Source organism: Amycolatopsis benzoatilytica AK 16/65, assembly GCF_000383915.1.
GTDB classification, from domain to species: domain Bacteria; phylum Actinomycetota; class Actinomycetes; order Mycobacteriales; family Pseudonocardiaceae; genus Amycolatopsis; species Amycolatopsis benzoatilytica.
In genome coordinates, this window is record NZ_KB912942.1 from 7,788,873 (window position 1) to 7,900,202 (window position 111,330).

Below are 111,330 nucleotides of genomic sequence, written 5' to 3' on the forward strand. Positions count from 1 at the left end.
AGCGTGGCGATGTTGCCGCCTGGCGACACTGCCAATTGGTATAGACCACGATAGGTGGAGAGGCCGGGCAACAGGGGGGTGATCCCGGACACGGCGACCACGAGTGGAGTAACTTTCAGCCGCCGCGCCATGACCCCGCCGCAAAAACCCACGAGCGTCGCGGCGATCGCGGACGCGGTCACCGCGTCGACTTGGGCCAGCACGACCGCGCCGTAGACGAGCGCCCCGATCGCGCCGGCCGCGGTGGCGACCAGCATCGCGCGCATCGTCGAGTACGAGGCGAGCGCGAAGCAGGCGGCCGCGCCCGCCCCGCCGATGACGATCACCGGCAGGTGCTGCGCGGTCGAGACGGGCACTTCCGGCAGCGGCGTGCGCGGCAGGCGGAGCATCACCGCGATCCGCAGCGCGAGGACCACGCCAGTGATCAGCCCGGCACTCATCAACGCGGTTTCCATCGATCGCCCGGCCGCGGTCACGTAATACCCGGTGATCGCGTCCTGGACCGCGGAGACGGTGGAAAGCCCGGACAGCAGCACGGTGACCGCCGCGGCGACCACGAGGGTCGGCTGAGGAGTGGTGAGGATGTTGCTGCTGACGATCGCCATCGCGGACAGCGTCGCGAACAGCCCGCCGACCACCTGCTGGAAGAAGAACGGCAGATGGAACCGGTTGAGCAGCCGGCCGATCCGGTCGGTCGCCGCGGTGATGATCATGGCGACGACCGCGATGTCCAGCCCGCCGCCGAGAAGCAAGGTGATGAACCCGGCGAGTCCGCCCCAAGCCGCGGTGGCGGTCCAGCGCGCGTACGGGTGCGGTGCGGAGGTGATGTGGTCCAGTTCGGTGACCGCTTCCTCGGCCCCGGTGCGGCCGCGGACGATCTGCCGCACGAGAGCTTCGGTCTCGGTCAGCCGCGTGTAGTCGAGGCTGCGCGACCGCACGACCCGCAACGCGGTGACCGGTGCGAGGTCGGTGCCCCGGTGACAGGTAACGGTGATCGACGTGAAGATGACGTCGACCTCGCAGTGCGGCAGCCCGAGGGCGGAAGTGAGCGCGAGGATGGTCGCGGTGACGTCGGAAGCGCCGGCCCCGCTGGCCATCTGGACCTCGCCGATCCGCAAGGTGAGATCGAGAACGAAGTTGACGGTCGCGTCGTCCGGCGGCTTGGGACCGAGCGCCTCCTCCGCCTCGACCGCCGGCTGCTGCGCCGTCGGCGCCTCGAGAATGTGCCACGCGCGGCGGCGCAGCAGGTTCGGCCGATGACGCTGGCTCGAACGCGCGTCCGGGGACTCGAGAATCGGCCACCGTCTCCGGTGCCCGCCCTGGCCGGCACGCTCGTTGATCTTCATGGTCGATCCCCACCTCCTCGCTCGTACTCGCACATTCCCGGGGAGCATCGGCGGCGCTGGCCCGGCTGTTGCAGTGGCGTCCGACACAGTCGAACACGATCGTGCCGGATGCCCGCGGATCGCGCTGCTTTGCGCGGCTGACCTGCGGGTTGCCGTCCGGCGCTCAAGTGCCTCGGAGATGCCCGCAGCCCCCTCCAGGGTGCGCCCGGAGGGCACCGGGCGGCGAAGGCGGGGCGGGAGTGGGCGGATATACTGCGCGTCGCCCGTGTTGTTGGGGTGCGCCGGTATAGCTCAGTTGGTAGAGCATCTGTCTTGTAAACAGAAGGTCAGGGGTTCGAACCCCCTTGCCGGCTCCATAAGCAGTCATCTCGTTGGCCAGCTGTTTCGCGCACAAGGCGTGGGCCGACTATTCCGGGCGGCCTTGCTGAGCTGATAGTGGTCCACAGTCTGGTCCACCATCGCTGCGCCATGAACCGTTGCGCAGCCAAATCCTGGGGCTGCTCGCCAGTGTCCGCGACAGCCAGTTTCGCGCGAACCAGTGCTCGAAGCTGTCTCAGGTGGTGCGCGCCGAACGGTCCGTTGGTCTGTCCGTGAAGGGCCCCTTCAGGGACTTGGATTCCCTCAAGGGGTCCTCTACGGACAGACCGGCACGCTGGCTGCCGGTCGCCCAGGCATCGCGACAGCACCAAGCGAGACATCTCAGGGGCCGGAACAGGCTCGGCTAGGACTTCAGGCAGCCGACTGCGGCAGATCCGCCGCGGGCAGGTTGATCGCTGCGAGCCCGGCGGCGGTCAGGAGGGCCGGGACTCGCTCGCCGCGGCGGCCGCTGCGTTGGGGGACGACCAGGGCCAGCCGCGCGAGGCGGTGGGCGGTGAACTGGTCGCAGCAGGGCACGCCGTCGATGTAGAGATCCGGTTCGCAGCTGCAGGTCATCTCGGCGCGGCCATGGGCGACGGCGGTGAGGGTGGCTCGTTCGCGGTGGTTCAGCGGAAGGATTTGGGCCGACATGACTGCCTCGCGGGTTCTGGTTCGCTCAGTGCTGCCCACTACTGTCCGAGATCCATCTGGTCCCAACCAGGGCCAGTTTCACGCCCATTTATCGGTACCAGTTGGCAGACGAACCGGAACTGTCAGGGGGTTGCCGTTGATCACGGCCGGCGAGTTGAAAAGTCCCGTACTTCTCCCTTCGCGGTTTCCCTCAGCTGCCGACCCGCTCCTTCAACGCTCGCCGGCACAACGCATCCGCTCGTCGGGTCGTCTCGGGTTGCCGGTATTTCCGCGCCAGGGCCAGAACTGCGTCGCTGGCCTCCGCCAACCCGATCCGATGCCCTGCCGACACGAACACCGGCTTCACCTTCGGCTGTGTCCGCAGCGCGCGGCCGACCACCTCTGTCCCGTCCAGCAGCGGGGACCAGTCGCCACGGTCCGGACCGGGTTCGGCGTGCGCGTAGACGAACGGCGACTTGGCGACTCCGGCGGTGCGCAGGCCGGTCAGGACGCCCAGGTGGCTGGCCAACCCGAGGCGGCGCGGGTGCGCCACGCCATAGCCGTCGCAGAGGACCAGGTCTGGCCGGTGGCGGAGAGCGGCCAACGCGTCCAGCGCGGGCGGGAGTTCGCGGAAGGCGAGAAGTCCGGGCACGTACGGGAAGCTGACTGGGCCGGTCGCGGTGGCCTCTTCGACGGTTTCCTGTGACGTGAAGTCGACGAGTACGGCTGCCGCGACGACGACGTCGTGTTCGTCGTCGTACGCGACGTCGACACCGGCCACCAACGCGCCGTCGCCGATGCCTGGGCCGGTCGGGTCAACCAGCGGGCGAAGGCGTTCTTGTTCGGCGACGGCGTCGGCTTCGGCGGTGGGCCGGGTCATGGTTCCTCTTGGCGGTGGGGAGACTTCTCCGCCGCAGAGTAGAGGGTCAGAACCCGTCGCAGGACGCGGTGGCGTAGGCACCGGACGCTTTCGAGGTCTTTGTTTCCTTGCCGTCCACGACGACCTTGCAGGTCACGTCGCCGCCGTTAGCGCCGGTGGAGACGGTCAGAGTGCCGCCTTTGAACAGGCCCTTGGTGGAGAGATCCTTCGACCAGGGCAGCGTTTTGGGCTGTTCCTGGCTGGTCGACATGCCGTTGTCGCCGAGGGTGGTGTAAGTGATCGACGCGTCGGTGGCGGTGCCGGTGACCTCGTAATGCACGGTCACCGTGCGGTTCGCTTCGTTGTTGACGTCGTTGACCGCCTTGGTGACCACGGTCGCCCACACGATGGCGATGATCAGGCCGATCACGGAAAGCACGAGACCGGCGATGGAAAGCCCTTGGTTCGTCGCTTTGCCGGAGCGGGCCCGTGCGAAGCCGATCGCGGAGAAGACGATGCCGAGGATCACCAGCGGCCAAGCGACGACGCCGATGATCGGAATGAACGAAAAGATCAATCCCACCAGGCCCAGCACGAATCCGGCGGTGCCGAGTCCGTTCTTCGGAGCGGTGGGCTGGGGCGCGGGTGGATACTCAGGGGCGGACATTGCGGGCCTTTCGGGATCGATTGTGCGAGGGGAAGGTCGCACCGATCGCGAAAAGTGTTACGGGGCTGCTCCGTCCGGGTCGTGGCGCGGTTCCACCTGGGCACGTTCCCCTCGCAGTCCGAACAGGATCAACAGCTCCACTGGACCGCCGTCGGCCGAGCCGAGCCAATGCGGTTCCGTCGCGTCGAATTCCGCCGCTTCACCGGGCGGAATCGTCAGGTCCCGGGTGCCAACGATCAACCGCAGGCGGCCGTTCATGACGAAGAGCCATTCGTAGCCGTGGTGAGTCTGCAAAGACGGCTCGGACGGGCCGGGGATGAGCAATTTGTACGCGTGGATGCCGCCCGGCCGGCGGGTCAGCGGCACGTACGTCATTCCATGGCGGTGGATCGGCCGTAAATGGACGCGCGGGTCGCCCGCCCGCGGAGCGCCGACCAGATCGTCCAGCGGGACGTCGTAGGTCTGCGACAGCAGGAGCAGCAACTCCAGGTTCGCGCGACGCTGCCCGTTCTCCAGTCGCGACAAAGTGCTTTCCGAGATGCCGGTCGCAGCGGACAACTCGGCCAGGGTCAGGCCGCGGCGGGTGCGCAAGGCCTTCAGGCGGGGGCCGACCGCGTCCAGGACGTCGTTGATGGTGCGCGTCACCCGGCCAGTCTTGCCGAAAACGCCCGTGAGCGCCGGGACCGGTGCTCACGGGCGACCGGTCAGCCGACCAGCTCGCGGGACGGTTCGGCGGCTCGCCGAGCCGGCGCGGTTTCCGGCAGGAGCAGCAGGCAGATCAGGCTCACTACCAGCAGCGCGGCCAGGTAGTAGCCGACCGCGAGGGCGTCGCCGGTGGCGGCCACGATGCGGTTCGCGATCATCGGGGACAGGCCGCCGCCGAGAACCGCGCCGACGTGATAGCCCACGCCAAGACCGGATTGGCGCTGTTCGCGCGGGAACAGCTCGGCGAACCAGGTGTACATCGGGCCGAACAGGATGCCGGTCGCGGTGAAGCCGAGCACCAGCGCGACGAATACCGACGTGATGGTGCCCGCCGAGGCGATTGGGAACATCGCCAGCGCGGCGGCGATCGACAGGACCGAGCCGGTGAGCATGACCGGCTTGCGGCCGATCCGGTCGGACAGCCAGGCGGACCCGACGTTCGCGGCGGCGTGCAGCAGCAGGGCGACCGTCGAAATGGTGACGATCGGGGCACGTGGCAGGCCGAGTCCCTCCGGGGCGGCGGCGGTCGCGTAGGAAAGCATGAACGTCACCAAGGCGAACGTGCACGCGGTGAGGCCCAGGTTCGCGCCGGCGATCAGCAGCAGCCGCCGCCAATGCGAACGCAGAACGTCCGCCAGCGGCTTCTTCGCGCGGGTTTCCGAGGCGGCCATTTCCTGGAATTCCGGGCTTTCCGAAACGCCGCGGCGGATCCAGATGCCGATCGCCAGCACGACGCCGCCGGCCAGGAACGGCAAACGCCAGCCCCAGCTCATGACGTCCTTGTCCGGCAGCAAAAGAACGAGCGCGAACGCCAGATTCGCCAGTACCACGCCGATCGGGGAACCGAGCGCGACGAACGAACCGTACAAGCCGCGTCGTCTTTCCGGAGCGTGCTCGACGGCGAATACCGCCGCGCCGGCGCTTTCCCCGCCGCGAGCGGCGCCGTGCAGCAAGCGCAGGCCGACCAGCAGCAGCGGCGCGGCGATGCCGATCACCGCGTACGGCGGGAGGACGCCCATGCCTAGGGTGGCGAAACCCATCAGCAGGAAGGCCGCGTACAGCGCGGTCCGCCGGCCGCGGCGGTCGCCGAGCCAGCCGAAGAGCGCGGCGCCGAGCGGGGCCATCACGAAGCCGATCGCGAACGTCGCGAGACTCATGAAAGTGCCGAACCAGGCGTTGCCGGTCTTGAAGAAGACCGATCCGAACACCAGGGCGGCCGCGGTGCCGTAGATGGAGAAGTCGTACATTTCCAGGGAAGTGCCGACGCCGGCGGCGAAACCGAGCCGCAGCACGCCGGGGGAGTTCGCTTCGTCGCGTTTGGCCATGGCTGGCCTTTCGTCTGCTCGCGCCGAATGCGCGAAGTGGCCGGTGATAAGAAATTGGTGGGCACAGCTTAGGGAAAGTGTGAGCCAAGAGGCAAAGTCCAATTTCCGCCGGATTGATAAATAAAATCTATCAATAACTAGACGGAGCGGCCGGAATGGATTCCGGCCGCTCCGTCAGTACAGCTCGATCACCAGTTTTTCCGAGCGGGCGCGCGAGACGCACAGGGCCATCTGGTCGCCAGCTGCCTTGTCGCTGGCTGAAAGGCACTGGTCGCGGTGCTCCGGGATGCCTTCCAGCACGCCGGACACACACGACCCGCAAATGCCTTCCTCGCACGATTTGAACACCTCGATCCCGTTGTCTGTCAGCACCGAAAGGATCGATTTATCCGCCGGGATCTCGAACACCTCGCCGGTGTCGAGTTCGACGGTGAACGGCTGATCGCCGCTGGTGTCCACCTCGGCCGCGGTGAAATGTTCGACGTGCACCTGCGCTTCCCCGACCACCGGCGCGAACACGCCGATCACCTGGTCCATGAAACCTTCCGGACCGCAGGTGTACACGTGCGCGGCGGCACCGAGTCCAGCTGCCAGTTCCCGCAGCACCGCGGGTTGGTCCGCGCGCGGCACGCCGAAACGCAGCCGCACCCGGTCCCGGAATTCAACCCGCTCTTCCAGCAGTGAAACGAAAGCCGCCGACTCCCGGCTGCGTGCGAAGTAGTGCAACTCGAAATCCGCACCGTCCGCCTGCAGTTGATAAGCCAGACTCAGCAACGGAGTGACGCCGATGCCGCCCGCGACGAGCACGTGCCGGTCCGCCTCCGGAGCCAGCGAAAGCAGGTTCCGGGGCTCGCCGATTTCGAGCTTGTCGTCCTCCGAGACGGTGTGCAGCGCCGCCGAACCGCCGCGGGAATCGGGCTCCCGCTTCACCGCGATGAGCAACGACGCCGTGTCGTCCGGCCGCCCGCACAGCGAGTACTGGCGCAGGATCCCGGTCGGGCCGGTGACGTCGACGTGCGCACCGGCCGGGTGCGGGTCGAACGGCAGACCGTCGGCGCGGACGAGGCGAAGCGCCCGGATCCCCGGTGCTTCCTCGACGACCTCGGCTACCCGGACCACGGTGTTCGACATCGGCTCTCCGTTTCGGCGCAAGAGAATCAGCGCAAGTAAAGGCCGCCGTTGGCGTCCCAGCAGGCCCCGGTGACCGAGGCCGCGCCGGGCGAGGCGAGCAGCGACACCATCCGCGCGACGAACGCCGGATCGCCCAGCCGCCCGACGGGGATGTTCTTCGCGAAGGCTTCGAGGTTGTCCTCGCCGACGATCGACCGCACCATCGGGCTGTCCAGCGGTCCGGGCGACACCGAGTTCACCGTGACCCCGCGCGGGGCGAGTTCGCGGGCGAACACCTTCGTCGCGGACATGATCGCGCCCTTGGACGACGCGTAGTGCCCGCCGGTCGCGGTGCCGCCGTTCTGGCCGGCCAGCGACGCCATGTTCACGATCCGCCCGTAGCCCTGCTCGGCGAAGTACGTGCCGAACAGCTGGCAGGCGACGAACGTGCCGGTGAAGTTGACGGCCAGGACGGCGTCGAGTTCGTCCGGCGTGATTTCCATCAGCGGTCGCGCCTGTGTGCGGGCCGCGTTGTTGACCAGCACCTGGACGCTGCCGAAATCGCGGACGACATCGTCCTTCAGCTGTGCCAGCGCGGCACGGTCGCTCACGTCGACCGGGTAGCCGCGGCAACCGTCGAGTGCGGCCGCCAGCTGTTCGGCCGCGGCACCGTCGAGGTCGGCGATCGCGACGCGGTAGCCCTCGGCGTGCAACTGCCGGACGATTGCCTCGCCCAGTCCGTTGGCACCGCCGGTGACTACGGCGACGTGCCGCTCCGCCGGGGCGCTCACAGCAGGAACCCCGCCGCCGGAACGGCTTCGTCGCTGTTGACCAGCCGGATGACCTTCAACGCGATCCGGTCGCCGTCCGGGCTGTCGGGCGACAGCTGGATGCGGTGCACCAGATCCGCCGCCCACAGGTCGTGGTTGCCGCGCTTGTACGCGACCAAAGTCTGGGCAGACCGAAGCACCACCTCGGTGTCCGACACTGATTCCGGCACGAACCGCGCCACCGTGCGCACCGTGCGCGCGGAATCGACGGCGGCGATCGCGTACCCCTCGGTCATCCGCGCGATGCGCATCTGCCGCATCCGCGCGTCGTCGTAGACCATGTTCAGCGTGCCGGCGAAGTCGTCGGTGTCCCGGTCGATCGGGATGACGTAGATGCCGTCGTCGGTGAACAGCTTCTCCCAGGCGTGGTATTCGGTGCGATCGAGCAGTTCCGCCTCGCGGTTGACGAGGTCGACCGCGCGCGCGACCCGGGTGTCCGTGGTGGGGATGGTCTCAGTCATCGCCCATCATCTCCTTCCACTGGGCGTACGCGGCGCGCATGCCGGTTTCGTCGGTGACGTGCGAGGTCGGCCAGCCTTCGGCGCTGGCCTTCTCTCGCGCCAGCCCGCGGTTGACCAGGATCGGCAGGTCCGGTCCGCCGTGTGCGCCGCGCTGCACCCGGTCCCAGCCTTCGGCGTCGTCGGGCGTGCCGAACCCGAACGGGCCCTGGAAATGTTCGTGGATGCGCAGCCGTTCGCGGTTGACCACGTCCAGCTCCGGCGGTCCGTCCGGACCGATCGCGACGTGCTCGATCAGCGTCTCGTCCACCGAAATCGGCCGCAGGACGCGGAAGAACGCCGCGGACATCGACACGTTCGGGAACAGGTTCAGGTTGAATCCGGTTCCGTGCATGGCGCGGACCACCTTGCGCACCTGCGCCTCGTCCAGCGTCTTCGACAGCTCAGCCACCACGTGGTCGAACCGGGCCTGCAACGGTTCGACGCCGTCGTCGACGTCGAGGTCGGAGTGCTCCGGCACCATCTGCATGACGCTGTGCCCGTTGCCGAGCGAATGCGTGATCGCCGACGGGTCGGTCATGAACGACATCATGTCCGCCGTCTCCGAGTCCACCGATGCCATCCAAGACCGGTGCACGATCGGGAAGTGGTAGCCGTCGGTGGTGTTCTCCAGCTGGATCTTCCAGTTGCCGCGGAACTTGAACTGGTGCTTGCCCAGCACCTTGATCGGGTAGCCGCCGCCCTGCTTCATGAACCGGTCGATCCACAGCTTCGCGTCGCCGAGGAAGTCCTCCAGCGACTCGCCGTCCTCCGCGAAAGTCGCGAACACCATGCCGCCGTAGGACTCGGTGCGCAGTTTCTTCAGCGACAGCTCGCCCTTTTCCAGCACGCCCTCGTAGCCGTCCGGGTACGGGATGCCGCGCAGCTTGCCGTCGAGGCCGTAGCTCCACGCGTGGTACGGGCAGGTGAAGCCGTTGGCCTTGCCCTTCGGCTTCTCGCACAGGCTCGCGCCGCGGTGGCGGCAGCGGTTGAGCATCGTGTGCAGCGTGCCCTTGCGGTCGCGGGTGACGATCACCGGCTGGCGGCCGACATAAGTCGATTTGAAGTTGCCTGGCTCGGCCAGTTCGCTTTCGTGGGCGACCCACACCCAGGACCGCTCGAAGATCTGCGTCATCTCGCGTTCGAAGATCTCCGGGTCGGTGTACAGCCGGGCGGCGACGCGGTCGCTCTCGGCGTAGTCGGCCGGAGTGGTCTGCTCAGTCATGAGGTCTCCGGTTCAGTCGGGGAGTTCGACGTCTTCGCGGACGGTCAGCGGACGGCCGATCCGGGCTTCGATCTTGGCGAAGCGCCACAGCTTCACGCCGTTGCTGCCGACCTCGACAGTGCGCAGCAGGTTGCAGCCGGCCTTAACGGTCTCCTGGCTGTCGGCGTCGGCCAGGATGTAGCAGGTCCACGGCCAGCCGTCGGAGGGACCGACCAAGTGCGCGTCGTCGTCGATGTCGCCGATGAAAGTGATGCCGGGCAACGCTTTCAGCTGGTCCATCATGGATACGAACGACTGCCAGACATCGCCGATGGTGATGCCGTCGGCGGGCAGGTCGAAGAAGTTCTGGTTGATGCCGATGCAGAAAAGCACCCGCAGGGGCTGTGTGCTCACGCCTGGTCTCCTCGTCGTGGTGGGTGGCTGATCAGCGGAATCCGGGGCTGGTCGGCGGCTGTCCCAGGAGGACCGCGCCGGCGGCGTCGTGGATCGCCGGGCCCAGGAACGCATGCTGCTTGGGTACCAGTGCGTCGCCCTGAAGTCCACGCAGCGGATGCGTCGAGTAGATCGGGGCGGTGCCGGAGATCTCGACCAGCTTTGAGACCACTTCGGACGACACCTTCGCCAGGTGCGCCGAGGAAAGCCGCAGCTGCGCGTTCTGCTCGTCGGTCGCCTCGTCGCCGGCCAGGACGGTCTCCCAGACCTCGTGGCTGACCTCGTAGAACCAGGCGCGGGCGGACCGCAGAGCGGCCTCGGCCTCGGCGTATCCGATGCGGTAGTAGCCGCGGTCGGCGAGCTTCGGCGCGCCGGTCACGCCGGTGTAGCCAGCCCCGACCTTGCGGGCGTGGTCCAGTGCGGCGCGCGCGACGCCCGCGCCGACGACGGCGAGAACCTGTGCGGCGTAAGCGATCGTGGGGTAGCGGTAGAGCGGTTCGTCCACCGTGGGCGCTCCGCCGCGGATGAACGTCCATTCGCGCGGGACCTCGACGTCGCGCACGAGCAGGTCGAACGAACCGGTGCCGCGCATGCCGACGACGTCCCATTCCTGGACGATCTCGACCTGCTCCGGGCGCAGCAGCGCGGTGCGCGGCTTCCCGCCGGTCGTCTCGTCGCCCGGGATGCCGACCCCGAGAATGTCCGCGCCCATGCAGCCGCTGGCGAACTTCCAGCGCCCGTCGACGCGGAAACCGTTTTCGGTGGCCGGCGCGGGCTGGACCGGGAAGAGGCCGCCGGCGAACGCGACGTCCGGACCGCCGGAGTACAGCTCGGCCTGGGTCTCCAGCGGGAGCGCGGCGAGATAGATCAGCGACGAGCCGAAGCTGGCCACCCAGCCGGTCGAACCGTCCACAATGGAAATCTTCTCGATCAGCTCGAGGAACTGCGCGGGCGGCAGCGGCTCGCCGCCGAACTTGGCCGGCGTGCTCGCGCGGTAGAGGCCGAGCTGCTTGAGCCGGGCGACGAAGTCCCGCGGCACGTAACGCTGCTGCTGGAACTCGGCCTTGCGCTGGGCGAGCTCGGCGAGCACCTCCTCCAGGGTGACTTCGCTCATCGCATGCTCCTGTCGAACGCCGGTGCGGTCCCTGGAGACGGTACGAACGTCGCCGCCGCCCGGGAATTGGTAGTGCCTGAGCGGGCGTAGGGGATTTCTTCAGTGCGACGCTCCGGCCTGGGGCTTTACCCTGAGCCGATGGAGGCAGACCCGCGCGCGCCCGAGCTGACGACGAACGATTTCGTCGCGATGCTCAACGCCAGCCGTACCTGCGTGCTCGTCCACGACGGCGCGACGAAGAACATCCTGTGGGCCAACCCGGCCGCGTGCGAGATGCTCGAATGGAGCGTCACCGAGCTGCGGCCGCTGAAGGCGAACCACATGAGCAGCTCCGCGCAGCAGTACGACCGGGTGATCGGCCGGGCCTGGCTGCAGGAGGCGGCCGAGCACGGGGTCAGCCGGATCGAATGGCATTACCGCACGAAATCCGGCCGGGTGATCCCGACCGACGCGGTGGCCACCCGGGTCGAGCTGGAACAGGGCCCGGCGGTGATGGTGCAGTTCCGCGACATCGAACGCGAGCAGGAAATCGAGCGCGAGCTGCGGCTGACCACGTCCTGGGTGGACGCGCTGGCCCGGCACACGTCCGCGGTCGCGTTGATGCTTGACGCCTCGGGAGCGCTGCGGTTCGTCACCGATTCCGCGGTCGAGATGTTCGGCGCGACGCCGGACGAGCCGCTGGGCAGCCTCACCGACCACGCCGGCCTGCGCCTCGACGGCCGTCCGGCCGCCTGGGACGAGGTCCGCGAACGCGCCGCGCCGACCACCCAGGTACGGCTCGAAATCCAGGGCCGGGTGTGGCTGGAGGGTAGCGTCGAACGCCTTCGCGAGCCCGGCGGCGACGCGTTCCTGATGCTGCTGCACGACGTGTCCGAGCGGGTCCGCGGCGAGGTCCAGCGAGACCGGGAGCTGCACCGGGAGAACTACCTGGCGCGCTACACCGCGATGGGCGACATGGCGATGGCGATCGCGCACGAGCTGAGCCAGCCGCTCGCCGCGGCGGGCAACTTCCTGGCCGGGGCGCGGTCGCGCACGCTCGATTCGCCGCCGGTGGTGTACGGCATCGACAGCGCGGTCCGGCAGATCGAACGGGCCAGCCAGATCGTGTCGTCGGTGCGCGCGTTCGTCGGGCATCTGGAGCACGTCGAGCAGACCGCGGATCTCAACGAGATCGTCGAAGAATGCCTGTACTTCGTGCGGTTGCGCGCCGAGCCGGCCGCTGTGGACGTGGTGTTCGAGGTCTCCGCCGAGCCGGTGCCAGTGCGCTGCGAACGCGTCCTGACCGGCCAAGTCGTGCTGAACCTGTGCTTCAACGCGATCGAGGAAATGGCGCAGTGCCCGCCGCAGCGGCGCAAGCTGGTGCTCACGACGCGACGGGACGGCGGAACCGGCGTGGTGACGGTCGCCGATCGCGGCCGCGGCTTCCCGCGCAACCCGTTCGACGAGTCGTTCACGGCGAAGGAGCGCGGCAGCGGCATCGGACTGGCGCTCAGCCACCGCATCATCACCCGGCAGCACGGGACGATCTGGGCCGAACACCGGGCAGGCGGCGGTTCGCGGTTCGGCTTCGCACTGCCCGCGACCGGCCCGGGTTAGGAATTCTTCAGCTACGCCGGGGAAGTTCTCGATATCCGTGCCCGCGACGGCTTTGTACGGTCGAGACAGTCCCGGAAGTCCACCCGGCAGTCACAGGAGGAATCGTGTCCGAGCTGACCCGGACCCAACGCGAATTCCGCACCGCGATGGCCAACCTCTCCGCCGCCGTCAACGTAGTGACCACGGACGGCCCGCACGGGCTGGCCGGGATGACGGTGAGTGCCGCCTGCTCGGTCACCGACAGCCCGCCCACGGTGCTGGTCTGCGTCAACCGGTCGAGCCGGTCGCACGCGATCCTGGTGGGGAACGGGCGGGTGTGCGTCAACGTCCTCAGCCCTGGCCAGGAGGACCTGGCGATGCACTTCGCCGGCGCGACCAAGGTGCCGACCGCGGAACGGTTCTCCCAGCAGTGCTGGGACCTCGACAGCGAGGACGCCCCGGTGCTGCGCGGCGCGGCCGCCTCGCTCGTCGGCCGGATCGTCGCGGACCAGGAGCACGGGTCGCACTCGGTGCTCTTCGTTGAAATCGAGAAGGTGCTGACCGCGCCGGACAGCGGCGCGCTGGTGTACTTCCAGCGCCGGTTCCACGCGCTCAGCGCCTGACCTGAGGAGAGTTCCGTGGAGCGCATGACCCTGACCTGCTACAACGACACGCACGGCTATGGCTGGCGGCACGTCGATCTGTTCGTGCACGACGAGAACGGCCACGAGCTCGGCTGGGTGCACTGGCAGGCTCCCGCGGACGGCCCGGACGCCGCGGACGAGGCGACGGCGCGCGTCGAGCCGCTGCTGCGCCGGACGTCCGAGTGGCGGCACGCGGTCAGCGCGAGCGGCATGGACTACTGGACCGCCGACGCCGCCTGGACGCAGCCGTGACCGGCCCGTGGTCGCTGCGGACCCTCGTCGCGGATCTGACCGCCGGCCGCACCGCCCCGGAAGCGGTCTTGGCCGAGTCCCGCGCGCGGATCGCCGCGGCTTCTTACGATGCCTGGGTGGCCCCCGCCGCGGAGCCGATCTCGGCGGGCCCGCTGGCCGGAGTTCCGTTGGGCGTCAAGGACATCATCGACCTGGCCGGGGTCCCGACTCGCTGCGGCTCAGTGCTGCGCGCGGACGCGGAACCGGCCACCGCGGACGCTTCGATCGTGCGCGAATGGCGGCGCGCCGGCGCGACGCCGATCGGCAAGACCGTCACCACGGAATTCGCGTTTTTCGCTCCCGGCCCGACCGATAATCCGGCCGCACCCGGGCATACCCCAGGCGGCTCGTCGAGCGGGTCAGCTGCTGCCGTCGCGGCTGGTCACGTGCCGCTCGCGCTGGGCTCGCAGACGGCAGGCTCGGTCACCCGGCCCGCCGCGTTCTGCGGGGTCGCCTCGCTGGTGATGACCCGCGGCCGGTTCCCGGTCGACGGAGTCGCCGGGCTGAGCCCGAGCCTGGACAGCCACGGCATGTTCACCGCGACCGTTTCCGATCTGGCGCTGGCCTGGTCCGCGCTGTCCGGCACGCCGGAAGCCGCGCCGCCGCGGTCTCTGCGGGTGCTGGTCAACGACGCGCCGTCCTTCGACGTGAGCGCATCGATGAAGACGGCGCTCGCCTCAGCGATCGCTCGGCTGCGAGCCGGCGGCGTGGTCGTAGACGAGTTCCCCGATGCGGCGTTGGTCCCCGCGTTGACCACAGCACATCCGGTGGTGATGGCTTACGAGGCGGCTCGGGAACGGTCCGTCGAGCTGGCCTCGGCGGACCGGTTGAGCGCACCGCTGGCCGGGTTGCTGCGTAGTGGCGCGGCCCTGCCGCGTGCCGAGTACGAGGCAGCGCTTGACGCGGTGGCCTCGGGCGGCGACCGGCTGGCGGAGCTGATGGACGGGTACGACGCAGTACTCACCCCGGCTGCGCTGGGGGCGGCACCGGAAGGCCTGGCCGCCACCGGAGATCCGGTGCTGAGCCGGGCTTGGCAGGCGCTGGGCTTGCCGGTGGTCGCGATCCCGGCGATGCGGGACGAGGCCGGCTTGCCGTTGGGGCTGCAGCTGGTCGGACGGGCTGGGGACGAAACGGAGTTGTTGGCCGCTGGCTGCCGAGTAGAGGCTGCGCTGCGGGGGTAAGCCGCAGGGCGTTCGGATGGTGCCGACGGTCGTCCGCTGTCCCGCTCGGCTGCTCTGCCGCGCTAGGTCTCGCGTCGTTGCGCTAGCCCCTGTGCCATCGCGCTGGTCTCGGGCTGCCTCGCTAGTCCCTGCGCCGTCGTGCGGTTTCCTCAGCGCGGTTCCCGTCCTTCAGATCGTGACCCGGTGCGTGAGAATGTCCCGGACCAGCGTCCCGAGGCTGTCGGCGGCGGTCTTGGCCTTGATCCGGGCCCGGTGCACGTCGACGGTCTTCACGCTGGTGCCGAGCCGATGTGCGATGGCCTGGCTGGGCATCCCGTCGACGACCAGCCGGAGCACTTCGCGTTCGCGCTGGGTCAGCGTGTCGAGCCGGACCCGGACCGCCTGGCGCTCGGCGTGCTCGGCGAACCGGCGGCCGGCCTCGATGAGCTGGGTCTGGACCACCTCGACCATGCGCTGGGCCTGGTAGGGCTTCTCCAGGAAGTCGACCGCGCCGGCGTTGAGCGCGCGGACGGACATCGGGATGTCGCCGTGCGCGGAGCAGAAGATCAGCGGGGCCGGACAGCCGAGTTCGGTGAGCTTTTCCTGGAGCTGGAAGCCGCTGATCGCGGGCATCCGCACGTCGACGATGACGACGGCCGGCTCGGCCGGATCGAACTCGTCGAGGAACGTCTGGGCGTCCGGGTAGGTCAGCGCCTGCACCCCGACGCTTTCCAGCAGGAAAACCAGGGACTGGCGCAGGTCTTCGTCGTCGTCCACGACGTGGACCACCGGATCGGTGCTCACGGCTTCATCAGCACCGAGGCCGAGGGATAGTCGCTGGCCCAGCCCTCGGGCAGCGGCGCGATGAAGACGTTCTCGGTGCGGGTGCGCGTGATCCGCCAGCCCTCGGGTTCGCGGCGGAACGCGTTGTTGAGCCGCGAGGAGCGCAGGAGTGCCTTGCCGTCGGAGAACAGCCACGGCTGCATGTGGATCCACTGCCCGGTGGCATGGTCGCCATCGACCTGGATCTGCTCGGACGTCAGGTAATGCGCGTTGAGCAGCAGCTCGGGATCCTTTTTCTCGCCCCAGAACCGCTGGAAGTGCTCCCGGATCGCGGCAGCGCCCTCGGCCCGGCCGAACTGCCCGTCGTAGTACTCGCCGACGCCTTCCCAAACCGCGTCCTCGGCGTAGAGGGCCATGATCGCCTCGATCCGCTCGGCGTCGTCCGCCACGCCGAATTCCGGGCAGGGAGTGTCACAAAGGAACAGATAGCGCGCCTGCAGCCGCCGGATGTCCGCCTCGGCCTCCAGCGTCCCGACCCGCCGCACCAGCCCCGCGACAGTTTCTTCGAGCGCGGCGATCCGCAGCTGGTCAGGTGTTTCGGTCTGCATCGGGTTCCTCACCAGGGGAGAGTGACGGGCGTCGCTTCGGTGCCGGGCTGGCCTTTCGCTGAGGTTTTCGGCCCGCCCACAGGGTAACGGTCCCGTCGCGAATGATCACTGGGCGCGGACACCGCCCCCAGCCTCTGCCCTGGTCGGAAGCATTGTCAATCGGTTCGGCGCAGTTATGCGCGGCATGTTTCAGCGGACGGGCGCGGGTTATGAATCGGTTTACCGCAGCCGGAGCGCTAGCGTTGCGTCATGTGTGTTTCCACTGGTGCCGAGACCTGGGGCCGGCGATGAGCCAGGCCCGGCGGGCAGACGCACGGGAGAACCGGGAGCGGATCGTCGAGATCGCCCGCGAGGCAGTCGCGGGCGAAGGCGAACTGCGACTGAACGCGGTGGCGAAGCTGGCCGGCGTCGGCCAGGGCACGCTGTACCGGCATTTCCCCACGCGCGAGGACTTGCTGGCCGAGGTGTACCGGCAGGAAGTCGACGAGCTGGTCGCGCTGGCCCCGGAACTGCTGGCCGCGCACGAGCCGGTCGAGGCGCTGTCGCGATGGTTCGACCGGATCATCGAGTACGCCCGGGTGAAGCGCGGAGTATTCGCCGCGTTGGAGACGGCGGTGTGGAAAGACCTGTCCGAGCGGAGCCACGGCCCGCTGGGCGACGCGGTAACGCTGCTTCTCGACGCGGGGAAGGACGCCGGAACGGTTCGCCCCGGCGTCGATGCGCGGGATCTGTTTATTCTGATGGGCTACCTGACGCGGCTGGACGAGGACGAGTGGGACCCGCGTGCGCGGCATCTGCTGGACGTCCTGCTCAATGGCATCCGGACGCGGTGATTCGAGCGGTTTTGGCTACCGGGCAATGAAATCGGTCGCTGGATCGGGTGCGGACCGGCCTGGCGACTGAGGAACTGCCGAGATTGCCGGGTGCCAGGTGCCGGGTTGCGGAGACCGGGTGCTGGGCCTGTCTGCTGGGTGGTGGGTTGCGGATGCCGGGTGTTGGGCCTGTCTGCCCGGTGCCGACATTGCTGGGTGCAGGGCCTGGCTGCTGAGGGATCGCAGGCGGGGTGATTCCGTGGGTTGCTGGGTTTGTTGCCGGGCCTGGCTGTTATCCATTGGCCGGGCAGCTCATCGCCGGACCTGTCCGAAGTCGGCGGCCGCGAACCCGCGGCGGAGAATCCTCGGCGGAGAATCCTCGAAAACCGGCACGAGCCCCCCGCGCTGAGGCACTGTCCATAATAGACGGGCTGCTCGCGCGGTGCGGCCGACCCGGTCCTCCCCTTGAACTTTTCCCCAGTAGCAGCGGGGCCGGATTCCCCGGCTAGGAAGCGACAGCCAGGCGGACCCGGCGATCGCGGGCGTACGAGACCAGCTCGCGCACCTCGTCGGTGGTGATGATGCGGACCGCGTTCTCCCCGACCTCCGCCGTGGCGACCTGCAGCGGCCAGGAACGCAGGCCGGGCGCGGGTTCGTGCCAGAACCACTGGCCTTGGGAGAGGTCTTCGGCGGCGACGGTTCGTTCGTCGTTGTTCATGCCCGCAGCCTAACCGGGACCACCGACAGAAAATTGCTCTACCGGACTTTCCGGGGGAACCTGGCGGGGCCACCAACGAGTGAATCCCGGTTCGCGGATGATTCACGCTGGTCGGGCGGTCGCGGGCTAGTGGGCGGGTGGTGTGGGTCACGTGAAGATGCCTGCCGGCGGACCGAATCCAGAGTTCGCGGCTCGCGTTGTCGCGCCGGAAATTCGGCGTGCGAAGCGGGTGAATGACCGGCTCATGCGAGCTGGCTCCGGAGGGGGAAACATCGGCAACGGCTCCGGCGCCCCGTCCTCGGCGGAGAAGCGGCAGTGCTTCGTGGGACCACCGCTTTCGCCCCGCTGACCAGCCAGCTTCCGGCCCAGCGGCAGTCGGATTTTGCACGGCTCGGCGGCCTGGCCTAGGCTTCGCCGGTCACCGCACACACCGGGGGTTTCCGGACGAGAGGAACGGTGCGAATGGCTTCGCGTGACCCCGAGGCGTACCGCGACATCGATTTGCCGTCGATCATCCGGATGGAACGGCGGCTTCCCTGGTACGGCTGGCCGCATCTGCCACTGGGACTGCTGGTCTGCGTGGCCGCGATCCTCGCCGCCTACCGGGTTCCGGTTTCCTATCACCTCACCACCGCGCTGGTCGCGGGCGGCGGCGCCGTCGGCGGTTTTTCCGGGTACGGCTGCGGTCTGATCATGGTCAGCACGCCGGACCTCGTCCGCACCGGATCGCTGCACTGGCGGCGCACCCGCGTGCTGCGCGCGGTACTGATCGTGCTCGGCGGGTTGTCCGCGGCTTCGATGGTCGTCGTCGTGGTGTGTCACCTGGCCTTGCTGGCCGGATCGAGCGAGCAGCATCCGTTCCGGCTGTCCCCGCAGGCTGGGCTCTATCTGGCGCTCGTCGTCGCGAACACGGTGCTGGCTGGGCTGGAGGCGTGGCAGCTGTCCAAGATCCTGCGCACACCGGCCGCCGAGGCACTCCAGGAGCCGGCCGAGCCGGTGCGGGTCCGGCTCGGCTGACTGTCTGAATAGGACGCTTCAGCGCCGGCGCAGCAGGACTTCCTGGGTCACCGACGCGACCAGCCGGCCGTCGGTGGTGAAGAACTCGCCGTGGGTCAGGCCGCGGGTTCCGGCGAAGCTGGGACTTTCCATGTCGAACAGCAGCCACTCGTCGGCGCGGAACGAGCGGTGGAACCACACCGCGTGGTCCAGCGACGTCAGCTGCGGCTCGCCCGGGTCGGCGCGGTGCGGCAGCAGCGCGGTGCCGGCCAGCCGGATGTCGGAGATGTAAGTGAGCGCGCAGACATGCGCCAGCGGCGCGTCCGGCAGCGCGTCCTTCGCCCGCACCCAGATCCGCTGCCGCGGCCCGCGGCCGGTGTCGGGCAGGCCGGTTTCCGGGTCGCTCACGAACCGGACCTCGATCGCGGACAGCACGATCGGCGACCGGTCCTGTTCGACCGCGCCCGCTTCGTCGGGCGAGGGCGCTTCCGGCATGCGCGCTTGGTGCGCGCTGCTGTCCGCTTCGGTCTGGAACGACGCGGACAGGCTGAAGATGCTCTCGCCGTTCTGGATCGCGACCACCCGGCGCGTGGTGAACGAACCGCCGTCGCGGGTGCGCTCGACCTCGTAGATGATCGGCATGTCGGTGCGGCCGCCGCGGATGAAGTAGCCGTGCAGTGAGTGCACGTGCCGTTCGGCGGGCACGGTCGCCCCGGCCGCGGTGAGTGCTTGCGCCGCGACCTGGCCGCCGAACGCTCGCTGCGGGGAGCCCTGGTGACACCACCCTCGGAACAGGTTCAGTTCGAGCGGTTCGATCGTCAGCAGCTGGTCGAGCCCGGTCCGGGCCGGATCGATGGTCGTCACCCGGGCAGTCTAAGCGGCCGCTCAGCCTGCCCGCGGGGTGAGCAGCGCCGCGACCGCGGCGGGATCCTCGACGTGTGCGTTGTGCCCGAGCCCGGCCAGGACGACCGCGTCCGCGGTGAGTGCGTGCAGCTGCTCCGGCCGGGACATCGGATCGTTCTCGCCGGCGGCGAGGGTCACCGGACACCGCGCGTCCGCCAGCAGCCGCGGCATGTCCGGCGCGCCGACGCCGAACGCGGGCGAGTCCAGCGTCAGCCGCCAGCCGTCCGGGGTCTCGGTGATGCCGTCCGCGTCCGCCGGGGCCAAGCCGGTCAGCCCCGCGACCTTCAGGTACGCGGTTTCCGCCTCCTCTTGGGTGGTGAACAGCCGCGGCGGACGCGCCGCCATCGCGGCGGCCCGGGCCAGGTCGTCTTCGGTCCATTCGACCTTCACCCCGACGGCCAGCACGCTGCGCACGTCCAGCCCATAGCGACCGCTCGCCAGCTCCAGCGCGACGACACCGCCGAGCGAATGGCCCACGACCACGACCGGACCCGATTCGTCCAGTGCTTCGGCAACCGCTGCGGCGAGCGCCTCGAACGTGTACTCGGGCAGCCGCGGCGAACCGCCGTGCCCGGGCAGGTCCGGGATGAGCAGCCGACGGTCGAGCAGACCGGCCATGGCGTCCCAGACCGCGCCGGTGGAACCGAGCCCGTGCAGGAGCAGGACCGGCGGCTCGCCTTGACCGGTAATGCGCAGCTTCAGCTTTTCCACCAGACGGATCTTTCCGCAGGCGGTGGCCGAGGGGCTAGGGTCGGATCGTGTCGAGTGCTGCCATCGTCGATCCGGACACGTACCTGACGGGCGTGCCCCACCGCGTCCTCGCACAGCTGCGGCAGGAAACCCCGGTGACGCGGATCGGTGACTTCTGGGCCGTGCTCCGCCACGCCGATGTGCGGCAGGTGCTCCGCAACCCGGCGCTGTTCTCCTCGCAGCTCGGCGGAACTCAGATCCGGGACCCGGCGACGGCCGAGGACCTGCGCTACGTCCGGCGGATGATGCTCAACATGGACCCGCCCGAGCACGGCAGGCTGCGCGGGCTGCTCACGAAAGCATTCACGCCCCGCGCGGTCAGCCGGATTTCGGAGCGGATCGAAACCTGGGCACAAGATCTCGTCTCCGCGGTCGCTGACCGCGGAGAATGCGACTTCGCCAAGGACGTGGCCGCCGATCTGCCGTTGCTCACTCTCGCCGAGGTCTTCGGCGTGCCCGAGCAGGACCGCCGGCTGATGTTCGACTGGAGCAACCGGGTGATCGGCTACCAAGACGCCGAATACGCGGTGAGCGCGACGGTCCAGGCCAGCGATGTCACCGATCTCGCCCGCGGCGCCCTCGCGGTGCGCCCGGAGCCCGGCCCGGACGGCCAGATGCCGGACCCGCGCAGCCGAGCTGGCATGCCGGACCTCTACGCCTACGCGCACGCCCTCGGCGAGCACAAGCGCGCGCACCCGGGCGACGACGTGATGAGCAACCTGATGCAGTACGTCGACGACGACGGCGGACGGGTGTCGATCGAGGAATTCGAGAACCTGTTCTGGCTGTTTTCCGTGGCTGGAAACGAAACCCTGCGCAACGGCCTGCCGGGCGGGATGTTCGCGTTGCTCGAACATCCCGAGCAGTACCGGATGCTGCTGGCCGACCGGAGCCTTCTTCCCGGTGCGGTGGAAGAGATGTTGCGCTGGTGGACTCCGGTGATGAACTTTCGCCGCACTGCCGTCTCGGACACCCAGCTGTCCAATGTAGACATCAAGGCGGGGGACAAGGTGGTGGTGTGGTTCTCCTCCGCGAACCGGGACGAGGCGGTGTTCGCCGACCCGGACGCGTTCGACGTGACGCGCGCGCCGACCGAACATCTGACTTTCGGCCACGGCCCGCACTTCTGCCTTGGCTCGCACCTCGCCCGGATGCAGATGCGCGCCTTGTTCGAGGCGGTGTTCGATCAGCTGGGAGAGGTCCGGCTGGCTGGGGACGTGCGGCGGCTGCGGTCGAACTTCCAAAACGGCATCAAGAGCCTGCCCATCCGCTGGGGCTGAGGCCGCGGGCTGTTTTGCTGGCGTCTTGGCGTTACTCGACGCTCCAGGCGTCGCCCCACTCCGCGTCGCGGGCCGCGCGGTAGCGGACGCCGTGTCGTTTCGACACGACGGTGCCGGGCGCGAGCCCGTCGGCGGTGCACAGGTCGAGCTGGACGAACCCCTTGTGTTTGCGCGGATGCCGGATGATCCGGGCGGACGGACGGTCCACCGGCGCGGAAGTGGCTGCCACGTAGGAGAACTTTTCGTCTTCGAAACCGAGCGTGCCAGCCTTGATCCGGCGGTGCACGCCGCTGCGGGGCAGCCGGGCGGAGAAGTGGCACCAGTCTTCACCGGGCTTGATGGGGCAGGCGTCGTCGTGCGGGCACGGCGCGACGACGCTGCGCCCCATCCCGCGCAGCACTTCGCGCGCCTCGCGGACGCGCTCGAACCCGGCCGGGGTGCCGGGCTCGATGAGCACGACGGTGCCCGCCTTCGCGGCGAGCCACTGGACGACGTCCGCACGGCCGCTCTCGGGAAGCTCGCCGAGGACGTACGACAGTGTGACCAGGTCAGCCTCCGGTGCGGCGGACGCCGAATCCACCAGGCCGCGCTGCCAGGTCGTGTTCCGGACCGCGGGCTCGTCGGAGCTGGCCGCCAGCTTGCGACCCAACGCCAGCGCGGCAGCCACCTGCTCCAGCACGGTGCATTTTTCCAGCGACGGCCAGACGTCGGCCGCCGCCCACACCGCTGCTCCGGTGCCGCCGCCGACATCGACGTGAGTCTTCGGCGCGAAGCCGGGTGCGGCGGCAGCGACCTCGTCCAAGACCGCGCTGACCGCCGCGTAGGTGGCTGGCATCCGGTATCCGGCGTACGCGGCGACATCCAGCTCCGAGGCGAGGATCGGCGACGTTGCCGAGTCGCCTTGTCGATAGCGCTTGCTGAGCCGCTCGACGGCCTGCGCGAGCCGGGATTCGGGGAACCGGCCGAGCTCCTCGTCGAGGGCGGCGCGGAGAGAGTCGGGGAGGGCTGCCACGGAGAGTGATTATCCCATGCCCGATTTGTCCACCGAGCTTCGCCTGAACTGCTAGTTTCGCGGCGGGGAAAAAACTTTGCGGATCGTGTCGATCCGGCCGCCGCCCGTTCGACGCACCGGTGACAGCAAGCCACGAGCGAAGGGAATCCGAAGATGCGATTCATGGTGATCATGAAGGCCAGCGAAGAGAGCGAAGCCGGCCAGCTGCCGAGCACCGAGCTGCTCGCTGAGATGGGCAAGTTCAACGAGGAACTGGTGCGGGCCGGCGTGATGCTCGCAGGTGAGGGGCTGTCGCCCAGCTCCGAGGGGGCCCGGGTGAAGTTCTCCGGCGACAGCGCGCCGACCGTGGTCGACGGGCCGTTCGCCGAGACCAAGGAGCTGATCGCCGGGTTCTGGATCCTGCAGGTCCGTTCGCTGGCCGAGGCGGTCGAGTGGATCAAGCGCGTGCCCAACACCGACGGGGCGCACCACGAGATCGAGATCCGGCGGATCTTCGAGGCCGAGGACTTCGGGGACAACCTGACACCGGAGCTGCGCGAGGCCGAGCAGAAACTGCGTGCCGAGGCGGAGAACAACGCGTGAAATTCCTGGTCATGGTGAAGGCCAGCGAGGCGTCTGAGGCGGGAGAGCCGCCGAGCCCCGAACTGGCCGAGCAGATGGGCCGGTTCAACGAGGAGCTCGTCGCTTCCGGGCACTTCGTCCAGGCCGCCGGGCTCACCCCGAGTGCCGAGGGGGCCCGGCTGCTCTGGTTCGAGGGCGACCGCACTCCGCAGCTGGTCGACGGCCCGTTCGCGGAGACCAAGGAACTGGTCGCCGGCGTCTGGATCCTGCAGGGCGAGTCGGTCGCGGAGATCGTCGAGCTGATGAAGCGCGCTCCGAACCCGGACCGCCAGGCCGGCATCGTCGAGATCCGGCCGTTGTCCGCCGAGCTCTGACGGCGCGCCCGCCCGAGGGTTGCCTCGGGCGGGCCGGGGCGGTCTGATGGGGCGGTGGACACGCACGGTGCCGTAGAGGCCGTTTGGCGGATCGAGTCGGCTCGGGTGATCGCGGGTCTCGCGCGCATGGTGCGCGACGTGGGCCTGGCCGAGGAGCTGGCGCAGGACGCGCTCGTCGCCGCGCTCGAACAGTGGCCGGAGACCGGTGTGCCGCGCAATCCGGGTGCCTGGCTGATGACGATCGCGAAGCGGCGCGCGGTCGACCTGTTCCGCCGGAACGAGACGCTCGGCCGCAAGCTGGACGAGATCGGCCGGGCGCAGGAGCAGCTGGGCGAGGGTGTGCTGCCCGACTTGGACGCCGTGCTCGACGACGAGCACATCGAGGACGACCTGCTGCGCCTCGTGTTCACCGCCTGCCACCCGGTGCTGTCCACCCAAGCGCGGGTGGCGCTCACCCTGCGGATGCTCGGCGGGCTCACCACGGACGAGATCGCTCGCGCCTTCCTGGTGAAGGAATCCGCCGTCGCCCAGCGCATCGTGCGAGCGAAGAAGACGCTGGCCGATGCCAAGGTCCCGTTCGAGGTGCCGACCGGAGGCGAGCGCGTCGCGCGGGTCCCGGCGGTGCTCGAAGTGATCTATTTGATCTTCAACGAGGGTTACGCCGCTACCCGCGGCGACGACTGGATGCGGCCTGCCCTGTGCGAGGACGCGCTGCGCCTCGGCCGCGTGCTGGCCGGCCTGATGCCGGCCGAACCGGAGGTGCACGGACTGGTCGCGTTGATGGAGATCCAGGCGTCGCGTTCGGCCGCGCGCAGCGGCCCGAACGGCGAACCGGTGCTGCTCATGGACCAGAACCGCAGCCGCTGGGACCGGCTGCTGATCCAGCGCGGTCTCACCGCGCTGGCGCGCTCCGAAACGCTGGCGGACGGCACCTACGGGCCGTATTCGGCGCAGGCCGCGATCGCCGCCTGCCACGCCGTCGCGCTCACGCCGGAGGAGACCGACTGGGCCCGGATCGCCGCGCTCTACGCGGGGCTGGCGCAGCTCACTCCGTCTCCGGTGATCGAACTGAACCGGGCCGTCGCGGTGTCGATGGCCGAAGGTCCGGAAGCTGGGTTGGCGCTGGTAGACCGGTTGACGGAGGAGCCAGCGCTGAAGAACTACCACTTGCTGCCGAGCGTGCGCGGCGACTTCCTGTACAAGCTTGGCCGCCATGACGAGGCGCGCGCCGAGTTCGAGCGCGCCGCGACCATGACGGGCAATGCGCGGGAGCGCGCGCTGCTGCTGGAGCGCGCCGAGTCGTGTCGCAAACAGGAGGCCGGAATCGGGTAGCGGGCGGGCTGCGGACCTGAGGTTCATGCCCGCAACGGTCCGCCACCGGGCCGACAATTCCGGTCGTCCGCCCGGTCGATCCACAGGCTTATCCACAAGTCGACAAGCCTGTGGACAACTCATCGCCGCTGGTCAGCGCGTCGCCTGACCTGAGTTGTCCCCCGATGTGGTGAAGAGCCGGTCAGCGGTTCCGGACGTACCCCAGTCGCATCGACAACGCGGCCGCGGTACCGGCCACCGTCGCGCCCAGCTCGTCCGCCCGGCGCATCACCCGCGGGGCGGGCCCGGCCACGCTGATCGCCGCGATCGGACGGCCGGAGTGGTCCCGTACCGCCGCCGCGACGCAGCCGACGTCCGGCTCGTTCTCCAGGTCGTCCACCGCCCAGCCGCGGCGGCGGGTGCGGGCCAGCTCGTCCAGCAGCCGGACCGGGTCGTTGATGGTCTTGAGGGTGAGGTTGTCGAGCTTCATCCGGCGCACCCGTTCCACCCGGTCCGCCTCCGGCAGTGCGGCGAGCCAAGCCTTGCCCAGCGACGTGGCGTGCTGCGGACGGCGGGTGCCCAGCCGGCAGGTGAGGGTGACCGCGTTGGCGCTGCGTTCGGTGGCGACGTAGACCATCGCGTCGTTGTCCGGCACCGCGAGGTAGGTCGTCTCGCCGGAGCGCTCGGCCAGCGCGGTGAGGTACCGCGGCGCGCACCGGTGCAGGTCGGTCGCCGCCATCGCGCGGGCACCCAGTTCGACCAGCCGGGTGCCGAGCCGTACACGCCCGGTGACGCTGTCCGCCTCGAGGTACTCCAGCCGCTTGAGTGTGCCGACGATCCGGTACGCCGCGCTGCGCGACAGCCCCAGCTGCCGGGCCAGCGCATTGGTGGAAATCTCCTGGTGCTGGCCGACGTGTTCGAGCACCGCGAGTCCTCGCTCCAAGGTGCCACTTTGGTCTAGACCACGCGTTTCGTCCACGTCTGCCTCCGCCTGTTGACGCTGTGTTTCCCGGTCACCGGCTACTGGTGCCGTCAAGCGGGTTTGGACGCTAACACCTCCGATGTATTCGCGGAAGATCTTGACACTTGCCCGGCATTATGGGTGGTCAAGGGGGCTGGCGAATGGTTCAACCTCCGATCGGTAAGAATGCTTACGAAGGGTAGCGGAGACTGGAGTCACCCTCTCAGGGAATTCACAGCGTCCAAAGCGCACGGTTTGCCGTGATGTCCACTCGTCTGCGCACCCGGGCGTCGGTCGCCGCCGGGCGGCTGACCGCATGGTTCTCCCGTACCGCTCGGCTCGGCCGCGGCGGCGTCATCGGCGGCCGCGTCACCCTCCGTCTCGATCCGTCGGCGCTGCGCCGGCTCGGCAGGGATCGCACCGTCGTGATGATCACTGGCACCAACGGGAAGACCACCACCGCGCTGATGCTCGCCCGCGCGCTCGAAGCGCTGGCCGAGGTCGCGCACAACGGCGACGGCGCGAACATGCCGGACGGTGTGGTCGCCGCGCTGGCCGCCCATCCGGACGCGCCGTACGCGGTGCTGGAAGTCGACGAGACCTACGTTCCGTGGGTGGCCGAGCAGGTGCAGCCGGCCGCGCTGGTGCTGCTCAATCTCAGCCGGGACCAGCTGGATCGCGTCGGCGAGGTGCGGATGATGGAGCGCGATCTGCGCGCCGCGTTCGCCCGGCTGCCCCGTACCGTCGTGGTCGCGAACTGTGACGACGTCCTGGTCACCTCGGCCGCCTCGGCGGCTGCCCGGCCGGTCTGGGTCGGCACCGGACGGCGCTGGTCCGGCGATTCCGTTTCCTGCCCGCGCTGCGGCGGCGCGATCACCCACGCCGACCGCGAGTGGCGGTGCGCGGCCTGCGCGTTCGCCCGGCCGGAGCCGACCTGGTCGCTGGACGGCGACCTGGTCACCACTCCCGCTGGCCGCCGGGTGGATCTCGACCTGCGGCTGCCCGGCGAGGCCAACCGGGCGAACGCCGCGCTCGCGCTCGCCGCGGCGCACTGCGTCGGCGTGCCCCCGCACACGGCTGCCGCACGACTGCGCACGATCACCGACATCGGCGGCCGGTACCGGACGGTTCGCCGCACCCGGCATTCGGTGCGGCTGATGCTGGCGAAGAACCCGGCGGGCTGGGCCGAGACGCTGCGCGTGCTGGACGAAGACACCCCGGTGGTGGTGGCGGTCAACGCGCAGGAGGCGGACGGCCGCGATCTGTCGTGGCTCTGGGACGTGCACTTCGAACGGCTGCGCGGCCGTCAGGTCGTGGTGGCCGGCGAGCGGTCGGCTGATCTCGCGGTCCGCCTCTGCTACGCCGAGGTGCCGCACTGGTCGGTACCGGATCCGGTCAGCGCGATCGACACGCTGCCGCCTGGAGGGGTTGAACTGGTCGCCAACTACACCGCCTTCCGCGATCTGGTGGACCGGTTGCCCGATGTCTGATTCGACCGTCGGCATCGGGCTGCTGTTGCCCGAGGTGCTGGGCACGTACGGCGATTCCGGCAACGCGCAGGTGCTCTGCAAGCGGTTGCAATGGCGTGGCTACGACGCCGAGGTAGTGCCGGTCTCGCTCGACTCCGCCCTGCCCTCCGCTTTGGACTTGTACTTGATCGGCGGCGGCGAGGACATGGCGCAGGTACTGGCCGCGGACTTCCTGCGCGGCTCGCCGGGCCTGCGTCGTGCGGCCGACGAGGGCGCTCCGGTCTTCGGGGTGTGCGCCGGCCTGCAGATCCTGGGCACGAGCTTCCGCGGTGTCGACGGCGTCGACCATCCCGGGCTCGGGTTGCTCGATGTCGTCACCGCGCCCGCCGAGCAGCGGGCGGTGGCCGAGCTGGTGGTCCAGCCGGATCTGATCGACGCTCCGCTGACCGGGTTCGAGAACCACCAGGGCGCCAGCGTGGTCGGCCCGGGCAGCTCGCCGCTGGGCCGAGTCGTGCGAGGCACCGGCAACGGCGACGGCACCGAGGGCGCGGTCTCCGGCCACGTTCTCGGCACCTATCTGCACGGTCCGGCGCTCGCGCGCAATCCGGACCTGGCTGACCTGCTGCTCTCCTGGGTGCTCGGGCATTCGTTGAAGCCGCTGGAGCTGGCGGAAGTCGACACGTTGAGGTCGGAGCGGCTGGCTGCGCGCCGCCCGCGATGAGATCATTTTCGGATCGTTACGCTGCGTGCGTGAGACTCGTTGCTGCCGCTGGCGTCCGGATGCGGACCACCGGCGTCGCCGTGCTCGCGCTCGCGCTGGCCATCGCGACCGCGTGTGTGGTCGTCGTGCTGCTGCTGGACCAATCGCTCGACCGAAGCGTCACCGAGAGCGCGCGCAGCACCGCACGTCAGGTGGCGATCCAACTGGTGCGCGCGGGAGCGCGAGACCTGTCACCGAGCGACGTCGCGAGCACGGGCGACACCGAAGCGGTCACGCAGGTGCTCGGATCGCGAGGCACGCCTATCGCGAGCGACCCGGCTATCGTCGGCCGTCCGGCTCTCACGGACGCACGCCCCGCGCCGGGGCAAGAAGCCATCGAGACGTTGCCGCTCGGCCTCGACGGGGACGGCAGCGACTACCGCGTGGTCTCAGAAGGCGTGAACGGCCCCGGCGGGCCGTTCACCGTCATCTCGGCACGGTCCCTGGAACCGGTCACTGAAGCGTCTACGCGGCTCACGCTGCTGCTCGGCTTGATCTCGCTGCCTCTGCTCGGTATCGCTGGCTTCGCGGTGTATCGGTCGGTTGGCTCCGCACTGCGTCCGGTCGAGCGGATGCGTCGCACCGTCGCCGAGATCTCGACACGCGACCTCGCCTTGCGCGTACCGCTGCCGCCCGGCGGTGACGAGGTGCATCGGCTCGCTGTCACGCTGAACGAGATGCTCGAACGCCTGCGTTCCGCACAGGCCGCGCAACGCCGCTTTGTCGCCGACGCGAGCCATGAGCTGCGCTCGCCGCTTTCGACGATCAGTACCGCGCTGGACGTGTCGAGCCAGCATCCAGAGACCACCACCGAACTGGTGCCGGTCATTACCCGCGAGACCGCACGGCTGCGGGAACTGGTCGATGACCTGCTGATGCTTGCGCGCACTGACGACGCGACAGACCGTCCCGCGCGCACTGAGGTCGACTTGGACGACATCGTCCGCGCTGAAGCCGAACGCGTGCGCGCCGAAGCGCCAGTGGAGATCGAAGTACGCGCGGGCCCGGCAAAGGTGCGCGGCAGCGAGGCGCAGCTGCGTCGCGCCGTACGTAACCTCGTCGACAACGCGTGCGTACACGCCCGGGAGCGAGTCCGTATTGCGAGTTCGGTGCAGAATGGGATGGTCTTAGTAGAAGTGAGCGATGACGGTCCGGGAGTCGCAGAAGCCGACCGGGAGCGGGTGTTCGAGCGGTTCGTGCGGCTGGACGAGTCGCGCCGGCGCGGCGGGGCCGGGCTGGGCTTGTCGATCGTGGCCGGCATCGCGGCCCGGCACGGCGGCCGTGCCCGGTACGCCGAGGTGGCCGACTCGCGCTATCCCGGCGCGCACTTCGTGATCGAACTGCCCCGGATCGAGGAGGACTGAGCCATGCGGCTGCTGATCGTGGAGGACGAACTCGAGTTCGCCGAAACCCTTCGCCGTGGCCTGGTCGCCGAGGGGTTCACGGTGAACGTGGCGCACACCGGCGCGGACGGGCTGTGGTCGGCGATGGAGCACGACTACGACGCCGTGGTTCTCGACATCATGCTGCCCGAGCTGTCCGGCTACGAGGTGCTGAAGCGCTTGCGAGCGGCGGAGAACTGGACTCCGGTGCTGATGCTGACCGCGAAGGACGGCGAGTACGACGAGGCGGACGCGTTCGACCTCGGCGCGGACGACTACCTGTCGAAGCCGTTCTCGTTCGTGGTGCTGCTGGCCCGGCTGCGCGCGCTGCTGCGCCGGGGCGCGCCGGCCCGCCCGGCGGTGCTGACCGCGGGCGACCTGCAGCTGGACCCGGCCGCCCGGACCGTCCACAGAGGAGAGACGCGGATCGAGCTCACGGCGCGGGAGTTCGGCCTGCTGGAGTTCCTGCTGCGGCGGCAGGGGGCGGCGTTGACGAAGAACGAGATCCTCGGGCATGTCTGGGACGCGCACTACGAAGGCGACGAGAACGTGGTCGAGGTGTACGTCGGGTACCTGCGCCGGAAGATCGACACGCCGTTCGGGACCAAGACGATCGAGACGGTGCGCGGGGTCGGCTACCGGCTCGTGGGATGAGCGGTCATGTCGTCTTCCTGAACGGCGCGTCCAGCGCGGGCAAGTCGAGCATCGCGGCTGAGCTGCTGGAACTGCTGCCAGGGCCGTATTTTTCGCTGCCTCGCGACGCGGTCAACAGCATGCGTTCCCGGGCTCGGACACCCGAGTTCGGCACGCCCGGGTTCGAGCAGGTCTTCGAACGGACTGTGCTCGGCTACCACCGGATGCTGGCTGGGCTCGCGGCTGCGGGCAACGGGGTGATCGCGGACCACGTCCTGCGCCCGCATTGGCTCGCGGACTGTCTGGAAGTGTTGCGGGAACAGGAAGTCACCTTCGTCGGCGTGCACTGTCCGCTGCCGGAACTGCGGCGTCGGCAGCGGGAGCGCGGCGACCGGCCGTCCGGGTTGGCCGAGCGGCAGTTTCCCGTGGTGCACGCCCACGGCGACTACGACTTCGAGTGCGACACATCCGTCCGCAGCGCTCGGGAATGCGCATTGCTCATCGCGGACTTCGTGGCGAAACCCGGCCGGTCCGGCGCATTCAACCGACTGCGTGGCGGCTAGACCAGGGAAATCTGCGCGACCGCCCGCACCACCGCGGTGCAACGGTCCTCCACGTACTCCAGTCCGCCGTCTTCGGCGATCTGCCGGGCCTCGGCCGACACGATTCCTTGCTGGAGCCACAACGCCTTGGCCCCGATCGCGACCGCGGACCGGGCGATTCCCGGGGTTTCCGCCGCCGGACGGAAGACGTCCACCAGATCCACCGGCTCCGGAATGTCTTCCAGCGACCGGTACACCTTCTCGCCGAGCAGCTCGGTCGCCGACGGGTGCACTGGGATGATCCGGAACCCGTGTGCCTGCAGCGAAGCGGGCACGTCGTGCGCGGCCTTGCCGGGCACGCGGCTCAACCCGACCACCGCGATCGTGCGGGCCTGGCCCAAGATCTCTTCGGGACTCATGCCTGACCTAACGTCCTTTCCCCGCAAAGGATTCCGTCATAACCGCCACAGCCGCAGGCCGCGGACGCGGTAGACCGGCCACATCACGTGCCAGGGCGAGCGGCGGAGGAATGCGGCGCTGCATGCCAGAACATTCCGGGCGACCGCCGACGCGACCTCGGCGCGGTCCGGCCACCTCTCGCCGCTCGCGCCGACGGCCAGCCGGAAGACGGTCAGCAGGCCGCGTCCTTGCAGGTCATAGCGGACACCAGGGTCTCCTGAGCCGGGGCGGAGCCAGGCGATTTCCGCCGGGAACGCCCGCGCGAGGTCGGCGGTGCCGGGCGGAACGTCGGCCACGCTGGAAACGATCGCGCTCCCGTACAGCCGCCGCGCGAACCGGGTCAGCAGCCGTCGCTCCCACCTGGGCAAAGCTCGGCGATCCGCCAGCAGAGCGGCGCACTCGTGGTGCCCGAGGGTGAAGACGGCGGCGAGCTCGTCGTATTGGCTCGTCGCTGCCGGTTCCGCCAGGTGCAGCCGCATTTCGAAGCGGACGCGCGCGACCAGTTCGTCGAGCGTGTTGCGCCGGGTGCTGCGCGCGTAGGACATCACCACACTCTGACCTGGGCCGGGGGCGGCGTCCAGGGGTGATTCAGCCGATTTTCGACCCGTACATCTCGCCGAGGTCGTCCGCGATCAGCTCGATCCGAGCGCCGTCCGGATCAGCGAAGTAGATCGAAGTTCCGCTCTCTTCCTGGTATTCGACGCCGGCCGCGTCGAGCCGGGCGCGGGCGCCCGCCCAGTTTTCCGGGGTGAGCGACAGCGCGAGGTGGTGCAGGCCGCCGAGCACCTCCGCGTAGGGGCCCAGGTCGAGTCCGGGCAGGTCGAAGAACGCGACCGCGTTGCCGTTGCCGACGTCGAAGAAGAAGTGGCTCGACCCCGGGTAGTCGCGGTTTTCGATCAGTTCGGTGAGCGGGAAGCCGAGAATGTCCTGGTAGAAGGTGATGGTCCGCTCGACGTCGCTGGACAGCAGCGCGGTGTGGTGGATGCCGCGGCCCGCCGTCGCCGGGCGCTCCGCCGCGGGGTGCAGGTGCTTGTCCCGCAGCTGGTCACGGGTCTGGGCGAGCTGGGCGACTTCGGTCTCGGTGGGTGCCATCTCGGGTCACGTCCTTCCTGGGGGCCAACCAGGAGAACGGTACGCGGAAAAACTCTCGCGCGCAAGACATTGTCGAGCGAGAGACTTGCTGTACCGGCCAGTGGAACGGCCGGGTTGAGGCGATCGCGGCCAGCGGGCAGAGTTCCGCAGGTGGAACCCACCGAGCTGCAGGCTGCCGCCGCGCTGCTGACCCGCGCGTACGAGGAGCACGAGCCGATCGACCCGCTCGTGAAGACCTTTCCGGACGCGACCCAGGAGGACGCCTACCGCGTGCAGCAGGAGCAGGTGCGCGCCTGGGAAGCAGCCGGCGATCCGGTCCGCGGCCACAAGGTCGGCCTCGCCTCCGCGGCGATGCAGCGCCAGATGGGCGTGAACCAACCCGACTTCGGGCACCTGACCAGCTCGATGTTCCTGCTCGAGCACCAGTCGATCCCGACCGCGCGGTTCCTGCAGCCGAGGATCGAGCCGGAGATCGCGTTCGTGCTCGGCGCACCGCTGCGCGGCCCCGGGGTCACCGTCGCGGACGCGGTCCGTGCGGTCGATTTCGTGCTGCCGTCGCTGGAGATCGTGGACTCGCGGATTCGCGACTGGAAAATCTCGATCTTCGACACCATCGCGGACAACGCGTCCTCCGGCGGCGTCATCCTCGGCAGCAGCCCGACCGGGCTGCGCGACGTCGACCTGCGGCTCGCCGGCTGCACGCTGCACGTCAACGGCAGGCTGGCGGCCACCGGCGCGGGCGGCGCGGTGCTCGGCTCGCCGATCAACGCATTGGTGTGGCTGGCGAACAAGGTCGGCCCGCTCGGCGTGACGCTGGAGCCGGGCCACGTGGTGCTGCCCGGTTCGATGACCGCCGCGCAGCCGGTGCGCCCCGGCGACACGGTCGTCGCGCGGATGGCCGGCTTGGGCAGTGTGACCGCGGTGTTCGCGCCGGAGGAGGAGAAGTGACCGCCGAAATCGTTGCCGCGGCTCAGGAATTGCTCGGCCGCACCGAGGAGAGCGGGCAGCTCACCGAGACTTGGCCGGATCTCGACCTCGCTACGGCCTACGCGATCCAGGACGAAGCCTTGCGATTGCGCCAGGAACGCGGCGAGACGGTCGTCGGGGTGAAGCTCGGGCTCACGTCCCGCGCGAAGCAGGAGCGGATGGGCATCGCAGAACCGCTGCTCGCCTGGCTGACCGACGCGATGGTGTTGCCCGCGGGCGCGCCGATGCCGCGGCTCATCCACCCGCGCGCCGAGCCGGAACTGGTGTTCGTGATGGGCGAGCGGCTGGCCGGTCCGGGGGTCACCGCGGCGACCGCGCTGGCTGCGGTTTCCCGGGTGTACGGCGGGATCGAGATCATCGACAGCCGGTACCGCGATTACCGGTTCACCCTGCCGGACGTCGTCGCGGACAACGGCTCGTCCGCGTTGTTCGGCCTCGGCCCGGTCGGCGTGGCGCCGACCGAACTGGACCTTTCGCTGGAAGCCGCGCTGCTCGAAGTAGACGGTCAGATCGTCGACACCGCGACCGGTGCCGCAGTGCAAGGGCATCCGGCCGAAGCGCTGGCGTTGGCGGCGAACTCGCTGGCCGCGCGCGGCTTGGCACTCGAACCCGGCTGGCTAGTGCTGACCGGCGGGATGACCGACGCCGTCGACCTGCGCCCCGGAGCCCGCGTCGCCGCGCACTTCTCGCACCTGGGTTCGGTGACGATCACCGGTTAGCGAAGGCGATCCGCCGGATCCCGGCGATCACGCGCGGCCACACTTCGCGCGGCAGGTCGTGCCCCATGCCCGGCACGACGTCGAGATCCGCGCCCAGCGCGCGAGCCGTCGCCCGGCCGCCGGACACGTGCACCAGCGGGTCCGCGGCACCGTGGATCACCAAGGCGCGCACGGCAAGCCGACGCAGATCCGCCGTGCGGTCGCGGGCCGACAGGATCGCGGCGAGATGCCGGAAGACGCCGGCCGGGTTGAGGCCGCGGTCGTACGTGCGTTCCGCGCGCCGCCGGAAATGCTCCTCGTCGAACGGATAGCCGGGCGATCCGATCAGCTTCGACGTGCGGACGAGCTGGGTCACGTACTCCTCGCGGGTGCGCGGCCCCGGGGCCAGCATCGCCAGCGCGGCGCGCGGGCTCGGCAAGCCGACGTTGCGCGCGCCGGTGGTGGACATGATCGAGGTGAGCGTCCGGACCCGGTGCGGGTACCGGATCGCGAACTCCTGCACGATCATCCCGCCCATCGAAGCGCCGACCAGGTGCGCGCGTTCGATGTCGAGCGCGTCGAGCAGGTTGGCGGCGTCGTCGGCCAGATCGGCGAGCGAGTACGGCGCGGACCGCAGGACATAGGCCAGCGGCAGGTTCGCCCGGCCGGTTCCGTGCCCGGAGCGGCCGACGTCGCGGTTGTCGAACCGGTGCACGTGGAAGCCGGCCTCGGCCAGCTGCGCGCAGAACTCGTCGTCCCACCAGATCATCGGCGCGGCCAGGCCCATCACCAGCAGCAACGGCGGGTCGGCCGGATCGCCGAACGATTCGTGGCACAGGGTGATGCCGCCGGTCTCGGAGATCTGCTCGGTCATCTGGTCAGTGTCGCGCACTCCGCGTGTAGCGGGCACGAAGGAACGGGCGGAAATCGCTGTCGGTGCCGAGCCGGACGTCGATCTCATGGGTGAGAACGTCGCCGTCCCGGGTGATCCGGTGCGCCGCGACGCCGCGTTCGGTGTGCTTTTTGAGGTGAAGGGTCCCTTCATGCCAGCCGCCGCGTGCAGGCCCCGCAGGAGGGAATCCGTAGCTGTCGAAGCCGTACCAGAGCGTTTCGCCGGTGGCCGGATCGACGGTGAAGACGTGGTGGCCCAGCATCCGGCTGCCGTCCTCGCGGGTCTGGACGTAGTCCTCCAGTACCGCGAAGCCGTTGAGCGCGAGGCGGTAACTGCAGGTCGCGGTGGCAGTCGCGGCTGGCGCCCAAGGCGCGGCGGCGAGGTCTTCGGCGCCGGACCAGTCGCCGACGAGGGCGGCCAGTGCTTCGTGCGCGGTGCCGACGGCGGGCATCTCCATCAGTGCTTCCCCCTCGATTTCGACAGCCAGATTTCGACAGGCACCTGTCAAAATGGAACACTAACACGCATGGCGTCCAGGACTCCGCGTGCGGAGAAATTCACTCAGCTCGTCAACGAGGTCTTCGTCGCCAACGGCGTGTTGCTCAGCGCCGGCGACCGGCTGACCGCGGAAGTCGGGCTGACCGCCGCGCAGTGGCAGGTCATTGGCTTTCTGGAACGGGAATCGGCCACTGTCGCGGAGCTGGCGCGTCGGCGCGGGCTGCGTCGGCAGAGTGTTCAAGAGACGGTGAATCGCTTGCTGCGCAATGAGATGCTCCGGCGTATCGACAACCCCGCCGATGCTCGCGCGCCGTTGTTGCAGCTGACCGGCAAAGCGCGAGCCGCGCTGCACGTCCTTGGCGCACGGCAAGCCGCCTGGGCCGACACCGCTGCCGCCGGCCTGTCCGAAGAAGACGTCGATACGACAGTGCGCACCCTGCGCGCGTTGCGAGACCTGGTCTGACCGAAGTACGCTCCCACGCTAGAGCGATCTATCAAATCGCAAGGGGGCGAGAAGCATGGACGTTCTGCGCTCGAAGGGACTGTGTCCGCTGCGGGTAATCCTGGTGTTCACCCTGCTCAGCACGGTCCTGCACTACACGCACAACACGGTGCGCGCGGCCGACTACCCGCAGATTCCGGGAATCAGCGTGCTCGCCGCGCAGGTCGTGGTCGCGGTGAGCTGGGTAGTGTTCACCGCGTTCGGCGCGGCCGGCTACCGCGCCTTCCTGACCGGCCGATACTGGCGTTCGCTGGCGTTGCTGCTCGTCTACTCGCTGTCCGGGCTGGCGAGCGCGGGGCACTTCCTGGTCGGGGTGCCGCGGATCCCGGCGTTCTGGTTCGCGACGATTTTCACCGACGCGATCGCCGCGCTCGCGATGTGGATTTTCGTATGCTGGGCGGCGACGCGGCTCAACCGGGTGAGTGTCGCCGGGCAAATGTCTACACAACATTGACGTTCGTTGAGATCATGTAGACAATCGAGGTCGTGACCACCACCACACCTGTCACGTTCGAGCGGCATCCAGACGCCTACCGGCACTGGCGACTGACCGTCGACGGCGAGGTCGCCTGGCTGGAGATGGATGTCGACGAGCAGGGCGGGCTCGTGCCCGGCTACGAGCTCAAGCTGAACTCCTACGACCTCGGCGTGGACATCGAGTTCTACGACGCCACCCAGCGGCTGCGGTTCGAACACCCGCAGGTCCGTGCGGTGATCGTGACCAGTGCCAAGGACAAGGTGTTCTGCGCCGGAGCCAACATCCGGATGCTGGCCGCGTCGCCGCACGAGTGGAAGGTGAACTTCTGCAAGTTCACCAACGAGACCCGCAACGGCATCGAGGACGCGACCGAGTTCTCCGGCCAGCGGTATCTCGCCGCGGTGAACGGCAGCTGTGCCGGCGGCGGTTACGAGATCGCGCTGGCCTGCGAAAAGATCCTGCTCGTGGACGACAACTCGTCCACCGTCTCGTTGCCCGAGGTGCCGCTACTCGGCGTGCTGCCCGGCACCGGCGGCCTGACCAGAGTGGTCGACAAGCGGCGCGTCCGCCGCGACCTCGCCGACGTGTTCGCCACCCGGCCGGACGGGGTGAAAGGCCGCACCGCGGTGGACTGGCGGCTGGTGGACGAGCTGGTGCCGCGCGTCGGGTTCCGCGAGAAGGTGCTGTCGCGGGCGCACGAGCTGGCCGAGGAATCCGACCGGCTGCCCGCCGAGCAGGGCATCGAGCTGGCCCCGCTGGAGCCGTCGAGCACCGAGGACGGGATCGAGTACCGGCACCTGCGCGTCGCGTACGACCGGGCGAACTCGCTGGTCACGCTCACCGTGCTGGGTCCGTCCGGCGAACCGCAGCTCGACGGCTGGCTGCTGCGGCTGACTCGCGAGCTGGACGACGCGATCCTGCGGTTGCGCACGAACGAACCGGAGCTGGGCACCTGGGTGCTGCGCACCGAAGGCGACCCGGCGCAGGTCCTGGCGCACGAGCAGGTCGTGCTGAGCGGGAAAGACTGGCTGAGCAACGAGATCCTGCACTACTACAAGCGCACGCTGAAGCGCCTCGACGTCACCAGCCGCACGTTGATCGCGTTGATCGAACCGGGCAGTTGCTTCGCCGGCAGTCTGCTGGAGCTGGCCTTCGCGGCCGACCGGCAGTACCTCCTGGACGGGCCGCCGATCGACGACGAGGATTCGCCGGAGCGCGCGACGATCACCCTGTCCGAAGCCAACTTCGGCGCCTTCCCGATGGGCAACGGCCTGTCCCGGCTCCAATCGCGGTTCTACGGCGACGACGACCACCTGGCCTGGCTGTCCCGCGAACGCGACCACGCGCTGAGTGCCGCCGAGGCGGTCGAACTCGGCCTGGTCACCGACGCGCCGGACGACCTCGACTGGGAGGACGAGATCCGGATCGCGCTGGAGGGCCGTGCGTCGCTGTCGCCGGACGCGCTCACCGGGATGGAGGCGAACCACCGGTTCGTCGGCCCGGAAACGATCGAGACCAAGATCTTCGGACGGCTCACCGCCTGGCAGAACTGGATCTTCACCCGACCGAACGCCTCCGGTCCCGAAGGCGCGCTGCGTCGCTACGGCACCGGCCAGAAGGCGGTCTTCGACAGGAAGCGGGTCTGAACCCATGCCGGAAAAGATCGACTACGACGCCAAGATCCCGAACAACGTGCACCTCGCCGACGACCGGAGGCTGCAGCGCGCGCTGGAGGGCTGGCAGCCGAAGTTCATGAACTGGTGGGGCGAGATGGGTCCCACGCTCGAGACCGAGGGCGTCTACCTGCGCACCGCGGTCAGCGTCGGGCGCGAGGGCTGGGCACACTTCGACCACGTCAACGTGCCGGATTACCGCTGGGGCATCTTCTTGGCCGAGCGGGATCCGGACCGCCGGATCGCGTTCGGAGAGCACGCCGGCGACGCGGTGTGGCAGCAGGTGCCCGGCGAGTACCGCGCCGACCTGCAGCGGCTGATCGTGATCCAAGGCGACACCGAGCCGGCGTCGGTCGAGCAGCAGCGACTGCTCGGGCTGACCGCCCCTTCGCTGTATGACCTGCGGAACCTCTTCCAGGTGAACGTGGAGGAGGGGCGGCACCTGTGGGCGATGGTCTACCTGCTGCACGCCTACTTCGGCCGGGAAGGCCGCGACGAGGCCGAGGGCCTGCTGCTGCGCAACTCCGGCAGCCCGGACGCGCCGCGGATCCTCGGCGCGTTCAACGAGGAAACCGCCGACTGGCTCGCGTTCTACATGTTCACCTACTTCACGGACCGGGACGGGAAGTACCAGCTCGGGACGTTGAAGGAGAGTTCGTTCGACCCGTTGTCGCGCACCTGCGAGTTCATGCTCAAGGAAGAGGCGCACCACATGATGGTGGGCACCACCGGCGTCGACCGGGTGGTGCAGCGCAGCGCGGAGCTGATCCGCGAGCACGACACCTATGACATCGCTTCGCACGGCGGCATCCCGCTCGACCTGATCCAGCGGTACCTGAACTTCCACTACACCGTGTCGCTCGACCTGTTCGGCAGCGAGACCTCCACGAACGCGGCGAACTACTACACCGCCGGGCTCAAGGGCCGCTGGCAGGAAACCCGGCGGAAGGACGACCACAAGCTCACCGACGACAGCCGCGTGCTGGACCGTCCGCGCGACGACGGCACCTGGACGTCGGAGGAGATGCAGGCGATCCTGCTGCTGAACCTCGATCTGCGCGGCGAGTACACCGCGGACTGCCAGACCGGCGTGAACCGGTGGAACAAGATCCTCGGCGACGCGGGCATCGACTTCCGGTTCGCGTTGCCGCACCCTGGTTTCAACCGCGAGGTGGGCATAAACTCCGGCCACCACGTGACTCCGGACGGCAGCATCGTCGACGAGGCCACGTGGGAGGCAGCGCGGCACAAGTGGCTGCCGACGGCGGAGGACCTGACGTTCGTCCGGTCGCTCATGCACCCGGTGTACGAGCGCGGGAAGATCGCCAGCTGGGTCGCGCCGCCGCGGCAGGGCATCAACGGAAAACCTTTCGACTACGAGTACGTGTACCTCACCTGAGGGGGGCACTGATGACGGTTCCCGCGAACTTCAACGCCGCGGAGTACCTGCTCGGCCGCGGCCGTCCGGACGCGCTCGCAGTCGTGTCTCCGCGCCGCACGCTCAGCTACCGCGAACTCGCCGCCGAGTCGCGTCGGGTCGCCGCCAGGCTGCGCGCGCTCGGCGTGCGGCCGGAGGAGCGGGTGATGTTCTGCATGGTCGACGACGTCGAGCTGCTGAGCGGGATCCTCGGCGCGATGCTCGCCGGCGCGGTCGCGGTGCCGGTGTCCACTATGGTCACCGGGCTGGAGCTGGGCCGGGTGCTGGCCGATTCGCGGGCGCGGGTGCTGTGCGTTTCCGGCGAATTCTCCGCGCAGGCGGTGGCCGCGCTGACCGGCGCGCCCGAGGTCACCGACGTGGTGCTGGATCGTGCGGACCCAGCGGAGTTCCCGGCCGGGGTGCGCACTCATCGGTGGCCGCTGTCCGGTCCGGACGATCTGGCGCCGGCGTCCACTTGGGAGGATTCGCCGGCGCTGTGGCTGTACACGTCGGGGACCACCGGGCAGCCGAAGGGGGCGATGCATCGGCACGCGAGCATCCGCGAGGTGTGCTCGACCTACGCTGATCAGGTACTCGAAGTGTCCTCTTCGGACCGGTTCCTGTCGGTGCCGAAGCTGTTTTTCGCGTACGGGCTGGGTAATTCGGCGTTCTTTCCGCTCTCCTGCGGTGGTACGACCCTGTTGGAACCGACGCGTCCGACGCCGGGGTTGATCGCCGCGCGGGCGCGGGCGGATCGGCCGACGCTGTTCTTCGCGGTGCCGACGTTCTATGCGGCACTGCTGGCCAGTGACGTCCCGGACGATTCGTTTTCCTCGGTGCGGCACGCCGTTTCGGCGGGTGAACCGTTGCCCGCGGCATTGCTCACGCGGTTTCGGGACCGGTTCGGCGTTGAGATCCTGGACGGGATCGGTTCGACCGAGGCGCTGCACATCTTCCTGTCCAACCGGCCGCGGGCGGTGCGGCCGGGCAGTACCGGGGTCGCGGTTCCCGGGTACTCTGTCGAGCTTCGCGACGAGCAGGGCGCGGTGATCCGGGAATCTGGCCGGGCAGGCGAATTGTTCGTCGCCGGTCCGTCCCTCGCGACCGGGTACTGGGCGCGTTACGAGGCGACGAAACAGGTTTTCCAGGGTTCGTGGCTGCGCACCGGCGACAGCTACGTGCGCAACGAGGACGGTACGTATACCTGTCTCGGCCGGTTCGGCGACATGCTGAAGGCGGGCGGTATCTGGGTTTCTCCGTCCGAAGTGGAGGAGCGGCTGCTGCAGCATCCGGCAGTGGCCGAGGTGGCGGTGGTCGCCGCGCCGGACGAGGACGGGTTGGACAAACCGGTGGCGTGTGTCGTCGCCGCGCCATCGGCCACTGTGGACGCGGAGGAGCTGATCGAATTTTGCCGGGAAGGCTTGGCGGCGTTCAAACGGCCGCGCGGCGTGGTGGAGATGGCGGAGCTGCCGAAGACCGCCACCGGGAAGGTTCGGCGGAACGTGATCCGCGAACAGGTGCGCGAGTCGCTGCGGACGCCGCAGCCGCAACCGTGATCGACTGGCGCGCATGATCGACGAGCACTTCGTGGTGGATGCCCACGTACACACTCCCCGGCTGCCGACACTGAAACCGGCGTGGCTCGACTGGGCGCGCGAGTTCGCGGGTGAATACCCGTGGCGCACGGTGTACGACGCCGAGGGCACGGTGATCCCGGCTGCGATGGACGACCTGATGGCGAGCGAGGGCGTCGATCGGGTGCTGTTGTTCTCCGAATACAGCCCGCGGGCGACCGGGATCCAGCCGATTGAGGACAATCTGCCGCTGGCCGAATACAACCCGGAACGGTTTCGCCTGGTGGCGAACGTCAACCCGCATCTGCATCATCCGCTGGCCGCCGAGGTGGAACGGCAGCTCGCGCTCGGCGCGGTAGCGCTGAAGATCCACCCGGTGCACGGCGCGTTTTCCCCCGCGGACAAGGAGCTGTACCCGGTCTATGCGCTGTGCGCCGAACGCGGCGTGCCGGTGATCCTCCATTCTGGACTGTCGGTGTTCCCCGGCTCGCGCGCGAGTTACGGCGATCCCGCGCTGTTGTCCGACGTGGTCGAGGATTTCCCGTCGGTGAACTTCGTATTCGCGCACGGCGGCCGGGGCTGGTGGTACGACGTAGCGGCGTTCATGGCCCAGTCGCGGCCGAACGTCTGGCTGGACCTGGCCGGCCTGCCGCCGAAGAAGCTGCCGGAGTACTACGCGCGCTTCGATCTCGTGCGATTGGCGCGAAAGTGGATCTTCGGCACCGACTGGCCCGGTGTCCCGGGCACCGCGACGAACGTCCGCGCGGTAGCCGACCTCGGATTGCCGGCCGACGTGCTGGAAGGCGTGCTGTCCGGCAACGCGGTGCGGCTGATGCCGGGCTTGCGCTGACACTGCTTCGGCCAGAACACGCGGTGCCCGCTGGCCGAGTCAGGCGCTTCTCTCTCGTCGTGCGACTTCTTGGTACGCCGCCTCGAGCCGCTCCAGCGGACCGGGGCCGGCCGGGTCGACCGGAGGGGCGCCGAGGTGGCGCACACGCAGTTCGTCCATCAGTTCCGCGATGAACGCCGGCCCCTCGGCGCGCATGAGTTCCTGGCGGGTGCGCAGTTCCGGGGTGCCTTCGCGCCAGTCCAGGCCCCAGTTGCCGAGCGCGAACAGGATCGGCACGGTCTGGATGCCGGCCTCGGTGAGGCTGTACCGGGCACGCTGCCCGCGCGTGACTTCTTCCTTGGTGAGAATGCCCGCCGCGACGAGCTTTTTCAGGCGGTCGCTGAGGATGTTGGACGCGATGCCCTCGAGGGAGCCGGCGAGCAGTTCCCGGAAGTACCTGCGGTCGCCGAAGATCATGTCGCGCAGCACCAGGAAGGACCAGTGATCGCCAAGGGCTTCGACGGCGGCGTTGATCGCGCAGCCGGACCTCGGTCCCTCGGTCGCCGCTCGAGCCATCTCGCGCCCTCCTTGACGTCGCCGGATGCCGCGAACTACGGTAGTAGTGATTTCATTTTACAATCACTTTGGAGCGGCGGCAATGGGACAAGTGCGTGTCGACCTCACCATCTCCCTCGACGGCTACGCCACAACCACCGACCAGACCCCGGAAGACCCGATGGGCCCGGACTGGACCCGTCTTCAGGCCGCGTACATGGCGACGCGGACCTTCCAGGAGCGCGTCTTCCACAAGACGGGCGAGGGAACCACTGGGGTGGACAACGACTACGCCGCGGCCTACTTCCAGGGCGTCGGCGCCGAAATCATGGGCGCGGGCATGTTCGGCCTGCACGCGCATCCCGGCGACCCGGACTGGCGGGGCTGGTGGGGGCCGAACCCGCCGTTCGGCTGCCCGGTTTTCGTGCTCACCCACGAATCGCGGCCCTCCTTGGAGATGGAAGGAGGGACAGTCTTCCATTTCGTGCAGGCTTCGATCGAGGAAACCCTTTCGCGTGCCCGGGAAGCGGCGGGAGACAGCGACGTCCGCATCGGTGGCGGGATTCGCGTGGTGCGGTCGTACCTGGCGGCCGGGCTGGTGGATCGGCTGCACGTCGGCATCACGCCGATCTTGCTGGGGCGCGGCGAGAATCTCTGGGCGGACATGCGCGAACTCGAACGGGGGTACCAGGTGCGCAGCGAGGTCGCGGAGAGCGGGACTATTCATGTGACGTTCTCTCGCTGAAACCGGCGGTGAGGTTTTCCCCTGGCGCTCCGCTCCCGCTGAAGTCCGTGAAGGGCCCCTTGAGGGAATCTAAGTCCGGCAGGGTGCCCTTCGCGGACAGTCTGCACCGCGAGCCGGGACCGAGGCGTTTCCGGCTCCTCCGGATACCCGACGCGCTAGTCGATCACCCGATTCGGCATCGCCCCCGACGGCGGGGATCCGCCGAGATGTCCGGTCCGTCTGTATTGCCGACCGTGCAGGAAGGGGCGTCGGGATGGATGACCAGGACGAGATTCGCCGGGTGTCGGCGAGGGTTTCGCGGATCATCAGCGCGAACGCGGGGCTCCGCGGCGAAGCCGACGACGCCTGCCAGGCGGCCTGGCTGGAATTCCTGACCCGGCCGCCGATCCTGCGCGACCCGGGTGCGTTGCCGGGCTGGCTCGCGACCGTGGCGCGTCGATACGCGTTGCGCGCGGTGGAAACCCGTGCGCGGATGACCTGGGTGGACGATTCGCGGCTGGAATCGCGGTCGCCGGTCGATCCGCCGGAGTGTTCGGTGCTGGCCGCGGAACTGGGCTCCGCACTGTGGCGAGCGGTGGACGAGTTCCCTGACCGGCATCGGCGGCTGATGTTGCTGCTGGCGCATTGTCCGGACCTGAGGCATCGCGAACTGGCGGCTGAGCTGGGGGTGTCGCCCGCGAGTGTGTCGCGGATCCGGCAGCGATGCCTGGACGTTCTCCGGCGCAGGCTGGAGGCGGAAGGTTTCAGCTGTCCGTGAGCGCCGGCGCGTGGCCGAATCCGTCCGCCGGCCTCACCCGTTCACCGACCGGAGAGTCCGCATCGCCTCCGCCAGTCCGGCCGCGTCGTCGCCCAGCGGCGTCAGCACGATGCGGCGCAAGATCTCCGCGCAGGCCGAGCGGGCGGCGACGGCCACTTCCAGTCCGTGTTCGGTCAGTGCGGCGAACGTGACTCGCCGGTCGTGCGGGCTGGGCACCCGGCAGATCAGGTCCGCCGCGACCAGCCGGTCCGCGACCTTGGTGAATCCGCCGCTGGACAGGGCCGCTTCGGTCGCCAGCCGGGTCATCGGCATCCGGTGTTCCGGCGAGCGCACCAGGCGCATCAGGATGTCGAACGACGCCGGGGCCAGGCCGAACCGGTCGGCGATCTCGCCCATCAGCGTGTTCTGGGTGGCCAGGTAGCCCTCGATCACCAGGCCCCACCACGTCACGATCTCGTCGTCGTCGGTGCACGGGTCGGCGAGGGGATCGGACGTCACCCGCAACACTCTACCCGGATTACATCTTGCGCGCGAGAGGTTCCCGGGGCAACGAAGGGGCGAGAAGGCGTTCCGGAGCACGGCGCGGCACGGGCGTGTCTCGCTAGGGTCGAGGCATGACCGAGCTGACCCGCGCGCAGAACCTGCTCGCCACCACGATCCTCGCCGACGGACACAACGATCTGCCGTGGGCGCTGCGGATGAAAGCCGGGCCCAACCCGGTCGAAGCGGTTGCCGCGGTGGACCTCACCGCGGACCAGCCGACGCTGCACACCGACTTCCCGAAGCTCGCCGCGGGCAAGCTCGGCCTGCAGTTCTGGTCGGTGTACGTGCCGTGCGAGTTCAAGGGCGACAGCGCGGTCACCGCGGTGCTCGAACAGATCGAGGTGGTGCACCAGCTGGCTGAGCGCTATCCGGACCGGCTCCGCCTGGTGACCACGGCGGACGAGGCCGAGGCTGCCTTCGCGGACGGGCGGATCGCTTCCCTGCTGGGAGCCGAAGGCGGCCACAGCATCTCGGAATCCCTTGGCGTGCTGCGGATCCTGCGCCGTCTCGGGGTCCGGTACATGACGCTGACGCACAACTTCAACACCACCTGGGCGGACTCCGGCACCGACCGGCCCGAACACGGCGGGCTGACCGAGTTCGGCCGCGAGGTCGTTCGGGAGATGAACCGGATCGGCATGCTCGTCGACCTTTCGCACGTCGCGCCGAGCACCATGCGCGCCGCGCTCGAGGTGTCCGAGGCACCGGTGATCTTCAGTCATTCGTCCTGCCGCGCGGTCAACGACCACCCCCGCAACATTCCGGACGACGTCCTCGCCCAGTTGCCCGGCAACGGCGGCGTCGCGATGGTCACCTTCGTGCCCGCCTTCGTCTCGGCCGCGGTCACCGAATGGGACAACCAGCTCAAGGCCGCCATGGAAGCCGCCGGACAGGAGTTCCTGGACCTCGGCCAGCGCGGCCGGTTCGTCGAGACCTGGGACGCGCCGCCCAAGCCGGCCACGACGGTCGCGGACGTCGTCGCGCACATCGAGCACGCCCGCGAGGTCGCCGGCATCGACCACATCGGGCTCGGCGGCGACTACGACGGCGTCGGCGCGCTGCCCGAAGGGTTGGAGGACGTGTCGAAGTATCCGGTGCTCATCGCTGCCCTGATGGAGCGCGGCTGGAGCGACGAGGACTGCGCGAAACTCGCCGGCCAGAACACGCTGCGCGTGCTGCGCGACGTCGACGCGAAGCTGTGAGCACCGCTTGAGATAGCGGATCACTGCGAGTGGGCGGACAATCACGACATGTCTCACGCGCGAAATGACGGCCCCGACCGGGTCGCGAAATCGGAGATCCCCGAGGCGCCGGGCGCCGAGGTGCCCGGCGCGCTCGACCCGGCCGGCGCTCCCGCCGGCGAAGCCGTACCGCCGGCCGTAACGAAACCGCCTGCCCGTAAACCCGGCAAGATGAAGCCGACGCGGATCAGCGGCACCTGGATCGCCGTGGTCGTGGCGATCGTGGTGCTGGCGTTCCTGCTGGTCTTCATCCTGCAGAACCTGGACACCGCGACCGTCCACTTCCTCGGCGCGTCCGGCTCGATGCCGCTCGCGGTGGCGATGCTCTTCTCCGCCATCGCGGGCGCGGCGCTGGTCGCGCTGATCGGCGGAGCGCGCATCCTCCAGCTGCGGAAACAAGCGCGCCGCCGCCGCTGATCAGAGCCGGCACCACTCCGGAGCGCGCAGGCTCAGCAGGATCTCGCATACCGCGGGATCCCCGCTGACCTGCGCCTTCGCTGCCGGAAGGCCGCTGCAGGACCGCCAGAACGCGTCCGCGTCCACCGTCAGCGTCGCGAGCGGAGACCGAGACGTGGCTGCCCCGCGGTCGATCGCCCATCCGTCCGAAGCGGCTCGCACCGTCCATCGCCCGGCCCCGTCGATCGTGCACGCCACCTGCCGCCCGGTCCGCGCGGCGATGTCGCGCAACGCCTGCGGCAGGGACCGCAGGAACGTGTCCACGACGGGCGTCCGAAACTCCGGCTCGTCGAGCAGCGGCACGCCCACCGCCTCGCGGATCTGCTGGTGGTGCACCCACTGCTCGGCATAGTCCCGGGCGACGGTCAGCCACAACGGAGCCGGTCCGTCCAGGTCGCGGTGCTTCCACAGTTCGGTCAGCTGGGCGGTGCTGTCCACGAACATCGCGAACAGCACCTCCGGCGACATCAGCCGGAACGCCGGCACCCACGCCTCGACCGGCCCGTCGCCGGCGTGCCCGTCCCGCTCCCGGGACAGCCGCCGCAGCTTCAAGCCCAGCACGTGCGCGGTGAGGTCGTGCACCGTCCACTCGCCGGCCGCCGGCTTGGCCCACTCCGCCGCCCGCAGCCCGGACAGCACGTCGATCAGCGCTTGTTCCTCGCGGGCGAGCAGCGGCAGCACGTCGATCGGCGGTCCCCACGGCGCGGTCATGCGCGTATCCAACACCCACGAGAGCGGCAGCACAGGGCCATCCGGCCTACTCGCAGGTAGCATCATCGCGAACAGCGAGGGGAGCACGCCCGTGGACTACGAGCGACCGAACGGCCGAGCCACCGCCGACGACGTGGCCAACCTCGCGCGCCGGGCTGGCCAGCTGGCCGGCTGGGCCGCGCGCGCCGGCTTCGGGCTGACCCGCAAGCTGCCCGGGATCGACACCGCCGAACGCGGCCTCAAGCAGGTCGAACGAGGGTTGCTCAGCGAGCTGCGCCGCCGCCTGGACGAGGTTGACGACCCGTACCACGCGGCGCTCACCGCGGCGTCCGCGATGAACCGGGTCGACCCCGGCAGCCGCACCGTCGAGGCGACCGTGACGCTGGTGCCCGCCCGCGACCACATCGAACCGCTGCGCGCGGCGATGGCCGAGCTGCTCAACCACTCCATCGGCTTCGGCCGCGAACGAGCCCGCGAGTACCTGTACGCGATCATCCTGCGCCAGCTCACCCCGGACGAGGCGCGCATCCTCTCCGCGCTGTCCGACGGCTCGCCGTTCCCCGCGATCGACGTCGCCGAGCGCACCGCCGTCGGCGGCACCGGCCGGATCGTGCTGCGCAACGCCTCGACGGTCGGCAAGGTGGCCGGGGTGTCTCTGCCGGACCAGGTGCCCGGCTACGTGACCCGGCTGATCGGCCTCGGACTGGTCGAACTCGACGAGGAGGTGCCCTCGCTCGAGACGCAGTACGAAATCCTGCTGACCGACGAATCGGTCCGCGAGGTGGAGAAGCAGGTGAAGCGGATCAAGATCATCCGGCGCACCGTCCACGTCTCGCGGCTAGGCGCGCAGTTCTGGCGGGCCTGCGACCCGAGCCTGGGCTGAGTCCGATGGGCGGGTTCGTGTCGGGCATCCTCGACGATTTCGTCCGGCACTGGCCGCTCTATGTCTCCATCCCGGTCGTCGCCGCGCTGATCGGGTACGGCACGAAGCTGGTCGCGATCCGGATGATGTTCCAGCCGGTGGAGTTCATCGGCGTCAAGCCGTTCTTCGGCTGGCAGGGCATCGTGCCGAAGCGTGCCGCGCGGATGGCGAGCATCGCCTGCGACACGATGACCGAGCAGTTGATCAAACCGGCCGAGGTGGTCGCCCGCCTCGACGCCGACCGGATCGCCAAGGAGATCGAGAAACCGCTGCTCGCCGCGGTCGAGGACATCGTGCGCGAGGTCGCCGGGCACTATCAGACGGGCCTGTGGGAATCGTTGCCGGTGGGCGTGCAGCGGCTGGTGATCCAGCGCGTGCAGGCCGAATCGCCGCGCATGGTCAAAGCCGTGCTGGAACTCATTCAGTCCGATGTGGACAGCGTGTTCGACCTCAAGGGCATGGTGGTCACCAGCCTGGTCAAGGACAAGCGGCTGCTCAACCGGATCTTCCAGGAAGCCGGCGCGGAGGAGTTCAAATTCATCGCCCGCTCCGGACTGGTGTTCGGCGGGCTGATCGGCGTGATCCAGATGGTCGCGTGGGTGCTGTTCAAGTTCCCGTTGATCATGCCGCTGTTCGGCCTGTTCACCGGCTGGTTCACCGACTGGCTCGCGCTGCGGATGATCTTCTACCCGCTGGAGCCGAAGAAGTACTTCGGCGTCACCTGGCAGGGCCTGTTCCTCAAGCGCCGCGCGGAAGTCGCCGAGGCGTACGGCGAGCTGATCGCCAAGGAGATCATCACCCCGCACAACGTGATCGAGGCGGTGCTGCAGGGGCCGCTGTCCGATCGCGTGCTCGCGCTGATCCAGCAGCAGCTGGACCGCGAGCTCGGCCGGGCGGCGAACGTGGCGAAACCGTTGCTGGTGTTCGCCATCGGCAGCCGCCGGTACCAGGACATGAAGCTGGCCATCTCGGAGCAGATCATGACCCGGCTGCCGGACACGATGAGCTACATCGAGGACTACGCCACCGACGCGATGGACATCCGGAACGTGCTGGTCGGCAAGATGAAGGAGCTGTCCGCGGAGGAGTTCGAGCAGCTGCTGCGGCCGGCCTTCCAGCAGGACGAATGGATTCTGATCGCGACCGGCGCGGTGCTCGGGTTCGCGGTCGGCGAGGCGCAGGTCCTGCTGCTGGAACACCTGGCGACCTGAGCGCGCGCTGTCCGGCGTCGTTGAAAGCAACCCTCTTGTGGGCGGCTGCTCGCAGCCGGGACACTGGCCGGCATGGGAGAGGGAGCGTCGGCGGTGCCGTGGCCGCAGGAAATCCGGATCGCGATGGCCATGGTGGGGGGATCCAGCCTGGCCGTGTGGATGGGCGGAGTCGCCACCGAGACGTCGGCGCTGCTGCACGCGTCGCGCACGCCGGATGATCAAGGCGGCTACCGGAAACTGCTCGATCTGCTGCACGCGTCGGTACGGCTCGACGTGCTCACCGGCACCAGCGCGGGCGGTATCAACGCCGCGTGTCTCGGTCTCGCCGAGGCGTACCGCTCGACGCCCGCGGTGCTGCGCGACACCTGGCTCACCGCCGGGTCGCTGGAAAATCTGATCCGCGACCCGAAGGAAAGCCAGCCGCGTTCAGTGCTGGACGGCGACCGGGTCCTGCTCGGCGGCTTGACCCAGGCGATGCACGACATCACCACGGCAGGCGTGGTGCCGGTCGATCCGCCGGACGTCACCGTGCTGCTCACCGGAACCATGATCGACGGCGAGACCACCCGATACGACGACGCGCTCGGCAACCGGGTGAGCGACACCGAGCATCGGATGCTGTTTCGCTTCGAAGGTCCATTGTGGAACAACCAGGTGCACGCCCCGCTCGCGCTGGCCGCCCGCTCCAGCGCGTCGTTCCCCGGCGCGTTCGAGCTGTCCCGGCTGCCGATCGGCCCGGCGGCCGCGGACCACGCGCACCCGGACATGACCGACTACACCGAACTGGTGCGCTCGCACTGGCTGGCGGACGGCGGCGTGCTGGTGAACAAGCCGCTGCGGCCGGCGATGCGGGAGATTTTCGAGCGGTCCTCGTCCACGGACGTCCGGCGGCTGCTGCTCTACGTCGTCCCGGCGGTCGGCCCGGAGGTCAAGGACCTGCCGTGCGATCCGGCGAATCCGCCGATGCTCGGCACCGCGCTGGCGAAGGTCGCCTCGACCATCATGAGCCAGACGATCAGCAGGGAGCTGGAGGAACTGAGCCAGCACAACGCTTCGGTCACCCGCACCCGGGACACCCGGGTCGCGCTCGCGTCGCTGGGCCTGCGCGGCGGGCAGCTGGTGGACGACCGGGTGCACCGGGCGTACCTGGACCGCCGGGTCGCGCTGGACGCGGCCGATCTGGTGCGCGCGGTCACCCGCCGGTTCGAAATGTCCGATGAGGACAGTTCGTGGGCGGCCGGGAATTCGGCGCTGCTGCAGGACGTCGCCGCGGACGGGCTGCGCAGCGAGATGCCGGCCGCGTTGCCCGGCGAATCGTGCACGGCCGCCGAAATGGCCGGATACCGGACTACCGCGCTGGAAGACGCGGTCGCGATGGGGTTGCAGCTGATCAATGCCGGGTTCCGGATGGGCCCGGACCAGGCGCAGGCGGCGCAGCTCAACCAGGCCCGCGTCCGGATGCACGCGGCCCGTCGCGGTGCCGCCCGTACGGTGCGGCTGCCGGCCTGGGTCGCGCGGCACGAACCACCCGCCCCGGGCACCACGTTGCACGACTGGATCGGTCAGCTCGCGAGGGAATGGGCGCACCTGGGCACGTCGGACGCGGTCCGCGAGGCGTGGCCGGAGATCACCGGTGCGCTGCGGGAGACCGCACCGGTGTTGCGAGCGTTGGCGGGCAAGGAAGTCCAGTGGTCGCAGGACGCCGCTGACACGGTGACGACGCTGCTGGACTGGTTCGGCCTGGACGACTCCGACCCCGCCGACGGATTCGTGATGGCGCGATTGTTGTTGCTGCACATGGCGACGCGCGGGCTGCTGGCCGAGACTCCGGCAGTGGACCAGCGCGTGGACCTGGTGCAGGTGAGCGCGGACAGCCGGACGCTGCTGGATCTGTCGCGTCCGCGCGGGCGCGACAAGCTGACCGGGACGCAGGCGAACAACTTCGGCGGGTTCTACAAATCGTCCTGGCGGGCGAACGACTGGATGTGGGGCCGGGTCGACGCCGCCGGCTGGCTGGTGCAGTGCCTGCTCGATCCGAACCGGCTGCGGGTGCTGCGCGACATCGTCGGGCGGGAGGAATTCCGGGAGCAGGCAAGGACGACGTTCTTGTCCATCGGCTGGCAGCCGCCTTCGCCGGCGGACAACGGGATGCCCTCGGATCTGCCCGGTTTGCTCAGCCAGCTCGGCGACGAACTCGCTTTCCTCGGCCTGGACGCGAATCTGTCGCCGGTGGAGTTCGGCGCCGGGACGCCGACGAGCATGCCGATCACCTCGATGGTGCTCGCGAAGCCGAGGCAGCTGGTCATCGCGCGGGAGGAGCTGCCGGTGCTGGCGCAGCAGGCGACGGCGGACGCGAAGGAAGGCAATGGAAAAGCTTCGGAGAGTTTCCGGAAACTGATGGCGGCGCGGCCGCTCGCTCCGGTGCGGCCTGGGCAATCCGCGGTGCACGTTCAGCCGTTGCCGCAGCCGTCCCAACCTGCCGCGGTGGCTCAGGCGGCGGCTTCGCCGGGGCAGACAGTGGCCGCTGTCCAAGCGGTAGCTCAACCCGGTCAGTCCGCCGAACTGGTTCAGCCGGGGCAAATCGCCGCGACCGTTCCGCCGCTGCCCCAGCCGGCACCGACTGCCGCACCCGCGCAGCCGGGCCGGGCCGCGGCCGGCGCAACGCCCTTGCCGCAACCGAGTCGGCCAGTGGTCGCGCAACCGCTTCCGCAGCCGAGCAATGGCCAACCGCTCCGGCAACCGAGCCAACCGGCGGCACAGCCGCTTCCTCAGCCCGGGCAAGGAATCGTCCCGCCGCTTCCGCAACCCGGGCAAGGAACCGCCCCGGCCGGCTCCTCCGACGACGCCGCACAACGCGCCTTCCAAGCCTGCCAGGTTTCCGCTGAACGCTTCGAAGGCGAACTCGGCTCCGCCCTGCTCACCAAAACGATCGTCAAAGCAGGCGCGGCCGGCCTCAATGCCGCCTCCACTGCCACCCGGGTCCCGAAAACCCTCCAGCCGCTCGCGAAATTCGCGCAGCTCAGCGGGCGCAGTACGTGGTGGGTCACCCAGGGCGCGACCCGGCTGGGCCGGCCGTGGAATCTGCTCGCCGCGGCCATCACCGCGGTCGCCGGGTTCGTGCTCGGCGGCGAAGGCGGCTCCGTGCTGCAGTGGGTCGGCCTGCCGGTGGCCGCCGGTGCGCTCGTGTTCCTCGTGGTGAGTTTGCTGTCGTTGAGGCGCACGTGGCGAATGGTGCTTACCGTGCTCGCCGTGCTTATGTTGGCAGCGTTGCTCTTTGCCGCTTTCCTCCCGCCGGTCGCCAAGCCGTTGTTCGGCTGGCTCGGCGATCTCGTCGCGGGCTGGCGGCGCGGCGAGGCCCCGCTGTGGTGGCTCGCGGTCGTCGCGCTGCTGATCCTGCCCGCGGTCTGGACTCCGGTGGCGAGCATCGGACGAGGGTTGCGGCGCGGCCGGAAGCGGCGCTGAAAACTGGCTGCGAGGTCCCGCCGGACTCGCAGCTCGGCACGGCATTTCGCGATGCTGAGTTGCGGCCGGGCGGGAAACGGCCCATCGTCTCAAGTACCAGGTCGCGCACCCACGGTGTGCGGCCCAGGCGCACGTCCATACCCAGCCTCGCGTGCGGTCAAACAGGTTTGTGGTCCTGCTCACCGGGGTAACAAGGTAGTCCCAGGTGAGGGCGGTGGACGTGGCGTGGATCGCTGGCGGCAAGAAAATTCTCTGTTACGTTTCCCAAGTATGTCCGGAAAGCACTTGATCGAATCCCCGACCAAGGCCGATGGCGCCGCCCTTTGGCGAATCGCACGTGATTCGCAGAAGCTCGATCTGAACTCGCCGTACGCGTACCTGCTGTGGTGCAAGGATTTCGCGGAGACCTCGGTCGTCGCCCGCGTCGACGGCGAAGCGGTCGGATTCGTGATCGCCTACCGGCGGCCCGCCGAGCCGGAGGCCGCGCTCGTCTGGCAGGTCGCCGTCGATGCCTCGCAGCGCGGGAAAGGCCTGGCCGGGCAGCTGCTGGACCGCCTGTACGAGCGGCTGGTCGACAACGGCGTGCGATACCTGGAAACCACCATCACCCCGGACAACGAAGCCTCGATCCGGCTGTTCGAGTCGTTCGCGAAGCGCTGGAACGCCGATCTGGAGCGCACCCGGTTGTTCGAGGTCGCCGATTTTCCGCAGGGGGAGGCGCACGAGCCCGAAGATCTTTACCGCATCGGGCCGCTGCGCCGCTAATAACCCGTCAATTTCGCCGAGTAGGAGCGAAAGAAAACGCTATGAGCATCTTCGAAGAGCTCGAATCGGAAGTACGCAGTTACAGCAGGGGGTGGCCGGTCGTCTTCGACCGGGCGCAGGGCAGCCGGCTCTACAGCGAGGACGGCAAGGCGTACCTGGACTTCTTCGCCGGTGCCGGTGCGCTGAATTACGGGCACAACAACCCGCATCTGAAGCAGGCGCTGGTCGACTACATCCAGCGCGACGGCGTGACGCACGCGCTGGACATGTTCACCGTGGCGAAGCGGGACTTCCTGGAGACCTTCCGGGACAAGATCCTCGCGCCGCGCGAGATGGACTACAAGATCGTCTTTCCGGGTCCGGGCGGCGCGAACGCGGTGGAGGCCGCGCTGAAGCTGGCGCGCAAGGTGACCGGCAAGGAGTCGGTCATCAACTTCACGAACGCCTTCCACGGCATGACGCTGGGTGCGCTGTCGGTCACCGGCAACTCGATGAAGCGCGGCGCGGCGGGCATTCCGCTGGTGCACGCCACGCCGATGCCGTACGACCAGTACTTCGACGGTGCGATGCCGGACTTCATGTACTTCGAGAAGCTGCTCCAAGACTCCGGCAGCGGCTTGAACGAGCCCGCCGCGGTGATCGTGGAGGGCGTGCAGGGCGAGGGCGGCATCAACGCCGCGCGGCTGGACTGGCTGCGCGGTCTGGACGACCTGTGCAAGCGGCACAACATCCTGCTGATCCTGGACGACGTGCAGATGGGCTGCGGCCGCACCGGCGCGTTCTTCAGCTTCGAGGACGCCGGCATCAAGCCGGACATCATCTGCTTGTCGAAGTCGATCGGCGGCTACGGCCTGCCGATGGCGCTCACGCTGATCAAGCCGGAGCTGGACGTGTGGGAGCCGGGCGAGCACAACGGCACCTTCCGCGGCATCAGCCCGGCGTTCGTGACCGCGGCCGAGGCGATCCGGGTGTACTGGAGCGACGACGAGCTGGAGAAGTCCACCAAGGCCAAGGGCGAGCGGATCGCGAGCGCGTTCAAGGACATCGTGGAGACCTATCCGGAGGCGAACCTCGTCGCGAAGGGCCGCGGGCTGGCGCGCGGTCTCGAGTTCGCGAACGGCGAGCTGGCCGGCGCGGTCTGCAAGGAAGCCTTCGACCGCGGCCTGCTGATGGAGACCTCCGGCCCGGACGGCGAGGTCATGAAGCTGCTGCCGCCGCTCACCCTGACCGACGAGGAGCTGGACGAGGGCCTGGCGATCATCGCCGAGTCCATCGCCGCCGTCCTCAAGTAAAACCGACCGAACACTGACAAGGAGCCGTCCTTTGCTGGTCCGCACGCTCGACGAGATCACCGACACCGACGCCGACATCAAGACCCCGAACTGGCGCAGCAAGCGCATCGTCCTCGCGAAGGAGGGCGTCGGCTTCTCGGTGCACGAGACCACGCTGTACGCGGGCACCGTGAACGACTTCTGGTACGCGAACCACATCGAGGCCGTTTTCATCACCTCGGGCGAGGGCGAGATCGAGGACCTCGCCACCGGCGAGGTGCACCCGCTCAAGCCGGGCACGCTTTACCTGCTCAACGACCACGACAAGCACCAGGTCCGGCCCAAGACCGAGATCAAGTGCGTGTGCGTGTTCAACCCGCCGGTCACCGGCCGTGAGGTGCACGACGAGAACGGCGTCTACCCGCTGGTCGTCGAAGAGAATTCCTGAACCCGCGCCACTCCCACCGCGAGAAAGCAGAAACGCCAGCAGAACTGGAGGCGAACCACTGTGACGATCATGGACACCCGGGTCGATGACGGTTACCCGACCCGGATCACCGGTACGCCGGAGCACCTTCCGCGCGTGCACCCCACGGTGTGGGGTACCGAGGCAGACGGCCCGATCGACGCCGCGACCCTGGCCAATCACGACGCCAAGGGCTACACGGTGGTGGACGGACTGCTCTCGCCCGGTGAGGTCCAGACGTACTGGCAGGAGGTCGTCCGGCTCTCGTCGGACGAGACGCTGCACGACGACGAACGCGTGATCACCGAAGCGCGGACCGGCGAGGTCCGCTCGATCTTCGACGTGCACGAGATCTCCGGCCTGATCGCCGAGCTGGTTCGCGACCCGCGGGTGCTCGACCGGGCCCGGCAGATCCTCGGCTCGGACGTCTACATCCACCAGAGCCGGATCAACTACATGCCGGGGTTCAAGGGCACCGGGTTCTACTGGCATTCCGACTTCGAGACCTGGCACGCCGAGGACGGGATGCCGGTGCCGCGCGCGGTGAGCTGTTCGATCGCGCTCACCGACAATTACCCGTACAACGGCGGGCTGATGGTCATGCCGGGCTCGCAGCGCACCTTCGTGCAGTGCGTCGGCGAGACCCCGGACGACAACTACAAGAGCTCGCTCAAGGACCAGCGGGTCGGCGTACCGACCAACGACGACATCACCAAGCTGGCCGCCGACCAGGGCATCGAGCAGTTCACCGGTGCCGCCGGTTCGGCGCTGTGGTTCGACTCGAACATCATGCACGGGTCCTCGAACAACATCACCCCGTATCCGCGCTCGAACATCTTCCTGGTGTTCAACAGCGTGGAGAACGCGCTGCAGCAGCCGTTCGCGGCGAGCGAGCCGCGGCCGTCGTTCATCGCCGGCCGGAACTCGACGCCGATCATGCGGTGACCAGGGCCACTGTCGCGATACGGCAGGTCGCCGGTAGCCGCGAATGTGCGCCCTGTTACGTTGTCGCCACTCCGCAGCCTGGCCGCGGGGTGCGGGCTGTCCGCGGCGATCCGGGTTCTTGCTCGGGGTGAGCCCCCCGAACCGCGGGCGGACAGCCGAAAACGGGCGGACCGGCCCCTGTCGGCCCGGCCGGCGAACACCGGGTCCGGCCCCATGCCATCAGATCGGGACTGATGGTGCGGGGCCGGACTCGTCTGTTCGGGACAGGAATTCACGAAAGAGCGGTTTCTGCGGGCTTCTCCTCACGGTAAGTTGGCCAGTCTGGCTGGGGGAGAGCCTGGAGGTGCGCGCGAGCATGGCGGAGGCCGGCGCGCGGGTCGAACTGCTCGGCCCGGTACGGCTGCTCGACGGCAGCCGTGCGGTACCCGTCGGCGGTCCCGGGGTGAGGGGGCTGCTGGCGCTGCTAGCGCTGCGCGTGGGCAAGGTGGTGCCGCTGGACGAGATCATCGATGCCTTGTGGGGCCACGACCCGCCAGCCACCGCGCGCACCATCGTGCACGGGAACGTTTCGCAGCTGCGCCGGCTGCTGCGCGAGATGGCCGATCCGGTCGCCGAGATCCACACCCGTCCGCCCGGCTACCAGCTTTCCCTGGCCCCGGAGCGGATCGACGCGCATCGCGCACGGGCGCTGCTCGAGCAGGCCGCGCTGGAATCGTCCGAACGCGCCGCCCAGCTGCTCGCCGAGGCGCTCGCGCTGTGGCAGGGCCCGACGCTGGCCGGGGTGCCGGAGTCGGTGCGGGCACCCGAGCTGGAAGACCTCCGCCGGGCGATCCACCACGCCCGGGTGGACGCCGATCTCGAACTCGGCCGGTTCGACGAGCTGATCGTGGAGCTCAGCCCGATCCTCCGAGCCGACCCGCTCGCCGAACGCACCGCCGGTCAGCTGATGCGCGCGCTCTACCACGCGGGGCGCCGGCGAGAGGCGCTCGAGCTGTACCGCACCGTCTCGCGCGCCACGCTGCGCAACCTCGGCGTCGAACCGGGGGCCGACCTGCGCTGGCTGCACGAGCGGGTGCTGAACGACGACCTGGCGGTGCGCGGCGCGTCGGCTCCGGAGCCGGCCGGAACGCCGTCCCAGTTGCCGCCTGCGCTGCCGACGCTGGCCGGGCGGGAAGAGGAAGTCGCCTGGCTGAACGGGCTCGCGGAGCACGGCGACAGCACAGTGGTGGTGTCCGGCACCGCGGGCGTGGGCAAGAGCGCGCTGGTGATCTGGTGGGCGCACCGCGCCGCCAAGCTGTTCCCGGACGGCGTGCTGTACGCGGCGCTGCACGGTTTCGACCCGCACCACGCCCCTGCCGACCCGGGCGATCTGTTGTCGCAGTTCTTGCTCGGACTGGGCGTGCCGGCCAACGAGGTGCCGGAGCAGATCCACGAGCGTGTCGCGCTGTACCGCTCGGTGATCGCCGGCCGCCGGCTGCTGGTGCTGCTCGACGACGCGCGCTCGGCCGAGCAAGTGCGTCCGCTGCTGCCGCCCGGCGCGCGGTCGATGACGGTGGTGACCAGCCGGTCCCGGCTCGAAGCGCTGGCCGTGTCGAACGCGGCGAAGCTGCGCGTGCTCGGCACTCTCGCGCCGGAGGCCGCGGTGAGCGTGATCGAGGAACTGGCCGGAGCCGCCGATTTCGACCTGAACCACGCGCTGGCCCGGCTGTGCGGCTACCTGCCGCTCGCGCTGCGGATCGCGGGAGCCCGGCTCGCCGCGAGTCCACAATGGACGATAAGCGATCTCGTCGGCGAGCTGGGCAACGAACGCACCCGGCTGGCCGGTCTGGAGGTCACCGGCGCGGACGACGGCGTGCGCGCCGCGTTCGACGTCTCCTTCCGCGGCCTGCCCGACGGCCTGGCCCGGACGCTGCTGCGGCTGGGCGCGACTCCCGCTCGGCACACCGGTGCCCACTTCACCGCGGCGGTCGCGGAGATCCCGATCGAGCAGGCCCGCCGCGAACTGCGCACGCTGGCCGCGCACAACCTGCTTGCTGAGGTCTCTCGCGACGCCTTCGCCCCGCACGACCTGGTCCGGCTGTACCTGCGCGAGCTGGCGGAGACCGAGCTGGACCCAGCCGAACGCGCCGCCGTGCTGGACCGCGCGGTCCGCTACCACCAGGCCGCATCGGACACCGCGCGCCGCAAGATGCTGCGGATCGTCGACCCGCTCGACCTGACGGGCTTGGTCCCGCCGGACGCGCTGCCGCCGCTGGGCACCTTCGACCAGGCACAGGACTGGTTCGCCGCGGAATGGCCGAACCTGCTGGCGGTCCTGGACGCCGCCCACGCGGACGGCCGCTACGCCGACGTGTGGCGGCTGGCCCGGGTCGCGCACACGTATCGCGTGGTGTGCCCGCTGTACGAGGAGTGGGTGCGGCTGGTCGACCTGGGGCTGGCCGCCGCCGAAGCCGCGAACGAGCCGCTCGGGCAGTGCTGGATGCTGATTTCCCGGTGCGCCATCGCGCTGACGTTCGAGTTGGCGCAGGACAGCCTCGCCGACGCCGAGCGCGCGGTCGGCCTGGCCACCGGATTGGACGGCCGCTCGCTGACCGTCGCCAAGATCCACCTGGGCAGCGTGCTGACCCTGCTGGGCCGCTACGACGAGGCGATCGAACGCCTGCTGGAGGCAGCGGCGGAGACCGAGCGGACCGGTGACCTGGAGCTACGCGGCCAGGCACTCAACAACTGTGCGGAAACCGAGAAGCGCGCCGGACGCCCAGCGGATGCGATCACCCACGAGCTGGCGTCGCTGGAGATCGACCGGCAGCTGGGCGACGACAGCTACGCGGTGGTGTCCCTGAACAACCTCGCGGAACTGCACCTGGACATCGGCGACCTGACGGCGGCGGAGAACTACGCGCGCGAGGCGGTGTCCCTGGCCGTCGCGCGCCAGTTCGAGCTGCAGGAAGGCATCCTGCGAGTCACCCTGGCCCGGATCCTGCGGGCGAAGGGGCAGCCTGGCCTGGCGGCCGAGCAGTACACCCTGGCGATCGCGCTGTACGAGCGGATGAACCCCCGGCAGGTCGGCGAACTGCGCGAGGAGGCGGCCGCGAACCAGTGAGCAGGCGGTCGGCAAGGGGTGCGCTTGAACAATGTTCAGGCTGGTTTCCGCAGGTCAGCGGGCTAATAATCGCGGACGCTTAGTGAATTCTTAGTCAGAGGAGGGGCACTCCGCGTAGTGTCGGCTCTAATGTCGGTGGAGCCCTAGGGGAGGGGCAGTCTGTGAAGCCGGCGACGGGACCGCAGTCGTTCGCGGACCTGGAAGAACCGCCAGGAGCGGTTCGGTGGCGGTTGGCCGGCCGACATGGGGGTAGGCCGGCCGGCCGCCAGGCCGGTTTCCAGGGGTTGACTGGTGTCTCTGCCGTCGAGCACGCGTACAGAAGCCGTCGATCACGCGCTTGGCTCGTTGAGGGGCTCCGTCCGCGGCACCCTTGGTCTGTCCGTGAAGGGCCCCTTCACGGACTTAGATTCCCTCAAGGGGCCCTTCACGGACTTCGGCGTAACTCCCAAGTGGAACCTCGGCGGAAGCCCCAGGCGTAACTCCCGAGTGGAACCTCGGCGGAAGCCCCAAGCGGACGGAACCAGGGCGAAACCTCGGGCGGAAGTGCCATACGGAAGCCCCAGGAGGAACCCGGCCGGAAGCCCCAGCGGAGAGTCACCCCACGTTGGCCGTGCACAGGGCGATCGAAGTTCCGCTGTTCTCCGCCACCTTCTTCCCGTCGACCAGGATCTGGCAGGTGATCTGGTTCGTCACCCCGGCGTTGGCGGTGTCCGCCGTCAGCGACAGGATCGGCGTCCCGCCGTTGAACGATCCGTGCCCATGCCAGTCGTCCGTGCTCGGCGGCGACTCCGCGGTCCGCTGGTCGTTCAACGTCCCGTACCGGACCGTCGCGCCGCCGGCGGAGCTCACCACGAAGTCCACCGTGTGCTTCTCGCCTGATTGCGGCGGAATGTGCAGCTCACCGGCGCGCGCCGTGCCGAACATCGACGGATACAGCGCCATCGCCCCGCACAGCAGCGCGGCCAGCGCCGAAAGCACGGTGCCGGTGAGCGCGATCCCCAAGCCGCGCATCGAGCCCTTCGAGGCCAGCACGATTCCGGTGATCCCGGCAGCCAGGCCGATCCCGGCGAGCGGCCAGCCGAGGAAGCCCCAGTCGGCGACGAACGCGACGGCCGCCGCGGAGAGGCCGAAGGCGGTGGCGAGTGCGCCGGGCCAGTTCGGCTTGCGGTGCAGGTCGTCCTGCGGAGTCTGTTGTGGACGGAGCGGACCAGGGCGGGCAGTGGTCCGGCTGTGTCGCGCAGCTGCGGCCGGATACGGCTGCTCGGTCGTCATGCGTTCCTCTTCCGGGGTGGGCTGGCGAAGACGCTAGCCCAGATTCAACCCGGCCTGGGGGAATCGTTATCGACTGACAATGTCATCCATTTACCGTGTCCCGATCAACGGGGTCATTTCCCGTCGGAATGCGCCGGAGCGCATCATTCTCGGGTCGAAAAGGCGGACTTCCGAAGGTCTCCGCACGCGACTATCGATAGCAAGCTGCCTGGGTAAACCGGCCGTGACCTGCTGGTCAACGGCGGGTCAGTGGTCGAAGAGGCTGACTTCCGGCGTGATCTCGAGCAGCTCGTGCACCGGCCGCCCGCGGCGTCCGTCGATCGTCGTGGTGCGCACGACCCGCAACCGCGCGGTGACCGGGCGGTCCAGGTTTTCCTTGATCTGGTCGAGCAGATCCTCGGCCACCGCGCCCTGAATGGTGCCGCCGGATTCGCGCTCCAGGTAGAAGATCCGCCGTCGGGTGCGGACGCCGTCCAGCCGGCCGGTCACCGTCTCGTAGCCGACTGCCTCGCGGGATTCGCGCAGACTGCCTTGCAGCACCCGCGCCTGCGCCGCCGTCATGCTCCGGGTGACCTGCTCGCCCGCGGTCGGCGTGAGCGCCATGCCGATCCCGGCGTGCTTGCTCACCGCGTTCACGACGTCGCTCACCGCGTTGCGGACGGTGTCGCGCTGCAGCAGTACCGCGTCGAGCGCGCCGTCGTCGGAACCGTTGGCGGGCAAGAAATCGCAGAGTTCCTTCACCGCCCGCTCGGACAGCGTTTCGATGCCGTCGTGGATCAGCGCGTCGTCCAGCGCCGGCTCCGGGAAGCCGAAGAAGATCGCGTTGCCCGCCTGTCCTTTTTGGATCAGCGGAGCCTTGTCCCGGTCCGCCTGCTGGACGAAGGTGACCTCATTGGACGGATTGCGGATGATGTGGCCGATCTTCGCCGTCGCGTCCTGCAGCGCCCGGCTGATGTCGGAGAAGGTGTACGCGTCGATGTGCGTCTCGCCGATCACCGACACGTGCAACAGCGGCGCGCGGGACGTCCGCTCGAACTTCGCGTTCGCCGCCATCGCCGACGCGCGGGCGAGATCGTCGAGCCACGTGCCGCCGGGAATCTCGTCGGCGATCCGCCGGAACTCGTTCCTCACCACACCATCTCCGGGATGCCTCGGCCGCCTTCGGCCCACACCGATTCCCACACGTCCTCGTCGCCGGGGCGGCAGAGGAAACCGTCGAGCATGCCGCCCACCGGCTGGATCTGGTCGAGGTACATCGCCGGCTGGCCGACGATGATGCCGCGCAGGGTCAGCAGTCCGTACAGCGCGGTGCGACCGGTGTCGTCCAGTCGCTTCAGCGCGCCCCAGTCATCGGGAAGCAGCACCACGTCCAGCCCGTGCGGTGGATGCGTGGTGCGGGTGACGAACGCGCCGCCGAGCCAGGCCCGTCCGGACGGGATCACCCGCTGGGCGACGCCGAGGTAGCTGTTGAGCGCGCTGAACACGATTTCGCGCTCGTTCTGGTGCGGCGCGTCGTAGACCAGCCGCTCGTAGACGTCGGCGAGGTCGGCGTGGTGGCGGCCCGGCGGCAGCAGGCTCTGCGGCGTCCAGTGCGGGAGCGCCATCGGACCTCCTGACGTTGTCCGGGGCCCTCGGCGCCCGCTTACCGTGCGTAGCCGAATCTACCAGGTGGGTGTCAGCCACCGCGTCCAGGCCGCCGGGGCGCGGGTTCGTCGCTGTGCGGCCAGTGCGGACTCTGCTGGTCTTGGCCGGGCCAGTTCAGTTCGCCGGACAATCGCGGCCGGAGATCGGCCTCCGGATCGGGCAGCGGGCGCGCGCCGGAGTCCGGGTAGCGGGCGTCGTACGGCTCGTCCGGGTCGACCTCCGGGTAGTCGTTGTAGACCCGCTCCGGCTCGTCCTCGTAATGCCCGTACGGCTCCTCGTAGCCGGAGTCGTACGGGTTGGCCGGGATGTGCCGGGTCTCCTCGGCGGGCTGCTCGACCGGTGCGGCGAGCGGCGCGGACGGCTGCACCGCCCGCTTCGGCCGGGCGGTGCGCATCAGCAGCCAGGTCGCCGTCGCCCCGAGCAGGAACGAGACGAGCAGCCAGAGCCAGATCTGCCCGAAGAGCCACAGCATGAGCCATCACCTCTGTTCCACTGTGATTTCGACCCGACGGTCGCCGCTCGAGGTGGGGTCCGCGCTGGCCACCGCGAGCAGCCGGTCGGACGGCACGCCCTCGTCGGTCAGCAGCCGGATGACGGTCAGCGCGCGTTTGCGGGAGAGCTTCAGCGCCGCGCCGCGCCCGCCCGGCCCGTCCGCCACCTGGCCGGTGATCCGGTAGCGGAGGTCGTTGGGGGCGTCGCGCAGGATCGGCGCGATGTCGCGCGCGGCCTGCTCGCCGTCGGAAGTCAGGTCGGCGCTGTCCGGATCGAAGGTGATCGGCGCGGCCGCGAGTTTCTGGTCCAGTTCGGCCTGGATCCCGTCGCGGTCGGTCGGCGGCGCCGACGGCGGCGGGGCGGCGGACGAAGTCGGCGGACTGGCCGGCGGGGTGGTCGACGGGGGCGCGGACGGAGAAGGTACTGACGAGGCCGGCCCGGTCCCGCCGGACACCGTCGCGGACTCGACGCCTTCGACGCCCTGCACGACCCCCAGTGCCCGCCCGGCCTGCTCGGCCGGGAACCCGGAGAGCGTGGCCTGGCGGCCGGAGAACTGGACATTGCCGCCGACCAGCCCGGCCGCGTCGAGCGCGGAGCGTGACCGGGCGGAGAGATCATCCTGGATCCCGCCGGCCTGCAGCCAGGTGACCAGGCCCGCGAGCAGGGCGGTGACCACCACCGCCACGGGGATCACGCGAAGCCACCCTCGTGCACCGGACATAAATATTGACCATATGCCGGGCTCGTCCGCTTGGCGACCTGGTCCGCACCGCCGTTCGGGTGGCTCTCGCCGCGCGGGCTGGTGCCGACGGCCGCCTCCCGCGCGGCGCCGGAGCGGATCCGGGCGTCCGCGCGGGAGGCGGCGGTCAGGAAGCGGTCGCGTTGCCCCGTACGTCGAAGTCGAGGCCGGCCGGGTCGTTCGGCACCAGCGGGGCCAGCTGCGGCCGCTTCGGTGACAGACCGTCACCCATCGACTCGCCGCGCAGCTGGCGGCGGATCCACGGCAGCAGGTGCACCTTCGTCCAGGCCAGGTCGGACTTGCGCGAGGTCATCCAGGTGGCCGGTTCGGTGCTCGGCGGGTACGGCTCGCGCCAGTCCTCGGTCACCGGCACGCCCAGCACCTCGGCGGCGTGCAGCGCGATCCGGCGGTGCGCGTCCGGCGTGAAGTGCAGCCGGTCGTCGCTCCAGGCTCGCTGGTCGTGCAGCGGCTCCATCGTCCAGAGGTCGACCATCTTCGCGCCGTGCCGGGCCGCGATCGCCCACAGGTGCGTGTTGTAGATCGCGACCTTGCCGCGCAGCACGCTCATCACCGACAGCTGCTTGGTGTCCGGCCCGTTGAAGATCACCACCGGGATGCCGGCGGCGGTCAGCTTCGCCACGCCCGCTTCGAACCGGGCGGCGATCGCGTCGACGTCCACGCCCGGGACGATGACGTCGTTGCCGCCCGCGCACAGGGTGACCAGATCCGGCTTCAGGTCCAGAGCGATCGGAACCTGCTCGTCCATGATCTCGTCGAGCATCTTGCCGCGCAGGGACAGGTTCGCGTACTGGAAACCGGCCTCCTCGCCGGCCAGCATCTCGGCGAGCCGGTCGGCCCAGCCGCGGAACGTCCCGTCCGGCCGCTCGTCGTTGAGGCCCTCGGTGAAGCTGTCCCCGATGGCCACATAGCTGTTGATCCCGTACACGCTGGGTTCCCCTTTCCCGTCAGTGCGCGCCTGTTCCCCGTGAAGATTCCCCGGATGTAGTTGTACACCCCAACTAACAGTCGGACGTCCCCGTATCCTTCCCGTCGGACATGACGAGTTTGACGAGATGTCACAGTCTCTTACTTTGTCGGGGGTTTCCGCCTCCGCATTACGGTATTTTCACCGGGAGGAAGCTCGCGAACCGGGCACTGCCAGGCACGTTGTGGGCTAGATCTCCCGGCCTGGGGGTTCCGCCGCGAGTTGCGGCAGGCTGGTAGCCGTGACAGACGAGACCCCGAAGCCGCCGGCGCGGGAGTCGCTCACCCAGATTCTCGGCGGACGGCGGGGTGCGATCGACGCGAGCGTCCCGCCGGTCGCGTTCGTCGTCGGCTGGCTCGCGGCCGGGCAATCGATTGCCTGGGGTGCCGGAGCGGCGATCGCGGTGGCCGTGCTGCTCGGCGCGTACCGGCTGATCCGCGGCGACAAAGCGCGGGCGGTAGTGGTGAGCCTGGCCGCGGTGGTGATCGCGGCGTTGATCGCGATGCACACCGGCCGCGCGGAGGACTTCTTCCTGCTGCAGCTGTTCTCGAACGCGGCGAGCGCGCTGCTGTTCGCGGCGAGTATCGCGGTGCGCTGGCCGCTGCTGGGCGTGATCGTCGGGCTGCTGATCGGGCAGAAGAGCCGGTGGCGGCGCGACCCGGCGCTGCTGCGCTCGTATTCGTGGGCGAGCGGCGTGTGGGTGCTGCAGTACTTGCTGCGCGTCGTGGTCTACGGCCTGCTGTGGTGGACCGGGCAGGTGGTTGCGCTCGGAGTGGCGCGCACGGTGCTTTCCTGGCCGCTGGTGGCGGCGACGGTGGCGGTGAGCGGCTGGGTGCTCTACCGGACCTTGCCTGCCGGTCACCCGGGCCTTCGACTGGCGGAAGACCCGGGTGCGGCGGGGTCCGGAACCGGACCTCGGACGTAAGGCGGCCCCCGGCGAGGGGGGAGGGTCCGGGGGCCGGTTCCTACGGTACCTGGACCCGAGGGGTTGAGTCGACGGTTTCGACTCTTCCGCTCAAGTTTTGGTGGCATTCACCCGTCGGGATGGTCTTGGGGTGTCCTCGCCCCACGCGTCGACGGCGGCGAGCCAGGCCGCCCCGAGCACGCCATCGGAGCTGGTCAAGACGGTAAGACCGGCGAATTCCGCGCGTACCCGGGTGCCTACCGGGCTGTCTTCGGCGAGCACGCTGCCGACGAGGACGACCGGAGTTTTTTCTCCCGGCTCGCGCGTGGCGCGGGCGACCCGCACGAGTTCCGTTGCACCCCGGGCAACAATTTCGGTCGCTCCCGGTTCCCCGGCCGCGGCGGCGGCGCTCACGAACGGCGCGTAGCGCGCCAGCCGGATCGGCGGCTCCGCATTGGCGCGGGTGACAAGCGCCCACATCGCGGCGGCGCGATCGGACAAGTCCACTCCGGACGGTCCGAACGCCTCGGCCAGGACCGCCTCGGGCAACCCGTCGAGCGGTCCGTCGCCCTCCAGCGCGGCGAGCGTGGCTCGGACGGCTTCGCGACCGAGCCAGAAACCGGAGCCTTCGTCGCCGAGAAGCCAGCCGTGGCCACCGGAACTGCGGACCATCCGGCGATCGCGGACGCGGCCCGCGATCGAGCCGGTCCCGGCGACGAGCACGGTTCCGTCCGGTTCGGACGTTGCCGACGCGTAAGCCACTTCGGCGTCGTTGACGGTACGAACCCGGCCGCTGAGGCCGATCCGCTCCCACGCCGCGCTGAACTCCGCGGCGACCGCGGGGTCGGACAGCTTGCTTTCGCCTGCCATGCCGACGACGACGCCGGCGACGTCCCGCTCGCCGGCCAACGCGTGTTCGATCGCCCCGGCGATCCGGGCGGCCGCCTCCGCGGGCGGGTGCGAGTTGGGGTTCGCACCCGCCGCGGTGCCGGTGCCGTGCACGACGCCGGCCGAGTCGACCGCGATCGCCCGGGTCGACGTGCCGCCGGCGTCCACGCCTACGACGAGGGTCACCGGGTCTTGGTCACCTTCAGCAGGCCGCGCGGGTTGTCCGGGTTGCCGCCGCGAGCGAGCGACAGGCCCAGCGCGATCCGCTGGATCGGCAGGATTTCCAGGACCGGGGCCAGTTCTTCGGCGGTCGGCGCGACCGGGATGCGCAGCGCGGCGGGCATTTCGCCGCTGGCGGAACCGACCGCGAGCACGTCCGCGCCGCGCTCGGTGACGGCCTGCAGCACCTCGCGAGTCGCCTCGCCGCCGCGACCGACGCTGGTGGCGGCGAGCACGGCGGTTTCGCCGTTGACCGCCGCGACCGGGCCGTGCAACAGGTCCGCGCCGCTGTACGCCCGAGCCGCGAGGTAGCTCGTCTCGGCCAGCTTCAGCGACGCTTCGAGTGCGGTGGCGTAGGAGTAGCCGCGGCCAGTGGTGAGAACGCGGTCGACAAAGCGATAGCGGTCCACCGCGCGCTGTACGCCTTCGACCGCGCCGTCGAGGGTCTGCTGGGCCAGTTCGCCGATGTTCTCGGCGTCCTCGCCCTTGCCGCCGCGGATGGCGTCGATGAACAGGTACAGCGCCATCAGCGTGGCGGAGTACGTCTTGGTTGCCGCGACTGCTTTCTCGACGCCGGCGCCGATGTCGACGCCCAGCTCCGCGGCCGCGCTCAGCGGCGAGTCCGGGGTGTTCGTGACCGACACGGTCAGCGCGCCCTGGCGGCGGGCGGTCTCGGTGACCTCGATCAGGTCCGGCGAACCGCCGCTCTGGCTGACCGTGATGAACAGCACGTCCCGCAGATCGGGACGGGCGCCGTAGAGCGTCGCGGTGGACGGCGAAACCAGGCCGGCCGGCAGGCCGAGGAGTACCTCGATCAGGTACTTCGCGTAAAGCGCGCCGTGGTCGCTGGAACCGCGCGCGGCGAGCAGCGCGAAGCGGGGCGGGTTCTTGGCGATCTGCCCGGCGACCTCCGCGATCCCGGACCGCCGCTCGACCAGTCCGGCCAGAATGCCGGGCTGCTCCGAGATTTCCGCGGCCATGTGCTCGCCGGGGCGTAGTTGGGTCATCACTTTCCTCTCCGCCGGGACGGGCGTCCCGGTGTGCTGAGCGGCGTCCGGTCAGGTCTAGACCAATGCTAGCTGGGCGGAGCGGGTCGGGAGAAGGGTACGTTTCTTCACGGGCAGTGGCGCGTTAATCTGGGAAGACTTTGAGGGAGTCGGTAATGCTGGAGACACCCCCCGCGGGCGAGGCGGGGACTGCTGCGCGCGGGCAGCGCGAACCCAAGTACTGGGCGCTGAAGCAGCATCTGCTCGACTTGCTGGACGCCATGCCGCCGGGATCGCCGATCCCGACCGAGCGCGCGCTGGCCGGCGAGTTCACCGTGTCGCGCACGACGGTGCGCCAGGCGCTGGCGGACCTCACCGCGGAGGGCAGGCTCCACCGGGTCCAGGGCAAGGGCACGTTCGCCGCGGAACCGAAGCTCGCCCAGCGGCTGCAGCTGTCCTCCTACACCGAGGACATGCGCAAGCAGGGCCTGAAGCCGTCGTCGCAGCTGCTGGAAATGGAAGAGCTGCCGGTCGAAGGCGAAATGGCGAAACTTCTTCAGATTCGCAACGGGGCAAAGATTCTTCGGCTGCGCCGGCTCCGGCTGGCCGACGGCCAGCCGATGGCACTCGAGACCACGCACCTGCCGCTGGGCCGGTTCCGCGGCCTGCGCAAGCACATCACCGCGGGCGGTTCGCTGTACGCGGTGTTGCGCGAGCACTACGGCGTGGAGCTGGAACGAGCCGAGGAGACCATCGAGACCTCGCTGGCCGGGCCGCAGGAAGCGGAAATCCTCGGCGCGGACGTCGGCATGCCGGTGATGATGCTGACCCGGCATTCGTTCGCCACCGACGGCAAGCCGGTCGAGTTCGCCCGCGCGGTCTACCGCGGCGACCGGTACAAGTTCGTCACCACGCTGCTGCCCTGATCGCGTGACCGCGCCGGGCGGAACGAGCATCCGCTGGGGCACGTCCGCCGCCCGCGGCGTGCTCTGGACGACGATCCTCGGGTCGGGCATGGCCATGCTCGACGGCACCATCGTGAACGTCGCGCTGCCGCGGATCGGCGAGGAGCTGGGAGCTTCGGTAGCCGGGCTGCAGTGGATCCTCGACGGCTACCTGCTGGCGCTGGCCGCGCTGATCCTGGTCGCCGGGTCACTGGGCGACCGCTACGGCAGGCGGCGGGTCTACCTGGTCGGCGTGGTCTGGTTCGGCCTCGCGTCCGGGCTGTGCGCGGCGGCGACGTCCACCGGGATGCTGGTGGCGTTCCGGGTGCTGCAAGGCGTCGGCGGTGCCCTGCTCACGCCTGGGTCGCTGGCGATCCTGCAGTCGTCCTTCGCGCACGACGACCGGGCCCGCGCGATCGGGGCCTGGTCCGGTCTCGGCGGGATCGCGGCCGCGGTCGGGCCGCTGCTCGGCGGGCTGCTGGTGCAGGCGTGGTCGTGGCGGCTGGCGTTCCTGATCAATGTGCCGCTCGCGGTGGTCGTGGTGCTGATGGCGCGCCGGTTCGTGCCGGAATCGCGGGACACCGCCGCCACCGGGCACCCGGACTACTTCGCCGCCGCGGTCGGCGCGGTGGGCCTGGCCGGGCTGACCGGCGCGCTGGTCGAGGCGCCGGTGCACGGGGCCGGCGACCCGGTGGTGCTGAGCGCGCTGGCGGTCGGGGTCGCCGGGCTTGCGGTGTTCCTCTGGCTCCAGCACCGGGCGGCCGAGCCGCTGGTGCCGCCCATGCTGTTCCGCGACCGCACGTTCACCCTGTCGAACGCGCTGACCTTCGTGGTTTACGCGGCGCTCGGCGGCGTGATGATGCTGCTGGTGCTGCAGCTGCAGGTCTCGCTGGGCTACTCGCCGACGCTGGCCGGGCTCGCCGGCCTTCCGATCACGGTCATCATGCTGCTGCTGTCCGGCCGCTCGGGCGCGCTGGCACAGCGGATCGGGCCGCGGCTGCAGCTGGTGGCCGGTCCGATCGTGGTCGGGGCCGGAATGTTGTTGCTGACGCGGGTGGAACCGGGTTCGTCGTATCTCGGTTCGGTGCTGCCCGCGGTGGTCGTGTTCGGACTCGGACTGGCCACTGTGGTCGCTCCGGTGACCGCGACGGTGCTCGCCGCGGCCCCCGACCGGTACGCCGGGGTCGCCTCCGGCGTCAACAATGCGATAGCCCGTTCGGGTGGACTTCTTGCGGTCGCGGTGTTGCCCGCGGCCGCCGGGCTGACCGGATCGGCCTACCGGGATCCGGTCGCGCTGACCGCCGGATGGCGTACCGCGCTCGTGATCTGCGCGGTCCTGGCGATCGCCGGCGGGCTTATCGCGTTAGGAATTCACAACGGGGTGCTGGGTTCGTCGGCCGCGGAACCGGATGAATCGCCGCATCCCGGCGAGTGTCTGCACTGTGGGGTCGAGGGCCCGCCGACGCACGTCCATCCGGGCGGCCGGCACTGAAACTGGGGCGCAGCGGCAGAGCCGGACCGTGCTGTATCCGGACGACCCGGCCGCGCGCGAGCTGTTCGAGCGGATTGGCCGGGCCCCGGTGCCGCGGGACGAGCCGGCCCTGGAGGTGCTCAGCGCGTCGACCGCGACGTTCGCCGCGCACCTCGACTATCTCGCGACGATCGCCGGGTGGATGGTCACGCACGGGGTGGCCGCGGAGGCCGCCTCGGAGTACGTGACGCACGTGTTCGCCAAGGTCGGGAAGTCGCTGTCGGGAAGTCGCTGTCGGGCGGCGGTTCGCTGGCCGAGCTGATCACCCGGCACACGACGCCGGGCGGGATCAACGAGCAGCTGCTGACCGGGTTGCGCCGGGACGGGATGCCGGACCTGGTGCGCAGCGGGCTGGACGCAGTGCTGGCCCGGCTGCGCCACTAGCCCGCACCCCAATGCCACATTGGGTGCGTGGGATGCATCCAATGTGGCATTGGGTGCGTGGGACGCAGCGAATGTGGCATTGGGTGCGTGGGATGCACCCAATGCCACATTGGGGCTCGTCAGGCCAGCAGTTCCGCGAGCATCTTCGGGTCGATGTTGCCGCCGGAGACGATCGCCACCGTGCGGCCGCCGGGCAGCTCGTCGGCGTGGTGCAGGTACGCGGCCGGGGCGGTGGCCCCGCTCGGCTCGGTCACCAGCCGGCCTTGGCGGGCGAGCACGCGCACGGTGTCGCGGATCTCGTCCTCGGTCACCGTGATCATGCCGTCGAGCACGCGTTGCAGGTGCGCGAAGGTCAGCTCGGACGGCTCCGCGCGCAGCCCGTCTGCGATCGTGCGGGCGCGGTCGGCCACCGGCCACGCGACGCGTTCGCCGGCGCGCAGGCTGGCCGCGGTGTCGGCGGCCAGTTCCGGCTCGACGCCGTAGACCTTCGCGTTCGGGCACTTCGCCTTGATCGCCGTGCCGACGCCGGAGGCGAACCCGCCGCCGCTCACCGGGACCAGCACCGTGTCGACGTCCGCCAGGTCCTCGGCGATTTCCAGGCCGGCGGTGCCCTGTCCGGCGATCACGTCCGGATGGTCGAACGGCGGGATGAGGGTGAGCCCGCGCTCCGCCATGATCGCGTGCGCGGCCGACTCGCGTTCGGCGATCGGCACCTCGCGCACCTCCGCGCCCCAGCGGAGGGTGGCTTCGACCTTCAGCCGCGGCGTGACGTCGGGCACCACGATGACCGCCGGGATGCCGAATTCGCGGGCCGCGTAAGCGACCGCTTGCGCATGGTTGCCACTTGAGTACGCGACTACTCCGCGTTCCCGCTCGGTGTCGCTGAGCGCCGCGATCGCGTTGTACGCGCCGCGGATCTTGAACGCGCCGATCGGTTGCAGGCTCTCGGGTTTCACCCAGAATTCGCCCGGAGCCCAGAGCTGGCGCAGCAACGGGGTGCGCACCGCGGAGCCCTTGATCCGCCCTGCGGCGGCCTCGATGTCGGAGATCGTCACGAAGTCCATGCGCCGAGTATGTCAGGAAAGTGTGAGCTTTAGTCCATCCACTGTGGACAGTCAACGTGGCGTCTCTCACGCTGGGGCAACGAGGGGAGCACCTCAGCCGACTTAATCGTTGAAGGATGCATACGGCCGAGGACGATCAGATCGGGATCATGGGCGAGGAGAAGAAGACCGCGGAGGAGCGGAAGAAGATCCGCATGAGTTCGGTGCTGGCGGCTGCCCTGGCGGCGGTGACCGCGGCACTGCTGGGGTCGACGCTCGGGGTTGCCGGCACGGTCATCGGGGCCGGCGTGGCCAGTGTGGTGAGCACGGTCGGCGGCGAGTTGTACCTGCGGTCGTTCCAGGGGACTCGGCAGGCGGCAAAAAAGGCGATTGCCGGGCGGCGGAGCCGCAGCGGGATCGAGCCGGTGCGCCATCCCGGTTCGCCGAGCGAGGCGCCTACGGTTTACCTGTCCACGGATCCGTCGGAGATGCCGACGGTACGCATTTCCGCTCTTCGTCCTACCAAGCCGGAGCAGGCGGAGACCTTCGGCGAGAAACTGCGGAAGGTGCGCTGGCCGTTGATCATCGGCACCAGCGTGGCGGTGTTCGCGGTCGCGCTGGCGGTGCTGTTCACCTTCGACTTCGGCACCAAGGGCAGCGGGCTGATCGCTCGGCAGCCGGACACCAGCCAGCAGCAGGACACGCATCGCGACAACGCCCCCAGCTCGGCGCCGCAGGCACCGGCGACTTCGGGTTCTCAGCCGCCGGCGTCGACGTCCGCCCCCACTACTACACAGTCGGCTCCGCCTTCGTCCTCGGCTACGCAGGACAAGCAGACGCCCACGTCGTCCAGTCAGCCCTCGTCTTCGGCGGCGACCAGCGGGAGCCAGTCGCCCACCGGCACCGCGCCGCCGTCCAACGCGGGCCAGTGACCTTCTGCCCAGCCCGGAGTTGAGCGTCCGTGAAGGGCCCCTTGAGGGAATCCAAGTCCCGGAAGGGGCCCTTCACGGAACCGGCGGATTCGAGGGGTCGTCGCAACACAGGCTGGATTAGCTGGTTTCGGTGAGGAGTGTAGCGAGGCGTTCGGCTGGGGTGTCCCAGCCGAGCGTTTTGCGTGGGCGGCAGTTGAGCTCTGCGGCGACGGCGGCGAGGTGTTCGGGGCTGTGGAGGGAGAGGTCGGTGCCTTTGGGGAAGTACTGGCGCAGCAGGCCGTTGGTGTTTTCGTTGCTGCCGCGTTGCCAGGGGCTGTGGGGGTCGCAGAAGTAGACGGGGATGCCGGTGGCGATGGTGAATTCGCGGTGTCGGCCCATTTCCGAGCCTTGGTCCCAGGTCAGGGACCGTGTCAGGTGGTCGGGCAGGGTGTGCATGGCGGTGACGAGGGCGTCGCGGACGGCGTCGGCGCCGCGGCCGTGGGGCAGGGGGACCAGGAGCGTGTAGCGGGTGGCGCGTTCGACCAGGGTGGCGATGGCGGAGGCTCCGTCCTTGCCGATGATCAGGTCGCCTTCCCAGTGGCCGGGGACGGCGCGGTCGGCGGCTTCGGCGGGGCGTTCGCTGATCATGACCATGGGTTCGGCGAAGCGGGGCCGGCGGGCTTCGCCGGTGCGGCGGGGTTTGCGCACGGCGCGGCCGGTGCGCAGCGCGCGGTGCAGTTCGCGGCGCAGTTCGCCGCGGCCTTGGACGTAGAGGGCCTGGTAGACGGTTTCGGGGGTCACGTGCAGCTCCGGGCGGTCGGGGTGGTCGCGGCGCAGCCGCTGGCTGATCTGCTCCGGGCTGAACTTCTTGCGCAGCATGCCCTGCACGAGGTCGCGCAGCTCGGGACAGGCCGCGATCTTGCCGGTCTTGGGCCGTTTGCGGCGCGCGTCGGCGCGGGCCTGGGCGGCGTAGGGCCGGTAGCCGCGGCTGCCGGGACGGGCGTTGCGGGCCAGTTCGCGGCTGATCGTGGCGGGATCGCGGCCCAGTTCCCGGGCGATCGCGCGGACCCCGGCCCCTGCCCGGCGCAGGTCGGCGATCGCCAGCCGTTCCTGCTGCGTCAGGAACCGCGACTGCGCCTCGGGGCGGGCATCGGCGACGGGGGCCGGACGCGAGGGCGGGGCCGGCGACCGCACGGCCGTCCGCCCCGCCCGGCTCGGCCGCCCGTGCCGCCACCGGTGCCCGGTCCGCCGGTCGACCCCGACAACCCGGCACGCCTCGACAGTGCCCACGCCTTCCGCCACAAGATCAAAATACCGGCGGCGTTCCGCCGCCAACCTCCCCCGACCCCGCGACGCTGCAACCTCCCGGACCCCCGCCACGGCAACCCCTCAACAACTCAGGCGTTGCAACCACCACTAGAACCCAAGACCCAGGTCCGGTAAGGGGCCCTTCGCGGACTCGGTGCGAGGGGTAGCTAGCCGAGGTGGGCGCGCAGCGCCTGGGCGGCCGCCTTCGGGTCTTCGGCCTCGGTGATCGCCCGGACGACGACGATCCGGTCGGCGCCCGCCGCCAGCACCTCGGGCAGCCGCTCCTGGTCGATGCCGCCGATGGCGAACCAGGGGCGAGTGGCGCCGCTCGCCGCCGTCGACCGGACCAGGTCCAAGCCGGGGGCAGTGCGACCGGGCTTGGTCGGGGTCGGCCAGCAGGGGCCGGTGCAGAAGTAGTCCACGCCGTCCTCCTCGGCGGCGGCCGCGGCCTGTTCGGCCGAATGGGTGGATCGGCCGATCACCACGTCGTCGCCGAGGACGCGACGGGCCAGCGCGACCGGGATGTCGTCCTGGCCCAGGTGGAGCACGTCCGCTCCGACGGCCAGCGCGACGTCCGCCCGGTCGTTCACCGACAGCAGAGCACCGTGCCGGGCGCATGCCTCTGCCAGCACCTCCAACGCGGCGATCTCCTGTTTGGCCTCCAACGGGCTGCCGCCCGTTTTGTCCCGCAGCTGCACGATGTCGACGCCGCCGGCCAGTGCCGCGTCGGCGAACTCGGCGAGGTCGCCGCGGGACGTGCGGGCATCGGTGCACAAGTACAGGCGCGCGTCGGCGAGCCGGGCGCGGATCTGATTTCCGGTCAGGGCAGGCATGGCGGTGACGTTACCCGCGCGCTACGGTGGGGTGGTCCGCACGGGAGCCCGAGGAACGGGCTGAGAGGGAGCTGCCGCTCCGACCGTGGAACCTGATCCGGGTCATGCCGGCGCAGGGAGCGTGATTCCACTGTGAACACAAGCACCACAACCGTCACTGTCGTCGGCGGCGGCGTCATCGGGCTGTCCGCGGCCTGGCGTGCTGCCGCGCGTGGCTGGCGCGTCACCCTCATCGACCCGGATCCGGTGCGCGGCGGCGCATCCTGGGTGGCCGGCGGCATGCTCGCCCCGGTCGCCGAGGCGTGGCCGGGCGAGGAGGACGTGTTCAGCCTCGGCGAAGCATCGCTGCGGCGCTGGCCGGAGTTCGCCCGGGAGCTGGCTGCCGAAGGCACTGATCCGGGGCTGGCCGAGCACGGCACGATCATCGTCGGGTTCGACAGTGCCGACGTCGGGCACCTCGACATCTTCGCCGGGTACCTGCGTTCGCTCGGCCGGGACGTCGAAGCCTTGACCGGGCGTGAAGCGCGGCGGCTCGCTCCGGGAGTCGGCGCGGTGCGCAGCGGTCTGCACGTGCCGGGAGACTTGGCGGTGGACAACCGGAAACTGCTCACTGCGCTCGGCGAAGCGGCTGCCAAACGGGGGGTCGAGTTCCGGCGAGAACGGCTGCGCACCCTCGACGACGTGTCCGGACCGGTGGTTCTCGCCGCGGGAGCGTGGACCGGTCAGCTGCATCCGTTGCTGGAACACGCGGTACGTCCGTTGAAGGGCGAGATTTTGCGGCTGCGCCCGCGTCGCGGCTGCCTGCCGCCGCCGAGGTTCACCGTGCGTGCGATGGTCGAAGGGCGGCCGATCTACCTGGTGCCGCGCGCGGACGGGGAACTGGTTCTGGGCGCGACGCAGTACGAAGCTGGCTTCGATCAGGCGGTCACCGCACGCGGCGTACGCGAGTTGCTGGAGAGCGCGGAGCGAATTCTGCCGGGCATCACGGAGTACGAGCTGGTGGAGATGTCAGCCGGCCTGCGGGCGGGAAGTCGCGACGCGTTGCCCTACATCGGCGAAGTGAGCGAAGGCGTGTACGCGGCGACAGGCCACCACCGCAACGGTTTGCTGATGGCGCCCGTCACTGCGGACGCCGTGGTCGCGTGGCTGTCTGGCGAAGCGCCGCCGGAGGAGACTGTCGCGGCGTCGCCCGTCCGTCTGGTCGATAAGGAGCGAGTCTGATGGAGATCAAGGTCAACGGCGAGTGGCGGGAATTCCCCGACGACAGCACGGTGTCCGCTGTTCTCGACGCGTTGGGCGCGGTCCGCCAGGGCGTCGCGGTCGCGATCAACGGCGAGGTCGTGCGCCGCGGCCAATGGGAAGAAGCGGTAGTGCCGAAGGGCGCGAACCTCGAAGTGCTGACCGCGGTTCAAGGAGGCTGAGCATGGACGACCTGGTCATCGGCGAACACAAGCTGTCGTCGCGGCTGATCATCGGCACCGGCGGCGCGTCGAACCTCGAGGTGCTGGAGCGCGCGCTGGTCGCGTCCGGCACCCAGCTCACCACCGTGGCGATGCGCCGCGCCGACGCCGAGGGCGGCTCCGGCGTGCTGGAGCTGTTGCGGCGCTTGGACATCGAGTTGCTGCCGAACACCGCGGGCTGCCGGACGGCGGCGGAGGCCGTGCTCACCGCGCAGCTGGCCCGCGAGGCGTTGGAAACGAACCTCATCAAGCTGGAGGTGCACGCCGACGACCGCACCCTGCTGCCCGACCCGATCGAGACGCTGGAAGCCGCCGAGCGCCTGGTGGCGGACGGGTTCACGGTGTTCGCCTACACCAACGACGACCCGGTCCTCGCGCTGCGCCTGGAGGAGGCCGGCTGCGCCGCGGTGATGCCGCTCGGCGCGCCGATCGGCACCGGGCTGGGCATCCGCAACCCGCACAACATCGAACTGATCGTCTCGCGCGCGGCGGTGCCGATCGTGCTGGACGCCGGGATCGGCACCGCTTCGGACGCGACGCTGGCCATGGAACTGGGTTGCTCGGCGGTGTTGTTGTCGACCGCGGTCACTCGCGCCGCGGACCCGGAACGGATGGCGTTGGCGATGCGGAGCGCGGTCGAAGCGGGGTATCTGGCTCGCGGTGCCGGGCGGGTGCCGCAGCGGTTCTGGGCGCAGGCTTCCAGCCCGCCTCGGTGACGTACTCGGGAGGGGCGGATTCAGTCCCTCACGAGACCTCGACCACCACTTTCCCGCGCACCCCACCGTCTTCCAGCGCCTGGTGTGCCTTGGCGAGTTCGCTCAGCGGGAAAACCCGATCCACCACCGGCCGGATCGCGCCGGCGGTCACCCATCGGCTCAGCTCGGCGAACAGCTCGGCCTTCGGGTTGCCGCTGAAAAACCGGACCCAGCGCGTGCGGAGCGGCGAATGCGCCGCGAGATAGCCGAGGGTGCGGACCGGATGGTCGAGGTCGAACGAGATCGCGACCATCCGTCCGCGCCGGGTCAGCAGGCGGCGGAAGGCCGCCGGGTCGCTGCCGACCGTGTCGAGGATGACGTCGAACCTCCCGAGCTCGCCCGGATTCCGGTAGTCGAGGGCGACGTCCGCGCCGAGTTCGGTTGCCAGGTCCAGGTTTTTCGCGCTGGTCAGTCCGGTCACGTGTGCGCCCATCGCCTTTCCGAGCTGCACCGCCACATACCCGACGCCGCCGGTCGCACCGCGCACCAGCAGGCGCTCGCCGGGCTTCAGGCGGGCTTTGTCGCGCAGCGCGGTGATCGCAGTGGTGCCGACCGGCAGGGCCGCCGCCCGCACCGGGTCCAGCCCGGCCGGGACGTGGTCGATCCGGTCTGCGGGGACCGCGACGTACTCGGCGGCGGTGTTCATGCTCCGGCCAGCGCCCCACACCAACTCGCCCGGCGCGAACCGGCTGGATCCGGGTTCGACGACCTCGCCGACCAGGTCCAGGCCGATCGTCTTGGGGAAGCGCTTGCCGCTGAACGGAAGCAGCCGGCCGGCGCGCATCGCCAGTTCGCCGCCGTTGACCGACAGCGCACGCATCCGGACGAGAACTTCGCCGGGGGCCGGGACCGGCTTCGGCAGGGTCGTTTCCCGAAGGACTTCCGGCGGTCCGTAGCGGTCGTAGGCGATGGCCCGGATCGAAGTGGAAAGCATGTTCCACTTCTAGCAGAGAAAGTGGAAAGGGTCTTCCGATTAGCCTAAAGTGAGAGTGTGCAAGAAAAATCGACTCGGTTGCGCACCGACGCCGCGCAGAATCGGGCGCAGATCCTCGCGGTCGCCGAACGCGCCTTCGAGACCGAGGGGCTCGGTGTTTCGATGAGCGAGCTGGCGCGCCGGGCCGGGCTGGGCGTGGCGACGGTGTACCGGCATTTCCCGACCAAGGCCGACCTGGTGGCGGAGGCGTTCGCCGAGCCGATGGCCGCGTGCGCCGGGATGCTCGACGAGGCGCTGGCCGACCCGGACCCGTGGCGTGGGTTTTGCCGGGTGGTCGAGGAGATGTGCGCGATGCAGGCAGGCAACAACGGGTTCTCCGCGGCGATCGTGGCCGAGCTGCCGGACCAGGCCGGGTTCGCCGAGCTGAGGGACCAGGCGATGCGGGGGCTCGCGCGACTGATCAGGCGGGCCCAAGAGGCGGGTGCGCTGCGGGCGGACTTCGTCCTGTCCGACGTGCCGCTCGTTTTGCTGGCGAACGGCGGGCTGCGAAGCGCGGGGGAAAACGCGTCGGCGGCGTCCCGCCGGCTGGCGGGGTATCTGCTGCAGTCCTTCCGGGCCGAGTCAGCGGCACCGTTGCCGCCGGCGGCGGACTTGCCGTGGGATGCGTCGGTGCTCTAGCCGGGGCTGCCTGCTCGGCCGCGGCGGCGCGGAGCGGCTCCCCGCTCGTGGCGCCGATCGGGCGGCCAATCTGCGCCAACTAGCCTCCGCCGGTGATTTCGCCCGCGCTTGACGCGGATTGAGCACGGGTACGCCGTATGGTTGACGGAACCCTTTTCCGGCGCACCCAGCGGCGGGCACCAGCGTCAGAAGGAGCCGACCGTGACTCTTTCCCCGGTCCAGGACGTCACCGGGCGGTTGTACCTGGCCGTCGGGCGGCTTTCCCGCTCGTTGCGCCAAGCCGGCGCGCCCGGGCCCGGCCACGGGTCGATCTCGGCGCTCGCCACCCTCGTCCACTCCGGCGAGCTGCGGCTCGGCGACCTCGCCGCGAAGGAAGGCGTCGCGGCGGCCACCATGTCGCGGATCGTGGCGACGCTCGTGGAAGCCGGGTACGTCACCCGCGAGCCCGACCCGGCCGACCGGCGCGCGTGGCTCGCGCGTGCCACCGAGGAAGGCGAACGCCTCGTCTCCGGTGTCCGGTCCACCCGCGTGCAGGAGCTGAACCGTCGCCTCGACCGGCTCACCCCGGAGGCCCGCGCCGCGCTGATCGCCGCGCTGCCCGCACTGGAAGCGCTGATCTCCGACGAGGGCTAGCTAGCGTTCCTCCGGAGCCAGCCGCCAGAACGCGGACACCGGGCCGACCTTCGCGCCCATCGGGTACGAGTGCTCGACCGCCTGCGAGACGAACCACTTGCCATAGCGCGCCGCCTCGACCACCGGCATGCCCTTGGCCAGCCCGGCGGTGAGCGCGGACGCCATGGTGTCTCCCGCGCCGTGCGTGTGCGGGGTCTGCCAGCGCGGGCCCGGCAGCTCGACGAAGGTCGAACCGTCGAAAAGCAGGTCGACGCATTCCGGGTCGGACTGCAGGTGACCGCTCTTCACCAGTACGTACTTCGGGCCGAGCTGGTGCAGCACGATGGCCGCGGCGTGCATGCCTTCGCGGTCGGTCACGGTCATCCCGGTGAGCAGCCGCACCTCGTCCAGGTTCGGCGTCAGCACGGTGGCGCGCGGCAGCAGTTCGTCGCGCAGCGCGGCGAGCCCGCTGTCGTCGAACAACGATTCGCCGGTCATCGACGCGGCGACCGGGTCGACGACGAACGGGATCTTCGCGTCCCGCCCGATCCCGGCCTTGTCGCAGGCCGCGGCGACCGAGTGGATGATTTCCCCGGACGCCAGCATGCCGGTCTTCGCCGCGCCGACGCCCATGTCCGCGGCGACCGCCTCGATCTGGCCGGCCACGATGTGCGGCGGCAGATCCGCGCGGTCGTGCACGCCGAGCGTGTTCTGGACGGTCACCGCGGTCACCGCGACCAGCCCGTGCACGCCGCAGGTCAGGAAGGTGCGCAGGTCTGCCTGCAGCCCGGCGGCCCCGCCGGAATCGGATCCGGCGATGGTGAGCGCGGAGGTCGGGCTCGGGTTCTCAGTCATGTGCGCGTTCCGACTTCTGGTCTGGTCCATTGAGGCAGTTCTGCTTCATCCACAGTCCACCACGATGGCACAGTATGCGTTCGTACCCGTCCGGTGGCGAAGGAGTCAGGGTGAAGCTCACCGCAACGGCGGTTCTCCTCACGGCGATGCTGGCGGTGCCCGGTGTGGCGCACGCGGACAGCCCGAAGCTCTCTCACGTGACCACGGTCGGGGTGCACAACACCTACGACCCGGCCGCCTACCGGTACCTCGCGCAGGCGCTGGACAACGGCTCCTCGCTGCTCGAACTCGACGTCTGGCCGGACTTCTTCACCCACGAATGGAAGGTCAGCCATTCGAGTCCGCTGGGCAACGGCAACAACTGCGTCGACGCGCATTCGGCGGCCGACCTTTACTCCGGCGGGACGAACAAGGACCTCGAATCCTGCCTCGACGACATCCGGATCTGGCTCGGCGCGCATCCCGATCGCCCGCCGCTCACGCTGAAGATCGAGATGAAGACTGGGTTCTCCGCGAACACCGGCCTTGGCCCGCAGCAGCTGGACGCCGCGTTCCGCGACCACCTCGGCAGCGCGGTGTTCAAGCCCGCGGACCTGCTCGGCAGCTACCGCACACTCGACGAAGCGTCCAAAGCGGACAATTGGCCGACGCTGGACGCATTGCGCGGCAAGGTGCTCACCGAGATCATCCCGGGCACCGTCGAGGAAGGGAACCCGACCGACACGCTGCACACCGACGTCGAATACGCCCGGTACCTGCTGGATCAGAAAGCCGCCGGGAAACTGGACTCGGTGCAGATCTTCCCGACCGTGCACGGCGCGGCCGGCGGTGATCCGCGCGACAAGTATTCGGCGGATCAGAAACCGTGGTTCGTCGTTTTCGACGGCGATGCGAGCGAGTGGCTTTCGAAGGCCGGGATGTCCTGGTACGACGACAACCACTACTACGTGGTGATGACGGACGGCCAGAACGTCGCGCCGGCCATCGACGACCACAATCCGACTGTCGAGCAGGCGACCCAGCGCGTGGCCGAGCTGGCGAAGCAGCACGCTTCGGTGGTGACCTCGGACTGGACCGGCCTCACCACCGTGCTGCCCACTGTGGACTCGCGCGGCTAGCTAGAACAGCGGCGGCGGTTTGAGGATCGACTTCCGGTACTCGAACACATCGCGGGCTTCGGCGATCCCCATTCGCGGGGACACGTCCGCTTTGCGCAGCAGCTTGACCGCCGAAGCCGAGCGGTGTTCCTTGACCAGGCCGTCCAGTTCGTGCTGCACCTCAAGCGGCAGCCGCGCCCACATCGCTTCCGGGGTTTCGCTCATCGGGCCAGTGTCGCAGTTATCGCGCGAGCCGCCAGAACGGCGAAACCGGACCGACGCCCGCGCCCAGCGGGTACGCCTCCCGGACGCAGCGTTCGATGAACCGCTTCGCCTCCGCGACCGCGGTGGGCACGTCCGCGCCCTTCGCGAGCGACGAGGTGATCGCCGACGCCATCGTGTCGCCGCCGCCGTGCGTGTTCTCGGTGGCGATGCGCGGGCCGGACAGCTCGACCACCGCTGATCCGTCGGTCAGCAGGTCCATGCAGTCCTCGGCGTCGTAGAGGTGCCCGCCCTTCACCAGCACCCACTCGGAGCCGAACTCCAGCAACGCTTCGGCGGCGGTGTGCTGGCTCGCCGCGTCGGTGACCGTGACGCCGGTGAGCAGCCGGACCTCGTCGAGGTTCGGCGTGATGAGGGTGGCCCGCGGGAACAATTCGGTGCGAATCGCTTCCAGCGCCTCTTCGCGCAGCAGCGCGTGGCCGGTCATCGACGCGGCCACCGGGTCCACCACGAACGGAGTGTCCGTGTGTCGTCCGATGTGGACCTCGTCCAGCGTTTTCGCCACCGCCTGGATGATTTCTGCGGTGGCAAGCATCCCGGTTTTCGCCGCGTCGACGCCCATGTCCTCGGCGACGGCCTTGATCTGCGCGGTGACGACATCCGCCGGGATCTCGGAGAACCCTTGCACGCCAAGGGAGTTCTGCACGGTCACCGCGGTGAGCGCGACCAGCCCGTGCACTCCGTTGGCGAAGAACGTGCGCAGGTCGGCCTGCACGCCCGCACCACCGCCGGAATCGGATCCGGCGATGGTGAGGGCGGTGTGCGGCGTGTCGGTCACTGATTGACCACGGGCAGGTAGACCTTGTTGCCCTGCTCGGAGAACTCCGCGGACTTCTCCGCCATGCCGGCCTCGATGGCCTCCACCGACGACAGTCCGTGCTCCTCGGCGTACTTGCGCACGTCCTGGGTGATCCGCATGGAGCAGAACTTCGGCCCGCACATCGAGCAGAAGTGCGCGGTCTTCGCCGGTTCCGCGGGCAGCGTCTCGTCGTGGAAGGACCGGGCGGTGTCCGGGTCGAGCGACAGGTTGAACTGGTCGTTCCACCGGAACTCGAAGCGGGCCTTGGACAATTCGTCGTCCCAGTCCTGCGCGTACTGGTGCCCCTTGGCCAGGTCGGCGGCGTGCGCGGCGATCTTGTAGGTGATCACGCCGGTCTTCACGTCGTCGCGGTTGGGCAGGCCGAGGTGCTCCTTCGGCGTGACGTAGCACAGCATCGCCGTGCCGTACCAGCCGATCTGCGCCGCGCCGATCGCCGAGGTGATGTGGTCGTAGGCCGGCGCGATGTCGGTCGCGAGCGGGCCGAGCGTGTAGAACGGAGCCTCGCCGGTGAGCTTTTCCTCCAGCTCGACGTTTTCCTTGATCTTGTGCATCGGCACGTGGCCGGGGCCTTCGATCATCACCTGCACGTCGTGCTCGCGGGCGATGTGCGTCAATTCGCCGAGGGTCTCCAGCTCAGCGAACTGGGCGCGGTCGTTGGCGTCCGCGATCGACCCCGGACGCAGGCCGTCGCCGAGGGAGAAGGTGACGTCGTACTGGCGCAGGATCTCGCACAGCTCGGCGAAATTCGTGTACAGGAAGGATTCCTGGTGGTGGGCGAGGCACCAAGCGGCCATGATCGACCCGCCGCGGCTGACGATGCCGGTGACCCGGCGCGCGGTCAGCGGAATGTAGCGCAGCAGCACGCCGGCGTGCACCGTCATGTAGTCGACGCCCTGCTCGCACTGCTCGATCACGGTGTCGCGGTAGATCTCCCAGGTGAGCTTTTCCGGCTCCCCGTTGACCTTCTCCAGCGCCTGATAGATCGGCACGGTGCCGACCGGGACCGGAGAGTTGCGGACGATCCACTCGCGCGTTTCGTGGATTCGCTTGCCGGTGGAGAGGTCCATGATGGTGTCCGCGCCCCAGCGGGTCGCCCACACCATCTTGTCGACCTCTTCCTCCACCGAGGACCAGACGGCCGAATTGCCCATGTTGGCGTTGATCTTCACCAGGAAGTTCTTGCCGATGATCATCGGCTCGGTCTCCGGGTGCTTGCGGTTGGCCGGGATCACCGCGCGGCCGCGCGCGACCTCGTCGCGGACGAACTCGGGCGTGCACCGCTCACGAGCCGCGACGAACTCCATTTCCCGGGTGATCACCCCGGCTTTGGCCCAGCCGAGCTGAGTGCCCGGCTCCCGCCCGTCGGACCAGCCGGCCCGCAACGGGTGCAGTCCATTGTGGACATCGATGGGCACGTCCGGATCGGTGTACGGGCCGGACGTGTCGTATACGTCGAAGTGCTCCCCGTTCGACAGATCGATCCGCCGCGCCGGAACCCGCAGCCCGGATTCGGTCTGGTGGTAAACCTTGTGCGAGCCGGTGATCGGCCCGGTGGTGACGGACGGGGTGATGGCACCCTGGTTTTCCAGCGTCGTCAACGACGTTCACTCCCTACGCCGGCATTACCCGGTCAGGTTCATGCGGTCGGTGACGCCGGACGTCCGCCAGATGGACGCCAGTCACCCTCTCAGCCCGCCAAGGCGCGAGCTCCCGCGTTGGTATTCGGTTGGGGTTGCTCTCCCGACGATGCCACGGCGGCTCGGGTCCGCACAACCCCGCCGCCCGTCTGGCCGAAGGCGTCAACGCCGTGAAGGGAACATTGAGGGACTCAGAGTCCCTCAATGTTCCCTTCACGGACCTTCGGCGAGGGGGTCAGGCGTCCGCCGGTTCCTTCGGCGGCAGCCAGGTCAGGCCGGGGACGCCCCACTTGTTCTTCTTCAGCATCTTCTTCGCGGCGCGCGCGTGCCTGCCGACGAGCCGGTCCAGGTAGAGGAAGCCGTCGAGGTGATCGGTCTCATGCTGCAGGCAGCGCGCGAAGTAGCCGGTGCCCTCGACCTCGATCGGGTTGCCCTCGACGTCGAAGCCGGTCACCTTGGCCCAGCTGGCCCGCCCGGTCGGGTACGACTCGCCGGGAGCGGACAGGCAGCCCTCCCAGTCGTCGTCCGGGTCCGGCATGGTCTCCGGGATCTCGGAGGTCTCCAGCTTCGGGTTGACGACCACGCCGCGGTGCTCGTTGCCCTCGTCGTCCGGGCAGTCGTAGACGAACAGCCGGAGGTCGAGCCCCACCTGGTTCGCGGCGAGCCCCACGCCTTCGGCGGCGTACATGGTCTCGAACATGTCGTCGACGAGAACGCGCAGCTTGTCGTCGAACTCGGTGATCTCGCGCGTCGGGTTGTGCAGCACGGGTTCGCCGGCGATGCAGATGGGAAGGACGGTCACGGACGCCGAGTTTAGTCGGACCCGTCTGCTACACCTGGATCGGACCGTGACGCGCCGGGTCGGATGCCCATGTCGAGCATGGGTTCCGTGATTCAATGACGCCCGCGGAAAGGTAACGCCGACACCGATTGCGAGGACCGCATGGACGCCGCGGAGTCGATGGCTGAAGATCAGCCGTCGCTGCCGGACAATGTCGGTGGCCTGACCGAGCGCGAGCTGGACATCCTCGCGTTCGAGCGGCAGTGGTGGCGCCACGCCGGGGCGAAGGAGAACGCCATCCGGGAGCGCTTCGGGCTGTCCTCCACCCGTTACTACCAGCTGCTCAACCTGCTGCTGGCCAAACCGGAAGCGGTAGCTGCCGACCCGATGCTGGTCAAGCGGCTGCGCAAGACGCGCGCCGCCCGCCAGCGCAAGCGCGGGGCCCGCCGGCTGGGGATCGAGCTGTCATGAGCATCTTTTCGGGACTGTCCCGGCCCCTGCGGGCCGCGGGCGTCGCGCTGATCGGGATCGCCGTGGCCGCCGCCGTCGTGGGCGGGGTCACCCTGCTGAACACCGGGGGCGAGCAGAACACCGGTGCGTCTGCGCCGTCGTCCACGCCGGGCGGTGGTGAATCGGCGACTCCGGCGCCGGGTTCGTCCTCGGCGCCGTCTTCGCCCGCTTCGTCGGCCCCCGCGTCCTCGGCACCGGCCTCGTCGTCGGCCGCGTCGTCCGCTCCCGGCCAGCCGGGCCAGCCGGGCCAGCCCGGTCAGCCGGGGCAGCAGCCCGGACAGCCGGGCCAGGCCGGTCCGGACCAGCAGGCCACGAACAAGTGGGTCACCCTGCGGGTCTACAACAACTCGCTGATCAAGGGCCTGGCCGAACAGGCCGCCGCCGACTTCCGCGGGGCGGGCTGGAACGTCGTCGAGGTCGGCAACTACGCGCAGGGCAACATCCCGACGACCACGGCGTACTTCCGCCCGGGCACCGACGAGGAGGCCGCGGCGCGGCAGCTGGCGAAGGAGTTCGGGTTCCAGGCGCAGCCTCGGTTCGACGGGATCCAGAACTCCAGCCCCGGTGTCATCGTGATCGTGACGAAGGACTACCAGCCTCGGCACGGAAGCTGACGTCTGCCACGGGAAGCCCGCGCTACGGCGCGGGCTTTTTCGCGGGCTCGGCGAGCATCGCGGCGGCCTGCTCACGGTGAACCTCGTAACCGGGCGGCCGGCTGACCTCGTCAGGTCGTCCGTCGCTTTCGGACGGGCCTGCTCGCGGTGAACTCGTGCCGACCGGCGAGCAGGCCCTCGCGAGCGTCGCCTAGCGTTCCTGCTGCGCCTGTGCGTACGCCTCCAACGTCGCCAACTGCGTCGCGTCCAGCGAAGGCCGCACCGTCTCGCGGGCCTTGTCCAGGTGCGCCGCGGTCACCTCACGGGCTTCCAGCGACTCCCGCATCGCGGTCAAGGCCGCCTCCCGGATCAGCGCCGCGCAGTCGGCCGCCGAGTAGCCTTCCAGGGTTTCCGCGGTCGCCGCGAGGTCCACATCGGACGCCAGCGGGGTGTTTTTCGCCGTCGCGGCCAGGATTGCGGCACGCGACTCGGCGTCCGGCGGCGGCACGTAGATCCGCCGCTCCAACCGGCCCGGGCGCAGCAACGCCGGGTCGACCAGTTCGGGCCGGTTCGTCGCGCCGAGCACCACGACCTCGCGCATCGGCTCGACCCCGTCCAGTTCGGTGAGCAGCGCCGCGACCACCCGGTCGGCCACCCCGGAATCCGACGACTGGCCGCGCCGCGGGGCGAGCGCGTCGACCTCGTCCAGGAAGATCAGCGACGGTGCGGCGTCGGCGGCACGGCGGAACAGGTCGCGTACGGCCCGCTCCGACTCGCCTACCCATTTGTCCATGAGTTCCGCGCCCTTGACGGCGAACACGTTCAGCGCGCCGGTGCCGGCCAGCGCCCGGACCAGGAAGGTCTTGCCCCCGCCGGGTGGGCCGTAGAGCAACACGCCGCGCGGCGGTTCGACGCCGAGGCGGGCGAACGAGTCCGGATAGCGCAGCGGCCACAGCACCGTCTCGGTGAGCGCTTCCTTGACCGTCGTCATGTTGCCGACGTCGTCCAGGGTGAGGCCGCCGGTCGCCAGATTGTCCGAAGTGGACAGCGAGATCGGCCGGACAGTGGCCAGCGCGTCAAGCAGGTCCTGCTGCGAGATCCGGGGCTCCTCGGCATCCCGCTGCCGCAGCGCGGCCCGCAGCGCCGCGTCCCGGCGCAGCGCGAGCAGGTCGGCGGCTACGAAACCGGGCGTGCGCTCGGCGAGGACACCCAGGTCCGCACCGGATTCGACGGGCACGTCGCGCAGCAGGATCCGGAGCAGCTCGACGCGCGTCTTCGCGTCCGGTAGCGGCAAACCCAGCTCGCGGTCGAGCAGGTCGGCACCGCGCAGCCGCGGGTCCACCGACTCGGCGCGCGCGGTCGTCGCGACCACTGCGAGCCCGTCTCGACGCAGCGCGTTACGCAGCTCCTCCAGGACGACAGTGGCAACCGGCGGCGGCGTCGTGGCGGGCAGCAGCGCGTCGATGTCGTTGATCAACAGCACGCCAGGGCCGTCTCCGTCAGCTGCCCGGCCGATGGCCTCGCGCAGCGCGCGGTGAGTGGCGTTGGGTTCCAGCACCGCGATGTTCGGCGCGGTCAGCGACACCACGCGCACCTTCTCGGCGGCAGCGACGGACCGGACGAGCGTCGCCTTGCCAACCCCTTCCGACCCGGACAGCAGCACGCCCAGATGCGCCGACGTGCCCAGCTTCGCCAGCAGCTCCGGCCGGTGGAAGGCCAGGTCGAGCCATTCGGCGAGCTTGCGCGCCGCACGCTCGGCCCCGACCAGGTCGGAGACCGGCACCGGCTCGTCTCGCTCTTCTTCGCGAGCTTCGGTGACGACCTCCTCGACGATCTCCGCGTCGAGATAGTCCTCAGCCGCGCTGACGGCGGTGGTGCGAACGAGCGCGGTCGCGTTCCGCGCCGGCGGCTGGGCCGGTTCGCCAGTACGCGCACCGTCCCGCCAACTGACCACAGTGGACGGCCCGACGGCGACCACGCCCTCCGGCTCGGTGGCGGTGACGGTGAGCAGCTCGTTGGTCCAGGTCGCCCCGATCACCCGGGACAGCTGTCCGCGCACCGCCGCGACGTCCGAACCCGGGACCGGCGCGAGGTCCTGCGGCAGCAAGGAAACCGCGTCGCCGCGAGTGAGCACCTTGCCGGTGAGCGCGAGCCGCAACGTCTGCGGCGAAACCGAAACGGACGCCAGCCGGGACCCGGACACCGTGACAGTACGCGCGGCGGTGACCTCCACCGGCGCGACGACGATCTCGCCGCCCTCGGAAACGCCCAGGTTGGACATGGTGACGTCATCGGTCAGGACGACGCCCGGGGTGCTCGCCTCGTCGGCCGGTGCGGCGAGCGCGGCACTGCGCCGCGCACCGGTGAGGTGCACGGCGTCCCAGGCGCGAAGGCCGAGCGCGTCGAGCACTTCCGGATGCAACCGGACCACCCCGCGCCGCGCATCGAGCGCGGACGGCGTGTGCCGGACGGTCAGGGTGATCTGAGGATCGCTCACGCCACAAAACTACCGTGCTCCCGGCCCGTTCCCGGCCGTGCCGAGCGGTCCCGGGAGGGGAACCTTCAGGGACGTGGCGTCGCTCAGCGGCCTTTCGCGGACTTGGTGTCCCTCAGGGGGCCTTTCGCGGACTTGGATTCCCTCAGGGGGCCTTTCGCGGACTTGGATTCCCTCAAGGGGCCCTTCACGGACGCCGAACCCGGCTCCGGCTTAGCCCAGCCCAGCCCCGGCCTAAACCAACCCAACCCAGCCCAGGCTCAACCGGCTCCCGGATCCTCGCCGCCTCGCGATGAGCCCCGTCCGTGGTCAGCCGATCGAGTCGCGACGAGCGCAACCCGCGTGGGTAATCACCGGCGGCGGATGCCGATCCGCCGCCAGCTCCGCCGCCGCTGCCCGCCGGGTCCGGAAGTAGCCGGACTGCTGTGCTCCCGCTCCCGCATCGCGCGGCTCCGGACCACATCCGACCCGGTCCGCGGCAAGCGCACCGCTCGCATGGCCGCTCCGGCGACGCGCCCGGATGCCGGCCGCAGCCGCAACCGGCGGTGGCCCCGGGCCCGCCGGATCGCCCGCCGCTCCCGGGGCGGCACTTCCCATGCCTCCGGGTGCGCGGCCAGCCACCGGTGCCGGTAAACCGAGTACGGAATGTGCAACAGGTACAGCACCAACGCCGCGGCCAGCGCCACCAGCGGGAACACGATGATCGCCGCCGCCAGCAGGCCCACGCCGACCAGCAGCGGAGCGATCGCCTTGGCCGGGGCCTTGACGGTCTTGAGCGACAGGGTCGGGATCCGGCTGATCAGCAGCGCCGCCACCGCGATGGTCCACACGAGCACCACGTACTGCGAGGACCACCATCCTTCGCCCCACTGCAGCGTCGCGATTAGCGGCAGCATCGCGACCAGGCCGCCCGCCGGGGCGGGGACGCCGACGAAGAATTCGGCGGCGAACGGCGGCTGGTCGGTGTCGTCGAGCAGGGTGTTGAACCGGGCCAGGCGCAGGATCATGCAGACCGCGAAGATCAGCGACGCGACCCAGCCGATCCGGTCGCCGTGCGCCTGCCAGATGTAGAGCACCAGCGCGGGCGCGACGCCGAACGAGATGCCGTCGGACAGCGAGTCGAGCTCGGCGCCCATCTTGGACGTCGCGTCGAGCAGCCGGGCGATCCGGCCGTCGAGGCTGTCCAGTACGGCGGCGATGCCGATCGAGCCGATCGCCATCGCGAAGTTGTCGGTCAGGGCGAACTGCACCGCGGACAGCCCGGCGCAGAGCGCCAGCACAGTGATGGCGTTCGGCAGCAGCCGGATGCCAGGGGTGGTCACGCGGACCATTGTCAGCCTTCTCCCAGCGGGGGCAGTTCGGCGAGCACGGTTTCGCCGCCGACAGTGCGCTGGCCCTTGGCCACTGTCACCCGGCTGCCCGGCGGCAGGTAGGTGTCGACGCGCGAGCCGAAGCGGATGATGCCGTAGGTATCGCCAGCGGAGACCTTGTCGCCTTCGCGCACGTCGCACCGGATGCGGCGCGCGACCAGGCCGGCGATCTGCACGACGACGAGCTCGTGGCCGTCGACGGTCTGCAGCACCAGCGAGTTGCGCTCGTTGACCTCGCTCGCCTTGTCGAGGTCGGCGGAAAGGAACTTGCCCGGCTTGTAAGCCACCTTCGAGACCACCCCGGCCGCGGGCGTGCGCTGCACGTGCACGTCGTAGACCGACAGGAACACGCTGACTCGCATCCGCGGCTCGGCGGGCAGGCCCAGCTCTGCGGGCGGGACAGCTTCCTCGATCAGCGACACGGTGCCGTCGGCGGCCGAGATGGCGACGTTGGCCCGTTCCGGGGGCACGCGCTTGGGCTCGCGGAAGAACGCGGCCATGCCCGCGGTGGCCAACGCGCCGACCACGCCGAGGCGCTTGGAGAACCGGCGCAGCACGAGCGTCGCGGCGAGGCCGCCGAAGAGGAACGGCCGCCCTGCCGGGTGCATCGGCGGGAACGTCTCGCGGGCCAGCTGGACAGCGTGCGCGAGGGGGTTACCGGTGGGCTGGCCGCTCATGGGTCGAGTTCCCCGCTGTTCGTCTCGGTCGGTCGGAAGGGCCCGGATTGGGGCATCCCCAACGCTACCGCCCGGCTGCGGCGGACCCGGCAGCCCCTGGTCGTAAGCGTTGTCCCGGCGCGGGTGGGCACGACCACAAACCGGTAACGACCCGTCGAACAATCCGATAACACCGGGTAGTCGACGCCGCTCGGGACTGGTGCCCGGGCCTGACCAGGCGAGGGAGACGATGGCGGTAACCGACTTGCTGGCCCAGCTGTTCTCCGCCTGGCGCCGGGACATCGCCTCGGTGCCGGTGCCGCAGCTCGTGGACCCGGAACGCGGCGCGCGGATCGTGCGGGCCGCGGCTCGGGTGCATGCGTCCCCCGACGATGCACGCACCCGGCCGCGGAGCCGTTCAGTTTAGACCTCGCCCAGAGATTTTTGACAGATCGTCGGGAAACCGTTACAAACGGTCACCGCCTGCCGCTGCCGATGGCGCTGACCAGCCGCAGCACCGCCAGCAGCGCGATCGCGCCGAGGATGGCGACGCCGAAGCTCGGGAAGTCGAACTCGAAATTCCGCTGCTCGCCGGTCGCGAGCCGGTAGACGAAGCCGCCGAGCGCGGCCCCGACCACCCCGACGAGCACGCTGACCAGGCAACCCTGCCGACGCCGTTCCCGGCCGCCGACCACGAGGTTCGCGAGCCAGCCGACGAGCGCGCCGAAGATGATCCACAGGATGATGCCCATCCCTCGAGAATACCCGCGAGGTATTGCACAAGAAGTATTGTACAACTACTCTTGTGCATTATGGAGATCCGTGATTCCCGGGTGCTGGCCGCCGTCGCGCACCCGCTCCGCAACCGGTTGCTCGCCCTGCTGAAGCTCGACGGTCCGGCGACCGCGTCGGTGCTCGCCGAGAAAACCGGCCAGGCGGTGGGCAATGTGAGCCACCACTTGAAGGTGCTTTCCGAGGCGGCGCTGGTCGAGGAGGCTCCGGAACTGGCGCGAGACCGGCGGGAACGCTGGTGGCGGCGTCCGCCCGGCACGCTGTCGTGGTCCACTTCGGACTTCTCGGGGGACCCGGTGGCCGAGGTGGCGGAAGCGGTCGGGCTGGATCGGCAGACGGCGCTGTCGCGCGAATGGCTGGCGGAGCTGGAGACGGCCCCGGCGGCGTGGCGCGACGCCTGGTTTTCCACCGAAGCGTGGTTGCGGCTGACGCCGGCGGAGCTGAGCGAGCTGAACGACCGGGTGGCCGGATTGTTCGACGAGTACGCGAAGCGGGCGGCGGAAGATCCGTCCGCGGAGCGGCAGCCGGTGTTCGTGTTCGGCAGAGGCTTCCGAGCGCAGCCGTGAAGACAGCCGCGTTCCGTCTCTTGTGGACCGGGCAGACGGTCAGCACGGTGGGCAGTGCGGTCGCCGGCGCTTCGGTGCCGTTGGTGGCGTTGCTGGTCTTGCACGCCTCGACGTTCGAGGTCGCGCTGCTGACGGCCGTGGCGTGGCTTCCGTGGCTGGTGGTCGGCCTGCCTGCCGGAGCCTGGGTGGACCGATGGCCGAAGCGCCGGGTGATGCTGGTCTGCGATGTGATTCAGATGGCCGCGTTCCTGACCGTGCCGATCGCCTGGGCATCCGGAGTCCTTTCGGTGCCGGTGCTAGTGGCCGCGGCGCTGGTCGGCGGTTTCGCGAAGGTGTTCTTCTCGCTGGCCTACCGTGCTTTCCTGCCCTCCGTGGTAGCCGACGGCGATCTGCTGGGCGCCAACGTCCGTCTTCAGGGCTCGGAATCCGCCGCGCAAGTCGGCGGCCCGGGTCTGGCCGGGTTGCTGGCTACGCTGTTCGGCCCAGTCAGCGGCGTGCTCGTGGACGCGGTGAGCTTCGGGGTTTCCGCGCTGTGCTTGCGTTTCCTCCGCGCGGACGAACCCGCGCCCGGCCCTCGGACGCGGCTGCGGGAGGAAATCGGCGAAGGAATGCGGATCGCGGCGCGCGACCCGTATCTGCGGGTGATGGTGTTGTCCGGGGCGACGTCGAACCTGGCGCTGAACGGGTATTTCGCGGTGCAGGTCGTGTTCTTGGTCGAGGGGCTGGGGCAGGGGCCGGGGGCCGTCGGAGCCGTGCTCGCGCTGGGCGAAGTCGGCGGAGTGCTCGGGGCGGCTCTGGTCAGCAGGCTGGCCCGGCGAACCGGGACGGCGTGGGCGTTCTTGTGGTGCGAAGCCCTGGTCGTGCCGGCGTTGTTCCTCGGCCCGCTGGCGTGGCCGGGATGGGGCCGAACGCTGTTCGTGCTGGCCGGCGCGGGATGTGCGGGCGGGGTGGTGGCGTCGAACGTGCTGGGCGGCACCTTCCGGCAGCAGTACTGCCCACGCCACCTTTACGGCCGGATCACCGCGAGCTCCGCGGTGGTCAACTACGGGACGATCCCGCTCGGCGCGTTGCTCGGCGGCGCACTGGGCGAAGCCGCCGGGGTGCGGGTGGCGATGTTCGCGATGGCGGGTGTGCAGGCGGTGTCGTTCGCGGTGTTGCTGGCCGGGCCGTTGCGGCGGGCGAGGGATTTTCCGCGAGCGGCCTTGGCTGTGCAGAGCGCCGCTTAAAGCAGCAGTACGTCCACCTCGTCTCCCTCAGCGACTTCCGCGACCTCTTCCGGCAGCACGATCAAGCAGTTGGCCTGCGTGAACGCCGCCAGCAGGTGCGACCCCGGCCCGCCGCGCGGCCCGACCATCCCGGTCACCTCGCCGAGCACCGGCGTGAAGAACCCCCGCCGGTATTGCCGCCTGCCGGCGGGCGACGTCATGTCCTCGGTCAACCGCGCCCGCACCCGCTGCCGGTCCACGTCGACATGTCCCATCGCCGCCAGAACCGCCGGGCGCAGGAACGCCTCGAACGACACCAGCACGCTCACCGGGTTCCCGGGCAGCGTCACCACCGGCACGCCGTTCCACCGGCCGCACCCCTGTGGTCCGCCCGGCTGCATGGCGATCTTCTGGAATTCCACGCCCTGTCCGGAAAGCGCGTCCTTCACCACCTCGTACGCGCCGGCCGACACCCCGCCGGAAGTCAGCAGCAGGTCCACCGAAGCCAGCCGCGGTTCGATGAGCCGGCGGAACTCCGCCACGTCGTCCACGACGCTGCGCACGACCTCGACCTGACACCCCAGCCCGCGCAACGCGGCCGCCAGCATCACGCTGTTCGACTCGTAGATCTGTCCGTGCTGCAACGGGTTCGGCGCTTCCACCAGTTCCGTGCCGGTCGAGACCACCAGCACCGACAGCGGCCGGTACACCTCCAGCGAAGCCAACCCGACCGCCGCCGCCAAGCCCAGGTGCGAGTGACTCAGCACAGTGCCTTCGTGCAGTGCCAGTGCGCCCTTCGTGACGTCCTCGCCGATCCGCCGGATGTGGTTGCCTTCCGGAGCCGCGCGCGAGATGCGCACCTCGGTCATTCCGCGGTCGGTGTCCTCCACCATCACGACCGCGTCCGCGCCCGGAGGCAGCGGCGCGCCGGTCATGATCCGCTGCGCGGTACCGGGTTTCAGCGGCTGCACGTCGATCCGCCCGGCCGGGATGTCATCGGCGACCGGCAAGGTCACCGGCGCGTCGGCGACGTCCGCGGCGCGCACGGCGTAGCCGTCCATCGCGGAGTTGTCGAACGGGGGCAGAGCCACGTCCGCGAACACGTCGCGGGCCGCCACGAGCCCGGCTGCTTCGGCGACCGGCACGGAGATCGCCGGCGCGCGGCCGAGCAGTTCGGTCACGGTCTGGCGGTAGGCGTCGACAGAGATCACGCGGACCATCCTCCCTCCTGCGCGCGCTCGTGCAACACTCTCCCGGCACAGTCGGGGAACACGGGGAGAGTCCAATGCAGTTTCGGGTCCGCCACGAGTCCGGGCGCGGGGCGCTCGCGCACACCCGCTGACATGCGCGTTCACACCCGGCACACCCCCGGCTTCGGGGTCGCCCGCGTACTGCTCGGACCGGGCGAAGCGGTGCAGTCCGCGTCGGAAACCCTGCTGGCCAGCAGCTTCGGCGTGGTCGAGGCGAACCAGGGCCGCAAGAGCCGTTCGGTGTTCACCGCGCCCGCCGAGGGCGGCTGGGTCGACCTCGCTCCGCCCGGTCCCGGCGACGTCTATCCGCTCGAACTGAACGGGTCCACTGGCTGGTCGGTGCACCGCGACGCCGTACTGGCCCGGCCGAGCACGGTCCGGGTCGACCAGAGCTGGGCACCGCTGCAGCAGCTTTTCGGCGCCGACTCCGGCTTCCTCGACCACTACAGCGGCCGCGGCCCGCTGCTGCTCACCGCGCCCGGCCCGGTCGACTCGTTCGACCTCGGCCGCGGCGAACTGGTGACGGTGCGGCCGGACTACCTGCTCGCCTATCCGGACAACGTCCAGTGCCGGCTGCGCGCGCTCGACCCGAGCGGCCCGCAGTCGCTGCGCACCGGAGAAGGGCTGGTTCTCGACTTCGCCGGGCCGGGCACTGTGCTGGTCCAGTCGCGCAGCCGTCGGAAGTAACCGGATCTGCCGTTTATCCCATTGCCGAGGAGGCCGGTTCCGGTAGCGTGTTCTGCACTTCGCACGCTGTAAGGACACCGGATCATCGTCTCGAGGGAGGCGCCGTGGCTGTCGGCACCGTCAAGTGGTTCAACTCGGAAAAGGGCTACGGGTTCATCGAATCCGCCGAAGGCCCGGACGTCTTCGTCCACTATTCGGCCATCCAGGTCGACGGGTTCCGCACCCTCGACGAGGGCGACCGCGTGGAGTTCGAAGTCCAGTCCGGGCGCGACGGGCGGAGCCAGGCCGCGGACGTCCGCAAGGTGCCCTGAGACATGCCCGCTGACCGGTTGGGCGAACCGGCAGTGGCTGCGGATACCGGCGCGTTAAGCTGCGCTGCGTGACAGGCGACGCGTCGGGGGACCTCACCGGTCGCCGGCTGGGCAACTACCGCATCGACTCGGTGCTCGGCAAGGGCGGCATGAGCGTGACCTACCAGGCCACGGACGTGCGGCTCGGCCGCAAAGTGGCGCTGAAGGTCATCGGTGACCACCTAGGCGCGGACGCCGAGTTCCGCGAGCGGTTCGTGGACGAGGCCCGCAACACCTCCGCGATCGACCACGCCAACGTCGTTCCGCTGTACGACTTCGGCGAGCTCGACGGAATGCTCTACATCGCCATGCGGATGGTCGACGGCGGTGACCTCGCCGGCCTCATTTCCGCGGGCCCGATCAGCCCGTCGCGCGCGCTGACCCTGCTCGACCAGGTCGCCGACGCTCTCGACACGCTGCACAACCACGGCCTCGTGCACCTCGACGTCAAACCGGCGAACGTGCTGGTCACCAGCCGCGAAACGTCCCGCGAGCATGTCTACGTCGCGGACTTCGGCCTCACCCGCCGCGGCGCCACTGGCCACCGCACCCGCGGCGGCGATTTCCTCGGCTCGCCCACCTATGCCGCACCGGAGCACCTGCGCGGCGAGCCGCTCGACGGCCGCACCGACCAGTACGCGCTGACTTGCGTGCTGTTCGCCTGCCTCACCGGCAACCCGCCGTTCCGCGGCGACGTGCCCACCGTGATCAAGGGCCACCTCAGCGGCGAGCCGCCGTCCGTGGCGAGCCTGGTCGCGCTGCCGGCCGCGGTGGACGAGGTGATCCGCAAGGGCATGGCGAAGAGCCCGGGAGACCGGTACCCGAACTGCGTCGAGATGATCGCCGCGGCACGGGTCGCGCTGGGCGCGCTCGCGACGTCGGACACTCCGCCGGGCCCTGCCCGGCCGAACGGACTGCCGGAGGGGGCGGGGATGCAGCAAGGACCGGGTGGAGCCGGCGGAGCGCCGGGGCCGGGAACGGGAGCACCGGGCGGGCAGCCGGGCGCGGCTCCGGGAACGCCGGGCGCGTGGGCCGCTCCGCAGCCTGGCCAGCCAGGGCAACTCGGCCAGCCGCAGCAGCCGGGCCAGCCGCAGCAGCCCGGCCAGCCCGCGTACGGCGGCCAGCCCGGCTACGGCAACCCCGCCGGGTACGGCAACCAGTCCGCCCCCGGCTACGGAGCACAGCCCGGCCAGCCCCAGCCTGGACAGCAGCCCGGCCAGCCCTATCCCGGCCAGCTGCAGCAGGGCCCTCCGCCCGGTTATCACGGCTACCCCGGCCAGCAGGGCCCGCCGCCCGGCTACCCGAACCAGCCGGGATACCCGAACCAGCCCGGCTACTCCGGCGGCCAGCAGGCGTTCGGCGACCCGATGCGGTTGCGGCCGCCTTCCCCGGCAGGCGGCGCGGGCGCGTTCGAGACGCAACCGAAGAGCGGCGGCCTGAAGTGGCTGTGGATCGCGCTCGGCGTGCTGGTCGTGGCCGGCCTGGTGGTCGGTGCGATCTTCCTGTTCGGCGGGGACGACAAAAGCGGCGGCGGCTCGCCGCAGACCTCGGCCCCGGAGATCCCGGTGGGACCGGGCGGTTCGCAGTCGGCCGGACCGTCGTCGCTGCGTCCGCCGCCCTCGTCCATCCACATCCAGCCGAGCCACTGATCCGCGCGGGCTCCGCCGCACCGGCGCTGACCTGCGCGCCTTGCACTCGACCCCGGAGAGTGCTAAAACCGGCATTGGCACTCGACGCCGTCGAGTGCCAGGCGAGCGGTCACCGACCGCCCGCCTGAAGGTCGGGACGGTGAGGCTGGCCCTGGTCAGTCGTCCGTCGCGGGCACCGAGCCTGGCCGAGGACGTGTCCTGCTGCCGCCGCTGGAGACAGCGCGGCGGTAGCGCCCAATACCGGAGGACCACACCGCAATGGCCAAACTGATCGCGTTCGACGAGGACGCCCGCCGCGGTCTTGAGCGCGGCTTGAACATCCTCGCCGAAGCCGTCAAGGTGACCCTCGGCCCGCGGGGCCGGAACGTCGTGCTCGAAAAGAAGTGGGGCGCGCCGACGATCACCAACGACGGTGTCTCCATCGCCAAGGAGATCGAGCTCGAGGACCCGTGGGAGAAGATCGGGGCCGAGCTCGTCAAGGAAGTTGCCAAGAAGACCGACGACGTCGCGGGTGACGGCACCACCACCGCGACCGTGCTCGCCCAGGCGCTCGTGCGCGAGGGCCTGCGCAACGTCGCCGCCGGCGCCGACCCGATCTCGCTCAAGCGGGGCATCGAGGCGGCCGTCGAGGCCATCACCGAGCAGCTGCACAAGGCCGCCGTCCAGATCGAGACCAAGGAGCAGATCGCTGCTACCGCCTCGATCTCGGCCGCTGACCGCACCATCGGCGAGCTGATCGCCGAGGCGCTGGACAAGGTCGGCAAGGAAGGCGTCGTCACCGTCGAGGAGAGCAACACCTTCGGCCTCGAGCTCGAGCTCACCGAGGGCATGCGCTTCGACAAGGGCTACGTGTCCGGTTACTTCGTGACCGACCCGGAGCGCCAGGAAGCCGAGCTGGAGGACCCGTACGTCCTGCTCTTCGGTTCCAAGATCTCGAACGTCAAGGACGTTCTGCCGCTGCTGGAGAAGGTCATCCAGTCCGGCAAGCCGCTGCTGATCATCGCCGAGGACGTCGAGGGCGAAGCCCTGGCGACCCTGGTCGTCAACAAGATCCGCGGCACCTTCAAGTCCGTCGCCGTCAAGGCCCCGGGCTTCGGCGACCGCCGCAAGGCGATCCTGCAGGACATCGCGATCCTGACCGGCGGTCAGGTCATCTCCGAGGACGTCGGCCTCAAGCTGGAGAACGCGGACCTGTCCCTGCTGGGCCGTGCCCGCAAGGCGGTCATCACCCGCGACGAGACCACCATCGTCGAGGGTGCGGGCGACGCCGACCAGATCCAGGGTCGCGTCAACCAGATCCGCGCGGAGATCGAGAACTCCGACTCGGACTACGACCGCGAGAAGCTGCAGGAGCGGCTCGCGAAGCTGGCCGGCGGCGTGGCCGTCATCAAGGCTGGCGCCGCGACCGAGGTCGAGCTGAAGGAGCGCAAGCACCGCATCGAGGACGCGGTGCGCAACGCGAAGGCCGCTGTGGAAGAGGGCATCGTCGCCGGCGGTGGCGTGGCCCTGATCCAGGCTGCCGAAGCCGCTTTCGCGGGCCTGAAGCTGACCGGTGACGAGGCCACTGGCGCGAACATCGTCAAGGTCGCCGTCGAGGCTCCGCTGAAGCAGATCGCGATCAACGCCGGCCTTGAGGGCGGCGTCGTGGTGGAGAAGGTCAAGGGCCTGCCGCAGGGCCACGGCCTGAACGCCGCCACCGGCGAGTACGAGGACCTGCTGGCGGCCGGCGTGCCGGACCCGACCAAGGTCACCCGTTCCGCGCTGCAGAACGCCGCTTCCATCGCGGCGCTGTTCCTGACCACCGAGGCTGTCGTCGCGGACAAGCCGGAGAAGGCTGCTGCCGCTCCGGCCGACCCGACCGGCGGCATGGGTGGCATGGACTTCTGAGTTCGGCTGCTTGTCCGGCGAAGCCCGGTTCACCCTCGAGGTGGGCCGGGCTTCGCCCGTTTCCGGGGCAGTTCGCCCCGGGTCACGCTTCCGGGGTGAGGATGGCCGCGGCGAGGTAGATCGGGATGATCAGCCCGGCCGACAGCGCGGTGCCCGCGACCACGGCGATGCGCAGAATGGCGGGGTCGAGGTTGAGGTATTCGGCCCAGCCGCCGCATACCCCGGTGAACATCCGGTCGGTACGGCTGCGGTAGATCTTCTTGGCGGTCTGCACGTTGTTCGTCATGCCAGCAATACTCCGCCGCGACCGGCCCCGGCACATCCGGGAACGCCCCGGACATCGCCCCGAGGCACCGACCCTGAACGTCCCTTACCCGAGGAGCCGGCGGACCCGGTCGAAGCGGTCCAGCCACGCGGCGCTCACCTCGGGCGAGGCCGCGAACTCGGCGTAGGCGTCGGGTTCCGGGGCCTCGCGCGGCACCGGCAGGTAACCGTCCACAGGGGACAACGTGGCCCGGCAGACGTCGCCGCGCAGCAACGACATCGTGCCGAGCCCGCAGGCGAAGTCCAGCTCCGGCAGCGCTCCGGCGAGAGCCAGCCCGGCCGCCAGCCCGACGCTCGTTTCCACTGCCGACGACACGACGCACGGCAACCCGCAGGCTTCCGCGACTTCCAGCGCCCGGCGCACGCCGCCGAGCGGGGCGACCTTGAGCACGGCCACGTCCGCGGCCCCGGCGACCGCGACCTTCAGCGGATCTTCCGCACGCCGGATCGATTCGTCGGCCGCGATCGGCACGGACACCCGGCGGCGGACCGCGGCCAAGTCGTCGATTGTGGGACAGGGCTGCTCGGCGTACTCCAGTCCACCGGCCGCGCGGTCCAGTTCGCCGAGCGCGCGGACGGCGGTATCGACGTCCCAGGCCATGTTGGCGTCGACCCGGATAGCGCCGGACGGGCCCAGCGCGTCGCGCACCGCTTCGATCCGCGCGCAATCTTCGGCGAGCGTCGCGCGTTTGTCCGCGACCTTGACCTTCGCGGTGCGGCAACCCGAGGTCCGGACCAGTTCGTGCGCGCGTTCCGGAGAGACGATCGGGACGGTCGTGTTCACCTCGATCCGGTCCCGGACCGGGGCAGGCCAGCCCTGTTCGCTCGCTTCGAGCGCGGCGGCGAGCCACGGGACGCTCTCGGCGTCGGAGTAGTCCGCGAACGGGCAGAACTCGCCCCAGCCGGCCGGACCGTGCAGCAGCAGCCCTTCACGGACCGTGATGTCGCGGAACCGGGTGTGCAGCGGGAGCGCGTAGACCTGCATGACAACCGATCATGCCATCGCGGCTGTCTCGGAACCCAGGTGCCTTCGGGGCCGTCTGACAGCCACAATGGAACGCGTGGACGGCCTCGACTTCCGGGTGCTCGGCCCGGCCGAGGTGCTTGCCGGGGACCAGGTGGTGCCGCTGGGCGGCAGCCGCCCGCTGGTCGTGCTCGCCGGGCTGCTGCTGAGGGCCAACCGGCTCGTCTCGGTCGACCTGCTGAGCCACTGGCTGTGGGGCGACGACCAGCGATGGTCGAAAGGGGCGCTGCAGACGTACGTGCTGCGGCTGCGCCGGGCGCTCGGCGACGGCGCGGCGATCCGCACCGAGCGCGGCGGCTACCTGCTGGAGGTCGACGGCGCCGCGATCGATCTCGGCCGGTTCCGGCAACTCGCGGAACGGGGCCGCGGCGCGGCCGAACGCGGCGAACACCGCCGGGCGGCGGGCTATTTCGAAGACGCGCTGGGGCAGTGGCGCGGCGAAGCGCTGCAGAACGTCGAATCGGACACGCTGCACCGTGACGAGGTCGGGCAGCTGACCGAGGAGCGCACCCGGGTGCGCGAGTCGTGGGCCGAGACGATGCTGATGGTCGGCGAGTACGACACGGTGGTGCCGGAGCTGGAGCAGCTGACCCGGGAGTACCCGTTGCGGGAACGGCCGCACGAGCAGCTGATGCACGCGTTGTTCCGGGCCGGCCGGCAGGCGGAGGCGCTGGAGGTGTACCGGCGGATCAGCGGATTGCTGGCCGAGGAACTCGGCCTGGACGCGGGTGCCGGCCTGCAACGCGCGCACCGGATGGTGCTGGGCGGCGGCGAGGAGGTGATCCGGCTTCGGAGCGCAGCGGAACCGGAAGTGCCGCACCAGCTTCCAGCCGACCTGGGCGCGTTCGCGGGCCGGGCGGCGGATCTGAAAGCCCTGCGCGCGCTGCTGCCAGAAGCACTCGACGACGGCACCTCCACGCCGATCGCGTCGGTGGAAGGCATGGGCGGGCAAGGGAAAACGACGCTGTCCGTCCACTTCGCACATCAGATCGCCGATCGGTTCACCGGCGGCCAGATCTTCCTGGACCTGCGCGGTTACGGGCCGGGCGTGCCGGTGGCCCCGATGGTCGCACTGGAAACGATGCTCACCGCGCTGGGCGTCCCGGCCGACCGGATCCCGCCCGGCCTGGACGATCGCGCGGCGACTTGGCGGACGTACACGACCGGTCGGCGGCTGCTGGTCGTGCTGGACAACGCGAACAGCACGGAGCAGGTGCGTTCGCTGTTGCCCGGTCCCGGATGTCTGGTAGTGGTGACCAGCCGCTGGCAGCTGCGCGGACTGGTAGCGACCCATGGCGCCCGGCGGATCGCATTGTCCGAATTGGACAACGACGAGGCGGTGGAGCTGCTCGCGTCGGCAGTCGGGGTCGAGCGAGTGGAGGAGGACCGCGCTGCCGCCGACAGGTTCGTGCGGTACTGCGGGGGCCTGCCGCTGGCGATCCGGATTCTCGCGGTGCGAGCGGCGCAGTTCCCGAAACTGCCGCTGGGCGAGTTCATGGCGGCGCTGCCGGCCGACCCCGACCGGCTGAGCACCTTCGACCTCGGAGACGGCGACGAAACCAACATCCGTGCGGTTTTCTCCTATTCGTATCGCGTGCTCGGCCCGTCGACGGGGCGCTTGCTGCGACTACTGGCGCTGTCGGCCGGCCCGGATTTCTCGCTCGGGATGGCTGTCGCGCTCGGTGCCCGTTCCGAAGCGGAGACGCGCGGCGCGCTGGACACGCTGGTTTCGACACACCTGCTCACCCAGCCGAAGCCGGGCCGGTATCAGTTCCACGACCTGATCCGGGCCTATGCCACGGAATTGTCCGAGCAAGTAGACGACGAGGCCGAACGGGCGGCGGCTTGCACGCGACTGCTCGACTGGTTCGTCGGCTCGGCCTGGAACGCGTCGGTGGCGATGCGGCCGGAGCCGCTGCTGAAACTGCGCGGGCTGACGACCGCGCCCGGGCAGCTGGATTTTTCGGACTATCACGCGGGTTTGGGCTGGTTCACGGAGGAACACGCGAACCTGTTGTCGGCGGTCCAGTGGGCCTTCCGGATCGGCCGCTACGAGCAGTGCTGGCGGCTGGCGTGGTCCTTGTTCATGTACTTCGCCGGCCGGGCTCGCGTGGATGACTGGCGGTACGTGTTCGAAACCGGCTTGCGCGCGGCTCGGAAGTGCGGCGAACGCGAGGGCGAGGCCGCGATCCTCAACGGGCTCGGGGTGATCGAGGGCGTCGCGCGGAACTACGGGCTGGCGCGGGACTATTTGGAGCGAGCCCTGGCGGTGCAGCAGGAACTGGGATCGCCGCAGGGCGAGGCGCGGGCCCGGTACAACCTGGCGATGACCGGGCGGACGGTCGAGGATTTCCCGGCGGCGTACCGGCATGGGTCGCGGGCGCTGGAGATCGCGCGGGAGCTGAAGCTGTCGGTTTTCGAAGCGAATGTGTTGCGCGCTTTGGGAGATCTGTGCGCGATGGTGGGGGACTATCCGCAGGCCCTCTCGCTGGCGGACGAGGCGCTGGCACTGGTCCCGGCTGGAGCGCCCGCGGCGGGCAGGTTCTCGCTGGCCGCGCGGGGGCGGGCTCTGCTCGGGCTCGGACGGCATGTCGAAGGAGTGGAGTGCCTGTCGGAGGCCGTGGACCTGTTCTTCGAAATGGGCGAAGAGTATGAGGCAGCGGACGTCCTGTCGGAACTGGGGACGGCGCATCTCCGGCACGGAAGGACGGCGGCGGCGCGGGATTGCTGGCTGCGGGCGGTTCGGTTGCTGACCGAGTTGGGGCATCCGGATATGGACGTGGTCCGGGCGCAGTTGGCGTCTTTGGTCAGGGGGTAGGGGACTTCGCCGGTCGGGCCGGGGTCGGGCGGAAGCGGCCGATCCGATGCGTCTTGGCGGATGCGGGCACGCGGCCGATCGGACGAGTCGCCGCGCTCAGCTGGAGTTGGCCGAGCCGCTGGTGTCGCGGGCACCGGGCGCTCGGTTGGGGTTGCCAGCGTAGCGGCACCGGGCACAGTCGTGTCCAGACAACCTGCCGGTTGTCGGGGAGTTGCCGGGAACGGTCGGGCCTTGCCGGGGATTCGCCGGGAACGATCGGGCCTTGCCGGGAGTGCGGCCGCAGTGGCCGGCGCGCCGACCCCCAGTGGCAGCACGCAGACCACCGGCGGCCCGTATCCGCTACTCAACCGGATGGCGCTCACTGTCCGCTGACTGTGCTGGCGGGGGTTCCGCTCCGGCCGGCGTAACTCGCGGGTTTTTCCGCCGCCCGGGCGGTCGCACAGGTGTGGGATCGGGTTTCGGGGTGGCCCCGGCCTTGTCTCAGACGACGCGCCGCACGGCCCGCCAACCTGTCCGTGAAGGGCCCCTTGAGGGAATCTAGGCGGATTCGAGGGGTCGTCGCAACACAGGCTGGATTAGCTGGTTTCGGTGAGGAGTGTAGCGAGGCGTTCGGCTGGGGTGTCCCAGCCGAGCGTTTTGCGTGGGCGGCAGTTGAGCTCTGCGGCGACGGCGGCGAGGTGTTCGGGGCTGTGGAGGGAGAGGTCGGTGCCTTTGGGGAAGTACTGGCGCAGCAGGCCGTTGGTGTTTTCGTTGCTGCCGCGTTGCCAGGGGCTGTGGGGGTCGCAGAAGTAGACGGGGATGCCGGTGGCGATGGTGAATTCGCGGTGTCGGCCCATTTCCGAGCCTTGGTCCCAGGTCAGGGACCGTGTCAGGTGGTCGGGCAGGGTGTGCATGGCGGTGACGAGGGCGTCGCGGACGGCGTCGGCGCCGCGGCCGTGGGGCAGGGGGACCAGGAGCGTGTAGCGGGTGGCGCGTTCGACCAGGGTGGCGATGGCGGAGGCTCCGTCCTTGCCGATGATCAGGTCGCCTTCCCAGTGGCCGGGGACGGCGCGGTCGGCGGCTTCGGCGGGGCGTTCGCTGATCATGACCATGGGTTCGGCGAAGCGGGGCCGGCGGGCTTCGCCGGTGCGGCGGGGTTTGCGCACGGCGCGGCCGGTGCGCAGCGCGCGGTGCAGTTCGCGGCGCAGTTCGCCGCGGCCTTGGACGTAGAGGGCCTGGTAGACGGTTTCGGGGGTCACGTGCAGCTCCGGGCGGTCGGGGTGGTCGCGGCGCAGCCGCTGGCTGATCTGCTCCGGGCTGAACTTCTTGCGCAGCATGCCCTGCACGAGGTCGCGCAGCTCGGGACAGGCCGCGATCTTGCCGGTCTTGGGCCGTTTGCGGCGCGCGTCGGCGCGGGCCTGGGCGGCGTAGGGCCGGTAGCCGCGGCTGCCGGGACGGGCGTTGCGGGCCAGTTCGCGGCTGATCGTGGCGGGATCGCGGCCCAGTTCCCGGGCGATCGCGCGGACCCCGGCCCCTGCCCGGCGCAGGTCGGCGATCGCCAGCCGNTCNTNCTGNGTCAGGAACCGCGACTGCGCCTCGGGGCGGGCATCGGCGACGGGGGCCGGACGCGAGGGCGGGGCCGGCGACCGCACGGCCGTCCGCCCCGCCCGGCTCGGCCGCCCGTGCCGCCACCGGTGCCCGGTCCGCCGGTCGACCCCGACAGCCCGGCACGCCTCGACCGTTCCCACGCCTTCCGCCACAAGATCAAAATACCGGCGGCGTTCCGCCGCCAACCTCCCCCGACCCCGCGACGCTGCAACCTCCCGGACCCCCGCCACGGCAACCCCTCAACAACTCAGGCGTTGCAACCACCACTAGAACCCAAGCCAAGTCTCTCAAGGGGCCCTTCACGGACAGATCGCCAAACTGGTGCCAGGCTGCGCAGGTATCACGAAAATCACCAGGTGAGACCTGCTCTGAGTAGGCTACGGGCACGAAAAGCATCGATCCGGGTTGAGGGCCAGCCTTGGTGAGGGTTGCCAGGGGGACCCGGGCAGTTCTCCTGACCCGGCGAGCGGGCCGGTACCAGACGGGAGCCCAGAACCGGGCGCAGGGGAAGGCTGAGCGCGGCTGCGGGTGCGCTGCGGAGCGGCGCGGCAGGTGCGGCGACGGGTACACCGCTAAGCGCTGCTGCGGGGGCAAGGCTGAGCCCAGAACCGGGCGCGGATGCAAGGTTGAGCGCGGCTGCCGGTACGCCGCAGAGCGGCCCCTCCTCCGGGGCCGGGTCGCTCCGGTTCAACCGCAGGTGAGGTCCGCAGTTGATCTTGAGCGTGTTTTTCCAGCCCGATCCCCGTCCGGTTTCGACGGGTGAGCCTCGAAGCAGCGGGCTGGCGGATCCCGTCAGTCTGATTTCGGCTCCCAGTTTTCTGCGCGGGGCGTTCCCGTGCGGACGGTTGCGGTAGACCTTGCCGCGCGGCCGTTTTCCGGACGTCTGACCTAGATAATGGGACAGATGTCCCAATCGAAGGGACGTGGGTCTCATTTCGCTGACTCCGGAGCCTGATCGTCGGATTGACGGTTTGAGCCGGGGAGGGAACGGAAGGCGGCGCGGGCTATCCCGGCCGGAGGCCTGGCCGATCAGCTGGGCTGCTTCCTTGGCGACCGGTCCAGGTCGCCCGCTGGACTTGCCCGAGGCGGGTTCGGCGGATGGCCGCCCGATCGCCGAAAGATGGAGGCTAACCCCGTCGCGCGGCCGCACCCGGCCTGGCATGCGCCCATCCCCGCCTCGGTCGCTCATCCCGTCAGGCCCACGAGAATCGCCACCTTCGGGACTGCACCAGAGTTGCCGCGTATTCGCGGAGGTTTCCTGGTTGGGCCAAGTAGGTCGGGAGGCTGAAGGCTCGATGCTCGGCCGCCACCGTCAAGGCTCGGGCAGGGGTTCTCGGCGGGGCCGAGACGGACAACTCGATCGCGTCGAAGCCCAGCGCCACCAAGGTCGCGCCGAAGCGGTCTTCCCAGCTGCGCAGGACTGCCGACAGTTCCGCGACCTGGTCGGTGGACTTGATCATGCCGGTCCAGCCGATCAGCGCCGGGACGTCCGCTGGGCGTTCGGTTTGGACCAAGCCCAGCCGGTGCCGGGTGTGCGCGGCCAGGATCGAGCCGGTGTTTCCGGCTTCGGCCAAGGGGTCCGAGCGGCGGTGCGAGCGTTTCGCCAAGCCGGGGAAGCGAGTTCCGAACGGGCGCAGGCAGGCACCGTCGCAGCAGGAGGTGTCCCACCAGCGCGCCAGGACTTCGCCCGGGTCCGCGGCGTCGACTCGGTGGCCGGCCGGGGCCAGCCTGCCTCGGTCGTCCAGCCAGTCTTCGCCTCGGGCGGCGAAGCGCTGATCGTGCGGGACCAGGACCGGCCACAGGCCGGAGCGTTCGAACTCCGCGACGCAGCTCAGATAACGCTGGGGCTGGGACAGCGGCTCGTCCGACACCCAGATCCGGCCGTGCCAGCGGCCGGGCGGCAAGGTCTGGACCGGCGGTGCGCCGATGCCAGGGCGGAACGGTGCGATCGTCATGAGCTTCCCCTCGAACTGGTGTTCGGTTCCTGCATATCGAACAGTAGTTCGAACCACCGACAATTTCCAGGCGGAGGCGGGTTCATCCGTTCGGGTGAACTCAGGGAAAGCCCAGGTCAGCGCCAGGCGAGGCGGGGGATTTGGATCATCGAGAACAGGGCCGTGCGACAGCCAGCGCGACGATCGCCGCGTGGCGGAATGCTGACGCGATCCGTCGCCGGTCGAGGTCGGCCCGCCTGGAAGCGTCCGCGAAACATCGTCGCCGACGCGCGAATGACGTCGGCGAACCACGGCTACCGCCGCGCGCTGGCCGTTTCTGGTATCTCGGTTCCTAGTTCAGAGGGGTCGGCGCAGGTCCTCGGCATCGACAATGTGATACGCGTACCCCTGCTCGGCGAGGAACCGCTGCCGGTGCGCCGCGTACTCGGTGTCCACGGTGTCCCGCGAGACGATCGAGTAGAAGTGCGCCTGCCGTCCGTCGCCCTTCGGCCGCAGCAGCCGGCCGAGCCGCTGCGCTTCCTCCTGTCGCGACCCGAACGTGCCGGACACCTGGATCGCCACCGACGCTTCCGGCAGGTCGATCGAGAAGTTCGCCACCTTCGACACCACCAGCGTGCGCAGCTCGCCGTTACGGAACTTGTCGAACAGCTCCTCGCGTTCCTTGTTCTTCGTCGCGCCCTGGATCACCGGGGCTTCCAGTTCCGCGCCCAGCATCTCCAGCTGGTCCAGGTACGCGCCGATGACCAGGGTCGGCTCGCCGGCGTGCTTGTCCACAATGGACTTGATGACCGGCATCTTGGTCATCGCGGTGGCGGCCAGCTTGTATCGCTCGTCCGAGTCCGCGGTGGCGTACTGCAGCCGCTCGTTGTCGGTGAGCGTGACCCGCACTTCGGTGCATTCCGCGGGCGCGATCCAGCCCTGCGCCTCGATGTCGCGCCACGGCACGTCGTACCGCTTGGGACCGATCAGCGAGAACACGTCGCCCTCGCGGCCGTCCTCGCGCACGAGCGTGGCCGTGAGGCCGAGCCGGCGCCGGGACTGCAGGTCCGCCGTCATCCGGAACACCGGCGCGGGCAGCAGGTGCACCTCGTCGTAGACGACCAGGCCCCAGTCGCGCGAATCGAACAGCTCCAGGTGCCGGTACTCGCCCTTGGTCTTGCGCGTGACCACCTGGTAGGTCGCGATGGTGACCGGCCGGATCTCCTTCTTTTCGCCGGAGTACTCGCCGATCTCGTCCTCGGTGAGCGACGTGCGCGCGACCAGTTCGCGCTTCCACTGCCGCCCGGCCACGGTGTTGGTGACCAGGATCAGCGTGGTCGCGCTGGCGTGCGCCATCGCGGCCGCGCCGACCAGTGTCTTGCCCGCGCCGCAGGGCAGCACGACGACACCGGACCCGCCCGCCCAGAACGCCTCGGCGGCCTTGCGCTGGTAGTCGCGCAGGTTCCAGCCTTCTTCCGCCAGATCGATCGGGTGCGCCTCGCCGTCGACGTACCCGGCAAGGTCCTCGGCCGGCCAGCCGACTTTCAGCAGCGCCTGCTTCAGCCGGCCGCGTTCGGACGGGTGCACGATCACCGTGTCGTCGTCGATCCGCGCGCCCAGCATCGGGCTGATCTTCTTGTTGCGCGAGACCTCTTCCAGCACCGCGCGGTCGATCGTGGTCATGACCAGCCCGTGCGCCGGGTCGTTGGCGATCTGCAGCCGCCCGAACCGGCCCATGACGTCGACCACGTCGATCAGCAGCGGCTGCGGCACCGGGAACCGCGAGTACGTGGTGAGCGCGTCCACCACCTGCTCGGCGTCGTGCCCGGCGGCGCGCGCGTTCCACAGCGCCAGGGGCGTGATCCGGTAGGTGTGCACGTGCTCGGGCGCGCGTTCGAGCTCGGCGAACGGCGCGATCGCGATCCGCGCGTCGTCCGCACGCGGGTTGTCGACCTCGAGCAGCACGGTTTTGTCGGACTGGACGATCAAGGGGCCATCAGTCACCTCTCCTTTATACGTTCCCTGCCGGACCGGCTCCGAGGGATGCCAAGATGGCGAGACGAACCCCGCGAAGGGACTGCAGTGACCACACCTCCGTTCGACGTGCCGCCGGCCGCGGACCCGTTCCAGCCGCCGAGGTACGCCGCTGCGGCACCCAACGGCGCGAAACGCGTCTCGGGCTTGCAGAAGGGGCTCTTCGCCGGGTTGATCGCGGTGGCGCTCGGGCTCGGCACGCTGGGCGCGTTCGGAGTGGCCGCGATCGCGCGCGCGTCCGGGCCGCCGGCCGTGGGCAGCTGCCTCAACCTCGAGGCGATGAGTGCGAACACACAGAGCTACTCCGGCGTGAACTGCACTGACCGGGCCGCCACCTATCGCGTCGATGCGATCACCAAGGGCCGTGGTTCCTGCCACGGCCAGGACTACGTGCGGTTCGAGCTGTACCTGTCCGCCCGCGGCGGCAGTTCCCCGACGAACACGCTTTGCCTGGCGCTCAACGTCGCGTCCGGCGAATGCGTGCGCGATGTCTCGGACGAGACGACGGTCGCGAAGGTCGCCTGCACCGACCCGAAGGCCGAAGCCCGCGCGGCGGTGCACGTCGGGCAGCGGTCGTCGTCCGCCTGCGGCGAGAAGGACCTGCCGCTGGTTTACGTCGGACCGCCGGTGCGCACGATCTGCCTGCAGCCGACCGGCGAGAGCATCTAGAACGAACGTCCGTGAAGGGCCCCTTGAGGGACTTGGATTCCCTCAGGGGGCCCTTCACGGACGCGGGCCTGGCCGCCGAGGGTGGGTCAGGGCTGATCCGCCCCGGGAAGCATCGCCTGCACGTCCAGCCGGTTGGCCAGCTGCCCCGAGCTGTGCATCAGATCCGCGACCCGCTGCAGCCGGGTCGCGGACAGCGTCGTCGGATAGCTGCCCAGCGAGATCAACGCCGCCGTCGTCTGGTCGATATCGGAAAACGTCGGCAGCGCGTCCCGTACCACCGCCGGATCGGCCGCGGTCAGCTGCGCCTGCGACAGCACGCCGCGGAAGGCGGCGAGCGTACGAGGGTTCGCGGCGGCGAACTGCCCGGTCGCGGCATATCCGGAAGCCGGGAAATCGAGTGTGGCTCCGCTGGACCCGTCGGCGAGGATCTGCGCGCCCAGTTCCTTTTCCGCCCGGGTGAGGTAGGGCTCCACCATCAGCGCCGCGTCCGCGTCGCCGGATTGCAGCGCGGCCGGCATCTGCCCGAACGGACGGGTCACGAACTGGATCTTCGACTGGTCGACGCCCGCGGTGCCGAGCACCGAGCGCGCGGTGAGCGTGCCGATGTCGTCGGGGGAATCGACCGCGATGGTCGGGGACTTCTTCGCGGTCGGTTCGCCGTAGTCGGAACCGGGCAGGGTGACCAGCGCGATAGTGGTGCGGCCGAAGGTGTACGCCTCGCCTTGCAGCTGCAGCGAGGTACCGGACGCGGCGGCGCGGAACAGCGAGACGTCGCTGCCGAAGGTCACGTCCAGCTGGCCGGCCTTCAGTTTGTCGAGGCCGCTGTCCGTGCCCAGCTCGACGAGCCGCACGTCCAGTCCGGCTTGCCGGAACTTGCCCGCGGCGACCGCGATGCGCAAGGGAGCGGTATCGATCGGGCTCGATACGCCGACACGCAGGGTCCCCCGTTCGGGTGGCGCTGGTTGCGCAGCGTCACCAGAGCCGAACCAGGAACAGCCGGTGATCGCGAACAGGGCCGTCGTCACCAGCGCAAACGCCCGCCTGGTCGTCTTCATCTGCCGTCCCCCGCCCGGAGAATCTGTGCCTCGTGCTGGATCGTATGGGCCGCTGCCCATACGATCGCCCGCAGGGCTGCGCCTGAAGACAGGATGGCTTCCCGATCCCGGCCGCCGGAAACTACTCTTGAGTAGGTTTCCGGCCGGAACCCCGATGACGTCCGCGGGCAGAGGTCCCCGCGGTGGAAAAGGAAGCACTGGTGGCCCGTCGCGACGACCGTCCCCGTTCGGGTGACGCGACGGATGCCTCGCGCCCGGTCGGCGGCCGCTGGCGGCTGCGCAACTGGCGGTTGCGCACGAAACTCTTCGTCGTTCTGCTGATTCCCGCGCTCGCCGTGGTCGTCCTGGTCGGCCTCCGGGTGAACAGCGACCTGCGCGACGCTCGCCAGCTCGCCGAGTTCGCCGCCCGCTGCCGCGTCGACACCACGGTCGCCGAGGTGGTGCACCAGCTGCAGCGCGAGCGCGACGTCACGGTGCGGTTCGTCGCCGGCGACCGCAAGGGCGCCACCGACGTGCTCGTCGGCCAGCGTAACCGGGTGGACCTGGCGATCGGCGCGTTCGAACGATCGCTCGCGGACAGCAAGCCCCGGCTCGACCAGTCCGCGGCGAGCCATCTGCAGCAAAGTGACGACCGGCTGCGAGTGCTGGGCGGTCTCCGGTATTCGGCCGAACACTCGGCGTATCCGGCCGATGCGGTACTCCGCTCCTACAGCGAGCTGATCTCCGGGCTCCTCGACATCAGCGACACCGCGGCCGCGGATGTCACCGAGCCCGATCTCGCGCGGCTGCGGCTGGCCGGGAACGCGCTCGCGCGGATCAAGGACCAAATGTCGGTCAAGCGCGCAGTCATGTCCGAGGCGCTGGCGCAGGGCACGCTGAACCGGGACCGGACGCGCGCGCTGCTCGGCGCGGAGGCCGAGCTGGACTCCGCGCGCAACGACTACCGCACCTTCGCGACTGCGGACGAGCAGCGCATGTACGCGGACACGGTGATCGGCCTCGTGGTCGACATCGGCAACGACATGGTCGAGTCGGCGCTCACCCGTACGGAGAACAATCAGGGTCTGTCCGGTCTGGATCAGAACCAATGGGACACCGCGTCCACCTACACCGTCAATCTCGCTCATCAGGTGCAGCAGGCACTGCTCGTCAAGCTTCAGGAGAAGACGGACGCCCTCGCGGCCCAAGCCCGCGCGTCGACGATCTGGGACGGCGGCATCGTCATCGGCGTGCTGCTGGTCGCTGGCGTGCTGTCGGTGGTGATCGCGCGCTCGCTGCTGCGTCCGCTGCGCATTCTGCGCCGCACCGCGCTGGAAGTAGCCGACCACCAGCTGCCGGAGGCGGTGCAGCGGCTGCTCACCGAACCGGACCCGACACCGGAGAACATGCGGCGCCGGGCGGCGATCGCGCCGGTGCCGGTCTTCACCCGGGAAGAAGTCGGGCAGGTCGCGCGCGCGTTCGACGCGGTGCACGGCGAGGCGGTGCGGCTTGCCGCCGAACAGGCGATGCTGCGCGAAAACGTGAACGCGATGTTCGTCAACCTGTCGCAGCGCAGCCAGGACCTGGTGGAGCGGCAGTTGTCCGTGCTGGACCGGATGGAGGCGGGCGAGCAGGACCCGGACACCCTCGGCGGCCTGTTCGAGCTCGACCACCTGGCCACCCGGATGCGGCGCAACAGCGAGAATCTGCTCGTGCTGTCCGGCACCGACCTGGTGCGCGAGGACACCGGGCCGGTGGTGGCCGACGAGATCATCGGGGCCGCGCTGTCCGAGGTCGAGGACTACCAGCGGATCGAGGTGGGCCCGGCACCCGCGCTGGCGGTGCGCGGCGACGTGGTGAACGACCTCGTGCACGTGGTGTCCGAGCTGCTGGAGAACGCGACTCGCTACTCGGGCGCGCAGTCGCCGGTCACGGTGGAGAGCGCGCGGACGCCGGAAGGGGCCTGGCGGGTCGAGATCACCGACCGCGGGGCGGGGATGCCGCAGGCGGAGATCGATCGCACCAATGC

The 111,330-nt window shown here is 69.8% G+C and carries 113 protein-coding genes, 1 tRNA gene and 2 riboswitches (2 of these 116 running past the window's edge); of the genes, 59 read left to right on the top strand and 55 right to left on the bottom strand.

Translation table 11 applies throughout. The features are described 5' to 3' along the window. Positions 1–1,346, bottom strand: the 5' portion of a protein-coding gene (locus tag AMYBE_RS0136385; RefSeq protein WP_020664320.1) for a threonine/serine exporter family protein. It extends 160 nt beyond the left edge of the window; only the first 1,346 of its 1,506 coding nucleotides appear in the window; it begins with the start codon at positions 1,344–1,346; its stop codon lies off the left edge, out of view. A gap of 280 nt (positions 1,347–1,626) precedes the next feature. Between AMYBE_RS0136385 and AMYBE_RS0136390 the strand changes: the two genes are divergently transcribed. Next, positions 1,627–1,702, top strand: a tRNA-Thr gene (locus AMYBE_RS0136390). A gap of 373 nt (positions 1,703–2,075) precedes the next feature. On the opposite strand, the gene AMYBE_RS0136395 is transcribed toward AMYBE_RS0136390, so the two are convergent. From AMYBE_RS0136395 to AMYBE_RS0136445, 11 genes are all read right to left on the bottom strand, one after another. Beyond that, positions 2,076–2,354 (bottom strand): hypothetical protein, encoded by a 279-nt coding sequence (locus AMYBE_RS0136395; protein ID WP_020664321.1) that lies wholly within the window; start codon positions 2,352–2,354, stop codon positions 2,076–2,078. Positions 2,355–2,544: 190 nt separating this feature from the next. Next, positions 2,545–3,213: an endonuclease V gene (locus tag AMYBE_RS0136400; RefSeq protein ID WP_020664322.1), complete on the bottom strand. Its 669-nt coding sequence runs from the start codon at positions 3,211–3,213 to the stop codon at positions 2,545–2,547. Between the two features lie 46 nt (positions 3,214–3,259). Continuing rightward, positions 3,260–3,859, bottom strand: a complete 600-nt coding sequence (locus AMYBE_RS0136405) for a DUF4190 domain-containing protein (protein ID WP_020664323.1) — start codon at positions 3,857–3,859, stop codon at positions 3,260–3,262. A 57-nt stretch (positions 3,860–3,916) separates the two neighbouring features. After that, entirely contained in the window at positions 3,917–4,504 is a 588-nt protein-coding gene (locus AMYBE_RS42995; RefSeq protein WP_020664324.1) for a helix-turn-helix domain-containing protein, read from the bottom strand. A 59-nt stretch (positions 4,505–4,563) separates the two neighbouring features. Next, a complete protein-coding gene (locus AMYBE_RS0136415) occupies positions 4,564–5,889 on the bottom strand; it encodes an MFS transporter (RefSeq protein ID WP_020664325.1) in 1,326 nt (441 codons plus the stop codon). A gap of 174 nt (positions 5,890–6,063) precedes the next feature. After that, positions 6,064–7,020, bottom strand: coding sequence for a PDR/VanB family oxidoreductase (locus tag AMYBE_RS0136420; RefSeq protein ID WP_020664326.1), 957 nt, complete (start codon positions 7,018–7,020; stop codon positions 6,064–6,066). 26 nt (positions 7,021–7,046) lie between these two features. Beyond that, the gene (locus tag AMYBE_RS0136425; RefSeq protein ID WP_020664327.1) at positions 7,047–7,790 is read right to left on the bottom strand and encodes an SDR family NAD(P)-dependent oxidoreductase; all 744 of its coding nucleotides are present in this window, start codon (positions 7,788–7,790) and stop codon (positions 7,047–7,049) included. Next, the gene (locus AMYBE_RS0136430) at positions 7,787–8,290 is read right to left on the bottom strand and encodes an aromatic-ring-hydroxylating dioxygenase subunit beta (RefSeq protein WP_020664328.1); all 504 of its coding nucleotides are present in this window, start codon (positions 8,288–8,290) and stop codon (positions 7,787–7,789) included. Before AMYBE_RS0136430 ends, AMYBE_RS0136425 begins: the two co-directional genes overlap by 4 nt. Then, the gene (locus tag AMYBE_RS0136435) at positions 8,283–9,551 is read right to left on the bottom strand and encodes an aromatic ring-hydroxylating oxygenase subunit alpha (protein WP_020664329.1); all 1,269 of its coding nucleotides are present in this window, start codon (positions 9,549–9,551) and stop codon (positions 8,283–8,285) included. The genes AMYBE_RS0136430 and AMYBE_RS0136435 overlap by 8 nt, the downstream gene beginning before the upstream one ends. 12 nt (positions 9,552–9,563) lie before the next feature. Further along, positions 9,564–9,944, bottom strand: coding sequence for a hypothetical protein (locus AMYBE_RS0136440; protein ID WP_020664330.1), 381 nt, complete (start codon positions 9,942–9,944; stop codon positions 9,564–9,566). Between the two features lie 31 nt (positions 9,945–9,975). Beyond that, positions 9,976–11,097, bottom strand: a complete 1,122-nt coding sequence (locus tag AMYBE_RS0136445; protein WP_020664331.1) for an acyl-CoA dehydrogenase family protein — start codon at positions 11,095–11,097, stop codon at positions 9,976–9,978. Positions 11,098–11,235: 138 nt separating this feature from the next. Between AMYBE_RS0136445 and AMYBE_RS0136450 the strand changes: the two genes are divergently transcribed. The 4 genes from AMYBE_RS0136450 (at position 11,236) to AMYBE_RS0136465 (ending at position 14,788) form a co-directional block, all read left to right on the top strand. Further along, positions 11,236–12,693, top strand: a complete 1,458-nt coding sequence (locus AMYBE_RS0136450) for a PAS domain-containing sensor histidine kinase (protein WP_020664332.1) — start codon at positions 11,236–11,238, stop codon at positions 12,691–12,693. A gap of 104 nt (positions 12,694–12,797) precedes the next feature. Beyond that, a complete protein-coding gene (locus tag AMYBE_RS0136455; protein ID WP_020664333.1) occupies positions 12,798–13,295 on the top strand; it encodes a flavin reductase in 498 nt (165 codons plus the stop codon). A 24-nt stretch (positions 13,296–13,319) separates the two neighbouring features. Next, on the top strand, positions 13,320–13,568 hold the full coding sequence (locus AMYBE_RS0136460) for a hypothetical protein (protein ID WP_020664334.1): 249 nt from the start codon (positions 13,320–13,322) through the stop codon (positions 13,566–13,568). Then, a complete protein-coding gene (locus AMYBE_RS0136465; RefSeq protein ID WP_020664335.1) occupies positions 13,565–14,788 on the top strand; it encodes an amidase in 1,224 nt (407 codons plus the stop codon). Before AMYBE_RS0136460 ends, AMYBE_RS0136465 begins: the two co-directional genes overlap by 4 nt. A gap of 168 nt (positions 14,789–14,956) precedes the next feature. Here the strand turns inward: AMYBE_RS0136465 and AMYBE_RS0136470 are convergent, their stop codons facing one another. Together AMYBE_RS0136470 and AMYBE_RS0136475 are read right to left on the bottom strand one after the other, a co-directional pair. Beyond that, a complete protein-coding gene (locus tag AMYBE_RS0136470; RefSeq protein ID WP_020664336.1) occupies positions 14,957–15,571 on the bottom strand; it encodes a response regulator transcription factor in 615 nt (204 codons plus the stop codon). Continuing rightward, positions 15,568–16,158 carry a nuclear transport factor 2 family protein gene (locus AMYBE_RS0136475; protein WP_020664337.1) on the bottom strand — a complete coding sequence of 197 codons (591 nt, stop codon included), beginning with the start codon at positions 16,156–16,158 and terminating at the stop codon, positions 15,568–15,570. Before AMYBE_RS0136475 ends, AMYBE_RS0136470 begins: the two co-directional genes overlap by 4 nt. Before the next feature lie 287 nt (positions 16,159–16,445). Here AMYBE_RS0136475 and AMYBE_RS0136480 point away from each other — a divergent pair, with 287 nt between their 5' ends. Beyond that, complete coding sequence (locus tag AMYBE_RS0136480) at positions 16,446–16,991, top strand: TetR/AcrR family transcriptional regulator (protein WP_020664338.1); 546 nt, start codon at positions 16,446–16,448, stop codon at positions 16,989–16,991. 484 nt (positions 16,992–17,475) lie between these two features. Here the strand turns inward: AMYBE_RS0136480 and AMYBE_RS0136485 are convergent, their stop codons facing one another. Beyond that, on the bottom strand, positions 17,476–17,688 hold the full coding sequence (locus AMYBE_RS0136485) for a hypothetical protein (protein WP_020664339.1): 213 nt from the start codon (positions 17,686–17,688) through the stop codon (positions 17,476–17,478). Between the two features lie 462 nt (positions 17,689–18,150). On the opposite strand from AMYBE_RS0136485, the gene AMYBE_RS0136490 reads away from it, so the two are divergent. Beyond that, positions 18,151–18,705, top strand: a complete 555-nt coding sequence (locus tag AMYBE_RS0136490; RefSeq protein WP_020664340.1) for a hypothetical protein — start codon at positions 18,151–18,153, stop codon at positions 18,703–18,705. 18 nt (positions 18,706–18,723) lie between these two features. On the opposite strand, the gene AMYBE_RS0136495 is transcribed toward AMYBE_RS0136490, so the two are convergent. Both AMYBE_RS0136495 and AMYBE_RS0136500 read right to left on the bottom strand, forming a co-directional pair. Next, a complete protein-coding gene (locus AMYBE_RS0136495) occupies positions 18,724–19,548 on the bottom strand; it encodes an acyl-CoA thioesterase (protein ID WP_020664341.1) in 825 nt (274 codons plus the stop codon). 21 nt (positions 19,549–19,569) lie between these two features. Continuing rightward, entirely contained in the window at positions 19,570–20,298 is a 729-nt protein-coding gene (locus AMYBE_RS0136500) for an alpha/beta fold hydrolase (protein WP_020664342.1), read from the bottom strand. A 47-nt stretch (positions 20,299–20,345) separates the two neighbouring features. On the opposite strand from AMYBE_RS0136500, the gene AMYBE_RS0136505 reads away from it, so the two are divergent. Further along, a complete protein-coding gene (locus AMYBE_RS0136505) occupies positions 20,346–21,617 on the top strand; it encodes a cytochrome P450 (RefSeq protein ID WP_020664343.1) in 1,272 nt (423 codons plus the stop codon). Positions 21,618–21,648: 31 nt separating this feature from the next. Here AMYBE_RS0136505 and AMYBE_RS0136510 read toward each other — a convergent pair whose 3' ends face one another. Beyond that, complete coding sequence (locus tag AMYBE_RS0136510) at positions 21,649–22,629, bottom strand: small ribosomal subunit Rsm22 family protein (RefSeq protein WP_020664344.1); 981 nt, start codon at positions 22,627–22,629, stop codon at positions 21,649–21,651. Between the two features lie 153 nt (positions 22,630–22,782). On the opposite strand from AMYBE_RS0136510, the gene AMYBE_RS0136515 reads away from it, so the two are divergent. From AMYBE_RS0136515 to AMYBE_RS0136525, 3 genes are read left to right on the top strand one after another with little or no spacing between them, the layout of a single operon-like run. After that, positions 22,783–23,211 (top strand): YciI family protein, encoded by a 429-nt coding sequence (locus AMYBE_RS0136515; protein WP_020664345.1) that lies wholly within the window; start codon positions 22,783–22,785, stop codon positions 23,209–23,211. Next, the gene (locus tag AMYBE_RS0136520) at positions 23,208–23,564 is read left to right on the top strand and encodes a YciI family protein (protein WP_020664346.1); all 357 of its coding nucleotides are present in this window, start codon (positions 23,208–23,210) and stop codon (positions 23,562–23,564) included. Before AMYBE_RS0136515 ends, AMYBE_RS0136520 begins: the two co-directional genes overlap by 4 nt. 54 nt (positions 23,565–23,618) lie before the next feature. Continuing rightward, positions 23,619–24,896: an RNA polymerase sigma factor gene (locus AMYBE_RS0136525; RefSeq protein WP_027928397.1), complete on the top strand. Its 1,278-nt coding sequence runs from the start codon at positions 23,619–23,621 to the stop codon at positions 24,894–24,896. A gap of 181 nt (positions 24,897–25,077) precedes the next feature. Here the strand turns inward: AMYBE_RS0136525 and AMYBE_RS0136530 are convergent, their stop codons facing one another. Continuing rightward, entirely contained in the window at positions 25,078–25,854 is a 777-nt protein-coding gene (locus AMYBE_RS0136530; RefSeq protein WP_027928398.1) for an IclR family transcriptional regulator domain-containing protein, read from the bottom strand. A gap of 245 nt (positions 25,855–26,099) precedes the next feature. Here AMYBE_RS0136530 and AMYBE_RS0136535 point away from each other — a divergent pair, with 245 nt between their 5' ends. From AMYBE_RS0136535 to AMYBE_RS0136555, 5 genes are all read left to right on the top strand, one after another. Next, a complete protein-coding gene (locus tag AMYBE_RS0136535; protein WP_020664349.1) occupies positions 26,100–27,326 on the top strand; it encodes a MurT ligase domain-containing protein in 1,227 nt (408 codons plus the stop codon). After that, the gene (locus AMYBE_RS0136540) at positions 27,319–28,026 is read left to right on the top strand and encodes a type 1 glutamine amidotransferase (RefSeq protein ID WP_020664350.1); all 708 of its coding nucleotides are present in this window, start codon (positions 27,319–27,321) and stop codon (positions 28,024–28,026) included. The genes AMYBE_RS0136535 and AMYBE_RS0136540 overlap by 8 nt, the downstream gene beginning before the upstream one ends. An 80-nt stretch (positions 28,027–28,106) precedes the next feature. Further along, complete coding sequence (locus AMYBE_RS0136545) at positions 28,107–29,429, top strand: HAMP domain-containing sensor histidine kinase (protein WP_245573326.1); 1,323 nt, start codon at positions 28,107–28,109, stop codon at positions 29,427–29,429. A gap of 3 nt (positions 29,430–29,432) precedes the next feature. Beyond that, on the top strand, positions 29,433–30,101 hold the full coding sequence (locus tag AMYBE_RS0136550; RefSeq protein WP_020664352.1) for a response regulator transcription factor: 669 nt from the start codon (positions 29,433–29,435) through the stop codon (positions 30,099–30,101). Continuing rightward, positions 30,098–30,643, top strand: a complete 546-nt coding sequence (locus AMYBE_RS0136555; RefSeq protein WP_020664353.1) for a chloramphenicol phosphotransferase CPT family protein — start codon at positions 30,098–30,100, stop codon at positions 30,641–30,643. Before AMYBE_RS0136550 ends, AMYBE_RS0136555 begins: the two co-directional genes overlap by 4 nt. On the opposite strand, the gene AMYBE_RS0136560 is transcribed toward AMYBE_RS0136555, so the two are convergent. The 3 genes from AMYBE_RS0136560 to AMYBE_RS0136570 are packed head-to-tail and all read right to left on the bottom strand — an operon-like array spanning position 30,640 to position 32,173. Next, complete coding sequence (locus AMYBE_RS0136560; protein WP_020664354.1) at positions 30,640–31,041, bottom strand: CoA-binding protein; 402 nt, start codon at positions 31,039–31,041, stop codon at positions 30,640–30,642. The two genes, AMYBE_RS0136555 and AMYBE_RS0136560, sit on opposite strands and share 4 nt — an antisense overlap. Positions 31,042–31,077: 36 nt before the next feature. Continuing rightward, on the bottom strand, positions 31,078–31,626 hold the full coding sequence (locus AMYBE_RS0136565; protein ID WP_034289769.1) for a hypothetical protein: 549 nt from the start codon (positions 31,624–31,626) through the stop codon (positions 31,078–31,080). Between the two features lie 43 nt (positions 31,627–31,669). After that, positions 31,670–32,173, bottom strand: coding sequence for a VOC family protein (locus AMYBE_RS0136570; RefSeq protein WP_020664356.1), 504 nt, complete (start codon positions 32,171–32,173; stop codon positions 31,670–31,672). 150 nt (positions 32,174–32,323) lie between these two features. On the opposite strand from AMYBE_RS0136570, the gene AMYBE_RS0136575 reads away from it, so the two are divergent. Continuing rightward, positions 32,324–33,121, top strand: coding sequence for a 2-keto-4-pentenoate hydratase (locus AMYBE_RS0136575; RefSeq protein WP_020664357.1), 798 nt, complete (start codon positions 32,324–32,326; stop codon positions 33,119–33,121). Continuing rightward, a complete protein-coding gene (locus AMYBE_RS0136580) occupies positions 33,118–33,879 on the top strand; it encodes a 2-keto-4-pentenoate hydratase (RefSeq protein WP_020664358.1) in 762 nt (253 codons plus the stop codon). The genes AMYBE_RS0136575 and AMYBE_RS0136580 overlap by 4 nt, the downstream gene beginning before the upstream one ends. Here AMYBE_RS0136580 and AMYBE_RS0136585 read toward each other — a convergent pair. After that, the gene (locus AMYBE_RS0136585) at positions 33,869–34,732 is read right to left on the bottom strand and encodes an alpha/beta fold hydrolase (RefSeq protein ID WP_020664359.1); all 864 of its coding nucleotides are present in this window, start codon (positions 34,730–34,732) and stop codon (positions 33,869–33,871) included. The two genes, AMYBE_RS0136580 and AMYBE_RS0136585, sit on opposite strands and share 11 nt — an antisense overlap. A gap of 4 nt (positions 34,733–34,736) precedes the next feature. Then, positions 34,737–35,207 (bottom strand): DUF1579 family protein, encoded by a 471-nt coding sequence (locus tag AMYBE_RS0136590; protein ID WP_020664360.1) that lies wholly within the window; start codon positions 35,205–35,207, stop codon positions 34,737–34,739. 69 nt (positions 35,208–35,276) lie between these two features. On the opposite strand from AMYBE_RS0136590, the gene AMYBE_RS0136595 reads away from it, so the two are divergent. The 6 genes from AMYBE_RS0136595 to AMYBE_RS0136620 are packed head-to-tail and all read left to right on the top strand — an operon-like array spanning position 35,277 to position 41,742. Then, the gene (locus AMYBE_RS0136595; protein WP_020664361.1) at positions 35,277–35,711 is read left to right on the top strand and encodes a MarR family winged helix-turn-helix transcriptional regulator; all 435 of its coding nucleotides are present in this window, start codon (positions 35,277–35,279) and stop codon (positions 35,709–35,711) included. A 55-nt stretch (positions 35,712–35,766) separates the two neighbouring features. After that, positions 35,767–36,204 (top strand): hypothetical protein, encoded by a 438-nt coding sequence (locus tag AMYBE_RS0136600; RefSeq protein WP_020664362.1) that lies wholly within the window; start codon positions 35,767–35,769, stop codon positions 36,202–36,204. 32 nt (positions 36,205–36,236) lie between these two features. Continuing rightward, on the top strand, positions 36,237–37,874 hold the full coding sequence (boxC, locus tag AMYBE_RS0136605) for a 2,3-epoxybenzoyl-CoA dihydrolase (RefSeq protein ID WP_020664363.1): 1,638 nt from the start codon (positions 36,237–36,239) through the stop codon (positions 37,872–37,874). Between the two features lie 4 nt (positions 37,875–37,878). Then, entirely contained in the window at positions 37,879–39,300 is a 1,422-nt protein-coding gene (gene boxB / locus AMYBE_RS0136610) for a benzoyl-CoA 2,3-epoxidase subunit BoxB (RefSeq protein ID WP_020664364.1), read from the top strand. Positions 39,301–39,311: 11 nt separating this feature from the next. Continuing rightward, the gene (locus tag AMYBE_RS0136615; protein WP_020664365.1) at positions 39,312–40,874 is read left to right on the top strand and encodes a benzoate-CoA ligase family protein; all 1,563 of its coding nucleotides are present in this window, start codon (positions 39,312–39,314) and stop codon (positions 40,872–40,874) included. Between the two features lie 13 nt (positions 40,875–40,887). Next, positions 40,888–41,742: an amidohydrolase family protein gene (locus tag AMYBE_RS0136620; protein WP_020664366.1), complete on the top strand. Its 855-nt coding sequence runs from the start codon at positions 40,888–40,890 to the stop codon at positions 41,740–41,742. A gap of 39 nt (positions 41,743–41,781) precedes the next feature. Here the strand turns inward: AMYBE_RS0136620 and AMYBE_RS0136625 are convergent, their stop codons facing one another. Beyond that, a complete protein-coding gene (locus tag AMYBE_RS0136625; protein WP_020664367.1) occupies positions 41,782–42,297 on the bottom strand; it encodes a winged helix-turn-helix transcriptional regulator in 516 nt (171 codons plus the stop codon). Positions 42,298–42,379: 82 nt separating this feature from the next. On the opposite strand from AMYBE_RS0136625, the gene AMYBE_RS0136630 reads away from it, so the two are divergent. Together AMYBE_RS0136630 and AMYBE_RS0136635 are read left to right on the top strand one after the other, a co-directional pair. Then, positions 42,380–43,021, top strand: a complete 642-nt coding sequence (locus tag AMYBE_RS0136630; RefSeq protein WP_020664368.1) for a dihydrofolate reductase family protein — start codon at positions 42,380–42,382, stop codon at positions 43,019–43,021. A 253-nt stretch (positions 43,022–43,274) separates the two neighbouring features. Then, positions 43,275–43,778: an RNA polymerase sigma factor gene (locus AMYBE_RS0136635; RefSeq protein ID WP_020664369.1), complete on the top strand. Its 504-nt coding sequence runs from the start codon at positions 43,275–43,277 to the stop codon at positions 43,776–43,778. Between the two features lie 33 nt (positions 43,779–43,811). On the opposite strand, the gene AMYBE_RS0136640 is transcribed toward AMYBE_RS0136635, so the two are convergent. Continuing rightward, a complete protein-coding gene (locus AMYBE_RS0136640) occupies positions 43,812–44,285 on the bottom strand; it encodes a MarR family winged helix-turn-helix transcriptional regulator (RefSeq protein ID WP_020664370.1) in 474 nt (157 codons plus the stop codon). A 107-nt stretch (positions 44,286–44,392) separates the two neighbouring features. Here AMYBE_RS0136640 and AMYBE_RS0136645 point away from each other — a divergent pair, with 107 nt between their 5' ends. After that, a complete protein-coding gene (locus AMYBE_RS0136645; protein ID WP_020664371.1) occupies positions 44,393–45,523 on the top strand; it encodes a dipeptidase in 1,131 nt (376 codons plus the stop codon). Between the two features lie 48 nt (positions 45,524–45,571). Further along, entirely contained in the window at positions 45,572–45,979 is a 408-nt protein-coding gene (locus tag AMYBE_RS0136650; RefSeq protein ID WP_020664372.1) for a LapA family protein, read from the top strand. On the opposite strand, the gene AMYBE_RS0136655 is transcribed toward AMYBE_RS0136650, so the two are convergent. Continuing rightward, complete coding sequence (locus AMYBE_RS0136655) at positions 45,980–46,729, bottom strand: maleylpyruvate isomerase family mycothiol-dependent enzyme (protein ID WP_034289778.1); 750 nt, start codon at positions 46,727–46,729, stop codon at positions 45,980–45,982. A gap of 91 nt (positions 46,730–46,820) precedes the next feature. On the opposite strand from AMYBE_RS0136655, the gene AMYBE_RS0136660 reads away from it, so the two are divergent. The 8 genes from AMYBE_RS0136660 to AMYBE_RS0136695 all read left to right on the top strand — a co-directional run bounded on the left by AMYBE_RS0136660 (position 46,821) and on the right by AMYBE_RS0136695 (position 58,874). Next, positions 46,821–47,612, top strand: a complete 792-nt coding sequence (locus AMYBE_RS0136660) for an Abi-alpha family protein (protein ID WP_020664374.1) — start codon at positions 46,821–46,823, stop codon at positions 47,610–47,612. Positions 47,613–47,617: 5 nt separating this feature from the next. Continuing rightward, a complete protein-coding gene (locus AMYBE_RS0136665; RefSeq protein WP_020664375.1) occupies positions 47,618–48,862 on the top strand; it encodes a DUF445 domain-containing protein in 1,245 nt (414 codons plus the stop codon). 72 nt (positions 48,863–48,934) lie between these two features. Continuing rightward, a complete protein-coding gene (locus AMYBE_RS43000; protein ID WP_020664376.1) occupies positions 48,935–52,324 on the top strand; it encodes a patatin-like protein in 3,390 nt (1,129 codons plus the stop codon). Between the two features lie 270 nt (positions 52,325–52,594). Then, a complete protein-coding gene (gene ectA / locus AMYBE_RS0136675) occupies positions 52,595–53,089 on the top strand; it encodes a diaminobutyrate acetyltransferase (RefSeq protein ID WP_020664377.1) in 495 nt (164 codons plus the stop codon). Positions 53,090–53,130: 41 nt separating this feature from the next. Next, positions 53,131–54,381, top strand: coding sequence for a diaminobutyrate--2-oxoglutarate transaminase (gene ectB / locus AMYBE_RS0136680; RefSeq protein WP_020664378.1), 1,251 nt, complete (start codon positions 53,131–53,133; stop codon positions 54,379–54,381). Between the two features lie 31 nt (positions 54,382–54,412). Further along, positions 54,413–54,808, top strand: coding sequence for an ectoine synthase (locus AMYBE_RS0136685; protein WP_020664379.1), 396 nt, complete (start codon positions 54,413–54,415; stop codon positions 54,806–54,808). Positions 54,809–54,868: 60 nt separating this feature from the next. Then, a complete protein-coding gene (gene thpD, locus AMYBE_RS0136690; RefSeq protein WP_020664380.1) occupies positions 54,869–55,771 on the top strand; it encodes an ectoine hydroxylase in 903 nt (300 codons plus the stop codon). A gap of 355 nt (positions 55,772–56,126) precedes the next feature. After that, positions 56,127–58,874 carry an AfsR/SARP family transcriptional regulator gene (locus tag AMYBE_RS0136695; protein ID WP_020664381.1) on the top strand — a complete coding sequence of 916 codons (2,748 nt, stop codon included), beginning with the start codon at positions 56,127–56,129 and terminating at the stop codon, positions 58,872–58,874. 594 nt (positions 58,875–59,468) lie between these two features. Here AMYBE_RS0136695 and AMYBE_RS0136700 read toward each other — a convergent pair. The 6 genes from AMYBE_RS0136700 to AMYBE_RS0136725 form a co-directional block, all read right to left on the bottom strand. Next, positions 59,469–60,146 (bottom strand): hypothetical protein, encoded by a 678-nt coding sequence (locus AMYBE_RS0136700; RefSeq protein WP_020664382.1) that lies wholly within the window; start codon positions 60,144–60,146, stop codon positions 59,469–59,471. Positions 60,147–60,392: 246 nt separating this feature from the next. Next, positions 60,393–61,277, bottom strand: coding sequence for a hypothetical protein (locus tag AMYBE_RS0136705; protein WP_027928401.1), 885 nt, complete (start codon positions 61,275–61,277; stop codon positions 60,393–60,395). Beyond that, a complete protein-coding gene (locus AMYBE_RS0136710) occupies positions 61,274–61,750 on the bottom strand; it encodes a DUF6932 family protein (protein WP_020664384.1) in 477 nt (158 codons plus the stop codon). The genes AMYBE_RS0136705 and AMYBE_RS0136710 overlap by 4 nt, the downstream gene beginning before the upstream one ends. Positions 61,751–61,821: 71 nt before the next feature. Then, a complete protein-coding gene (locus AMYBE_RS0136715) occupies positions 61,822–62,262 on the bottom strand; it encodes a hypothetical protein (RefSeq protein ID WP_020664385.1) in 441 nt (146 codons plus the stop codon). A 6-nt stretch (positions 62,263–62,268) separates the two neighbouring features. Further along, on the bottom strand, positions 62,269–62,976 hold the full coding sequence (locus tag AMYBE_RS0136720) for an OmpA family protein (RefSeq protein ID WP_020664386.1): 708 nt from the start codon (positions 62,974–62,976) through the stop codon (positions 62,269–62,271). A gap of 172 nt (positions 62,977–63,148) precedes the next feature. After that, the gene (locus tag AMYBE_RS0136725) at positions 63,149–63,967 is read right to left on the bottom strand and encodes an SGNH/GDSL hydrolase family protein (RefSeq protein ID WP_020664387.1); all 819 of its coding nucleotides are present in this window, start codon (positions 63,965–63,967) and stop codon (positions 63,149–63,151) included. Positions 63,968–64,247: 280 nt separating this feature from the next. Here AMYBE_RS0136725 and AMYBE_RS0136730 point away from each other — a divergent pair, with 280 nt between their 5' ends. Beyond that, the gene (locus tag AMYBE_RS0136730; protein ID WP_020664388.1) at positions 64,248–64,931 is read left to right on the top strand and encodes a DUF3159 domain-containing protein; all 684 of its coding nucleotides are present in this window, start codon (positions 64,248–64,250) and stop codon (positions 64,929–64,931) included. Positions 64,932–65,021: 90 nt separating this feature from the next. Here AMYBE_RS0136730 and AMYBE_RS0136735 read toward each other — a convergent pair whose 3' ends face one another. Both AMYBE_RS0136735 and AMYBE_RS0136740 read right to left on the bottom strand, forming a co-directional pair. Next, positions 65,022–65,984, bottom strand: coding sequence for an N-acetylglucosamine kinase (locus tag AMYBE_RS0136735; protein ID WP_020664389.1), 963 nt, complete (start codon positions 65,982–65,984; stop codon positions 65,022–65,024). Beyond that, the gene (locus AMYBE_RS0136740; RefSeq protein WP_027928402.1) at positions 65,981–67,024 is read right to left on the bottom strand and encodes an SIS domain-containing protein; all 1,044 of its coding nucleotides are present in this window, start codon (positions 67,022–67,024) and stop codon (positions 65,981–65,983) included. The genes AMYBE_RS0136735 and AMYBE_RS0136740 overlap by 4 nt, the downstream gene beginning before the upstream one ends. 155 nt (positions 67,025–67,179) lie before the next feature. Here AMYBE_RS0136740 and AMYBE_RS0136745 point away from each other — a divergent pair, with 155 nt between their 5' ends. Genes AMYBE_RS0136745 through AMYBE_RS43005 form a run of 3 tightly spaced genes read left to right on the top strand, consistent with a single transcriptional unit; the run spans position 67,180 to position 69,740 of the window. Next, positions 67,180–67,929: a GntR family transcriptional regulator gene (locus AMYBE_RS0136745; RefSeq protein WP_020664391.1), complete on the top strand. Its 750-nt coding sequence runs from the start codon at positions 67,180–67,182 to the stop codon at positions 67,927–67,929. A 4-nt stretch (positions 67,930–67,933) separates the two neighbouring features. Next, entirely contained in the window at positions 67,934–69,439 is a 1,506-nt protein-coding gene (locus tag AMYBE_RS0136750; protein ID WP_020664392.1) for an MFS transporter, read from the top strand. Positions 69,440–69,467: 28 nt separating this feature from the next. Next, positions 69,468–69,740, top strand: coding sequence for a hypothetical protein (locus tag AMYBE_RS43005; RefSeq protein WP_051124835.1), 273 nt, complete (start codon positions 69,468–69,470; stop codon positions 69,738–69,740). A 241-nt stretch (positions 69,741–69,981) separates the two neighbouring features. Here AMYBE_RS43005 and AMYBE_RS0136760 read toward each other — a convergent pair whose 3' ends face one another. Continuing rightward, entirely contained in the window at positions 69,982–70,926 is a 945-nt protein-coding gene (locus AMYBE_RS0136760) for a threonine ammonia-lyase (protein ID WP_020664394.1), read from the bottom strand. Between the two features lie 116 nt (positions 70,927–71,042). Here AMYBE_RS0136760 and AMYBE_RS0136765 point away from each other — a divergent pair, with 116 nt between their 5' ends. Then, positions 71,043–71,837, top strand: a complete 795-nt coding sequence (locus AMYBE_RS0136765; RefSeq protein ID WP_020664395.1) for a hypothetical protein — start codon at positions 71,043–71,045, stop codon at positions 71,835–71,837. 117 nt (positions 71,838–71,954) lie between these two features. On the opposite strand, the gene AMYBE_RS0136770 is transcribed toward AMYBE_RS0136765, so the two are convergent. Together AMYBE_RS0136770 and thiE are read right to left on the bottom strand one after the other, a co-directional pair. Beyond that, positions 71,955–73,106 (bottom strand): IS30 family transposase, encoded by a 1,152-nt coding sequence (locus AMYBE_RS0136770; protein ID WP_425386968.1) that lies wholly within the window; start codon positions 73,104–73,106, stop codon positions 71,955–71,957. A gap of 185 nt (positions 73,107–73,291) precedes the next feature. Then, on the bottom strand, positions 73,292–73,957 hold the full coding sequence (thiE, locus tag AMYBE_RS0136775; RefSeq protein WP_020664396.1) for a thiamine phosphate synthase: 666 nt from the start codon (positions 73,955–73,957) through the stop codon (positions 73,292–73,294). Positions 73,958–73,987: 30 nt separating this feature from the next. Next, positions 73,988–74,093: riboswitch (TPP riboswitch) on the top strand. Here thiE and thiO point away from each other — a divergent pair. The 3 genes from thiO to thiG all read left to right on the top strand — a co-directional run bounded on the left by thiO (position 74,090) and on the right by thiG (position 76,133). Further along, positions 74,090–75,178 (top strand): glycine oxidase ThiO, encoded by a 1,089-nt coding sequence (thiO, locus tag AMYBE_RS0136780; protein WP_020664397.1) that lies wholly within the window; start codon positions 74,090–74,092, stop codon positions 75,176–75,178. (Overlaps the previous riboswitch by 4 nt.) Then, complete coding sequence (gene thiS, locus AMYBE_RS0136785) at positions 75,178–75,378, top strand: sulfur carrier protein ThiS (RefSeq protein ID WP_020664398.1); 201 nt, start codon at positions 75,178–75,180, stop codon at positions 75,376–75,378. Before thiO ends, thiS begins: the two co-directional genes overlap by 1 nt. A gap of 2 nt (positions 75,379–75,380) precedes the next feature. Continuing rightward, the gene (thiG, locus tag AMYBE_RS0136790; protein WP_020664399.1) at positions 75,381–76,133 is read left to right on the top strand and encodes a thiazole synthase; all 753 of its coding nucleotides are present in this window, start codon (positions 75,381–75,383) and stop codon (positions 76,131–76,133) included. Positions 76,134–76,161: 28 nt separating this feature from the next. On the opposite strand, the gene AMYBE_RS0136795 is transcribed toward thiG, so the two are convergent. Further along, positions 76,162–77,106, bottom strand: coding sequence for an NAD(P)-dependent alcohol dehydrogenase (locus AMYBE_RS0136795; RefSeq protein WP_020664400.1), 945 nt, complete (start codon positions 77,104–77,106; stop codon positions 76,162–76,164). Between the two features lie 57 nt (positions 77,107–77,163). On the opposite strand from AMYBE_RS0136795, the gene AMYBE_RS0136800 reads away from it, so the two are divergent. Then, entirely contained in the window at positions 77,164–77,784 is a 621-nt protein-coding gene (locus tag AMYBE_RS0136800) for a TetR/AcrR family transcriptional regulator (protein WP_027928404.1), read from the top strand. Positions 77,785–77,985: 201 nt separating this feature from the next. Continuing rightward, entirely contained in the window at positions 77,986–78,417 is a 432-nt protein-coding gene (locus tag AMYBE_RS0136805; protein WP_020664402.1) for a MarR family winged helix-turn-helix transcriptional regulator, read from the top strand. On the opposite strand, the gene thiD (AMYBE_RS0136810) is transcribed toward AMYBE_RS0136805, so the two are convergent. Beyond that, positions 78,418–79,251, bottom strand: a complete 834-nt coding sequence (gene thiD / locus AMYBE_RS0136810; protein ID WP_020664403.1) for a bifunctional hydroxymethylpyrimidine kinase/phosphomethylpyrimidine kinase — start codon at positions 79,249–79,251, stop codon at positions 78,418–78,420. 146 nt (positions 79,252–79,397) lie between these two features. Between thiD (AMYBE_RS0136810) and AMYBE_RS0136815 the strand changes: the two genes are divergently transcribed. Continuing rightward, positions 79,398–80,369, top strand: coding sequence for a phosphatidylinositol-specific phospholipase C domain-containing protein (locus AMYBE_RS0136815; RefSeq protein WP_425386969.1), 972 nt, complete (start codon positions 79,398–79,400; stop codon positions 80,367–80,369). Here AMYBE_RS0136815 and AMYBE_RS0136820 read toward each other — a convergent pair whose 3' ends face one another. The 4 genes from AMYBE_RS0136820 to AMYBE_RS0136835 all read right to left on the bottom strand — a co-directional run bounded on the left by AMYBE_RS0136820 (position 80,370) and on the right by AMYBE_RS0136835 (position 83,889). After that, complete coding sequence (locus tag AMYBE_RS0136820; RefSeq protein ID WP_020664405.1) at positions 80,370–80,573, bottom strand: hypothetical protein; 204 nt, start codon at positions 80,571–80,573, stop codon at positions 80,370–80,372. It abuts the gene before it with no gap. Positions 80,574–80,589: 16 nt separating this feature from the next. Next, on the bottom strand, positions 80,590–81,408 hold the full coding sequence (thiD, locus tag AMYBE_RS0136825; protein WP_020664406.1) for a bifunctional hydroxymethylpyrimidine kinase/phosphomethylpyrimidine kinase: 819 nt from the start codon (positions 81,406–81,408) through the stop codon (positions 80,590–80,592). Next, on the bottom strand, positions 81,405–83,048 hold the full coding sequence (thiC, locus tag AMYBE_RS0136830; protein WP_020664407.1) for a phosphomethylpyrimidine synthase ThiC: 1,644 nt from the start codon (positions 83,046–83,048) through the stop codon (positions 81,405–81,407). Before thiC ends, thiD (AMYBE_RS0136825) begins: the two co-directional genes overlap by 4 nt. Further along, positions 83,042–83,174: riboswitch (TPP riboswitch) on the bottom strand. It overlaps the preceding gene by 7 nt. Positions 83,175–83,322: 148 nt before the next feature. Continuing rightward, positions 83,323–83,889 (bottom strand): peptide deformylase, encoded by a 567-nt coding sequence (locus AMYBE_RS0136835; protein ID WP_020664408.1) that lies wholly within the window; start codon positions 83,887–83,889, stop codon positions 83,323–83,325. 141 nt (positions 83,890–84,030) lie between these two features. Between AMYBE_RS0136835 and AMYBE_RS0136840 the strand changes: the two genes are divergently transcribed. Beyond that, positions 84,031–84,339: a DUF3263 domain-containing protein gene (locus AMYBE_RS0136840; RefSeq protein ID WP_020664409.1), complete on the top strand. Its 309-nt coding sequence runs from the start codon at positions 84,031–84,033 to the stop codon at positions 84,337–84,339. Continuing rightward, the gene (locus AMYBE_RS0136845) at positions 84,336–84,992 is read left to right on the top strand and encodes a LytR C-terminal domain-containing protein (RefSeq protein ID WP_020664410.1); all 657 of its coding nucleotides are present in this window, start codon (positions 84,336–84,338) and stop codon (positions 84,990–84,992) included. The genes AMYBE_RS0136840 and AMYBE_RS0136845 overlap by 4 nt, the downstream gene beginning before the upstream one ends. Before the next feature lie 190 nt (positions 84,993–85,182). Here the strand turns inward: AMYBE_RS0136845 and AMYBE_RS0136850 are convergent, their stop codons facing one another. From AMYBE_RS0136850 to AMYBE_RS0136860, 3 genes are all read right to left on the bottom strand, one after another. Beyond that, positions 85,183–87,468, bottom strand: a complete 2,286-nt coding sequence (locus AMYBE_RS0136850) for an AAA family ATPase (protein WP_020664411.1) — start codon at positions 87,466–87,468, stop codon at positions 85,183–85,185. 347 nt (positions 87,469–87,815) lie between these two features. Further along, positions 87,816–88,796: a CDP-diacylglycerol--serine O-phosphatidyltransferase gene (pssA, locus tag AMYBE_RS0136855; RefSeq protein WP_020664412.1), complete on the bottom strand. Its 981-nt coding sequence runs from the start codon at positions 88,794–88,796 to the stop codon at positions 87,816–87,818. Between the two features lie 2 nt (positions 88,797–88,798). Further along, positions 88,799–89,512: a phosphatidylserine decarboxylase gene (locus tag AMYBE_RS0136860; protein WP_020664413.1), complete on the bottom strand. Its 714-nt coding sequence runs from the start codon at positions 89,510–89,512 to the stop codon at positions 88,799–88,801. Positions 89,513–89,741: 229 nt separating this feature from the next. Between AMYBE_RS0136860 and AMYBE_RS45280 the strand changes: the two genes are divergently transcribed. Further along, the gene (locus tag AMYBE_RS45280) at positions 89,742–89,918 is read left to right on the top strand and encodes a hypothetical protein (protein WP_020664414.1); all 177 of its coding nucleotides are present in this window, start codon (positions 89,742–89,744) and stop codon (positions 89,916–89,918) included. A 49-nt stretch (positions 89,919–89,967) separates the two neighbouring features. Here AMYBE_RS45280 and AMYBE_RS0136870 read toward each other — a convergent pair whose 3' ends face one another. Further along, positions 89,968–90,243 carry a GlsB/YeaQ/YmgE family stress response membrane protein gene (locus tag AMYBE_RS0136870; RefSeq protein WP_020664415.1) on the bottom strand — a complete coding sequence of 92 codons (276 nt, stop codon included), beginning with the start codon at positions 90,241–90,243 and terminating at the stop codon, positions 89,968–89,970. Between the two features lie 60 nt (positions 90,244–90,303). Between AMYBE_RS0136870 and AMYBE_RS0136875 the strand changes: the two genes are divergently transcribed. After that, a complete protein-coding gene (locus tag AMYBE_RS0136875) occupies positions 90,304–90,849 on the top strand; it encodes an ArsR/SmtB family transcription factor (RefSeq protein ID WP_020664416.1) in 546 nt (181 codons plus the stop codon). Then, positions 90,846–92,075: an MFS transporter gene (locus AMYBE_RS0136880; protein ID WP_020664417.1), complete on the top strand. Its 1,230-nt coding sequence runs from the start codon at positions 90,846–90,848 to the stop codon at positions 92,073–92,075. Before AMYBE_RS0136875 ends, AMYBE_RS0136880 begins: the two co-directional genes overlap by 4 nt. Here the strand turns inward: AMYBE_RS0136880 and moeA are convergent. After that, positions 92,072–93,274: a molybdopterin molybdotransferase MoeA gene (gene moeA, locus AMYBE_RS0136885; RefSeq protein ID WP_020664418.1), complete on the bottom strand. Its 1,203-nt coding sequence runs from the start codon at positions 93,272–93,274 to the stop codon at positions 92,072–92,074. The genes AMYBE_RS0136880 and moeA overlap by 4 nt on opposite strands. A 123-nt stretch (positions 93,275–93,397) precedes the next feature. On the opposite strand from moeA, the gene AMYBE_RS0136890 reads away from it, so the two are divergent. From AMYBE_RS0136890 to groL, 4 genes are all read left to right on the top strand, one after another. Further along, entirely contained in the window at positions 93,398–93,991 is a 594-nt protein-coding gene (locus AMYBE_RS0136890; RefSeq protein ID WP_020664419.1) for an AIM24 family protein, read from the top strand. A 104-nt stretch (positions 93,992–94,095) separates the two neighbouring features. After that, entirely contained in the window at positions 94,096–94,302 is a 207-nt protein-coding gene (locus tag AMYBE_RS0136895) for a cold-shock protein (RefSeq protein WP_020664420.1), read from the top strand. Positions 94,303–94,370: 68 nt separating this feature from the next. Beyond that, entirely contained in the window at positions 94,371–95,990 is a 1,620-nt protein-coding gene (locus AMYBE_RS0136900) for a serine/threonine-protein kinase (protein WP_020664421.1), read from the top strand. Positions 95,991–96,248: 258 nt separating this feature from the next. After that, positions 96,249–97,877 carry a chaperonin GroEL gene (gene groL / locus AMYBE_RS0136905; protein ID WP_020664422.1) on the top strand — a complete coding sequence of 543 codons (1,629 nt, stop codon included), beginning with the start codon at positions 96,249–96,251 and terminating at the stop codon, positions 97,875–97,877. An 82-nt stretch (positions 97,878–97,959) separates the two neighbouring features. Here groL and AMYBE_RS0136910 read toward each other — a convergent pair whose 3' ends face one another. Then, positions 97,960–98,163 carry a PspC domain-containing protein gene (locus tag AMYBE_RS0136910; RefSeq protein WP_020664423.1) on the bottom strand — a complete coding sequence of 68 codons (204 nt, stop codon included), beginning with the start codon at positions 98,161–98,163 and terminating at the stop codon, positions 97,960–97,962. A gap of 84 nt (positions 98,164–98,247) precedes the next feature. Beyond that, positions 98,248–99,186, bottom strand: coding sequence for an o-succinylbenzoate synthase (locus AMYBE_RS0136915; RefSeq protein WP_020664424.1), 939 nt, complete (start codon positions 99,184–99,186; stop codon positions 98,248–98,250). Between the two features lie 67 nt (positions 99,187–99,253). Here AMYBE_RS0136915 and AMYBE_RS0136920 point away from each other — a divergent pair, with 67 nt between their 5' ends. Further along, entirely contained in the window at positions 99,254–102,043 is a 2,790-nt protein-coding gene (locus tag AMYBE_RS0136920; RefSeq protein WP_020664425.1) for an AfsR/SARP family transcriptional regulator, read from the top strand. A gap of 575 nt (positions 102,044–102,618) precedes the next feature. Here AMYBE_RS0136920 and AMYBE_RS0136925 read toward each other — a convergent pair. From AMYBE_RS0136925 to AMYBE_RS0136935, 3 genes are all read right to left on the bottom strand, one after another. Next, positions 102,619–103,815 (bottom strand): IS30 family transposase, encoded by a 1,197-nt coding sequence (locus AMYBE_RS0136925; RefSeq protein WP_425386925.1) that lies wholly within the window; start codon positions 103,813–103,815, stop codon positions 102,619–102,621. Positions 103,816–104,823: 1,008 nt separating this feature from the next. Then, positions 104,824–105,585 (bottom strand): DUF4253 domain-containing protein, encoded by a 762-nt coding sequence (locus AMYBE_RS0136930; protein ID WP_020664427.1) that lies wholly within the window; start codon positions 105,583–105,585, stop codon positions 104,824–104,826. A 336-nt stretch (positions 105,586–105,921) separates the two neighbouring features. Next, positions 105,922–107,568, bottom strand: coding sequence for a DNA repair helicase XPB (locus tag AMYBE_RS0136935; RefSeq protein ID WP_027928407.1), 1,647 nt, complete (start codon positions 107,566–107,568; stop codon positions 105,922–105,924). A gap of 78 nt (positions 107,569–107,646) precedes the next feature. Between AMYBE_RS0136935 and AMYBE_RS0136940 the strand changes: the two genes are divergently transcribed. After that, on the top strand, positions 107,647–108,267 hold the full coding sequence (locus AMYBE_RS0136940) for an LppU/SCO3897 family protein (RefSeq protein WP_020664429.1): 621 nt from the start codon (positions 107,647–107,649) through the stop codon (positions 108,265–108,267). Between the two features lie 86 nt (positions 108,268–108,353). Here the strand turns inward: AMYBE_RS0136940 and AMYBE_RS0136945 are convergent, their stop codons facing one another. Then, on the bottom strand, positions 108,354–109,322 hold the full coding sequence (locus AMYBE_RS0136945) for an ABC transporter substrate-binding protein (RefSeq protein WP_020664430.1): 969 nt from the start codon (positions 109,320–109,322) through the stop codon (positions 108,354–108,356). A 200-nt stretch (positions 109,323–109,522) separates the two neighbouring features. Here AMYBE_RS0136945 and AMYBE_RS0136950 point away from each other — a divergent pair, with 200 nt between their 5' ends. Continuing rightward, positions 109,523–111,330, top strand: partial view of a sensor histidine kinase gene (locus tag AMYBE_RS0136950; protein WP_051125042.1) — the 5' portion only. Its footprint extends 946 nt past the window's final position; only the first 1,808 of its 2,754 coding nucleotides appear in the window; it begins with the start codon at positions 109,523–109,525; its stop codon lies off the right edge, out of view.

Coding starts and splice junctions, on each gene's coding strand:
- AMYBE_RS0136395 (WP_020664321.1), bottom strand. CDS start 2,354: ATGTCGGCCCAAATCCTTCCGCTGAACCACCGCGAACGAGCCACCCTC.
- AMYBE_RS0136400 (WP_020664322.1), bottom strand. CDS start 3,213: ATGACCCGGCCCACCGCCGAAGCCGACGCCGTCGCCGAACAAGAACGC.
- AMYBE_RS0136405 (WP_020664323.1), bottom strand. CDS start 3,859: ATGTCCGCCCCTGAGTATCCACCCGCGCCCCAGCCCACCGCTCCGAAG.
- AMYBE_RS0136415 (WP_020664325.1), bottom strand. CDS start 5,889: ATGGCCAAACGCGACGAAGCGAACTCCCCCGGCGTGCTGCGGCTCGGT.
- AMYBE_RS0136420 (WP_020664326.1), bottom strand. CDS start 7,020: ATGTCGAACACCGTGGTCCGGGTAGCCGAGGTCGTCGAGGAAGCACCG.
- AMYBE_RS0136430 (WP_020664328.1), bottom strand. CDS start 8,290: ATGACTGAGACCATCCCCACCACGGACACCCGGGTCGCGCGCGCGGTC.
- AMYBE_RS0136435 (WP_020664329.1), bottom strand. CDS start 9,551: ATGACTGAGCAGACCACTCCGGCCGACTACGCCGAGAGCGACCGCGTC.
- AMYBE_RS0136445 (WP_020664331.1), bottom strand. CDS start 11,097: ATGAGCGAAGTCACCCTGGAGGAGGTGCTCGCCGAGCTCGCCCAGCGC.
- AMYBE_RS0136450 (WP_020664332.1), top strand. CDS start 11,236: ATGGAGGCAGACCCGCGCGCGCCCGAGCTGACGACGAACGATTTCGTC.
- AMYBE_RS0136460 (WP_020664334.1), top strand. CDS start 13,320: ATGACCCTGACCTGCTACAACGACACGCACGGCTATGGCTGGCGGCAC.
- AMYBE_RS0136475 (WP_020664337.1), bottom strand. CDS start 16,158: ATGCAGACCGAAACACCTGACCAGCTGCGGATCGCCGCGCTCGAAGAA.
- AMYBE_RS0136480 (WP_020664338.1), top strand. CDS start 16,446: ATGAGCCAGGCCCGGCGGGCAGACGCACGGGAGAACCGGGAGCGGATC.
- AMYBE_RS0136485 (WP_020664339.1), bottom strand. CDS start 17,688: ATGAACAACGACGAACGAACCGTCGCCGCCGAAGACCTCTCCCAAGGC.
- AMYBE_RS0136490 (WP_020664340.1), top strand. CDS start 18,151: ATGGCTTCGCGTGACCCCGAGGCGTACCGCGACATCGATTTGCCGTCG.
- AMYBE_RS0136515 (WP_020664345.1), top strand. CDS start 22,783: ATGCGATTCATGGTGATCATGAAGGCCAGCGAAGAGAGCGAAGCCGGC.
- AMYBE_RS0136535 (WP_020664349.1), top strand. CDS start 26,100: ATGTCCACTCGTCTGCGCACCCGGGCGTCGGTCGCCGCCGGGCGGCTG.
- AMYBE_RS0136540 (WP_020664350.1), top strand. CDS start 27,319: ATGTCTGATTCGACCGTCGGCATCGGGCTGCTGTTGCCCGAGGTGCTG.
- AMYBE_RS0136550 (WP_020664352.1), top strand. CDS start 29,433: ATGCGGCTGCTGATCGTGGAGGACGAACTCGAGTTCGCCGAAACCCTT.
- AMYBE_RS0136555 (WP_020664353.1), top strand. CDS start 30,098: ATGAGCGGTCATGTCGTCTTCCTGAACGGCGCGTCCAGCGCGGGCAAG.
- AMYBE_RS0136560 (WP_020664354.1), bottom strand. CDS start 31,041: ATGAGTCCCGAAGAGATCTTGGGCCAGGCCCGCACGATCGCGGTGGTC.
- AMYBE_RS0136565 (WP_034289769.1), bottom strand. CDS start 31,626: ATGTCCTACGCGCGCAGCACCCGGCGCAACACGCTCGACGAACTGGTC.
- AMYBE_RS0136570 (WP_020664356.1), bottom strand. CDS start 32,173: ATGGCACCCACCGAGACCGAAGTCGCCCAGCTCGCCCAGACCCGTGAC.
- AMYBE_RS0136585 (WP_020664359.1), bottom strand. CDS start 34,732: ATGACCGAGCAGATCTCCGAGACCGGCGGCATCACCCTGTGCCACGAA.
- AMYBE_RS0136590 (WP_020664360.1), bottom strand. CDS start 35,207: ATGGAGATGCCCGCCGTCGGCACCGCGCACGAAGCACTGGCCGCCCTC.
- AMYBE_RS0136595 (WP_020664361.1), top strand. CDS start 35,277: ATGGCGTCCAGGACTCCGCGTGCGGAGAAATTCACTCAGCTCGTCAAC.
- AMYBE_RS0136600 (WP_020664362.1), top strand. CDS start 35,767: ATGGACGTTCTGCGCTCGAAGGGACTGTGTCCGCTGCGGGTAATCCTG.
- boxB (WP_020664364.1), top strand. CDS start 37,879: ATGCCGGAAAAGATCGACTACGACGCCAAGATCCCGAACAACGTGCAC.
- AMYBE_RS0136615 (WP_020664365.1), top strand. CDS start 39,312: ATGACGGTTCCCGCGAACTTCAACGCCGCGGAGTACCTGCTCGGCCGC.
- AMYBE_RS0136620 (WP_020664366.1), top strand. CDS start 40,888: ATGATCGACGAGCACTTCGTGGTGGATGCCCACGTACACACTCCCCGG.
- AMYBE_RS0136625 (WP_020664367.1), bottom strand. CDS start 42,297: ATGGCTCGAGCGGCGACCGAGGGACCGAGGTCCGGCTGCGCGATCAAC.
- AMYBE_RS0136630 (WP_020664368.1), top strand. CDS start 42,380: ATGGGACAAGTGCGTGTCGACCTCACCATCTCCCTCGACGGCTACGCC.
- AMYBE_RS0136635 (WP_020664369.1), top strand. CDS start 43,275: ATGGATGACCAGGACGAGATTCGCCGGGTGTCGGCGAGGGTTTCGCGG.
- AMYBE_RS0136645 (WP_020664371.1), top strand. CDS start 44,393: ATGACCGAGCTGACCCGCGCGCAGAACCTGCTCGCCACCACGATCCTC.
- AMYBE_RS0136650 (WP_020664372.1), top strand. CDS start 45,572: ATGTCTCACGCGCGAAATGACGGCCCCGACCGGGTCGCGAAATCGGAG.
- AMYBE_RS0136655 (WP_034289778.1), bottom strand. CDS start 46,729: ATGACCGCGCCGTGGGGACCGCCGATCGACGTGCTGCCGCTGCTCGCC.
- AMYBE_RS0136665 (WP_020664375.1), top strand. CDS start 47,618: ATGGGCGGGTTCGTGTCGGGCATCCTCGACGATTTCGTCCGGCACTGG.
- AMYBE_RS43000 (WP_020664376.1), top strand. CDS start 48,935: ATGGGAGAGGGAGCGTCGGCGGTGCCGTGGCCGCAGGAAATCCGGATC.
- ectA (WP_020664377.1), top strand. CDS start 52,595: ATGTCCGGAAAGCACTTGATCGAATCCCCGACCAAGGCCGATGGCGCC.
- ectB (WP_020664378.1), top strand. CDS start 53,131: ATGAGCATCTTCGAAGAGCTCGAATCGGAAGTACGCAGTTACAGCAGG.
- AMYBE_RS0136695 (WP_020664381.1), top strand. CDS start 56,127: ATGGCGGAGGCCGGCGCGCGGGTCGAACTGCTCGGCCCGGTACGGCTG.
- AMYBE_RS0136700 (WP_020664382.1), bottom strand. CDS start 60,146: ATGACGACCGAGCAGCCGTATCCGGCCGCAGCTGCGCGACACAGCCGG.
- AMYBE_RS0136710 (WP_020664384.1), bottom strand. CDS start 61,750: ATGGCGCTCCCGCACTGGACGCCGCAGAGCCTGCTGCCGCCGGGCCGC.
- AMYBE_RS0136715 (WP_020664385.1), bottom strand. CDS start 62,262: ATGCTGTGGCTCTTCGGGCAGATCTGGCTCTGGCTGCTCGTCTCGTTC.
- AMYBE_RS0136740 (WP_027928402.1), bottom strand. CDS start 67,024: ATGACCCAACTACGCCCCGGCGAGCACATGGCCGCGGAAATCTCGGAG.
- AMYBE_RS0136745 (WP_020664391.1), top strand. CDS start 67,180: ATGCTGGAGACACCCCCCGCGGGCGAGGCGGGGACTGCTGCGCGCGGG.
- AMYBE_RS0136760 (WP_020664394.1), bottom strand. CDS start 70,926: ATGGACTTCGTGACGATCTCCGACATCGAGGCCGCCGCAGGGCGGATC.
- AMYBE_RS0136765 (WP_020664395.1), top strand. CDS start 71,043: ATGCATACGGCCGAGGACGATCAGATCGGGATCATGGGCGAGGAGAAG.
- thiE (WP_020664396.1), bottom strand. CDS start 73,957: ATGCCTGCCCTGACCGGAAATCAGATCCGCGCCCGGCTCGCCGACGCG.
- thiS (WP_020664398.1), top strand. CDS start 75,178: ATGGAGATCAAGGTCAACGGCGAGTGGCGGGAATTCCCCGACGACAGC.
- thiG (WP_020664399.1), top strand. CDS start 75,381: ATGGACGACCTGGTCATCGGCGAACACAAGCTGTCGTCGCGGCTGATC.
- AMYBE_RS0136795 (WP_020664400.1), bottom strand. CDS start 77,106: ATGCTTTCCACTTCGATCCGGGCCATCGCCTACGACCGCTACGGACCG.
- thiD (WP_020664403.1), bottom strand. CDS start 79,251: ATGACTGAGAACCCGAGCCCGACCTCCGCGCTCACCATCGCCGGATCC.
- AMYBE_RS0136815 (WP_425386969.1), top strand. CDS start 79,398: ATGCTGGCGGTGCCCGGTGTGGCGCACGCGGACAGCCCGAAGCTCTCT.
- AMYBE_RS0136820 (WP_020664405.1), bottom strand. CDS start 80,573: ATGAGCGAAACCCCGGAAGCGATGTGGGCGCGGCTGCCGCTTGAGGTG.
- AMYBE_RS0136840 (WP_020664409.1), top strand. CDS start 84,031: ATGGACGCCGCGGAGTCGATGGCTGAAGATCAGCCGTCGCTGCCGGAC.
- AMYBE_RS0136845 (WP_020664410.1), top strand. CDS start 84,336: ATGAGCATCTTTTCGGGACTGTCCCGGCCCCTGCGGGCCGCGGGCGTC.
- pssA (WP_020664412.1), bottom strand. CDS start 88,796: ATGGTCCGCGTGACCACCCCTGGCATCCGGCTGCTGCCGAACGCCATC.
- AMYBE_RS0136860 (WP_020664413.1), bottom strand. CDS start 89,512: ATGAGCGGCCAGCCCACCGGTAACCCCCTCGCGCACGCTGTCCAGCTG.
- AMYBE_RS45280 (WP_020664414.1), top strand. CDS start 89,742: ATGGCGGTAACCGACTTGCTGGCCCAGCTGTTCTCCGCCTGGCGCCGG.
- AMYBE_RS0136870 (WP_020664415.1), bottom strand. CDS start 90,243: ATGGGCATCATCCTGTGGATCATCTTCGGCGCGCTCGTCGGCTGGCTC.
- AMYBE_RS0136875 (WP_020664416.1), top strand. CDS start 90,304: ATGGAGATCCGTGATTCCCGGGTGCTGGCCGCCGTCGCGCACCCGCTC.
- moeA (WP_020664418.1), bottom strand. CDS start 93,274: ATGGTCCGCGTGATCTCTGTCGACGCCTACCGCCAGACCGTGACCGAA.
- AMYBE_RS0136890 (WP_020664419.1), top strand. CDS start 93,398: ATGCGCGTTCACACCCGGCACACCCCCGGCTTCGGGGTCGCCCGCGTA.
- groL (WP_020664422.1), top strand. CDS start 96,249: ATGGCCAAACTGATCGCGTTCGACGAGGACGCCCGCCGCGGTCTTGAG.
- AMYBE_RS0136910 (WP_020664423.1), bottom strand. CDS start 98,163: ATGACGAACAACGTGCAGACCGCCAAGAAGATCTACCGCAGCCGTACC.
- AMYBE_RS0136915 (WP_020664424.1), bottom strand. CDS start 99,186: ATGCAGGTCTACGCGCTCCCGCTGCACACCCGGTTCCGCGACATCACG.
- AMYBE_RS0136920 (WP_020664425.1), top strand. CDS start 99,254: ATGGAACGCGTGGACGGCCTCGACTTCCGGGTGCTCGGCCCGGCCGAG.
- AMYBE_RS0136930 (WP_020664427.1), bottom strand. CDS start 105,585: ATGACGATCGCACCGTTCCGCCCTGGCATCGGCGCACCGCCGGTCCAG.
- AMYBE_RS0136945 (WP_020664430.1), bottom strand. CDS start 109,322: ATGAAGACGACCAGGCGGGCGTTTGCGCTGGTGACGACGGCCCTGTTC.